Source organism: Stappia sp. MMSF_3263 (assembly GCF_030733745.1).
GTDB lineage: Bacteria > Pseudomonadota > Alphaproteobacteria > Rhizobiales > Stappiaceae > Stappia.
In genome coordinates this window covers 1-109936 of sequence record NZ_JASHIK010000010.1, presented here as the reverse complement: position 1 = coordinate 109936, position 109936 = coordinate 1, and the positions used below count along the sequence as shown (strand labels likewise).

Sequence of the window (109936 nt, the reverse complement as noted above, 5' to 3'; positions counted from 1 at the left end):
TCCGGCTGTCCTCGTGCCGGATGACGCACTACGGCCGAACCGCGAGATCCGCGAGGCGCGGTTCTTCGCGGTCGATGCGCTGCCCGAGGAGACGACACCCGCCACCCGCCGGCGCCTTGCGGAGCTTGCCGGCGAGAGCGCGGTCGCGCCGCTGTGGTAGCGGCCGCGCGCGGGGGCGTGGATCAGGCGGCGCGGCCGAGACGGTCGCGCCCGTGGGGCCGGTCGAGATCAAGCTCGGGCCCGGCCGGCACGATCCGCGTCGGGTTGATGCTCTCGTGCGAGCCGTAATAGTGCTGCTTGATCGTGGCGAAGTCGCAGGTGTCGGCAATGCCGGGCTGCTGGTAGAGTTCGCGCAGGAAGCCGGAGAGGTTCGGATAGTCGGCGATGCGGCGGATGTTGCACTTGAAATGGCCGACATAGACCGGGTCGAAGCGCAGCAGGGTGGTGAACAGCCGCCAGTCGGCTTCGGTGAGCCGGTCGCCGGTCAGGTAGCGGCTCCCGCCAAGGCGCTCCTCGAGCCAGTCGAGGCTTTCGAAGAGCTTGCCGACGGCCTCCTCATAGGCCGATTGCGTCGTCGCGAAGCCGGCCTTGTAGACGCCGTTGTTGACCGTGTCGTAGACGCGGGTGTTGACGCGCTCGATCTCCTCGCGCAGCGCCTGCGGATGGAAGTCGAGCGTTGCATCGACCCCCGGCAGTGCATCGAACGCCGAATTGAACATCCGGATGATGTCGGCCGATTCGTTGGAGACGATGGTCTGCCGCTTGCGGTCCCACAGGATCGGCACGGTGGCGCGGCCGGTATAGGTGGGGTCGGCCTTCACATAGACCTGCCAGGCGGTGCGAGCGCCGGTCTCGGGTTCGGCTTCCGAGAAAGTCCAGCCATCTTCCAGCATCAGCGGCTCGACCGCCGACACGGTGATGACGTCCTCCAGCCGCTTGAGCTTGCGAAAGACCAGCGTCCGGTGGGCCCAGGGACAGGCAAGGGAGACAATCAGGTGATAGCGACCTGCCTCGGCGGCAAAGCCGGCCTCGCCCGTCGGACCTGCGGTCCCGTCGGGGGTGATCCAGTTGCGAAACACGGACTCCTTGCGAACGAATCGGCCCCCGCTGGAGCTGGTGTCGATCCAGCCGGTCTTCCAGACGCCTTCGACGAGTTGACCCATGATGATATCCTCCTGTGTCTGTTGTACCCCGGAGATGGGCCCTGGCGCACAGTCTTCAACGACCTGAATGGTGCGTTCACCAGGAATGAACGGTGAGCGAAGACACAGGAAACGCTTTACGGACCGGGTGTTGCATGATACCGACCGCCCTCGCACCAGATGAAGGGCGCGCGCCTTGCGTCCCGACAGGCCGGATGAAGATGATCAGGATCGAACGCCAGCGACGACGAGAATTGCGACGAGGCCAGCCCTCGCGCGTCGTCACACGCGTGCCTTGAGACACCGGTAGAGCGGTTCGAAAGATCCCTCGGAACGGTTCGACAGGCACCGGTTTCCTGCCTGACCGTCCCGATCCCGAGAACCGACCATGCTCGCTCTTTCCTGGCTTATCCGGAACGAAACCCCCGAAGACCTTGCCGCCATCGAGGCCCTGCAGGCCGATGCGTTCGGCCCTGGCCGTTTCGCCAAGACCGCGTTCCGCCTGCGTGAAGGCGTTGATCACGACCCGCGCCTGAGCTTTGTCGGCATGAGCGGGGATGTCTTTGCCGGCTCGGTCTGGTTGACGCCGATCACCATCGGCGGTGCGCCGTCGCAACTGCTCGGTCCGCTCGCCGTGGCGCCGGCCTTCAAGAACAAGGGACTGGGGCGGCTCCTGGTGAACCAGGCGCTGAAGACGGCGCTGGCCTTCGGCGAACGCAGCGTCCTGCTTGTCGGCGACGCGCCCTATTACGGCCCGCTCGGGTTCGAGCCGGTTCCGCCGGGCTCGATCACGCTGCCGGGCCCGGTCGATCCGGCGCGGGTGCTTGTCGCCAATCTCGTGCCGGGTTCCCCCCTGCCGGTGGGGCAGGCACGCGGGGGACGCGGCTGAAACCGCGTCAACGCCCCTCGCGGTACCACAGCAGCGAGACCGCGCCGAGCAGAAGCGCCAGGCCGAGAAGGCCCGCGAAAAGCGGGTAGCGGTCGATCCCCTTGAGCACGCTTGCATCGCTGGTACGGAAACCGATCCAGCCGTCTCCGGCAAAGCTTGTCGCGCGGCGCAGCGGCACGACACGCGGTATCAGCACGTTGCCGCCGGCATCGACAAGCCGCCGCACGCTGCCGCCGGTTTCCTCGGCAAGCGGTGCCAGCGTTTCGGTGGTGGAAAGCACGTCGGTGAACTCGCGCGGATTGGGCGGGCCGACATGCACCAGGGCCTTGCGAGTTCCGTCATCGACCGAGTAAAGGCCCAGGTCGGGGGCGGGTGCGCTGGCGCGCCAGAGCCCTGGCGACACTTCGGTCGGCGTCAGGTTGCGGGTCTCGCCGCCCGGCAGTGTCAGCGTCATGTCGCTGACGCTCTCGCCGATCGTCTGGCGCTCGGCGATAACCTCGACGCCGCGCGAGGTGAGCCGCAGGGCCTCTTCCTCGAGATCCGGCTCCTTCATCAGCCAATGGGCGAGGCGGCGCAGCAGCGCCACATGCGGTCCGCCGCCCTCGTAGCCGCGCGCCCACAGCCAGACGTGATCGGACAGCAGCACGGCGACGCGGCCCTCGCCCTCGCGGCTCAGCACCAGCAGCGGCTTTTCCTCCGCGCCGGTCATCAGGGTCTCGCCGTTGCGGATGGTCGCGTCGACGAGGCGGAACCAGCGGCTCCAGGCCGGCGGCTCCGCGTTGCCGCCGGGCAGGCCCCGGGTCACCGGATGGCGGCTGCCGGTTTGCGAGATCGCTGCCCGGAAGGGTTCCTCGTAGATCATGCCGCTCGGCTCGGCCGGCAGCACGGGCGACAGCGGCGTGCGATAGATGCTGCCGCCCTCGGCATAGTCGGGACCGCCTGCGACCAGCACCGCGCCGCCCTCGCGCACGAAGCGGGCGATGTTGTCGAAGTAGAGCAGCGGCAGCACGCCGCGCCGTTCGTAGCGGTCGAAGATGATCAGGTCGAACTCGTCGATCTTGACCGAGAACAGCTCGCGGGTCGGGAAGGCGATCAGCGACAGCTGGTTGATCGGCGTGCCGTCCTGCTTGTCGGGCGGACGCAGGATGGTGAAGTGGACAAGGTCGACGGACGCATCGGACTTCAGCAGATTGCGCCAGGTGCGCTCGCCCGCATGCGGGCTGCCGGAAACGAGCAGCACCCGCAGGTTCTCGCGAATGCCCTCGACGGTGACGACGACGCGGTTGTTGAGCTCGGTGAGTTCGCCCTCCAGCGTGTCGGCGGAGAATTCGAAGATGTTGTTGCCGCCATGGGCGACGGTGACGGGAATGTCGATGGTCGAGCCGGGTTGGGCGCGCTGCTGGGTGACGATCTCGCCGTCGCGCCGCACGGTGATGGTGACCCGGTCGGCAGCGGTCTCCACGCCGCGGTCCTGAAGCTGCAGGGTGACGACCTGTTCGGAGCCGACAAGGGCGAATTTCGGGGCGCGGGCGATGGCGAGGCGGCGGTCGATCTCGTCCTCGACGCCCGTCACAAGCGCATGTAGCGGTGCATCGAAGCCAAGGTCGGCGGCCTTTTCCGGAATGTCGTGGACTTGCCCGTCGGTGATCATGACGCCGCCGCCGATCCGTTCGGGCGGCACGTCGGAGAGGCTGTCGGCCAGCGCCGAGAACAGCGCCGTACCGTCCGCCGTGGCGCCGTCGCCGCGGGCGGCGCGGGTGACGCGCAGCTCGTAGCCGGGGAGTGCGGCGAAGCGCTGCTCAAGCGCGGCAAGGGCCTCATTGGTGGATGTGGCGCGATCTCCCAGGCGCTGGCTCTGGCTCTCGTCGACGACGATCGACACGACGCTGCTCAGCGGCTCGCGGTCCTCGCGCTCCACGGCCGGGCCGGCAAGCGCGAAGACCAGCAGCGCCATCGCCAGGGCGCGCAGCGGCCATGCGGGCAGGCGCAGGACGAAGGCGGCAACCGAAAGCGCGAGCGCGGCAATGGCTGCGGCGACCAGCACCCAAAGGGGAAACAGCGGAGCGAAGGAGAGGGACCAGATCACGCGTCGCTCCTATTGTCCGAGACGTTCGAGAAGGGCGGGGATGTGCACCTGGTCGGCCTTGTAGTTGCCGGTCATCGCATACATGACGATGTTGACGCCGGCACGGAAGGCGTATTCGCGCTGGACCGCATCGTTCGGCACCGTCGGGAACAGGTAGTTGCCGGCCTCGTCGACCGCCCATGCGCCTGCGAAATCGTTGCCGGTGATGAGAACGGGTGAGACGCCGTCGCCCCCGCGCACCGGCCTGCCGGGTTCCCCGGCCGCCTGCTCGGTTGCCTCCACCCAGAGCGGTCCGCCGGAATAGCGTCCGGGGAAGGTCTCGAGAAGGTAGAAGGCCTTGGTCAGGACATGATCGGCCGGGACCGGCTCCAGCGGGGGCATGTCGAGCCCGTCGAGCACGGCGCGCAGGCGCAGGACGGCAGGCGAGGTTCCAAGGCCGATGCCGGCGGACAGCTGGTCGGCCGTGTCGAAGAGGATCGTGCCGCCATTGCGCATGTAGGTGTCGATACGGGCGAGGGCTTCGGATGACGGGCGCTCGGTGTCGGCGGAAATGGGCCAGTAGAGGATCGGATAGAATGCCAGTTCGTCGCTGGCGATGTCCACGCCGACCGGCGCCTCGGGTTCCAGGGCCGTGCGGGTCGACAGGTAACGGGTCAACCCGAGCAGGCCCTGGCGGCTGGCCGTGTCGCGGTCCGGCTGACCGGTGAGAACATAGGCGAGGCGGGTGTCGAGCGTCGCCTCCAACGCGGCAAGGTCTCCGGAAGTCTCCTGTGCCCGGAGTTCGCCGGCGGCGAGCGTCATGGCGCAGGCGAGAACCAGCCCCGTGGGCAGGACCCGGCCCAGCCGGCCGCGAAGCGCCGTGCGGTCGCCGCGCAGCCAGATCATTGCGAGGGCGTCGGCGAAGAGCAGCAAAAGGGCGATCAGGAACAGCGCGGGACGCAGGTCGGTTGCCGCCGATGCCGGATAGCCGGTCACGCGGGCGGTGCCGCCGAGCGGCGCGAGGTCCAGCTCCATCACCTGCTCGGGCGCGGTGAGAAGGTTGATTGCCCGGAAGGCGTCGTCGCTGCCGTAGAGGCCCGGCGGATGGCGCCGGCTCGGGGCGACGTCCTGCTGCGAGGCGGGAACCGGAACCGCTGCCGTCGATGGCGGGCCGAGCCGGCCATAGCCATCAAGCAGGCGCACCGGCGGCAAAAGGGTTTCCGAGGGATCGGTCGCGCCCGCAGCCGTGGCCGGGGCGGCCTGCGTGCCGGCCTCGTCGTTGGCGGGAGCGGCCGAGGAGAGGCTGACGATCCGCCGCAGCATGGCGACGAAACTGCCGGAAATCGGCAGGTTCGACCAGCCGGTGTCGGCCGTCACGTGGAAGAGGACCACGGTGCCGCGCCCGCGCGCGGTGGCGGTGACGAGCGGTGTGCCGTCGGCGAGCGTTGCCCAGGTGCGGTCGGCAAGGTCCGGTCCCGGTTCGGCGAGCACCTGCCGGTTGACGGTGACGTCGCCGGGCACCGGCATGCGGGCGAAGGGGGAGCTGTCCGAGAAGCTGGCGAGCGGTTGCGGCTCTTCCCAGGAAAGGCTGCCACCCAGGGTCCGGTTGCCGGCACGAAGGGGGGTGGGAATCAGCTCGTCCGACCCGCCGGCCAGGCGCGGTCCGGCGAAGCGCACCAGTATGCCGCCCTGCTCGACCCAGTCCCGGACCCGCTCGAGGGCCGCGTCCGGCATGCGTCCGACATCGGCGAGCACCAGAACGGAAACGCCTTCGTCAATGAGCTCCGGCAGGGCGGTGTCGAGGTTTTCGCTGCGTGGCCGGCGCAGCTCCGAAAAGGGCGACAGCGCGCGGTCCAGATAGTAGAGCGGCGACAGCAGGGGTTGCGCCTGGTCGGCGGACGCGCCGGAGACGAGGCCGACCGTGCGCCGTTGCCAGCGGTCGTCCAGCAGCTGGACGCCGGCGGCGCTGTTTTCGCCAGCAACCTCGAGCCGGGCGACGTCGTTGCGCAACTCGACCGGCAGGTCGAAAGACACCTCGCCCACATCCGTGTCGCCCTCGAAGACGGGGGTCGCCTCGCCAAGCACCAGTCCGCGCAGATCGAGCGCCCGCACCACCAGGTTGTCGGACGATGGGTCGCCGCGCAGCACGGCGGCGGTCAGCGCATCGATGTCGTTGCGGGCATCGGCGAGCGCCGTTGGACGCGGCAGGCCGGTCAGCACGCTCAGATCCGCATCGCCGACAAGGGCGCGAAGGTCTTCCAGGAAGCGCGGTGTCGTCTCGCGGGCGATGCCATCGCTCAGCCAGACGATCGCGTCGGGCGGCTGGTCTGCCGCTGCCTTGCGCAGCGCCAGCGTCAGTTCGCCGCGCGTGGTCGGCCATGAGCGGGGCTCCAGCACCCGCAGACGCTCCAGAGCGGCATTGGCCGTTTGCGAGACCAGCGGCTGGTCGGGCCCTTCAGCGGTTGCCGCGAACAATACGGGGCGGCCGCTGTCGGCGGCGGCCGTGATCAGTCGCTCCGCCGTCTGGCGTTGACGCTCCCAGGCCTTGGCCGAGGCCCAGCCATTGTCGAGCAGGACCCAGAGCGGCCCGTTGCCGGCCGGCGCATCGGCGCTCGGCCGCCAGACGGGACCGGCGAGCGCGAAGATCAGCGCGGCGGCAAGGCACAGGCGCAGGATTGTCAGCCACAGGGGGCTCTTGTCGGGGGTCTCCTCGCGCCGGTCTATGTCTGCGAGCAGCCGGGCGGGCGGGAAGGCGACGCGGCGCGGGCTCGGCGGGATCAGGCGCAGCAGCCACCAGATGACCGGCAGCAGCAGCAGGGCGGCAAGGGCAAGCGGCGCGGTAAAGCCTAGGGGCAGGAAGGGGGTCATGCATCGACCCCCTTGGTGCCCTGCATGGGAATGCCGCTCAGCCGGCTGTGCAGCACCAGCATCGGCTCGGACGCCGGACGGTCGGTGTGGTGGACGAGGAAGGTCCAGCCGGCCTTGCGGGCGGCATCGCCAATGGCCGCACGGTGCGCCTCGAGCCGCTCGACATAGGCCCGTTTCCACTCTTCGGCCTTGCCACTGGTCAGGCGGAAGCCGGTCTCGGGGTCACGGAACTCGGTGCGGCCGGCGAAGGGGAAGGTTTCCTCGACGGGGTCGAGCACCATGACCATGTGCGCGCGCGCGCCGGACGCCGCGACCTTGCGCATCCATGCAAGGGTGCCCTCAACGGGATCGAGCAGGTCGCCAATCAGCACGACATCGGAGAAACGGCGGATGTCCTGGGGGTCGGGCAGGCTGGCCGGGTCCGTGACATGGGCGAGGGCCGCGGCGATGCGTTCGGCCGCGTGGCGGTCGGCAACCGGCTTGCGCAGTCCGGGCAGGCCGATGCGCTCGCCCGTTTCTGCAAGCAGGTCGGCCAGCGCCAGCAGCAGGACAAGGGCCCGGTCGCGCTTGATCGTCCTGGAAAGATGCGACCGGAAGGCCATGGACGGGGAAAGGTCGGCCCACAGCCAGACGGTATGGGCGGCCTCCCACTCGCGTTCGCGGACGTAGAGATGATCGTCACGGGCGGAGCGGCGCCAGTCGATGCGCTTGACCGGTTCGCCGGCGACAAACGGACGGAACTGCCAGAAATTCTCGCCGGAACCGGACCGGCGGCGGCCATGCCAGCCGGCATTGGTGGTCATGGCGACCTGTCGTGCCTCGACCAAAAGGTCGGGCAAGGCATCCGCCAGCGAGCGCGCGCCGGCAACCACCTGCGGCCAGCTTTCGCCCTGCTCCTCGCCGGATACCGGCCTGCCCGGTGTCGCCTGGAACCCGAAACGCGCGAATCCCTCCATGGACTGTTCCTAGCCGATCCGGCTTTTCAGACGGCCGATGAGACCGCGGATGGTGTGGCCGTCGGCCCGCGCTCCGAAGGTCAGGGCCATGCGGTGCTGCAGGATCGGTTCGGCCAGTGCCAGAACGTCATCCACCGAGGGCGCCAGCCTGCCGTCGACCAGCGCACGGGCACGCACGGTCAGCATCAATGCCTGGCTGGCACGCGGCCCCGGTCCCCATGCGATCAGTTCGGTCAGCTCATCGTCTGTTTCGCCCGGACGAGCGGAGCGGACGAGTTCCAGGATCGCCTCCACCACGCTCTCGCCGACCGGCATGCGGCGCACCAGCTGCTGGCAGGCGATCAGGTCGTCGCCGTTCATCACGGCGGTGGCGGCGGCGTCATGCGCGCCGGTGGTCTCCATCAGGATGCGGCGTTCGGCCTCGCGGTCGGGATAGTGCACGTCGATCTGCATCAGGAAGCGATCAAGCTGCGCCTCGGGCAGGGGGTAGGTGCCTTCCTGCTCGAGCGGGTTCTGCGTCGCCAGCACATGGAAGGGGCGCGGCAGGTCGTAGCGCTGCCCGGCGATCGTCACGTGGTACTCCTGCATCGCCTGGAGGAGGGCCGACTGGGTGCGCGGGCTGGCGCGGTTGATCTCGTCGGCCATCAGCACCTGCGAGAAGATCGGCCCCTTGATGAAGCGGAAGGCGCGGGCGCCGTCCCGGTCCTGGTCCATCACCTCGGCGCCGAGAATGTCGGAGGGCATCAGGTCGGGGGTGAACTGGATGCGGCGGGCATCAAGGCCGAGCACCGTGCCGAGCGTTTCCACCAGCTTCGTCTTGGCAAGGCCGGGTACGCCGACCAGCAGCCCGTGACCGCCGGATAGCAGCGTGACGAGGGCCCGCTCGACGACGCTTTCCTGACCGTAGATGACGCGCGCGACCTCGCTGCGGGCGCCGGCGATCTTTTCCATCGCCGTCTCGGCGTCGCGGGCAACCTGTTCGTGGTCGATATCCGGTGAGGTGATCGCGCTCATGGTCGGTATACGCCTCCTGCTTCGTTTGGACCGCATGGCAGCCGTTGTCGGCCGTTTGCGGCTGATCGGCGCCGGGTGACCCGGATTGCCTTGCCGGCGCGACATTTCGGGCAGTGGCGCGCAGGACTCAACATTGGCAACGCGACGATGGTAACCCATGTCATGATAGGGTATGGGCCAAATCATGGCGGGGACAACGGAATTGGATCAAAAAGCAGCGACACGAAGGAAATCGGGTGCGTCCGATGCAATTCCCGAGGGTCTTGCGGATCTGGTCGCGCGCGCGGGGAGCAATCGCGGCACGCCGCCGGTGGAGCGCTGGAATCCGCCCTTCTGCGGCGATATCGACATGCGCATCGCCGCCGACGGGCGCTGGTTCTACATGGGCTCGCCGATCGGTCGGGAGGCATTGGTGCGCCTGTTCGCCTCGGTGCTGCGCCGGGACGAGGACGGTCGTCACTACCTGGTGACGCCGGTGGAGAAGGTGGGGATCACCGTCGAGGATGCCCCTTTCCTGGCGGTCGAGCTTCATGCCGAGGGTGAGGGCGACGGGCAGGTCCTGACCGTGCGCACAAATGTCGGCGACGTGGTGCGAATCGATGCCGAGCATCCCCTTCGTTTCGAAGATGAAACTGGCACAGGCGGGCTCAAGCCCTATATCAGGGTCCGGGGCGGGCTGGACGCCCTGTTCGCGCGGCCCCTGCTGTACCAGCTGGCAGATCTTTTCGAGGACCATACGGTGTCGGGCGAAACCCTGACCGGCGCATGGAGTGCTGGCCGGTTCTTTCCGGTCGCGCCCGGCGGTACCGCGACAAAAGGTGAGGCATCTTGACGGCTTTCGTGGAACAGCGGATCGCGATGACGGGGGAGGGGCAATTGACGGCCCGCGCCTTCGCCGATCAGGCGCGCAGGCGGCTGGTCTCGCCCGCGACCGACGAGGTCGGCGATCACATCCTCAATCCCGACCTGGGGCCTTTCGCCTTCGCCAAGCGGCCGCCGCGCGACGCGGCGGTGATGATCCCGGTGATCGAGCGGCCGGCGGGCGCGACCGTCATACTCACTCAACGCACCGATCATCTGACCAGCCACGCGGGGCAGATCTCCCTGCCCGGCGGCAAGATCGATCCCGACGACGACGGTGCGGTCGGCGCAGCCCTGCGCGAGGCCGAGGAGGAAATCGGGCTCGATCCGCGTTTCGTCGAGACGCTTGGCGTTCTGCCCACCTACCTGACCGGATCGGGTTACCGTGTCGCGCCGGTGGTCGCCCTTGTCGGGCAGGAGGCGCGACTGGTGCCGAATCCCGATGAGGTGGCCGATGTCTTCGAGGTGCCGCTTGCCTTCCTGATGAACGACGCCAACCATTTGCGGCAGTCTCGCGTCTTTGCCGGCAAGCCGCGCTATTTCTATGCGATGCCCTATGGCGAACGCTATATCTGGGGCGTCACTGCCGGAATCCTCCGGCTAATGTACGAGACGGTTTGCCGCTGATGTTGCGTATCATCCTGACCCAGCTACTGCTTTTCTCCCTGCCTTTCATCGGTTTCGCGATCTGGCTGTTCATCACCAAGAAGGCCCAGACATCGGAGAACTGGCGCAAGGGGCCGATGGTCTGGCTGGTGATCGCCGGCGGTGTGCTGGTGATCGGCGGGCTGGTGATGCTGACGACACGCGAGGGCCTGCCGGAGGGCAAGACCTATCGTCCGGCCGAACTGCGCAATGGCGAATTCGTGCCGGGCCACTTCGAGTAGCTCGCGGGAAACGGCGTCCAGATGACCGCGCGTATCGATTCCCTCTGGCTTTACGAGCCGGGCCTGCAGGCGGCGTTCGATGCCATCGAGCGTGACGGCGACAGCGTGCGCGTGGTCGGTGGCGCGGTGCGCAATACGCTGATGGGGCTGCCTGTCACCGATATCGATATCGCCACCGATGCTATCCCCGACAACGTTATCGCACGTGCCGAAGCGGCCGGACTGAAAGCCGTTGCGACCGGTTACGAACACGGGACGATCACCGTGGTGAGCCATGGCACCGCCTATGAGGTGACGACGCTGCGCGAGGATGTCGAGACGCACGGGCGTTCGGCGACAGTCCGCTTCGGCCGCGACTGGCAACGTGACGCAGAGCGGCGTGATTTCACGATGAACGCGCTTTATGCGGCGCGCGACGGCACCGTGCTCGATCCGGTCGGCGGCTTGCCGGACCTTGCCGCGCGCCATGTCCGCTTCATTGGCGATGCGCATCGCCGGATCCGCGAGGACTACCTGCGCATCCTGCGTTTCTTCCGGTTCCACGCCCAGTACGGGAAGGGGCCGCTTGACGCCGGGGGGCGCGCCGCAGCCACCGAGCTGAAGGGGGGGATCTCCGGTTTGTCCGCAGAGCGGATCGGCATGGAGATACGCAAGCTCGTCGTCGCTCCCCGGGCCGCGGAAACACTTGCCGAGATGACCGAGGCCGGCGTGACGCCGCTGGTGCTGGCGACCCGGGGCGGGCTCGCCCCGTTTCGTGCGCTGCGGGCACTTGATCATCTTGCGCCGAACACGCGGGATCCGGCGCTGGCGCTCGCCGCGCTCAGCGACGGAGATGCGGCTGAGCTCGACATCGTTGCCGATCATCTGCGGCTTTCCAATGCGGAGCGCCGACGGATGAAGGCGGCCTTTGGCGCCTCGTGCTGGCTGGCGGAAAGACGTGCGGCCAGGGAGCCGGGAGACGACCCGCGGCTGGCGCTTGAACTCCTCCACCGCTTTGGCCGCGAGGCAGGCGTCGACGGGGTGCTGCTTGCCTGGTCGAACAGCGGGTTGGGGCCGGATGATCCGGCTTTCAAGGCACTCCTGGCACAGGCTCTCGGTCTTGATGCGCCGGTCTTTCCACTCTCCGGCCGCGACCTGACCCGTGCCGGCGTTGCCGCGGGACCGGAAGTCGGCCGCCGGCTGGCGCTGGCGGAGGAACGCTGGGTCGCCAGCGGCTTCGCGCTCGACCGTACGGCCCTGCTCGACGTGGCGGTCGCCGGCTGAAACCGGGCGGGCGCCGACCGAAAGGCTGCCGCCGCTCACTCTTCGGCGAATTCGCCGGTTACCTTCAGGCCTTCGATTTCCGTGGCGCCATCGGTCTTGACGATCGTGCGGGGCACGGCGCCCGCCTCGCGGGCCAAGGCCTCGGCAAATGTCGCGGAGTGGGTGACGATCCAGATCTGGCTGCGCTCGCAGGCCCGCGCGACGATGCGGGCAAGCGGCTCCAGAAGGTCCGGATGCAGGCTTGCCTCCGGCTCGTTGAGCGCAACGAAAGCGGGCAGGCGATAAGCGAGCAGCGCACCGGCCAGCGCCAGGAAGTTGAGCGTGCCGTCGGAAAGTTCACGCGCCTCGAACGAGCGGGAGAGGTCGGGAAAGCGCATCGAGATCGCCGCCTGTCCGGCATCGACCGCAACGGCAAGGCGGGCACCGGGGAAGGCATCGTCGATGGCCGCGTCAAGATCGATGGTGTCGGCCCTGACCTCGGCGAGCGTGGCGAAGACAGCGGCAAGATCCGATCCGTCCGAGGACAGGGTCGGGGTCGTCAGGGCAAGAGCCGGACGGCGCAGGGGCGAGCCGTCATCGGTGCGGAAACCGTGATAGAAGCGCCAATCGGAGAGTGTCCTCCGGACGATGTCGAGCTCGGGGAAGCGGCCGCCGTCGCGAAAGGCGAAAAGCGCGGTTTCCGAGCCCAGCACCTCGTTGTCATAGGTCAGCCGTTCGCCTCCTGCCGCCCGCAGCCAGACGGAAGGACCGGAACGCTGCATCAGCACGATGGCGCGCCCGCCCGAGGCGATCGCCAGGCTTTCCTCCTTCACCAGCGGCTCCAGAGGCAGGGCGGCTTCGGTGACCTTGTTGGGCAGACCGATCTCGATCGCATAGGAAAGATCGCCAAGCCGCGCCTTGAGGCTCAGCCGCACGGGCGCGCCGCGCTTGCGCTCGCCCGCCCAAAGGACACTTTCCACCCCGCCTTCCTCGGCGATGGCGCGGGTGATGCGGCCAAGGGCAGCTTGCTGGAGGAGCGACAGGGCCCGGTAGAGGTTGGTCTTGCCGGTGCCGTTCCGGCCGATGAACACGTTCAGCGCCCCGACCGGCATGTGCACGGCGCGCAAGGAGCGATAGCTGGTGATGGAAACCGAGCTCAGCGGAGGCAGGGACACGGCGGATCCGTTTTCCTGGAAGGGCGAGGCCCGTTCAGGGCCATTTCACCACCGGGGGCATGGAGGAGAGGATCGAGGCGACATTGCCGCCCGTCTTCAGGCCGAAGATCGTGCCGCGGTCGTAGAGCAGATTGTATTCGACATAGCGACCGCGCCGCACCAGTTGTTCCTCGCGCTCAGCCTCGTTCCACGGCTTGTGATAGTTGGCGCGCACCAGCTTGGGGTAGATGTCGAGGAAGGCGAGCCCGACGGCCTGGGTGAAGGCGAAATCCGCGTCCCAGTCGCCGGAATTGAGATAGTCGTAGAAGATGCCGCCGATGCCGCGCGCCTCGTTGCGATGCTTGAGGAAGAAATAGTCGTCGCACCACGCCTTGTAACGCGGATAATCGGCCACTTCGTGCGCCTCGCAGGCGGCCTGCATGGCGCCATGGAAGGCGAGCGTGTCCGCGTCTTCCTGTGTGCGGCGGGCGTCGAGCACCGGTGTGAGGTCGGCGCCGCCACCGAACCACTGGCGGGTGGTGACGACCATGCGGGTGTTCATGTGCACGGCCGGCACATGCGGATTGTGCAGATGGGCGATCAGCGAGATGCCCGAAGCCCAGAAGCGGGGGTCTTCAGAGGTGCCGGGGATCTGGCCGCGAAATTCGGGTGAAAACTCTCCATGCACGGTCGAGACATGGACGCCGACCTTTTCGAAGACGCGGCCCTTCATCATCGACATGACGCCGCCGCCGCCCTTGGCCCCGGTCGAATCGGTGCGCTCCCATGGGGTGCGCTCGAAGCGCCCGGCGGGAAGGGCGGCAAGCTCCTCGGGAAGGGCTGCATGTTCGGCGGCGTCATCCTCGATCGCCTCGAAACCGGCGCATATCCGGTCGCGGAGCGCACGGAACCAGGTTTCGGCCTGCGGCTTGCGTGTCTCGATATCCGCCGGCACCGGACCGCCGCGCGCCTCGCCGTTGCCACCTGCCGTCTGTCCGCTCATTCCCGTCACCTTCGCCAGCACATTCGTGATACCCGACCGCTTCATGGCAGATGCGGACGCCCGGGAAAAGGTCTGGCGGTCGCGACGGTCCGCCGCGCCGGCCGGCGGCGGCCCTCACGAAGGGAAGCTCCCGGTCTGGCGCAAGGCCTCCCCGAGCACCATCGCACCGGCGACCGCGACGTTGAGCGAGCGCATGCCGGGGGTGAGGGGGATGATGAGGCGCGCATCGGCGGTGTCGTGGACCGCAGGCGGAACGCCGGCGGATTCACGGCCGAGCAGCAGAAGGTCGTCCTTGCGGAAATCGAAGCGATGGTATGGCTCGCTGCCCGCCGTTGTCAGCAGGACGAGCCGCCGCTCTTGCGCCCCGCGCCAGGCTTCGAACGCCTCGAACGTGACGTGGCGGTGCAGGGCAACGCGCTCCAGATAGTCCATGCCGGCGCGTTTCAGCGCATGGTCGGAAAGCGGAAAACCGGCCGGTTCGACGACGTGAACGGTGACGTCCAGACAAGCGGCAAGACGCAGGATCGTGCCGGTGTTCTGCGGGATATCGGGCTGGTAGAGAACGAGGTCTGGCATCGTTGCAAATGTCCGGAGCTTGGAAGCGCGAGGCGGCGCCCCATATGCTGATTGCGGGTACGGGCGTATGTCCGCATCCTTGGCGGGCACGCCTTTATTGCAAGGTAATCGGGCCCGGCGCCAGTGTGTGCCAGGCCCGCAGGCCGATGCGACGAGCGCGTATCAGACCTGTTCTCCCGCTCCGCCTCCCGGTAATGGCAAAGGAACCATCGGCCCGTGTTCGAACGCCTGCTCGCCTGGTTCGAGTCCCGTCTCGACCCGCTGAAGCCGCTTCCCGACCGGCCGGTGCCGAAGACGGGCTTCGGCTATCTCTGGTTCTTCGTCTCCCAGGCGAAGGCGGCGTTCCTCGCCATGCTGGTGCTGGGCGGCGTGACGGCCCTGATCGAGGCTGCGCTCTATGTCTTTGTCGGCGATCTGGTCGACATGATGCAGTCGGGTGCGCGCGCGGACTTCCTCGTCGACAACGCGCCGGTGCTGGTCGCCATGGTGCTGACGGTGCTGGTGCTGCGCCCGGTCGTGGCGGCGCTGACCTCGCTGGTCGAGGAGCAGATCATCGTTCCCGGTTTCTTCAATCTGGTGCGCCTGCAGGGGCATGCGCAGGTTGTCGGCAAGTCGCTGGCCTATTTCCAGGACGAGTTCGCGGGCCGGATTTCCCAGAAGGTGTGGCAGTCGGGGCAGGCGGCCGGCGATTTCATGGTCAGCCTGCTGCAGATCATCTGGTTCATCGTCGTCTTCGCCCTCTCGACGCTGGCGCTGGTGAGCCGGCTCGACCCGCTGTTCGGTGTCGTCGTCGCGCTTTGGCTGGCGGCGTTTGCCGGGGTCTCGGCCGTCTATGTGCCGCGCATCCGGGCGCAGGCGAAGGCCAGCGCCCACGCCTCGTCCGGCGTGACCGGGCGATTTGTCGACACCTACGGCAACATCCAGACGATCAAGCTGTTCAGCGATATCGACCGGGAAGCGCTGGAGACACGCGGCGCCTACGAGACCTTCCTGGCGGCGATCCGCCGCTTCACCCGCACACTGACGGCCGTACGCAGCCTGATGAGCCTGCTTTCCGGCGTCATGATCGCGGCGATCGGCGTGCTTGCCGTGTTGGCGTGGCAGGCGGGCAGCGTCACCACTGGCGACGTGGCGTTGGTGCTGGGGCTGGTGCTGCGCCTCAACGTCCTGCTCGGCCGCCTGATGGGCCAGTTGAACGGATTGTTCCGGGCGCTGGGCACGCTGCAGGACAGCGCCGAAACGATCACCCGGCCGGTGACGGTGCCCGATGCAGCGCAGGCGCCGCAGTTGAAGGTGTCGGAAGGGCGCATCTCGTTCGAGGGCATCCGCTTTCACTACGGCAAGGCGGGCGGGGTGATCGACCGGCTGTCGGCGACGATCCGGCCGGGAGAGCGGGTCGGCCTCGTCGGCCGCTCGGGAGCTGGCAAGTCGACGCTGGTCAACTTGTTGCTGCGCTTCTACGACCTGGAAGGCGGTCGCATCCTGGTCGACGGGCAGGATATTTCCGGCGTCACCCAGGCCTCGCTGCGCGGGCAGGTCGGCGTGGTGACGCAGGACACCTCGCTGCTGCACCGCTCGATCCGCGACAACATCGCGCTCGGACACCGGGATGCGAGCGAGGAACTGGTGCGGGAAGCGGCGCGGCGTGCCCATGCGCTGGAGTTCATCGAGGCGCTTGCCGACAGCCGCGGGCGCAGGGGCTTCGACGCCCATGTGGGCGAGCGCGGGGTCAAGCTGTCGGGCGGGCAGCGGCAGCGCATCGCCATTGCCCGTGTGCTTTTGAAGAACGCCCCGATCCTGGTGCTCGACGAGGCGACCTCGGCGCTCGATTCGGAGATCGAGGCGGCGATCCAGGACAGTCTCAACGAGCTGATGGCGGGCAAGACGGTGATCGCCATCGCGCATCGGCTGTCCACCATCGCCGCGATGGACCGGTTGATCGTCATGGACGAGGGGCGCATCGTCGAGGACGGCAACCACGAGGACCTGCTGCGGAGCGGCGGCCTCTACGCGGATCTCTGGGCGCGCCAGTCGGGCGGATTCCTGCTGGCCGAGGACGTCGCCTGAGGCGGCATGCAAGCGCGGTCGGTGGTGAGAACGTTGCATGAACGCAACAGTGATTCCGGATCGATCCTTCGGGTTCGAATTATCGCTTTGCAACTTCCGGTGATCGTGTAGTGTGCCGGCATCGGTTATCGGCTCCGGTCGGATGACCCTTTGCGGACCCTCCCCGGGTCCTTGTCGAGCGGGCGGAGTTTCCGTCCAGTCCAGTGTCGCCACACCCAGTGAAGAGGAGGGATCGCATGATCGAAATGCGCGTGTTTCAGATCCACGCAGCCATGTGCGCCTCCCGTCAGGCGACCGGACCAATGATGCTCTGCGCCTGAGCGAGCGTCCTTCAGTTCTTCCCATGTCTGCACGCCCGGTCTGACCGCCGGCGGCTTCAACTTTCCTGTCGCGCATGCAATCCGTCCGTTCCGGCGGATGCACGGGGTCCACTCCCCGTGTCGGTGTCGCGGCGTCTCCTATTGCCTGGTTCCGCAGGAGCTTGTCCGATGTTGTCCCGCTATCCGCTCGACCCGTTCGCGCGGCCCGATTCACCCGACCTGCCCGGTCTCTCCGGCAGGATCGCCCACGCAGGCATCGCAAGACGCCTCAGGGAGGCTGCGATCATTGCCGGCGCCGCCGCCGCGCTGACGCTGGCGCTTACCCTCATTCTCTTCCTGCCGCTGGCGACCGACGAGATCGCCCGGCTCGAGAGCGTCGTCGTCAACGGCGCGAGCGAACCGGCCGGTGCGTTCACGGACCGGCTGACGACGCTGTTTCTCGGCCTGCTGGTGCTGTCGGCATCGGTCTCCGCCTTCATCCTCTCGGTGCTGATGACACCGCCGTCCACGCGTCCGATCTTCCCGGCCGGCGGACGCCGCTCCGCCCGGCTCCCGCGCCGCGGCGAAGCCAGCAAGGAACACGATCATGTTCAAGCGCTTTGAGAAACTGGTCGACCCGTTCCGGGACGGGGCGATGGAGGCCCCCCCGGCGACGCTGTTTGCCTTCTGCTGGCACTACACGAAACCGATCTGGCCGGTGCTTGCCGTCGTCTCCGTGCTCGGCACGGCCATTGCGATCTTCGAGGTGATGGTCTTTTCCTTCCTCGGCGACCTGGTGAACTGGCTGTCGAACGCCGACCGGGAGACATTCTTTGCGGAGAATGCCGGACGCCTGGTGTGGATGGGTGTGGTCATCCTGGTGATCATGCCGGTGCTGGCGCTTTTGTGGGAGCTCTTGTTCCACCAGACGCTGCTCGGCAACTATCCGATGGCGATCCGCTGGCAGGTGCACCGTTATCTGCTGCGCCAGAGCGTCGGCTTCTACCAGAACGACTTTGCCGGACGCATCGCGACGAAGGTGATGCAGACCGCGCTCGCCGTGCGCGAGGTGGTCACGCGTGTCCTCGACGTCCTCGTCTATGTTTGCGTCTACTTTCTCGCGGCGGTGGTGCTGATCGGCGATGCCAGCATCGAGCTGGCCATTCCGCTGATCCTCTGGCTGGTCGCCTATCTCGGCGTGCTGGTGTTCTTCGTGCCGCGGCTGAAGTCGCTGTCACAGGTACAGGCGGACGCGCGCTCGACGATGACCGGACGCGTGGTCGATGCCTATACCAATATCGCCACCGTGAAGCTGTTCTCTCATACCGACCGCGAGGAGAGCTATGCCCGCCAGTCGATGTGGGAGTTCCTGAAGACTGTCTACCGGCAGATGCGGCTGGTGACGCTTCTCAACACGGCGCTGCACACGATCAATGTGCTGTTGCTGTTCTCGACCGGCGTCGTCTCGATCGTGCTGTGGCAGCGCGGCGTGGTCACGGCCGGCGACATCGCCGTCGCCGTCGCGCTGATCCTGCGGCTGCACGGCATGTCCCAGTGGATCCTGTGGGAAATCTCGGGCCTGTTCGAGAACATCGGCACGGTGCAGGACGGCATCACAACGATCTCGCGCGAGCGCGACGTGGTCGACCTGCCCGATGCCGCGCCGCTGAAGGTGGGGAACGGGGCGATCTCGTTCCAGGGCGTGCGCTTCCACTACGGCAAGAAGAGCGGCGTCATCGATCACATGGATCTGGAGATCCGGCCGGGCGAGAAGGTCGGCGTGGTCGGCCGCTCGGGAGCTGGCAAGTCGACACTGGTCAACTTGCTGCTGCGGTTCCACGACGTGGAGGGCGGGCGCATCCTGATCGACGGACAGGACATCGCGTCGGTGACCCAGTCGAGCCTTCGCGCCAATATCGGCATGGTGACGCAGGACACGTCCCTGCTGCACCGCTCGGTTCTGGAGAACATCGTCTACGGTCGCCCCGATGCCAGCGAGGAAGATGCGATGGAGGCGGCGCGCCGCGCCCATGCGGCCGGGTTCATCGCCGGGTTGGAGGACCAGGCCGGCCGCAAGGGGCTTCAGGCCCATGTGGGCGAGCGCGGCGTCAAGCTGTCGGGCGGACAGCGGCAGCGCATCGCCATTGCGCGGGTTCTACTGAAGAACGCGCCGATCCTGGTGCTCGACGAGGCGACCTCGGCGCTCGATTCGGAGATCGAGGCGGCGATCCAGGACAGTCTCAACGAGCTGATGGCGGGCAAGACGGTGATCGCCATCGCGCATCGGCTGTCCACCATCGCGGCGATGGACCGGCTCGTGGTGATGGATCACGGACGGGTGGTCGAGGACGGCAGCCACGACGAGTTGCTGGCGCGGGGCGGGCTCTATTCCAGCCTTTGGAATCGCCAGTCGGGCGGCTTCATCGACAGCCAGCGCGACGCTGTCTGAGCTCCCGGGCAAGACCGCCTGTGCGGCGGGGCCTCTTAAAAGAGGTCTCGCCGCACAGCTTCCGGGTGGCATCGGGAGCCGCCGCCGCTCCTGCAATCATTGGGTAAAAACCGCGACAAAGCGTCGTCTTCCAAAGGATGATCTGGACAAGCGCGGGCAAGGGTGCCAATAACAGCCCCGCTTGGAAAGGTGCGGAAAGCCGCATCTGCCGCCCGGACGACCCGCTCCGCCTCCCTTCGCCTCCCGGATTGCCGGGGCAGGGACGGCGGCCTTGCGCTGTTGTCGCCGGGCCAACGGGTTAAAAAGAGGACGCGACCTTGGCACAGCAGGATACGGTCGAACCCACTCGCCGCGATTTCCTCTATATCGCGACCGGCGCGATGGGGGCGGTTGGCGCAGGTGCGCTGGCATGGCCTTTCATCGACCAGATGAACCCCGACGCTTCAGCACTGTCGCTGGCCTCCATCGAGGTGGACGTCTCGGCGGTGGAAGAGGGACAGTCGATCAAGGTGATGTGGCGCGGCAAGCCGGTTTTCATCCGCAACCGTACCGCCAAGGAGATCGAGGAAGCCAACGCCGTCCCGCTGGCGGATCTTCCTGACACGAACGCGCGCAATGCCAATCTTGCCGCGGATGCAGAGGCAACCGACGTCAACCGCGCCGTCGAGGGCAACGAGGCCCTGATCGTGATGGTCGGCGTGTGCACCCATCTGGGTTGCATCCCGCTCGGCCAGGCCGGTGACTTCGGCGGCTGGTTCTGCCCGTGCCACGGCTCGCACTACGACACCGCCGGCCGCATCCGCAAGGGACCCGCGCCCGAGAATCTCCTGGTTCCGCCCTTCGAGTTCATCTCGGAAGGCCTGATCCAGATCGGTTGATACGCGGCAATCCAGAGGAGGCAGCCATGGCTGGACATTCCAATTACGTGCCGCAGAGCGCGGCGGCAAAGTGGCTCGAGAGCCGCCTGCCGGTCATTTCGCTCGTTCGCGGTTCCTTCATCGACTTTCCGACCCCGAAGAACCTCAACTACTGGTGGACCTTCGGCGGTATCCTGATGTTCGTGCTGATCGCGCAGATCATCACCGGCATCGTGCTTGTCATGCACTACACGCCGAACACCGAGATGGCCTTCGCCTCCGTCGAGCACATCATGCGCGACGTGAATTTCGGCTGGCTGTTGCGCTATCTGCATGCCAACGGCGCGTCGATGTTCTTCATCGCCGTCTTCATCCACATGTTCCGCGGCATGTATTACGGCTCCTACAAGGCGCCGCGCGAGATCTCGTGGATCCTCGGCGTTGTGATCTTCCTGATCATGATGGCGACCGCCTTCATGGGCTATGTGCTGCCCTGGGGCCAGATGTCCTTCTGGGGCGCCACCGTGATCACCAACCTGTTCTCGGCGCTGCCGCTCGTCGGCGAGCCGATCGTCAACTGGTTGTGGGGCGGCTTCGCCGTCGACAATCCGACGCTGAACCGGTTCTTCTCGCTGCACTACCTGCTGCCGTTCATGATCTTCGGTGTCGTTCTGCTGCATGTGTGGGCGTTCCACACGACCGGCAACAACAACCCGACCGGCATCAACCCGAAGACGAAGCAGGACTCGCTCCCGTTCCACCCGTACTACACGATCAAGGACCTGTTCGCGGTTGTCGTGTTCATGATCCTGTTCGCGTATTTCGTCTTCTACATCCCGAACTTCATGGGTCACGCCGACAACTACATCGAGGCGGATCCGCTGGTCACGCCGGCGCATATCGTTCCGGAATGGTACTTCCTGCCGTTCTACGCGATCCTGCGCGCCGTGCCGGACAAGCTCGGCGGCGTCATCCTGATGTTCGGTTCGATCGCGGTGATGTTCGTGCTGCCGTGGCTCGACACTTCGAAGGTCCGCTCGGGTACCTACCGGCCGCTGTTCAAGCAGTTCTTCTGGATCTTCGCCGCCGTCTGCGTCGGCCTCGGCTATCTCGGCGCGATGCCGGCCGAGGGTGGCTACGTGATCATGGCACGGATCCTGACGGCCTATTATTTCGCTCACTTCCTGATCATCCTGCCGCTGCTCGGTTTCATCGAGAAGCCCAAGGCGCTGCCGGCATCGATCTCCGAGGCGGTTCTGGCAAGCTCCGGCGGCGGAAAGCCGGCGGGTGCGGTCGCCGCACCGGAAACGAAGTGAACCACGGACGGGATTGGGAGTTCTCACTCATGAAAACGATGATCAAATCCGTGCGTGGAGCCTTGCTGGCGATGGCCGCCGTCGCGGTTGCCGCGCCGGCCATGGCCGCCGGCGAAGGCCCGCATATCGAGCGCCAGCAGTGGTCGTTCTCGGGACCTTTCGGCTACTATGACCGGGCGCAGCTGCAGCGCGGCTTCAAGGTCTACAAGGAGGTTTGCGCCTCCTGTCACGGCGCCCGCTTCCTTGCCTTCCGCAACCTGGCGGAAGAGGGCGGTCCCGGCTTCACCGAAGACCAGGTCAAGGTGATCGCGGCCGAATACACCGTGCTGAAGGGCCCGAACGATGACGGCGAGATGGAGGAGCTCCCGGCGATCCCGTCCGACCGCTTCCCGTCTCCGTTCCCCAACGAGCAGGCGGCCCGCGCGGCCAATGGTGGCGCCTATCCGCCGGACTTCTCCACGCTCGCCAAGGCGCGGGCGGTGGCCAGCGGCTTCCCGCGCTTCATCTTCGACATGTTCACGCAGTACCAGGAACATGGCCCGGACTACATCTACGGCCTGCTCACCGGTTACGAAGAGGCGCCCGAGGGCGTCGAGGTGCCGGTCGGGCAGTATTACAACACGCATTTCATTGCCGGCCAGACACTGGCCATGGCGCCGCCGCTCTATGCGGACGGTGTCGAATACACGGACGGCACCCCGACGACGGTCGAGCAGTATGCGCGCGATGTCGCTGCCTTCATGATGTGGGTGGCCGAGCCGAAGCTGGAAGAGCGCAAGAGCATGGGCTTCCGCGTGATGATCTTCCTGATCATCTTCGCCTCGCTGCTCTATTTCACCAAGAAGTCGGTGTGGCGCGACGTCGATCACTGATCGGCGCGCCATTGACGGAAATCGGGCCGCCGGAGCAATCCGGCGGCCTTTTCATGTCCGCTGCGGCCTAGTCCACGTGTCCTGTTGGAATATTCGCGCCATGGTGGTATCGCAGTGAGCGAATTTGAGGGGGACGGCATGGTCGACGCGGTGCTTGGCATTATCGGGGGATCGGGGCTTTACGATCTTCCGGCACTTGAAGGGGCGGAGTGGGTCCGGGTGGAGAGCCCTTGGGGCGAACCGTCCGACAGCGTGCGCATCGGCCTGATCAACGGCCTGAAGGTGGTCTTCCTGCCCCGGCACGGGCGCGGCCACCGCTTCGCGCCCTCCGACATCGACTATCGCGCCAATATCGACGTGATGAAGCGCTGCGGCGTCACCTCGCTGGTCTCGGTCTCGGCGGTCGGATCGCTGAACGAGGCGATGGCTCCGGGTCACTTCGTGCTGGTAGACCAGTTCATCGACCGGACTTTCGCGCGCGAGAAGAGCTTTTTCGGCAAGGGCTGCGTTGCCCACGTGTCGATGGCCGATCCGGTCTCGCCGCTGCTAGCAGACCATGTCGCGGCGGCGGCCGAGGCGGAGGCGCTGACCTTCCATCGCGGCGGCACCTATCTCGCCATGGAAGGTCCTCAGTTCTCCTCGCTGGCTGAAAGCCGGCTCTACCGGACCTGGGGCTGCGACGTGATCGGCATGACCAACATGCCGGAGGCCAAGCTCGCCCGCGAGGCGGAGATCTGCTACGCGACGGTGGCCATGGTGACCGACTACGACAGCTGGCATCCCGACCACGGATCCGTCGACATCCAGTCGATCATCCGCGTGCTGCACGAGAATGCCGACAATGCCCGCCGGCTTGTTGCCCGGCTGGCGCAGGACCTGCCGCGCACGCACGAGGCCTGCCCGGTGGGATCGGACACGGCACTGGAATACGCGATGATGACCGCGCCCGAGGCGCGCGATCCCGCACTGCTGGCCAAGCTCGATGCGGTTGCCGGCCGCGTGCTGACCCGCGAGAGCTGAGCGGCTGGCGGACGGCTAGAGCGCGCGTCCGCCGTGCATCCAGGGGCCCATGCCGATGCCGAACATCGCCGCCAGCGCGCCCATGACGAGGGACAGGATGACGGACACGATGATTGCCGCGGGGATCGCGGCCAGCGTGACCTTGATGATGATCATCATCAGGCGGAAGAACGGAATGTCGATATCGACCACCTGGACCGGCTGCTTGTCGCTCATCTGGCTGCTCCTCAATTTTCCTGGACTTCAACACGGATCGCCGAGGATGATGACCGACCCTTGCGCGACCGGCAACGACGAGGCTGGATGATGGTTCAAGACACGGTTTCCGACGAGCTCCTGGCAGCGATCCGAACGATCCCGGATTACCCCAGGAAAGGGATTATCTTCCGTGACATCACCACGCTGCTGGGCAATGCCCGCGCGTTCCGCCGCGCCGTCGACGCGCTGGTGCAGCCCTGGGCAGGTTCCAAGGTCGACCAGGTCGCCGGCATCGAGGCGCGCGGCTTCATCCTGGGCGGCGCGGTGGCACACCAGCTGTCGGCCGGGTTCGTCCCGATCCGCAAGAAGGGCAAGCTGCCGCATGAGACGGTGCGCATCGCCTATTCGCTGGAATACGGCCTCGACGAGATGGAGATGCACAAGGACGCGATCACGCCGGGCGACAAGGTGATCCTCGTCGATGACCTGATCGCCACCGGCGGCACGGCGGAGGCTGCGACAAAGCTGCTTCTCCAGATGGGTGCGGTTGTGGTTGCCGCCTGCTTCATCGTCGACCTCCCCGATCTCGGCGGGCGCAAGCGGATCGAGGATCTCGGTGTGCCGGTGCGCACGCTCGTGGACTTCCCGGGTCATTGAGCGGGGCGCCGACCAGCGGGAAACCGGATGCCGGTGCCGCTCGGGCGCCGGCCTTTGACACGGCTTTCGTCGATGCCTTCCAGGATCTGCTCGGCTGGCGGCGCGACGTGCGCCGCTTCGCCGACGCGCCGCTGGCTCCCGCGCTGGTCGAAACGCTGCTGGCGCAGGCGCATATGGCGCCCTCCGTCGGCAACAGCCAGCCCTGGCGCTTCGTGCTGGTGGAGGACGATGTCCGGCGGGAGGCTATCCGGGAGAATTTCCGCCAGGCCAATGCCGAGGCGCTGGCGAGCTATGACGGGGAGAGGGCGGGCCTTTACGCGCGGCTGAAGCTCGAGGGCCTGACGGTCGCCCCGGTTCAACTCGCCGTCTTCTGCGACGAGGCAACCTGCCAGGGCGAGGGACTCGGGCGCAGGACGATGCCGGAGATGCTCGCCTATTCCTGCGTTTGCGCGGTCAACACGCTGTGGCTCGCCGCGCGTGCTCGCGGTGTCGGCATGGGCTGGGTCTCGATTCTCGACCCGCTGCGGGCGGGGGAGGTGCTGGAGGTGCCGCCCGATTGGCGCCTTGTCGCCTATCTGTGCCTGGGCTACCCGCTCGAGGAGCATCTGGACCCCGAACTCGAGCGCGCCGGCTGGGAAGCGCGAAGCGGTCTTAGCGAACGCATCTTCAAACGCTAGAGTGTATGGCGAAGCGGCGATGCGGCAGGACATCGACCGAGCAACAGGGACGATACAATGGCGGTGAGCATTCGAGCCAAGACCGACGACGACCATGCGGCCGTTGTCGATCTTCTGACACGACGATGGACCAGCCCGGACATTCTCATCGAGGGCGAGATGATCGACGCCTCGCGGCTGCCCGGCTTCCTCGCCATGGAGGACGACGAAATCGTCGGGCTGGTGACGCTGATCCAGCGCGACAATGAGTGGGAGATCCTGACACTCGATTCGCTCAGCCGCTGGAGCGGCGTCGGCACGCTGCTGCTCAACGCAGTGACGGGCGAGGCCGTGGAGAGCGGTATTCGCAGGCTCCTGGTGCGCACTTCGAACGACAATCTCGACGCCTTCCGCTTCTACCAGCGGCGCGGCTTCCGGATGGAGAAGCTGGTGCCCGGCGCTATCGAGGAGGAGCGCCGGCTGAAGCCGGAAATCCCGATGATCGGCGAATACGGCATTCCGATCCGCGACGAGGTGGTGTTCGCGCGCAAGGTGTAGCGGCGCAGCGGGGGCGCTGCCCGCCGGGTTCAGTCTGCTGGGCGCCGCGCTACAAGCACCTTGCCGGTGAAGGAAAAGACGAGCACGCCGTCCTGGTTGACGCCTTCGTTGGCGTGGATGGCAAGGCCCCATTGCGGGCGGGTCTTCATCGCCCGCTTTTCCACCAGCGTCGAGGTGTAGCTGATCGTGTCGCCGGCAAAGACCGGGCGGATCCACTTCAGGTCGCTGAAGCCCGGCGAGGGACCGAGCCGCGAGGGCGTGCCGAGGCGCTCACTCTGCGCCTTGATATGGGCGACCATCAACTTCATCCACACCGAGGCGGTGTGCCAGCCGGACGCGCACAGGCGGCCGAAATGGGTCTGGCTGGCGCCCTCGTCGGACAGGTGGAAGGGTTGCGGGTCGAAGGCCTGCGCGAAGCGAATGATCTCCTCGGGTGTGAAATGGTGGCTGCCGAGGTCGCGGCGCTCGCCGATCTCCATGTCCTCGAACCAGGTCATCGGACGGTCTCCCGGCGGGCGAACAGGATCTTGTTGCGCTGGGTCATGACGGTCGCGCCGGTCTGGTCGACAAGCGTGAAGAGAAAGTCGACCATGCCAAGCTCGGGGCGCGAGTTCAGCACCCGGGCGGAGACGACCTCGGCGCTGGCACTCAGCGTGTCGCCCGGGCGCACGGGGCGCATCCAGCGGACCTCCTCGACGCCGGGCGAGCCCTTGCCGCTGGAGTTCAGCAGCAGGTTGTCGCACATCAGCCGCATCAGCATGGCGATCGTGTGCCAGCCGGAGGCAGCGAGTCCGCCCAGCAGGGAGGCTGTTCCCGCCGCCTCGTCCAGATGGAAGGGCTGGGGATCGAATTCCGCCGCGAAGGAGATCACTTCCTCGCGCGAAACGGTTTTCGAGCCGAGCGGGATCGTCTCGCCAGGCCTGAAGTCCTCGAAGTATCGCATGTCGCTCATGCACGCCATTTAGGCCGATGCGCGGGTCCCTGTCGAGATCGCGCTAGGGAAGGTGGGCGCCGGTCTTCAGGTGTTGAACTTGAAGAGCAGCACGTCGCCGTCCTTGACGACATATTCCTTGCCTTCGTCCCGGGCCTTGCCGGCATCCTTGGCGGCCGTTTCACCGCCCAGCGACACGTAGTCGTCGAAGCCGATCGTCTGGGCGCGGATGAAACCGCGCTCGAAGTCGGAGTGGATGACGCCCGCGGCCTGCGGTGCCTTGGTGCCCTTGCTGATCGTCCAGGCACGGGCCTCCTTGGGGCCGGCCGTGAAATAGGTGATCAGGTCGAGCAGGTCGTAGCCGGCACGGATCAGCCGGTCGAGACCGGGCTCCTCGAGCCCCATCGTCTCCATGTATTCCGCCTGCTCGGCTTCGTCGAGCTGGGCGATTTCCGCCTCGATCGCGGCCGAAATGACGACACAGGCGGCCCCTTCGGCCTCGGCCAGGACGCGGACGCGCTCGGACTGGGCGTTGCCGGTGCCGGCGGCGCTTTCCTCGACGTTGCAGACATAGAGGATCGGCTTGGTCGTCAGGAGGTTGAGACCGGCGAGGATCTTCTTTTCCTCGGGCGTGGAGGCATCAACCAGGCGGGCGGGCTTGCCGTCCTGAAGCAGGGCGAGGGCGGCTTCCATAACCGGAATGACGGCCTTCGCCTCCTTGTCGCCGACCGTTGCCTTCTTCCTGAGCGGCGCAAGACGGCGCTCAAGGCTTTCCATGTCGGCGATCATCAGCTCCGTCTCGACGGTCTGGGCGTCGGCGATCGGGTCGATGCGCCCGTCGACATGGGTGATGTCGTCGTCCTCGAAGCAGCGCAGCACATGGGCGATGGCATCGACCTCTCGAATGTTGGCGAGGAACTGGTTGCCCAGGCCCTCGCCCTTCGAGGCGCCGCGCACGAGGCCGGCAATGTCGACGAAGGTCAGGCGGGTCGGCACGATGCTGGCGGACTTGGCGATGCGCGCGATGTCGCGCAGGCGCGGGTCCGGCACGGCAACCTCGCCCGTGTTCGGCTCGATGGTGCAGAACGGATAGTTCGCGGCCTGTGCCGCCGCCGTCTTTGTCAGCGCGTTGAAGAGGGTGGACTTGCCCACATTCGGCAGGCCGACAATGCCGCACTGAAAACCCATCTTGGCTAGTCCTTCTTTCCAAACATGCGGGCCAGTTGCTCGGCGAGCGCGCCGCCGGGGCCCTTGCGGTCGCCACCAAGGCCCGCGAGCGGCGGGGCCGCCACGGGGGCGCGGGAGCCGGACGGGGCCTTCGGCCTGTCCTGCCGGTCCGGTTTTGCCGGGCCTACGGCGCGGTGGAGACGGTTGCAGAATTCCGAATGATGCCCGCCGACCAGCAGGCCGGCCTCGCTCGCCACCGCATCGAGAAGCGGATCGAGCCAGTCGGCGTCGACCTTGGCGAAGTCGCCGAGAACATGGGCGGTGACGCGGTCCTTGTGGCCGGGATGGCCGATGCCGAGCCGAACTCGCGAATATTCCTTGCCCAGATGGGCGTCGATGGAGCGGATGCCGTTATGGCCGCCGCTGCCGCCGCCGACCTTCGTGCGCACCTTGCCGGGAGCAAGGTCGAGCTCGTCGTAAAGAACGATCACGTCGGCCGGGGTGAGTTTGTAGAAGCGGGCCGCATCGCCAACGGAGCGGCCCGATTCGTTCATGTAGGTCTGGGGTTTCATCAGGAGGACCTTGTCGCCCTCCAGAACCCCTTCGCTGACCTCCGCCTGGAAGCGGCTGCGCCAGGGGCCGAAACCGGCGTTCCGGCCGTGGATCGCGTCCACGGCCAGAAAGCCGATATTGTGGCGGTTACGGGCGTATTTCGCACCCGGATTGCCAAGCCCAACGATGAGGCGCATGGGATCTCCCCGTCACTTCCCGTCGCAGGCAGACGACCGCAGAGCCGGACCTTAGTCCTCGCTCTCCTCGGCCTCGGCTTCTTCCTCGTCGTCGCTGTCCGATCCGGCGCCACCGCCCGGCGAGGCGATCGTGGCGACGGTGAAGTCGCGGTCGGTGATCGTCGGGGCGCAGCCGGCCGGGATCTCGATCGCGGAAATGTGGATCGAGTCGCCGACCTGGGCCTTGGCCAGATCGATGACGAGGGCGTCCGGAATGGCGTCGGCCGGAACGGTCATCTCGACCGTGTGGCGCACCACGTTCAGCACGCCGCCGGCGCGGATGCCCGGGCATTTCTCTTCATTGATGAAATGCACGGGGATATCGACGGTCAGCGAGGCGCCCTTGGCGACGCGCAGGAAGTCGACGTGAATGAGATCGTCGCGGACGGGGTCGAGCTGGTAGTCCTTGGCGATCACCCGGTGGGCGACGCCGTCGACCTCGATCGTCCCGAGATTGGTCATGAAGCCGCCGCGATGCAGGGCGATCGTCGATTCCTTGAGCGGAATTGCGATCGGCAGGGCGGGCTTCTTGTCGCCGTAGATGACGGCGGGAACGAGGGCCTCACGGCGAAGCGCACGAGCGGCCCCCTTGCCAACCCGGTCCCTCACCGAAGCCTTCAGCACATAGCCTTCAGCCATGGTAGTTCTCCTTCAGATTGTCGTGAATGCGGACCGCCCTTGCGTCTGGTGCAAGCCGGCAGCCCTCATGCGCCGCCTCCAGGGGTGCAGGTGCGCGCCGGTGCTATAGCCGAAGCCGCACCAAAGGGCAAGCCGCGCGGCGGTTTCCGGCGGTTCATCGCCCGCGGGGCCGTGGCACCACCTGTCGGCGCAATCCCGGGCTTGCAACTCTTTCGCAATAGGGATGTTGTATGCTGCCATGCGGTCCGGGATATTCCCGGCCGGCGATTTTGCGACGATGAACCGATGGGTGCGATGTTGAACTGGCTGGGACGGATCTGCGCTGCGGCGGTGGTTTTCACCGGGACGGGAGTGTCCTGGGCGGGAGGGCTCAATGTCTTCGAGGGGGACCTGACGCGCCTGGCACAGGCGCGCCTCACGGCGATCGCGTCAGCGGATGTGGTGGTCGAGGCCGTGCGGGCACAGAACAAGGTGACGGCCTCCTACGACCAGGCGCGGATCGAGGAACTCGACGCCACCTGGCGGCACGAGGTGGCCAATGGCGCCCGGGCGCTGGTCGACGAGATACTCGACAGGCCGGTGTCCAGATACCTGGCGCAGACGCAGGAGGCCAGCGACGGCCTTTTCACGGAAATCATCGTGATGGACGGCAAGGGGCTCAATGTCGGACTCAGCCAGGCAACCAGCGACTATTGGCAGGGCGATGAGGACAAGTGGCGGATGACGGTGCCGGTTGGTCCGCAGGCGCTGCATATCGGGCCGCTTGAGGAAGATGAATCCACCCAGACCGTGCAGAGCCAGGTCAGCATTCCCGTCGTCGACCCGCAAACGGGCGCGGTCATCGGCGCGTTGACGGTCGGTGTCGACGTAGAGGAAATCTGACGCGCCGTGCCCGATCGCGGAGGCTCCGCTTTCCGGCGCATGCCGGTCCTGCCCGAATAGCCAGCCTGCACAGATTGACAAGGAGGCCGCCCTGCGCTCACCTGCCACCCCCGGCGTGGCCGGTGCGTGGTCCGGGACCGTGAACCCCGGCGTGGCCCGCGTCGAAACCACCGCAAGCGGAAAGACGAGCCGGCGACAGGATCTCCGGCCACAACTGGGAGGTAGCCATGACGGCACTGACGAAACGCGGATTTGTGAAACTTGTTGCGGCGGCGGGTGTCGCGGCCGGCGTGTCCCTTGCTCCTGTCGCCTCGGCCGTGGCCGCTGACAAGATCACCGTCGGCGCCCTGCGCTTCACCTCCCATGCGCCGAGCTTCATCGCCTTCGAGCGCGGCTATTTCGCCGACGAGGGGCTCGAGGTGACATTCGAGTATTTCCAGGCGGCGCAGCCGATGGCGGTTGCGATTGCCTCCGGCGATGTCGACTTTGGCGTCACCGCGATCTCCGGCGGCCTGATCAATCTTGCGGAGAAAGGCGCCATCAAGGTTGTCGGCGGCGCGCTTCAGGAGGAGGCCGGCATCGACGGGCAGATGATCCTCGTCTCCAAGGCGGCCCACGATGCCGGCGTGACGTCGCCGGCCGGGCTGAAGGGCAAGAGCTTCGGCATCACCCAGACGGGGTCTTCGTTCCACTACATCGCCCACAAGATCGCCGACAAGGAGGGCTTCGACCGCTCCGAGATCACCCTGCGTCCGCTGCAGAAGGTCGGCGCGGTGATCGGCGCACTGAAGACCGGCCAGATCGATGCCTGGGCGATCGTGCCGCATATCGCCAAGCCGCTGGCGGCGGGGCCGGAGATCGAGGCGATCGGAATGGTCGCGGACTACATCCCGGACTACCAGGTGACGACCGTCTTCACCTCGACCGCCAACACGGTCGACAAGCCCGACCTCGTGAAGCGCTTCCTGGCCGCCTTCTCCAGGGGAGCGGACGATTTCAATGCGGCGCTGGTCGACAACACGGCCGGCGAGGCGGAAGCCGAGGCGATGCTCAAGCTGCTGCACAAGTATGTCTACAATGACCGTCCGTTCGAGAAGGCCGCGCCGTCGATCCGCAACGGCGCCATGCGGGTCAACAAGAACGCGAAGCTGAACATGACCTCGATCGCCGACCAGCTCGCCTGGTTCCAGTCGGAGAAGCTCGTGCCGGCGTCGGTCAGCATCGAGATGCTGGTCGATTCAAGCTTCGTCGAAACCGACTGACGGACAAGACGGAGCGCGGCCGGCATGGACCTCCTGCTTCGCGGGATCACGCACCGCTACGGCGCGACCGAGGTGCTGAGCGATATCGACCTGGCCGTTGGCGAGGGCGAGATCGTATGCATCATCGGTCCGTCGGGTTGCGGAAAATCCACCCTGCTGCGCTTCATTGGCGGGCTGGAACGGCCGGACGAGGGCGAGGTGCTGCTCTCGGGACCCGTGCCGGCCGGCTCGCTCAATCCACTGACCTATGTCTTCCAGGACTTCGCGTTGCTGCCCTGGCGCAGCGTCGAGGCGAATGTCTCCCTGGTGCTGGAAGACCATGCCATGAGCGGGCGGGAACGCGAGGAAATCATTGCCGATGTGCTCGCCCGCACAGGCCTGTCGGAATTTCGCAAGGCGCTGCCGCGGCAACTGTCGGGAGGCATGAAACAGCGTGTCGCCATTGCCCGCGCGCTCAGCGTTCGCCCTGCGGTGATGCTGATGGATGAGCCGCTGTCGGCGCTCGACAGCCAGACGCGGGAGCTCCTGATGGACGACCTCGTCGACCTGTGGCAGCGCGAGCGCTTCACCGCCTGTTACGTCACGCATAACCTGGCGGAGGCAGTGCGCCTGGGGCACCGCATCGTCGTCCTGTCCCGGCGCCCGGGGCGGATCCGCAGGATCGTCGAGATCGACCGGGATCTTGGTGACCGGGGGCCGGGCGACAGCGAGCTCGATGCCGTCCAGCGCGAGCTCTGGCAGTTGCTGCGCGACGAGGCGCGGGCCGCCGACAGGGAGATTGCCGATGGCGTCGCTTGAAGGATCGCAGGCGGCCGGGCCTGCGCTAAACGATGCCGGGGGCGGAGCCGCGTCCGCCACGGACGGGGTGTTGCGACCTGTCCCCTATCGCGGCGGCGGTTTTCGTCCGGTGCCGGTGCGGTTCGTCGGGCTGTTCGTCTTCGTTGCGCTGATCGCTCTGTGGGAGGCGGGATCGCGCAGCGGCGTGATCAGCAATCTGGTCCTTCCGGCGCCCAGCGAGGCGTTCGAGGCGTTCCGTTATCTGGTCGAATCGGGGCAACTGTGGCGGCACCTTTCCGCCTCGCTGCAGCGGCTCGTGATCGGCTGGACGCTCGGCATGTCGCTTGGCGTTGCGGTCGGGTTGATGATCGGGCTGTTCTCGCTGGCGCGCGCCGGTGTCTTGCCGCTGGTCTCGGCGCTGTTTCCGATCCCGAAGATCGCGCTTTTGCCGCTTTTCGTCATCTGGTTCGGGATCGGCGAGGGCTCGAAGGTGGCGACCATCCTGTTCGGCTCGTTCTTCCCCACCGTGATCGCCACCTATGGCGGCGTCGACAATGTCGATCGGACCCTGGTGCGCATGGGCCAGTCCTTCGGCCTTTCCTGGTGGTCGATCGTGCGCAAGATCATTCTGCCGGGCGCCATGCCGGCGATCCTGTCCGGTTGCCGCATCTCGGCCTCGATCGCGATCATCCTGCTGGTGGCAGCCGAGATGATCGGCGCCGAATACGGCGTCGGCGCCTATATCCTGATGGCCGGCAGCCTGTTTGCGACCGACCAGCTGCTCGCCGGTGTCGCCATCCTGTCCGTCCTCGGCCTTGTCGTCAGCTGGCTGATCGGCAAGGCGGAAGCCTGGCTGCTTGGCTGGCGGGGCTGATCCCGCCGCGCCGGCAAATCCGTACCGACTGGAACGTTCGCACTCTCCTTCCCAAGCGGTCGTCCTGAACGTCTCTGGAGCAAAACCGGAATGCCGAAGCTTCACGAGAGCCGAAAACGCATCCTGGTGACAGGAGGCGCCGGCTTCATCGGATCCCACCTGTGCGACCGGTTGCTGGCGGACGGCCACGAGGTGGTGTGCGCGGACAATCTCTCGACCGGCACCCTGCTCAACATCGGGCACCTCACGGACAATCCAGGATTCGCGTTCCTGCTGCACGACGTCGCGGAACCGCTCCATGTCGAGGTGGACGAGATCTACAATCTCGCCTGCCCGGCATCGCCGATCCACTATCAGAGCGACGCGGTGGGGACCGTGAAGACCGCTGTCTTGGGGGCCATCAACGTGCTCGACCTGGCGAAGCGTCTTCGCGTGCCGGTGCTTCAGGCCTCGACCAGCGAGGTGTACGGCGATCCGCTCGTGCATCCGCAAACCGAGGACTACCGGGGCAATGTAAACCCGATCGGACCACGCGCGTGCTACGACGAGGGCAAGCGTTGCGCGGAGACCCTGTTCTTCGACTACCACCGCCAGCACGGGGTGGCGATCAGGATCGCGCGGATCTTCAACACCTATGGCCCGCGCCTGCGCCATGCCGACGGACGGGTGATCTCGAACCTCATCGTCCAGGCACTGGGCGGCGCGCCGCTGACGATCTACGGAGACGGGAGCCAGACCAGGTCCTTCTGCTTCGTGTCGGACATGGTCGAGGCGCTTGTGCGGCTGATGTCGTTGCGGGACGACGGCGCGGCGCCGGTCAATCTCGGCAATCCGAGGGAATGCACCATGAGCGAACTCGCGCAGGTCATCCTGCGGGAGACGGGCTCTGCGTCAACGATCGCGCATCTGCCGCTGCCAGAAGACGATCCAAGGCAAAGACAGCCCGATATCCGGCGTGCTGGCGCGGTGCTTGGCTGGGCCCCTTCCATCGACCTGGAAGAGGGGATCAGGGAGACGGTCGGGTATTTCAGGCACCACCCGGAGCTTGACAGGGACTGAGCTTGCCCGGCAGTGACAGGTTGCAGAAACCACAAGGCGGCTCGCGGACGTGTTTTCATTGGCAATCGACCTGCTTGACCGCGCCTTGTCGGTCGAAGCGCGACGACGCAGCGGCTTTCGTCCGGCGCCCGACGGGCTGCAGGGCATCATGCCTACTCCCGAAACCTGGGAGGAGGTCGGCCCGGGCGTCGCCCCCCTTGTCTGGCGCCGCGAAGATCCGGCGGTGGCAGGGCGCGGACCGGCCGGCGTTCTCGTGGAGCAGGGATTGCGGATCTCGTCCCTGCCGCATGTCAACCCTGACATGGACGAGCACGCCCGCTGGCTTCGGCTTTCCGACGCGCGGATGCGAACCGTTCGACAGGCTCACTGGAAGCTGGGCCTGCGCGCGGCGTTTCAGCGGAAGCTGGATGCACGCATGAGTGTCGCGAGGCTCGACGGCGATACCGTCCTGCTCGGCGCCTACTATCCGGACTGCAGGAACTACTTTCATTTCTGGGTCGATGCGATGTGCGACTTCTGGTTCCTGAGGCAATGCGGCCTCGATCCGGCCTCGGTCCGCCACGTCCTGATGCCGTGGAACGGCGCCAACTGGCAGGAGGAGATCGTGCGGTTGTGCGGCATCCCGCGCGAGCGGGTCGTACCGCTGTCCTCGGCCGACGCCTTCGTGCTGGAACGGGCGCATGTGCCTGTCCGCGTCAAGGGCGGTACCCGCAATCACGACTGGATCGTCGAGGCGCTGCGCCAGGTGAGCGGGTGGCGGCTGCCGGAGGATCTATCCGGCCCTGCGCGCAGGCTTTATGTGACGCGCGGCGGCACGCCGCGCCGGCCGCTTCTCAACGAGCCGGACGTTCTTGACGCCATGCATCCCTTCGGCTTTGAGGTCATCGATTGCGCGAGCCTGTCGGTTGCCGACCAGCGGGCGCTGTTTTCGCAAGCGGAGATCGTGGTCGCGCCCCATGGCGCCGGCCTCGTCAACATGGCGTGGGCCCGGCCGGGAACGAAGCTGGTCGAGTTCATGCCGCGTGGCCACGCCAATCCTTGCTTCATGGACCTTTGCGCACAGGCCGGGCTCGTCTATCGCAACATCCCCTCGATGACGGAGGAGGACGGCGTCGAGCCGCTCTTCGCCGGGTTTGCCGTCGACCCGGACCGTATCGCCACCGTGTTGCGGGACCTGCTGGGAGATCCGGTTTCTCCCGCCAGCCCGACGTCTCACCGCGGGGCGACGCGCTCGTAGATGCCGATGGCGCCGGAACGGTCGACCGAATGGACATCGTAGCGCGCTGACGGGTCCTCGCCCATGCCGAGCGAGCCGGACGGCATGCCCGGCACTGCCAGGCCGGCGATCGGTGGCCGGTTGGCGAGCAGCCGTTCGACCGAGGAGAGCGGCACGTGGCCCTCGAGGAAATAGCCCTCCACCAGGGCCGTGTGGCATCCTTCCATGGCAGAAGGCACGCCGGCCTTCGCCTTGACCGGGGCAAGGTCTTCCCGGTTCTCGATGACGATTTCATAGCCCGCCGCGCGCATCGCGTCGGACCAGGCTTCGCAGCAACCGCACCAGGGCGACTTCCACACGGTCATGATCTCGCCGGCGGCATGGGCTGGGAGTGTCGCGGGAAGCGACAGGGCAAGTGTTGCGGCGAGGGCGAAAGCAGCATGCATCTTCATGGGAGCCAAGGTCCTTCTCCTGTCATCTTCGTCAGGATGTCTTGCGGCTTCCAGCAGGGGTAAGGTCAAGGGGCAGGCGGACCGTTGCGCCCATCCCTTGCCGGGGAACGGGAAAGGTCCAGTTTTCCGGAGGTGCCGGTCCGCGCAATCCGCGCCCTGCGGCGCCATCGATACGGAAGGAAAGAACATGCCGGGTTTCAGGCCGTTTGCCATCGCGGTCCTCGCGTTGCTGCCCGCCGTCGCGTTCGCCGACAGCCATCGCACGCCGGCGCCGGAGGGCGCCTCGGTCTATTTCATCACGCCGCAGGACGGCGCGACGGTCGCAAGTCCGGTGACCGTCACGTTCGGCCTGAGCGGAATGGGCGTAGCGCCCGCGGGCGTGGAGAAGGAGATGACCGGCCATCACCACCTGCTGATCGATCAGGAACTGGAAGACTACGACAACGCCATTCCGGCCGACGACAACCACCGGCATTTCGGCGGCGGCCAGACGGAAACGACGCTCGAGCTTGCGCCGGGCACGCATCGGCTGCAGCTGATCCTGGGCGATCACAACCACATTCCGCACCTGCCACCGGTGGAATCACAGGTGATCACCATCACCGTGGAGTGAGATGCCGCCCTGGCGGAGGGGCTTTCCCGACGCTTGGACGCAGAAACAAAAACGGCGGGGTTGCCCCCGCCGTTCGTTCAGCTTGCAAGAGATGCGGTGCGATCAGCCAAACAGGCTCGACACGGACTGTTCCAGCGCGGTGCGCGAGATCGCCTCGCCCATCAGCGGGGCGATCGAGATCGCGCGGATGTTCGGCGCGGCAAGGACGGCGGCCGTCGGCTCGATGGAGTTGGTGATCACCAGTTCCTTGAGCTTGGAGGAGGTGACGCGGGCGACCGCTCCGCCCGAGAGGACGCCGTGGGTGATATAGGCGGTCACCGACTTGGCACCCTGGTCGAGCAGGGCCTCGGCGGCATTGCACAGTGTGCCGCCCGAATCGACGATGTCATCGACGAGGATGCAGTCGCGCCCGGTCGGATCGCCGATGATGTTCATGACTTCGGATTCGCCGGGCTTGTCGCGGCGCTTGTCGACGATGGCGAGCGGCGCGTCGATGCGCTTGGCCAGCGCGCGGGCGCGCACCACGCCGCCGACGTCGGGAGAAACGACCATGACGTTGTCGGTCGAATAGCGCTCCTTGATGTCGCGGGTCATCACCGGCGCGGCAAACAGGTTGTCCGTGGGGATGTCGAAGAAGCCCTGGATCTGGCCGGCATGCAGGTCGAGCGTGAGAACGCGGTGGGCGCCGGCATGGGTGATCAGGTTGGCGACCAGCTTGGCCGAGATCGGCGTGCGGCCGGAGGCGCGGCGGTCCTGGCGGGCATAGCCGAAATAGGGCATCACCGCGGTGATGCGCTTGGCCGAGGAGCGGCGCAGCGCGTCGATGACGATCAGCAGCTCCATCAGGTGATCGTTGGCCGGGAAGCTGGTGGACTGCAGGACGAAGACGTCCTCGCCGCGCACGTTTTCCTGGAGTTCGACGAAAATTTCCTGGTCGGCGAAGCGGCGCACCTGGCATTTGGCCAGCGGCGCGCCGAGATAGTGCGATATTTCCTCGGCAAGCGCGCGATTGGAATTGCCCGCGACGATCTTCATGGCCCGCAAGTCCTTTCTTGGATCCGTCGCCGCGGGGGCGGCTCCGGCATGACAGGCTCACACGTGGTCTGTCTGGTCTTTGTTGGTGGCCCTGGTCTAGGCGCGGCCGGCCGGACCGGGGTCCGGCATCGTCACGGCCGTTCCTCCATCAGGCGGCGGCGTTTTAACAACGCCTCCCGGGTTTCACAACCGGCCAGTGCGTGTGTGGGCACGTTTTTCGGAAAGTCGGTAACCGGAACCGCGTGAAGGGAGGGCTGCACGGTCATGTCCAGCGGAGCGAATTCGGCACGCGGGTCCCGCGCGCCACAGGCGCCGCCGCGCATGCGCGCATCAAAAGCGCGGCCAGAATCATGTGTTTGCCGGTGATCGCCTCAAGACCGGCATTTGCTCCCGGACGCGCCAGGCGGGGATGCAAATGCCGGCGAGGGGGCACTAGCGGCGAATCCAGGCGGCGAGTTCGCTGACCGAACGGCGCGCGGCGCGATTGAGCGCATCATCGTCGATGCCGGCCCATGGATCACCGGAGGAGCCGGGGGCCGATTCCTGCCCCAGGATCCTGTGCAGGCGGTTGCCGGCCGAATCGACCACGTCGAAGACATAGAACAGCGTCGTCGCCGACTGGCTTCCCGAGGCGGAGAGATAACCGTTGATCCGGTAGGTGGCGGGTGCGCCCACCCGGCGCACCACGCGCAGGTTCTGGTTGCGGGCCTCGTTGCCGATCTGCCGTGACAGTGCATCGGCGATGTTGCCGGGCGCTCCGGTGAAGGGCTCGAACGCAACGGTCGCCTGGTCGGCGGGAACCGACGGTGCCGGAGCGCTTGCCGCGGGCCGGTCGTTGTCTGCGACATAGGCCGGGGGAAGGGGCTGGCCGGCACAGGCGGCCAAAAGCAGTGCGAGAGCCGGGACGGCGCCGCGCAGAACGGTCTTGCGGAAGGTGGAAAGCACGTTCATCTCGCCTTGTCTGTCCGTTTCCGTCATCGCTTCGATTGCCGGTGGCTGCGCTTCGGCGCCGGCTCGCGCGCGCCGCGCTCCACCATCTTTCGTTTCCTCGTTTATCCCGCCTTGACCGGAAGGTCGAGGGGGAGCTTCGAAAGGCACTCGGCCGGGCCCTCGCGCGTCAGGTAGGTCTGGCCGAGCGACATGGCCGCGCCGCTGTCGGAATCCGCCAGGATCATGTGCACGAAAACAACCATGTCCGGGACGATCCGTGCCGGGTTGGCGCGATAGGCCATCGGCCAGTCCATCCAGCTGGGAGCAAAGCGTGCGCCAAGCGAATAGCCGCAGGCGTTGAGCCGGTGGGCGGCTTCGCCCCGCGCGTCGATCTCCCGCGCGTGGGCATCGAACACCTCGCCGAAGCTGCGACCAGGCACGAGGCACTGCTCGACGGCCGCGAGCGCCGAGCGGGCCGCCTCATAAAGGGCGAGATGACGGCCGGTCGGCTCGCCGACGATCACCGTGCGCATCGCGGCGACGTGGTAACGCCGGTAAACGCCGGCCCATTCCAGGGTGAGCTGGTCGCTGGCATCCAGCGTGCGGCGTCCGGACTGGTAGCGGCACAGCAGCGCCTCGGGGCCGGAGCCGATGATGAACTCGTTGCCGGGATAATCACCGCCGCCGGCAAAGACCGCGCCCTGCATCGCGGCCAGGATGTCGCCCTCGCGCGCGCCGGGGCCGATCAGCGGCAGCGCCGCCTCATAGGCCGCATCCGTGAGCGCCGCGGCACGGCGCACGCAGGCGATTTCCGCCGGCGTCTTCACCGAGCGCAGCACAGAAACCAGCGGGGAGGCGTCCTCCAGCAGCGCGAAATCGGCAAGCAGCGTCGCGATGTCGATGGCTATCCGGCCGGTCATGCCATGGGTGTCGTACTCGACGCCGATGCGGTTGCCGTTAAGGCCAAGCTCGAATAGCAGGTCGCGCAGTTGAAGCACGGGCGAGGCACCGTCGCGGTCCTCCCACACGCGGATGTCGTTGACGATCGACGTCAGTTGTGCCTGTCGCAGGTCGGCCGAGCGGGTCAGCAGGACGATGCGGCCGTCGCGGGTGACGATCATCGACTGGAAAAAACAGAAGCCGAACGTGTCATAACCGGTCAGCCAGTACATGCTCTCCTGGGCGAAGAGGAGCATCGCGTCGTGGCGTTCCTCCGCCATGCGCGCCGTCAGGGTCTGCAGCCGGGCAGTGTATTCCTCCCGGGAGAAAGCAAGGGACATGGTCAGTTTCCGCTGATCGAGATGGCCGAGACGAGGCGTCCGTAGTCCGGTTCGCTCCGGTGGGTGGAGCGGCGATAGGAGAAGAAAAGGTCTTCCTCCAGATAGGTGCACCGGCCAAGGTCGCGGGCTTGTGCAACGCCTGCCGCGCTTAGCCGCGAAAGGATGTAGGCGGGCAGGTCGAACAGCGCATGGCCATCGCGATCCGCTGGGGCGAAGAAGCGGCTATTGCCGGCGTCCGCCTTGAGGAAACGTTCGACGAACTCCTCGCCGACCTCGTAGCTGGCGCGGGAGATGGTTGGGCCAAGCACGGCAATGACGCGGTCGCGGCGGGCGCCGAGCCCTTCCATTGCGGCCAGCGTTGCCTCGAGCACGCCGGTGAGGGCGCCGCGCCAGCCGGAATGGGCCGCGCCGATCACCCTTGCACCGGCATCGGCGAACAGTACGGGCCCGCAATCGGCCGTGGAGATGCCGAGCGCGATGCCCGGACGGTCGGTCACCAGCGCGTCGCCGCGTGGCTGTTCGTCGTGCGTCCAGGGGCGGTCGACGACGATCGCGTCGGGCGAATGATGCTGGTGCGGCGAGACCAGGGCGCCGGGCGGGACGCCGAGCAGGCTCGCGACCCGGGTGCGGTTCTCCAGCACGGCGGCACGCTCGTCGTTCGAGCCGAGGCCGACATTGAGGCTGGAATAGATGCCCGAGGAGACGCCGCCCTTGCGGGTGAAGAAGCCGTGGGAAATGCCGTCAAGCACGGAAAGATAGGGGGATGTCAGCATCGGGGCGAAAGGCCTGTCCTGTCACGGAGCGCGGAGAAAGAGGCACGGGAAGACGGCGCGATGGTGGGTGCATCGACGTCCGCTGTCAAACGGGATCGAAGGGCATCAGCGGCACGGTGTCAGGGGCGATGGCCAGCACCTTGAAGAGATCGCCCATCTGGTCGTGCGCGGCCAGTCGTTCGACCTCGCCGCGGATGCGTTCCTGGTCGTCCTCGCTCTTGTCCGCGCCGAGTTGCCCGGCGCGTTCCAGAAGACCGAGGGCGAGCAGGAATTCTCCCTGGCCAAGCAGACGTCGCGAGCGCAGCGGCGCGAAGCTCGCCGCCCTGGCGAGAGCCTCGAAATTGACATGGGCGGTGAGGTCGCACAGGCCCGGCGCCTCGAGCACTGACACATGCTGATGCCCGCGCAGGGCCTGCAGCGTATCGCCGGCGGCCGTGCGGCCATAGCCGTAGTCGATGGCAAGCAGCGCCCCGCCTTGCGCGGCGAGCCGCGTGGCAAGCTCCTGCATCAACGCATTGGCGAGCGGCTGGGTCTCGAGAATGGCACCTTCTGGCGCATCCAGCAGGCGAGGTGCAAGATCCGCGTCTTCCAGTTCTCCGGCACCGGCGATGAAGCGGAAGCTTTGGCCGTCGTCCGCAAGGCCGACGCAGCGTTCACGCCAGCGTCCTTGAAGGCGGACATATTGCCGGATCGGCAGGGCGTCGAAGAACTCGTTGGCGACGATCAGAAGCGGCGCGTCGCCGGGCAGGGTGGCAACCGTGTCGTGCCACTGCGCGTTTGTCGCTTCGCCGTCGAGCGTCGCCTTCTGGATCTCCCGCAGCCTGGGGCTGGTCTCCACCAGATGCGGGCTGGCTGCGACGCGAAACTCCGCTCGCAGGCGCGCGACGCGCAGGATGTCGGCCATCAGCGTGCCGCGACCGGGACCCAGCTCGACCAGATGGAACTTCTTTGGCGCGCCCGAGGCGGCATGGGCGTGGACCAGCCATGCGCCGATCATTTCGCCGAAGAGCTGGCTGACCTCGGGAGCGGTGATGAAGTCGCCGCCGGCGCCGAAGGGTTCGGCGCGCATGTAGTAGCCGTGCTGCGGGTCGGCCAGGCAAAGCGCCATGTAGTCGAAGACGGAGAGTGGCCCGGCCGTCTCGATCAGCGCGCGGATCCGTGCCGCCAGCGGCGCCTCGTCCTGCCCGCCCTCGCTCACGGGCGGGTCTCTCCCGCCTTCGCGCCGGCTTCCGTGGGGGGGCGGCGCAGGGCACGCACGATCGCGAAGAGGCCGGCGGCGATCATCGGCAGCGACAGGACGATGCCCATTGTCAGCCCGAACTGGAGATAGCCGATATGGGCATCGGGCACGCGGAAGTACTCGACGAACGAGCGAGACAGCCCGTAGCCGAGCGCGAAGGTGCCGGCGACAAGACCCGGACGGCGGAAGCCGCCACGCACAAGCACGATCCGGGTCACGAGGAGCAGCAGCAGGCCTTCCAGCGCGGCTTCGTAGAGCTGGCTCGGGTGGCGCGGTTCCGGCCCGGCACCGGGAAAGACGAAGGCCCAGGGCATGTCGGTGACGCGGCCCCAGAGTTCGCCATTGATGAAATTGGCGAGGCGGCCGAAGAAGAGTCCGATGGGGGCGACCGCGCCGGCAAGGTCGAACATTGTCCAGACGGGGATGCCGCGGCGCCAGGCGAAGACCACCATGGCGATGACGACGCCGAGGAATCCGCCGTGGAAGGACATGCCGCCGGACCAGACCTGCAGGATGTCGAGCGGGTTCTGGAGATAGTAGGCCGGGGCGTAGAACAGCACATAGCCGAGGCGCCCGCCGAGGATCGTGCCGATCGTCGCGTAGACGACGAAATCATCGACATCGACAAGGCCCGGACGCGGCGTGCCGCTCCAAAGGCCGTCGCGGGCGACGAGGCTGCGCATGTAGTACCAACCGATCAGCAGGCCGGCGATATAGGCAAGCGCGTACCATCGGATGGCGAAGGGGCCGAACTCGATCAACACCGGATCGATGGCGGGAAAGGGCAGGACGAGAACAGGCATGGCGCCTCCGGCTGGCCGGCGGCGAAGGTGCCGCGCGCGGGCGGACGTTGCCGCCGTTTGCCCCGTCGCGTCAAGCTTGCGACGATTTCCCCCGCTGCAGGTGTTTCGCTGCGAGGCAAAGCGCATTACCTAAGAGGCAGAACACCTGCGGAGGCCGGCATCGTCGCCGGCACCGTCCGCGCATCGGGGAAAGGACAGGGCATCATGACACAGGGATCGAGCCGGATTCTCGACGATTTCGCCAAGCTGATGACGGACGCGGCGGGCGTTGCCCAGGGCGCCAGGCGCGAGGTCGAGACGGCCTTCCGCGCGCAGGCCGAGCGGTTCCTGGCGGACATGGATCTGGTCAAGCGCGAGGAGCACGACGTCGTCAAGGATATGGCGGCGAAGGCTCTGGATGCGGTCGAGGCGCTGGAAGCGCGCGTCGCCGAGCTGGAAAAGGCATCGGCCAAGCCCCGCGCGGCGAAACCGAAGGCCTCCGGAGACTGATACCGGGCCGGTTCCCTAGGATGGCGTCGGGAAAATCGAAGGCTTTCCCGACGTAATTTCGCCACTGCCGTCCACAGGTTCAAAAGCGTAAAAGAAACGTGAACATATCTTTGAATTAACTTCTCCCTATATACTGGTTCCAAGCGAAGATTCGCGGTGTCTGCCAACGGGCGGCTTCAGGCCGCCATCGCGGCGCCCGGAAACCCGCTGGCGGCAGGCCAAACTCCTGCGGACCGACACGGATGGCCTTGCGTCCGGCCAGGGCGCGATGCCCGCAAGCCGAGAGGAACCTCCCATGAGCCTCATCGACATCGATTTCGAACGGCCCGCCAACCCCGTCGACACGATCGAGCATATCGCCGCGATCAACGACTGGTCCTTCGAAAGGTCTTGCGACGAGGAGATCACGATCTCCGTCACCGGCCACTGGTGCGACTATCACGTCTCCTTCTCCTGGATGGAGGATCTGGAGGCGCTGCATCTGGCCTGTGCCTTCGACCTGAAGGTGCCCGACCCGCGCCGTACCGAAGTTGTGCGGCTGCTGGCGCTGGTCAACGAGCAGCTCTGGATGGGACATTTCGACCTGTGGAATCGCGAGGGGGTGGTGATCTTCCGCCAGTCGCTGCTTCTGGCCGGCGGTGCGGAGGCCACGTCACGGCAGATCGAGGGACTGCTCACCAACGCGCTCGAATCCTGCGAGCGCTACTATCAGGCCTTCCAGTTCGTCGTATGGGCCGGTAAAAGCGCCTCCGAGGCGATCGATACCGCCCTGTTCGAGACTGCGGGGGAAGCATGAGTTTTTCCAAGGAGCGTCCGCTCGTTCTTGTCGGCGCCGGCAAGATGGGCGGCGCGATGCTGGCCGGCTGGCTTGATGCGGGAACCGACCCGGACGCCATCCTGGTGGTGGATCCGAACCCGTCCGACGATCTTCGGGACATGGTGGCGCGCACCGGCATCCGGCACGCCGGCGCCGTCGATGCGGAGCTTCGCGCCGGTGTCCTGCTGCTGGCGCTGAAGCCGCAGATCATGGCGAGCGTGCTGCCGGGGCTCGCATCCTGCGTCGACAGCGAGACGCTGGTGATTTCGGTCGCGGCCGGCACGCCGGTTGCCACCTTCGCCGCAGCCTTCGGGGATGTCGCCATCGTCCGGGTGATGCCGAACACGCCCTCGCAGGTCGGGCGCGGCATGAGCGTTGCCTATGCCAATCCGCGCACCAGCGCCGTGCAGCGTGCCACCGTCGACACGCTGCTTGCCGCGATCGGGGCGTCCGACTGGATCGGCGAGGAGCGGCAGATCGACGCGGTGACCGCGGTCAGCGGCTCCGGTCCCGCCTATGTCTTCTATCTCACCGAGGCGCTGGCCGAGGCCGGCGTTGCCGCCGGTCTTCCCGCAGATCTTGCCATGCGCATCGCCCGCCAGACCGTGTGCGGCGCCGGTGAGCTGATGTATCGCTCGAAACTGCCCGCGGCGGAGCTGCGCCGCAACGTTACGTCGCCCAATGGTACGACGGCCGCGGCGCTCGAGGTGCTGATGGACATCGAAGGCGGCCTGCCGCCGGTGATGACGCGCGCCGTCGCCGCAGCGAAGAAGCGTTCGGAAGAGCTCGCCGGCTGAGCTTTTTCACGTTCGGCGGATGTCTTTGGGACCGCATGAACGGGCAAAGCGTCGCGGGGTGTCGAAATCTGCGCGCTCAATGCCTAAATTGATCTTTCGAGGACGTCGGACGGTATCCCGATCCGGCGGCAACCCGGGAGATGCTGATGGCAACGCAGAAGACGAAACAGAAGATCGTCGCGACGTTTCTTCAACTGGTCGGGGAGCGGGGCTGGAACGGCTTCGAAATGACCGACATCGCCGCCGGTGCCGGGGTCAAGCTGTCTGTGCTGCGATCCGAGTTTTCCGGCAAGACCGCCTGTTTCAGGGCATTTCTGTCCGATCTCGACCAGACGGTTCTCGACGGTATCGACGAGGACATGGCGGACCAGCCGGCCCGCGAGCGGCTCTTCGACATCCTGATGGCGCGGCTCGATGCCCTTGCCCCCCACAAGGAGGCCCTTCGCCGGATCAGGCGTGCGGCCACACGCGATCCACAGCTTGCCCTGAAGATCAACCGCGAGGCGGTGACATCGATGCGCTGGATGCTGATTGCCGCCGGCATACCCGCTTCGGGACCGCGCGCCTCCGTCATGGCGCAAGGCCTTGCGATCGCTTTCGCCCGGGTCGTCGATGTCTGGCTCGAGGACGAGGATCCCGGGCTGGCGCGCACCATGTCGGCGCTCGACCGGCAACTCGACGAGGGTGAAAGCTGGATGGGCCGGCTCGACAGCGTCAGCCGCTTCCTGAAGCCGATTTTGTCGGCCGCCCGCCGGCGGAAGGCTGGAAAGCCGGCGCCGGAAACAGGCTCAGCGGCCGGTGAGGGGCCGGCCGGCGCGGCCTCTCCTGCGGCCTGAGGCAGGCCGTTCCCAAAGGCCGGCTTGGAAAAGATCTTGCTCGACAAATAAGTGTATGCTTATGTGTCGACATGACCGAGAATGATATCTTTCGCGCCCTCGCCGATCCGACCCGCCGTGCCGTCTTCGAGAAGCTGGCGGCGGGTCGCATGAATGCGACGGCCCTGCGCGAGGGCATGGCGATCAGCCAGCCCGCGATCTCCCAGCATCTGTCGGTCCTGCGAACCGCCCGCCTCGTCAAGGAGATGCGGGAGGGACGCTTCGTTTTTTACGAGGTCGACCCGGAGGGGCTGGCGCTGGTGGCGGGATGGATGGCGAAGTATCGCGCCTACTGGCCCGCGCGCGTCGATGCCCTGAAGGACTTACTGAAGGACATGGACCAATGAGCGACAGGGTTCCGGGCGACTGCGATGCCGGTTTCGACCCAGAGATGGGCCTCGACCTCGAGTTCGACCTGGATGCCCCGCCGGAGAAGGTCTGGCGGGCGCTCAGCCTGGCCGAGTTTCGTGCCCGCTGGATGCCAGGTGATCCGCTTGCCGGCGAGGAGGCCGTCTCCGTCGAACCGGGGCGTGAGGCGCGCTACCGGATGCGTGAACCGGACCCGCCCTTTCTTGAGAGCGTCGTGACCTTTCGCATCACCCCGAACGGGGGCGGCGGCACGCGCTTGAGGATCCTGCACGAACTGACGGACGCACGGCTGCGACGGGCGGGGAGACCGCCGACCAGCAACGATCCCTGCCTCATGCTCGCGGCCTGACACCCGCGAGATCCTTCGAAAACCAGGAAACACCGGAGTTCGCCGATGCGCGAAGCGATGCAACTCGTCCCCATGGTCGTCGAGCAGTCGGCAAGGGGAGAGCGGTCTTTCGACATCTACTCGCGGCTGTTGCGCGAGCGGATCATCTTCCTCAACGGCGAGGTCAATGACGACGTTTCCGCCCTTGTCTGCGCCCAGCTTCTGTTCCTTGAGGCGGAGAATCCGACAAAGCCGATCAGCCTCTATATCAACTCTCCCGGCGGCATGGTGACAAGCGGGTTCGCCATGTACGACACCATGCGCTTCATCCGGCCCCCGGTGCACACGCTGTGCATGGGAACGGCTCGGTCCATGGGGTCCTTCCTGCTGATGGCGGGGGAGCCGGGCGAACGGGCGACCCTGCCCAATGCCAGCATCCTCATCCACCAGCCCTCGGGCGGCTTCAAGGGGCAGGCCTCGGACATGCTCATCCATGCCGAGGAGATCAAGCGGACGAAGCACCGCATGACACGGCTCTACGCAGAGCATTGCGGCCGCGACTACGACGCGTTCGAGCAGGCCATGGACCGGGACCGGTTCATGACGGCGGAGGAGGCGCTGGAATGGGGTCTGATCGACCGGATCCTGACGGGCCGTGAAACAGAGGTGCCGGCGACACCCTGACCCGGGACGTTTTCCTGCCGATGCCCGGCCGCGACCATTCGGCCGTGCGTTGCTTTGCACGGATCAGGCGGATGGCCTAATGTCGCCCCGCGACCGGCGGGGGCATCCGGGCAGCCGGCCGGATGCGCGGGTCTCTCACCTTCTTCGTCTTTCAAGGCAGGTTTTCATATGGCACATGACGACAAGGGCGCTGTCGCGCCGACCATTACCTTTGACGACTTCCTGAAAGTCGACATCCGTGTCGGGCGCGTCATCGAGGCCGAGCCGTTTCCCGAGGCGCGCAAGCCGGCGCTGAAGCTGAAGATCGATTTCGGCGAGGAGATCGGCATCAAGAAGACCAGCGCCCAGATCACCCGTCACTACACGCCCGAGACGCTGATCGGCCGCCGGGTGCTTGCCGTGGTGAATTTCCCGCCGCGCCAGATCGGCCCGGTCATGTCCGAGGTCCTGACGCTTGGCGTGCCCGATGCCGATGGCGAGGTGGTGCTGCTTGCCCCCGACCAGGACGTTCCCCTCGGGGGCCGGCTCTACTGAGCAGGTGCCCGCAAGCGGGGGCGGCGGAAGACATAGACGGTTGCCGGCGGCAGGTTCGCCCAGACGCGCCGGGTGCGCGTGAAGCTCAATCCGAGCCCTTTTTCGACACGCTCGCGCAGGGGCGACTTCGGACCATAGGTGAACTGGATGAAGACGCCGTCCGGTCCGAGCCGGGAGAAGGCGGAACCCAGGATCGCGGCCTGTTCGTCGGCGCTCATCGAGAGCAGCGGCAACCCGGACAGCACGGCATCGAAGGGTTCCGTCTCGACGCGTGCCAGATCCTGCGCCGGCAGCCTGTGCAAGGTGGCTTGCGGGAAGCGGATCGCGAGGCCCTCGGCAAACAGCAGGTTGATCTCGAACAGCACAAGGTCGCGTTCGGCGATGCCGCGGTCGATCATGCAGCGGGTGAAAACGCCTGTTCCCGGGCCGAGTTCCGCCACCCGGCGGGCCTGGGCGGGCAGCTGGCGCGCCATCATCTCGCCGAGGCCGGGCGAGGAGGGGGCGAGCGCGGCGACCTGGCGCGGGCGGCGCAGGAACTGCTGGAGAAAGGCTGTCTGTCCGGTCGGCATGCGGGAAACCCTCTGTTGATCGATGCGGGATGGACGCGTTGGTCGTTTGGGGATGGCGCGGGCCGCCTCAACGGCCGCGCATGATCGCGTAGGCAAGCGCGGGCGAGATCCGGTGAAGGACCCGCAAGGCCCGTGTCTTCTCGATCCAGATTTCCTTCTTTCCCGCTTCCAGGCCGTGCAACAGGTCGGCGGCGGCGCGTGCCGGCGGGTATTTTCGGATTGCGGAGGGCCGCGACAGGCCGGTATCGACCAGTGTCATCACAACCTCGCTGACAAGAATCTGACGCCCGGCGGCCTCGCACTGGTCGCGCAGCGCGCGGGTGAAGCTGCGCAGGCCCGCCTTGGTGGCGCAGTAGACGGCGGCGTCGCGCTTCGGCGCGATGGCAAGTCCGGACGTGACGTTGACGATCGCGGCGGTGGGCTGGCGCGACAGCAACGGCAACAAGGCCGTTGCCAGCTGCGCGGGGGCGGCGAGGTTGACGGTGATCTCGCGCGCGATGTCGTCGAGGAAGGCGGGCGGGGCAGCCGCAAGGTCCTGGTGGATCATGATCGCGGCGTTGTTGATGACGAGGCTGCAGTCGGGATGGCGGGTCGCGACCCAGTCGGCGAGCGCGCGAACGCCCTGCGTGGTGCCGAGATCGGCCGCGAAGGCGTCCAGCCGCCCCGGATGGGCCTGGGCCAGTTCGTCCAGTGGCGCGATGTCGCGCGCGGCGACCAGCACGGTGTTCCCTCGGGCGAGCAACTGGCGGGCTGTTTCCAGCCCGATGCCGCGCGAGCCGCCGGTCACCAGGGTCGTGCGGCCGGCAAGGTCGAATGTTTTTCTCATCAAGGCCTTCTTCGCATGAGGCGAAAACTGCTTCGCAGACCCGTCCGATTATGCGAGTAATTGCTCATCTTCACACTCGCATTGGGCAGACCCGATGGACACACGGCTCAAGCCGCGCAAAACCCCGGTGCAGGGCCGCAGCAAGGCGACCTGCGATGCCGTTCTGGAGGCGGCGGCTCGCATTCTGGTGGAGGAGGGGCGGTCCGCCCTGACGACGAATCGCATCGCCGAGCGTGCCGGCGTCTCGGTCGGTTCGCTCTACCAGTATTTCCCCGGCAAGGAGGCGATCGTCGCGGAGCTGATCCGGGAGATGCGGCGGGACATGGTGGTGCTGCTGCGCAGGGCGGTGGACGCCGCGGCAACACAGGCGTTCCGCCCGGCGGTGGGAACGCTGCTGGCGGCCACGCTGGACCACCACACGGCGCGGCCGGAACTGGCGCGGGCGCTGGAACGGGAAGAAGAGGACCTCCCGATCGATATGGAAACGCAGGTGCTGAAGGCGGAGTTGCGCGGCCTGATCGCCGGGTTTCTCCGTGAGCGAGGGGTCGCGGATGCCGAGCGCTGCGCCTTCGACCTGGTTGCCATGTGCCACGGAATGGCATCGGCTGCCGTGCGCGCCGGACAGGACGACACCGAGGGTCTGAAGGCCCGTCTTGAGCGCGCCGTGCTCGGCTATCTTGGCCGCCCGGAGTGAGTTGCTCGGCTCGCATGCCTTGAGCGAAGCGGCGCCCTAGACGGGAATGCGCACCCGGGCGCGCAACCCGCCCAGGCTGTCGCTGGCGCCGAGCACGATATCGCCGCCATGGGCGCGGGTGATGTCGCGGGAGATCGCCAGGCCGAGACCGCTGCCGCCGGTGTCGCGATTGCGCGCCTGATCAAGCTGGTAGAAGGGGCGAAAGACGTTCTCGCGCTCATCCTCGGGAATGCCGGGGCCGTTGTCGTCGATGGTGATCGTCAGCCAGCCGTCGGCGTTGCGGCCCTCGATGCGCACTTCGCTGCCGTGGCGCGCGGCATTGGTGGCCAGGTTGGTCAGCGCCCGTTTGAAGGCGCTCGGCCGCAGGTTGACCATCGGCGGTCCGTCGAGGCGGGACGAGACGGCGCCGCCGAGGATCTCCACCTCCGCCTCCAGGTCCTCGAACAAGAGGCCTATGTCGGTCGGCTGCGCCTGCTCGTCGCCCTCGCCGCGGGCAAAGGCGAGATAATCCTCCAGCATCGTCTTCATCTCGTCGACATCGCGCTGCAGCGCCCGCACCTCCTCGCTGTCCGGGAACAGGGCAAGTTGCAGGCGGAAGCGGGTCAGCACGGTTCTGAGGTCGTGGCTGACGCCGGCGAGCATGGTGGTGCGCTGCTCGATCTGGCGCTCGATGCGCCGGCGCATCTCGATGAAGGCCTGGGCCGCGCGCCGCACTTCGCGTGCGCCGCTCGGCCGGAAATCCTCGATCGGGCGCCCCTTGCCGAAGTTTTCCGCCGCCGTTGCCAGCCGCTCGACCGGCCTCGTCTGGTTGCGCAGGAACAGCAGTGCGATGACGACGAGAATGAGCGAGGTGGAGACCATCCAGACGATGAAGAAATGCGAGTTCGACGCGTAGGTCTGGCTGCGCCGGGCGATCACGCGCAGCACGTTGTCGGGCAGCTTGATGCGGATCTCGACGAAGCTCGAGCGGCCGACGGTGTCGATCCAGAACGGTTTGCCGATCCGTGCCGCGATCTGCTGGGAGAGATAACGGTCGACGATGTCGAAGAAGGGCTTGGGGCGTGGAGGCGGCAGAGGTTCGGGCGGCAGGATGGTGATCGCCAGGCTGAGATCGCGCCGGGCCATCTCCGTCAGTCCGGCGATCTCCTCTTCGCTCCCGGCGCCCTCGACCAGGGTTGCCAGAAGGGCGATATCGCGCACGACCGCGTCGGACAGGCGCTGGGTGACCAGGTTGTAGTGGCGCTCGAGAAAAACAAAGGCCAGCACCGCCTGCATGATCACGAGCGGCGCCACGATGATCAGCAGGGTCCGGGCGAAGAGGCCCTTTGGCGTGCGCCGATAGAGCGCCCCGGCAAAGGTGCGATAGGGGACGGCCGCCATGTCGGCGAACCGCCGCAGGGCGGGTGGCAGCGACCAGTCCGGAAGTTTGTCGCGCAGGCGTCCGATCAATCGCATACGAGCCGGTAGCCGATGCCACGCACGGTCTGCAGATAGAGTGGATTGCCAGGATCTGTTTCGATCTTGCGGCGCAGGCGGTTTATCTGCACGTCGACGGTGCGCTCACCCAGGCCGCTGTCGTCGCCGACGATTTCGGTGCGCGGCACGGTCTCGTTCGGCTTTTCGGTGAACAGGGACAGGATCTCCTTCTCCCGGTCGGTCAGCCGGACGATCTCCTCGCCGCGCTTCAGCTCGCGCCGGGCGGCGTCGAACACGTAGGGGCCGAAGCGGACATCGGCGAGGGGCATGGCCTCCGGCGCGGCGCGGCGGCGCAGGATGGCGCGGATGCGCAGCAGAAGCTCGCGCGGTTCGAACGGCTTCACCAGATAGTCGTCGGCGCCTGCCTCGAGGCCCGCGATTCGGTCGGCCGTATCCGAGCGGGCGGTGAGCATCAGGATCGGCACGTCCGAGCGCCCGTGCAGGTCGGCGGCGAGCGACAGCCCGCTTTCCCCCGGCATCATCACGTCGACGACGAGCAGGTCGAAAGCGAGTCCTTCCAGCCGGCGGCGGGCTTCGGCCGCGGAGGCGGCGACCGTGATGCGGAAGCCGTGCTCGGCGAGGAAACGGCGCAGCAGCGTGCGGATGCGGGTGTCGTCGTCGACGAGCAGCAGATGCGGTGCATCGTCATCCAGCACGGGGCGGCCCTGGGTCCCGGTCAGGGGAGGATCGGAGATCGGGAGTTCGGCGGAATCGATCGTCACGGCCGGCTTCTCGCTCTTTCATGGTGATGCGCCGGGGCGCGGATCGGAACTTCATTCGCCCTCGATCAGGCGCGCGACGTCGCCGCGCTGATCAGGATCGATCATATGATAGAGGAACTGTCGGGCGATATCTTGACCGCCTGCAGGGATGGCGGTGAGGGCCCGGCGGATGCGCTGGGTCTGCAGGTCGGTCAGGCGGGCGGCGAGCGCCTTGCCCTTGGCGGTGGCGAACAGCAGCCGTTCGCGCCGGTCCTGGGGGCCGGGCTCCTGGGAAATGTAGTCTTCCTCGACGAGCTGCTTCAGCACCCGGGCAAGGCTCTGTTTGGTGATGCGCAAAATCGCCAGAAGGTCGGTGACCCTGAGGCCCGGATTGCGGCTGACGAAATGCAGGACCCGGTGATGCGCCCGGCCGAAGCCGAACTCGGCAAGGACGGCATCGGGGTCCGAGGTGAAGTCGCGATAGGCGAAGAACAGCAGCTCGATCAGGTCGATCGGGATCGCCGTCGTGGAGGCGGCAGGCTCCGGGGGGAGCGTGTCCGAGAAATTTACGTCAGTCATATTGACTTATTTCCGACCGATTGTTACACGTATGCTGTCTGTTGCGAAACGATCGTACGTCATCGCCCTTCAAGCATGGTAGATGTTGTCCTTCACCGTTGCAGATCGCGGCTTTTTGCCGATGCTTGCGGTTCACGCATTGCCTGCATCGGCCAGCCGGTGGCCCGCCACCATACAAACAGATGACGGGCCGCGCAAAGCCGCGCGATCGAGTTGCAAGTCAGTCGGTTCGATCCGTTCCTTCCGGGTTTCGGGTCGCATTCAAACGCAAGCGGGATCAAGCCCGTTGCATGTTTCGGGAGTATTTCGACATGGCGCAGGTGCCTTTTGACCAACGCGAAGGCGAGATCTGGTATGACGGCGCCTTCGTGCCGTGGGCCGATGCCAAGCTGCATGTGCTGAGCCACGGCCTGCACTATGCCAGCAGCGTGTTCGAGGGAGAGCGCGCCTATGGCGGCGAGGTGTTCAAGCTCGAGGAGCACACCGACCGCCTGCATGAATCGGCACGCATCCTCGGCTTCGAGATCCCCTACAGCTCCGAGACGATCAACCAGGCGACGCGCGAGCTGCTTGCCCGCGAGAATCTGGTCGACGCCTATGTGCGTCCGGTCGCATGGCGCGGCAGCGAGATGATGGGCGTGTCGGCGCAGATGAACACGATCCACTTGGCGATCGCCGCGTGGGAGTGGCCGAGTTACTTCAATCCGGAAGAGCGGTTGAAGGGCATCCGGCTCGACATGGCGCCCTATCGCCGGCCGGATCCGGCGACGGCGCCGTGCCGCTCCAAGGCCGCAGGCCTCTACATGATCTGCACGATCTCCAAGCACGAGGCGGAGCGCAAGGGCTATGCCGATGCGCTGATGCTCGACTGGCGCGGCCAGGTGGCGGAAGCGACGGGCGCCAATGTCTTCTTCATCAAGGACGGCCAGATCCACACGCCCAAGCCCGATTGCTTCCTGGACGGCATCACCAGGCGCACGGTGATCGACCTGGCGAAGCGGCGCGGCATCGAGGTGATCGAGCGGGCGATCCTGCCGGAGGAACTCGCCGGCTTCGAATCCTGCTTCCTGACCGGCACGGCCGCCGAGGTGACGCCGGTTTCGGAAATCGCCAACTGGTCGTTCCAGGTCGATGCCATCACCAAGGCGCTGATGGAGGACTACCAGCGGGAAGTCCAGCCGAAGGCCGAAGCGCGGGTTGCCGCCGCCGGCTGATCCGGCCTGGCCTTGCAAGGCTAGGGACCACACATCGGACATGGAAAAGGCGGCCCCGGGGCCGCCTTTTTCGTGCCGGCAGTGCGGCAGACGGGCCTACAGGCGGAAGACGCGGCCGCGTTCCGTCCAGGCGACGACCCCGATCGCGAGCAGGCTGAAGCCGGCAAAACCGAGCGCCAGCGGCAGCACCGTGCCGTCGAAATGGCTGGAGACGAGGAAGCCGAGCGCGGCTCCGCCGCTGGTGGTCACGAAACCCAGCATTGCCGAGGCGGTGCCGGCGATGTGGCCGAGCGGCTCCATCGCGATCGCGTTGAAGTTCGGCCCGATGAGGCCGAAGGAGAACACAGCCAGAAGCAGCAGGCCGGTGAAGGGAACGAGGCTGGAGCCGGCGGTGAGCGCGACCACGACCTGGATGATGCTGATGGCGCAATAGGCGACGAGCGCCCAGTGCGAGAGAGGGCGCAGGCCGATCCGCTCCACCAGCGAGGCGCTGAGGAAGGACGAGGCGGCCAGCGCGCTGCCGATCAGGGCGAAGATCAGCGGGAAGGACGCGCCAAGGTCGAAGACGTCGACATAGACCTGCTGGGCGGACGCGATGAAGGCGAACAGCGCGCCGAAGATCAGCGTGGTGGCCAGCATGTAGCCGAGCGTGGTGCGCGTCCTCAGGGTCGCCATATAGGCGCTTGCGACGGCGGAGAGCGAGAACCGCCGCCTTTCCGCTTTCGGCAGGGTCTCGCCCAGGCGCAGCGCACACCAGATCAGCATGGCGAAGCCGCCCAGCGTCAGCATCAGGAAGATCGCCCGCCATGGCGCGACGAAGAGGATCAACTGGCCGATCGAGGGCGCAATCACCGGGACGGTCATGAACACCATCATCACCAGCGACATCACCTTGCCCATGCGGGCGCCGGAATAACAGTCGCGCACCACTGACAGGGCGACGACACGCGGTGCGGCGCAGCCGATGCCCTGCAGCAGGCGGGCCAGCAGCAGGTGATCCATCGTGTCGGCGACGAGGCTGAGGAGGCCGGCGAGCGCATAGAGCGCCAGCCCGCCGAGCAGGACCGGCCGGCGGCCGAAGCGGTCGGACATCGGCCCGTAGACGAGTTGCGCGGCGCCGAAGCCGAGCAGATAGACGATGACGACCTTCTGGCGGTCGTTCGGATCGGCGACGGCGAAGGCCCTGCCGATATCGCCGAGGGCGGGAAGCATGACGTCGATGGCAAGCGCGTTGAGCGCCATGAGCGCGGCGACGATGGCGACGAACTCGGTGAAAGCGAGGCCGTGGCGCGGTGCGCTGACCGCTTCTGCAGCGGGGGAGGAAACAGTCATGGTCGGTCCGATCGGGAGGATACCATCGGCGGTCGGCGGGAAGACCGTTGGGGGAACGGTTGCCGGCACAGGCCGAGACAGGGCGTCGGGAGCTTTTGCTAGACATTCACCGGAATTTGCCGCCGGTCAACCGGCAGGCTTCCGGGCGGGCGTTTGGCCGGCGAGCGGTGGCGCGGATTGTCCTCGCGGAAAGACGGTCAAGACCTTGAAATGACAGCGGCGGGGACGCGCCGCAGTTTTTCGGAAAATTATCGCGTCCAGCGGTCCGCGTCGGCGTTGTCGCTCTCGCGCGCGTCGACCCATTCGCCTGCGCCGCCGCTCTTCAGGTGTTCCTTCTTCCAGAACGGGGCCCGGGTCTTGAGATAGTCCATCAGGAACTCGGCCGCCTCGAAGGCGGCGCGGCGGTGGCGGGAGGCGGCAACGACGAGGACGATGTTGCCCCCCGGGGCAATGCGGCCATGGCGATGGATGGCGAGGATCCCGTCGAGAGGCCATCGTCGGCAGGCCTCCTGCGCGATCCGCCCGATTTCCTCCTCGGCCATGCCCGGATAGTGCTCGAGTTCCAGCGCGGCGAGCCGGCCGGCCTCGTCGCGGCACAGGCCGGTGAAGGTGACGACGGCGCCGATATTGGCCTTTCCGGCGACAAGTTTCTCGATCTCGGCCGCCGGGTCGAAATCTTCCGCCTGGATGCGCACCACGACCGGCGGCAGGGCAGGGTCCCGTTCCTGGTCGGGTTTCGGGGTGGTCTGGGGAGACAGGGGAGCCTGGCCGGTCACCGATGCACCTCAGCCGCCGGTCATCGGGGGAAAGAACGCGGCCTCGCGCGCGCCTGCCAGGGGGGCGTCGTGTTCGACATGCTCGTGGTCCAGCGCGACCCGGATCGTGTCGCGTTCGGCAAAGGCGCTCGCATAGCTTTCGTCGCGCTCGGCCAGCCAGTCGATCAGGCCGGAAACGGTGGTCACCGCCGCGGGCACCTCAAGGGTTTCCGCCTCGCGCCCGACGCGCTCGCGCACCCAGGCAAAGTAGCGTATCTGCATGGTCAGGCTCCGTTCGTTGCGGCGGCGGCCCCGGGGTGTCCGGTCAGTCCTGCATCAGGTGGCCGATGCCGGCACGGAAATAGTCGTAACCGGTATATAGCGTCAGCAGCGCGGCGATCCACAGGGCCATGAGGCCGACGATCTGGGTGCCCGGCAGGACGGCCTCGCCGGCGGGGCCGGCCAGCAGGAAGGCCATGGCGATGAGCTGCAGGGTCGTCTTCCACTTGGCGAGCTGGGTCACCGGCACGCTGACGCGAAGGTCGGCCAGGAACTCACGCAAGCCCGAGACGAGGATCTCGCGGCACAGGATGATGGCCGCCGCGATCATCGACCAGCCGCCGATATCGCCCTTTTCGGACAGCAGCAGCAGGCAGACGGCGACAAGCAGCTTGTCGGCGATCGGGTCGAGCATCTGGCCGAGACGCGACTGTTGTTGCCAGGCGCGCGCCAGATAGCCGTCGAAGAAGTCCGTGATCGCCGCGACGATGAAGATGCCAAGCGCCGTCCATCTTGCGCCATGTCCGGCGAAATCGGGAATCAGGCACAGCATGACCGCGGGAACGGCGAGGATCCGGCCGTAGGTCAGGATGTTGGGAAGGCTCCAGACGTGGGATCGCGACATGTCTCGGTCGTGTCTTGAGCTGGGCGGGACCTGCCGTTCCGGCCGGATCGGCGAGCCACCGCGCCAGGCGGGGGCAAGGGACGTACCCCGCCCTTGAAGCATGTGCACATGTGCGCGTCAATCGGCGGGCCCGGGCGGGAAGCGTCATCGCGTGGTCGGGAACCGGCCCTGCGAATTGATCGGCAAGCGGCTCTGCATCGCCCCGCCACAACGGGTATACCTTTGGGACGCGACATGAAAACGGGATGCGAGATGACAGAGCGGGTGAACGGGTTCGGGCAGGCGATCGGGCCGGACGTGGCGAACTGGAGCGCGCGGCCACGCCCGCCGCGCACGGCGATGAGCGGGCGGACCTGCCGGCTCGAGCCGTATGAGCCGCGTCATGCGGCGGATCTTTTTGCCGCCTATTCAAAAGATCGCGAGGGCCGCAACTGGACCTATCTGGGATACGGACCCTTTGCCGAGGAGACGGCGTTCGCGAAATTTGCCGCCGCGACCTATCCCGGCGCCGACCCGATGTTCCATGTGGTGATCGACGGGCAGAGCGGCCGGGCGCTGGGCGTTGCCAGCTATCTCAGGATCGATCCGGGCAACGGGGCCATCGAGGTCGGTCACATCAATTTCTCGCCCGCGCTGCAGGGAACGGTGATGGCGAGCGAGGCCATGTTCCTGATGATGGGGCGCGTCTTCGACGAGCTCGGCTATCGCCGCTACGAGTGGAAATGCGACGCGCTGAACGCACCCTCGCGGCGCGCGGCCGAAAGGCTCGGCTTCGTTTACGAGGGCACTTTCCGCCAGGCCGTGATCTACAAGGGCCGCAATCGCGACACGGCCTGGTTCTCGATCACAGACGGCGAATGGCCGGCGCTCAAGGCCGCCTTCGAGGCCTGGCTTGATCCGTCGAATTTCGATGAGGCCGGTCGGCAGAAGCGTTCGCTCGCCTCGTTCCGGGGCTGAACCCACGGACGGAGCGACGGGCGTCAGGAGAAGATGCGTTCGCCCTGTTCGTCGATGATCTGGCGGGCCTTGCGGATGGCGAACTCCGCGGCCTGCTCCTCGCTCGGCATCAGGTCGGCGCGGATGAAGTCGTGCGAGCGCGTCTCGCCGTCCTCGCCCGTCTGGGCGATTGACCCGGCGACCTGCCACTGGCCGTCGCGGGCGGTCGGGGCCGGCGTGACGAGGAAGCCCTTGTATTCCACGATCGGATGCCGGGCGCGGGGTGCCGCCTTGCCGCCGCCGCCGAACAATCCGCCGAACAGCCTGCCGAATACCATGTCACGCGCTCCGTATGCTTTTCGCCGCGCCGCGCATCTGAGCGCCGGCCGGGCAAGTCCTCCCGCAAGGCCTTTCTGTCGGCCCCGCGGATCCGGGCCCGAGTGTCGCGCGTGCGGCGGGGCACTTCAAGTGCGGCCGTTCGGGTCGTCGCCCAACTGACGGTGCGACCAGTGTCGGCGGCAGAGCGAGACGTAGCTCTCCTCCCCGCCGATGACGACCTGCTCGCCTTCCTCCACGATCCGCCCGGCGCCGTCGAGCCGGGCGACCATCGTCGCCTTGCGCCCGCACCAGCAGATCGTCTTCACCTCGCGCAAGGTGTCGGCGAGGGCCAGCAGCGCGGCGCTGCCGGGAAAGAGCTTGCCCTGGAAGTCCGTCCGCAGGCCGTAGCACATCACCGGAATGCCGAGCTCGTCGGCGACCGCGGCAAGCTGCCAGACCTGAGCCTCGGTCAGGAATTGTGCCTCGTCGACGAAGACGCAGTCGATCGGACGCTCCGCAAGATGCGCCTCGACATGGGCGCGCAGGTCCGTTCCCGTCTCGAACAGGTCGGCTTCCGACGCCAGTCCGATGCGCGAGGCGATGCGCCCCCGTCCGGCGCGCTCGTCGATCGCCGCCGTCAGCAGCAGCGTCGCCATGCCGCGTTCGCGGTAATTGTAGGACGCCTGCAGCAGGATCGTCGACTTTCCCGCATTCATCGAGGAATAGCTGAAATAGAGTTTCGCCATTGTCCGGGCGCCGGCTCCTGTGGGGGCTGATGTCGCCATCATGACCGCATTCGCCCTCCCGACCGACCCGGCAGCGCGGTTTTGCACAGGTAAAGGGATGCGCGGCGACGCGCGGGGCTATTCGTGGAAGTGGTCGTAGATCGCGCGCGCCACGGATTCGGACACACCCTCGACCGCCATCAGATCATCCATGCCGGCCTTGGAGACTGCCTTGGCCGTGCCGAAATGGCGAAGCAGCGCCCGCTTGCGGTTGGGGCCGATGCCGGCGATCTCGTCGAGCGGGCTCCTGGCGATGTCCTTCTTGCGCCGCGCCCGGTGCGTGCCGATGGCGAAGCGGTGCGCCTCGTCGCGCAGGCGCTGGACGAAATAGAGGACGGGATCGCGCTCCGGCAGCATGAAGGAGGGCTTGCCTGGAATGAAAAACTTCTCCCGCCCCGCGTCGCGGTCGGGTCCCTTGGCGATGCCGATCAGGGGAACGTCGGTAATGCCCAGTTCCTCCAGCGTCTCGCGTGCCGCGTTCAACTGGCCAAGGCCGCCGTCGATGAAGACAAGGTCCGGCCAGGCGGGGATGGAGGCCGCATCCGGTGTTTCGCCATCGGCGTCCTCCGTCCCTGCTTCCGTTTCCACCGGAGGAGCGGCGACGTCGCGGGCGTGTTCCTTCAGAAGGCGGGAGAAGCGCCGGGCCAGCACCTCGCGCATCATGCCGTAGTCGTCGCCGGGAACGAGGTCCTGCGACTTGATGTTGAACTTGCGGTACTGGCCCTTGGCGAACCCTTCCGGTCCGGCAACGATCATGCCGCCGACCGCGTTGGTGCCCATGATGTGGGAATTGTCATAGACCTCGATGCGGCGCGGGGTTGCGGCAAGCCCGAAGACCTCGCCGACCCCTTTCAGCAGCCGGGCCTGGCTGCTCGTCTCCGCAAGCCGCCGGCCAAGCGCCTCGCGGGCGTTCTTGATGGCGTGCTCGACGAGTTCGCGTTTTTCGCCGCGTTGCGGCACCGCGACCTCGACCTTGTGGCCGGCGCGCTCGGACAGGGCGGCGGCAAGCAGTGCACGTTCCTCGATCTCGTGCGACAGCAGCACGAGGCGCGGCGTCGGCTTGTCGTCGTAGAACTGGGCAAGGAAGCTTTCCAGCACCTCCGCCTCACTGAGCGACTTGTCGGCGCGGGGAAACTGGGCGTGGTTGCCCCAGTTCTGGCCGGTGCGGAAGAAGAACACCTGGATACAGGTCTGTCCGCCGTCGTGGTGGATGGCGAAGACGTCGGCCTCCTCCACTGTCTGCGGATTGATGCCCTGGTGCGACTGGACATGCGAGAGCGCGGCCAGCCGGTCGCGGTAAACAGCGGCGCGCTCGAAATCGAGCGTTTCCGACGCCTGCTCCATCTGCCGGGCCAGTTCCTTCTTCACGATCTGGCTGCGGCCCGAGAGGAAGGCCTTCGCCTCGGCGACGAGCCCGTCATAGTCGTCGGGGGCGATCTCGCCGGTGCAGGGGCCGGCGCAGCGCTTGATCTGGTAGAGCAGGCAGGGGCGCGAACGGTTGGCGTAGTAGCTGTCGGAGCAGTTGCGCACCAGGAACGCCTTCTGCAGGGCGTTGATCGTGCGGTTGACCGCGCCGGCGGAGGCGAAGGGGCCGAAATAGCTGCCCTTGCGCCGGCGCGAGCCGCGGTGCTTGACGAGGGCGGGAGCCTCGTGGTCGCCAGTGACGAGAATATAGGGAAACGACTTGTCGTCGCGCAGCAGCACGTTGAAGCGGGGTCGCAGCCGCTTGATCAGGTTCGCCTCGAGAAGCAGCGCCTCCGTCTCGGTGCCCGTCGTGACGAACTCCATGGTGGCGGTCGCCATGATCATCCGAAGGATGCGGTTCGACTGACCCTGCAGGCGGGTATAGCTCGTGACCCGTTTCTTCAGCGAACGCGCCTTGCCCACATAGAGCACGTTGCCTTCGCCATCGAGCATGCGGTAGACGCCGGGCCCCAGCGGCAGGCGGCGAACGAAATGCGCGATCACGTCCGCGCCGCGGGCGTCCGGCCCCAGCGGCGTCGGCGCACTCTGAAAGGCGGGCACCGGCGGCAGTTCCTCCGCGCCGTCCTCGCCTGGAAGGTCGTTTTCAGCCTCGTCCCCGTTCTCGTCCGGCAGGTCCTGCGGGTCGGGAGGGGCGTTCTTGTGTCCGTTCATTCCGCGATGCCTACGACGTCGGGCGTCTCCCATGCAAGATGCTGCCCCCCGTCGAGGGCGATCATCTGGCCGGTGATCGATGGGGTCTCCCACAGGAAACGGATGGTGCGTCCGAATTCGGGCAGGGCCGGCCCGCGCCCAAGCAGCACCGCGCCAGCCTGGCGCGCGAAATCCTCCGCCTGCTGGCGCGTGTTGGCAAGTGTCGGACCCGGGCCGATGCCGTTGACGCGGATGCGCGGTGCAAGCGCCTGCGCCATCGTCTGCGTCGCCGTCCACAGAGCTGCCTTCGACAAGGTGTAGGAAAAGAACTGGGGGGTCAGCTTCCACACCCGCTGGTCGATGATGTTGACGACAAGGGCGGTTGCTTCCGCCGGCAGCGCGGCGGCCATTTCCTGCGTCAGCAGGATCGGCGCGCGGGTATGAATGGCCTGGTGGCGCTCGTAGCGCTCGACCTCGATGTCGCCAATCTCGTCGCGCTCGAAGATCGAGGCGCTGTTGACGAGCAGGCGGACGGGTCCGAGCGCCTCGCATGCCTTCCTCATGACCTGCGCCGGCGCCTGCGGCTGCGTCAGGTCTCCGTTGACGACCGTGGCCCTGCCGCCGGCAGCGATGATCTCGCCGGCAAGGCCTTCGGCCTCCGGCATTGAGCTGTGGGCGTGGATGGCAACCTGGAAGCCGTTGGCGGCAAGGTCCGCGGCGATTGCGCGGCCAATGCGGCGACCGGCGCCGGTGACGAGGGCGACAGGGGCATTTGCCGCGGTTGCGGCACGTTCCGATACGGGCATTGCGACTCGCTGGGTTCTGGAAATCAGACGCTAGCAAAAAAACATACGCAATGCGGGGGACGTCCGATCAGGCGACCTTGCCGAGATGGAACGCCATGAAAATGTAGATCCCGTACAACGCGCAGAGGATGATACCCGAAGGCCAGCGGATGGTCACCCGCATTGCCGAGAACGCAAGCACCAGCAGCGCGCAGGCAAGCATCGCCCAGAGGTCGAATCGCAGCACTTCGGCGGGAACCTCCACGGGAATGACGACGGCCGTGATCCCCATGATGGCGACGAGGTTGAAGACGTTCGAGCCGATGACGTTGCCGAGCGCGACGGCCGCGTGGCCACGGATGGCGGCCATCAGCGACGTCATCAGTTCAGGCAGCGATGTGCCGAGCGCAACAACGGTCAGCCCGATCACCGCGTCGGAAACCCCCCAGTTGCGGGCCAGCGCAGAAGCGCCCTCGATGGTGAAATGGGCGCCGAGCGGCAGGCCGATCATGCCCAGAACGACGAACAGGATGGCAAGCGCCGGGCTTTCGGGAACGCCCTCGACTTCCTCGAACGGCGTGTCGTCGTCACAGCAGCCGGTCTCGACCGCAGCGGCCCCAACATTCTGCGCGCGGTGCTTGCGGGTGGCGCGAACCGAATCCCACAGGAACACGGCCAGGAGCAGCAGCAGGATGCCGCCGTCCAGCCGCGAGATCGGGCTGTGGAACGCCATTCCGATGAAGATGCCGGTGACGGCGACCATGAAGATGGCGTTGCGGGTCGCGCCGTTCTCGCAGCATGCGGTCGCGGCAAACAGCGCCGGCAGGCCGAGCACGGCCAGCACATTGGCGATGTTGGAGCCGACGACATTGCCCACGGCAATGCCCGGGAGGCCGTCCAGTGCCGCGCCGAGGGAGATGACAAGTTCGGGCGCGCTGGTGCCGAAGGCGACGATCGTCAGTCCGATCACCAGGGTGGGTATGCCGAGCTTCTCCGCGATGCCCACGGAACCGCGCACCAGGACATCTCCGGCGACGATGAGAACGACGAGCCCCCCGATCAGGCTGACATATTCGATGAGCATGAAGCTAGGGCACCCGGCGCTGCGGAGACAATGTGAAAAGCGAGGCAAGCTGGACACGGGCGCGGCGGAAAGGTCCGGGCGAGCCCGTCTGGTTCACTCCAGCCTGCGTGTGACCAGCCGTATATATGCATTCGAATGCGGATGAAAAGCCCGGATGTGGGGGTACAGGCATGCGAAAACGGCCCGGTCGGCGGCATTTCCCGCCCGTTCCGCATGGTAACCGATTGCTTACCACGTCACCAAAAAATCATCACTTGCCCCCAGATCACCGCATTTCGTGACGGGCGTCGCCACATTCGATCGCCATATGTTCCGTGTTGGGGGCCGGGCAGCGGCTGGGCAATTGCCCGCCTGTCTGAATAATCCATCGTGTAACTCGGAGTAATCAAATGAAGCGTCTCGCTGCAGCCGGTTTGACGATCGCCGCCGCCGTCGCGGCGAGTGCTCCGGCACTCGCGGCCGACCTTCCGCAGCCTGCCGAACCCTATACCTACAACGAGCCCGTTCCCGCGGAGCGGTTCGACTGGTCCGGGTTCTATTTCGGTGGGCATCTCGGGTGGAACTGGTCCGACTTTCAAACCAACAACGCCGTCACCGGTCGCTTCAACACCCGCGACAACGGCGTCACGGGCGGCGTCCACGCCGGCTACAACTACATGCTGACGCCGGAGTTCCTGCTCGGCGCCGAGGCTGACTTCAGCCTCAGCGACATCGAGAAGTCGCGCACGGTCGCCGGCGTCAACTACAAGACGTCGAGCGACTGGAACGGCACGCTGCGTGCCCGTGCCGGCTGGGCCTTCGACCGTTTCCTGGTCTTCGGTACCGGCGGTATGGCGATCGCCGACATCGATGCGGCCGCGAACGGTGTCTCCAAGGATTCCGTACGGGTCGGCTGGACGGCCGGTGCGGGTATCGAGGGCGCCGTGACGCAGAACATCACGGCTCGCGTCGAATACCAGTACCAGAACTACGGCAGCGACAAGTTCGCTATCGGTGGTCAGACCTACAAGACGGATCTCGACAACAACCAGGTCCGTTTCGGCATGAGCTACAAGTTCTGATCCTGACGGATTGCAACCTGCAAGGAGGGAGCCCGGCAACGGGCTCCCTCCTTGCGTTTCCAGGCCACGCACTGTGCCCTCGGCCGCCGACCTTGCCAGCGTCCGCTCTGCTGCCTTAGCCTTTCGAGGCGTTATCTCCATCGAAAGGCCTGCCGTGTCCCTCGCCGAAACTTCTTCCCCCCGTTCGCCGATTGCCGGCCTGCCCATGTATGACTGGCCTGAAGTGCGCGAGGCGACCGACGCGCTGTGGGCGCGGCTTCGCGCCGCGCTCGAGGCACGCGGGTTCGCGGCACCGGCAGAGCTGGCGCGCGAGCGTGACCTTTTCGACCTGTGGCGCGATCCGGGTCTGCTGGTCGGCCAGACCTGCGGGTTGCCGCTTGTCCGCCACCTTGCCGATACGGTCTGCGTGCTGGGCGCGCCCGATCACGGGGTCGCGGGATGCCCGCCGGGCCACTATTGCAGCGTCGTCGTCGTCGCACGGGAGAGCCGCGCGGAAAGCCTCGACGACCTGCGCGGCACGCGGCTTGCCTTCAACCACCCGGGGTCGCAGTCGGGTGAAGGCGCCTTGCGCCATCTGCTGGCGCCGCGCGCGGGCGGGCGGGCCTGGTTTTCGCAAGTCATCGAGACGGGCTCGCACCGTGCGGCACTGGCGGCGGTCGCGAGCGGGGAGGCGGAGGTGGCGACGCTCGACGCCGTCAGCTTCGGCCTGGCGCAAGCTCACGATCCGGCGACCGGCGGCGTGCGCGTCCTGCTGCGGACACCACCGACGCCGGGCCTGCCGCTGATCACGGCGCGCGGCAATGCCGCCCGGGTGAAGCTTCTGCGCGAAGCCGTCTCCGAGGCGATAGCGGCCGCCCCGCGCGATGTGCGCGAGGCGCTCTTCCTGAAAGGCTTCGTGCCGATGGAGGCTGCCGACTACGCGGTCATCGCCGAGCGCGATACGGCCGCCTCGCGGCTCGGATATCCGGCCCTTGCCTGACCGGTCAGCGCAAGCGTCCCGACTCAGCCCGTGAAACGGGTCTCGGCGAAGGCGGGAACCGCCGCCTCGAAGGCCTCGAGCCAGGCGACCAGCTTCGGATGCCCGGCCCGCCAGGTGCCGTCGAAGCGCAGGTCGAGATAGCCGAGCGCACAGGCAAGGCCGATCTGTCCGGCATCGGGCAGGCTTCCGGCTGCTGCCGGCGGTTCGGCCTCCAGGCTCGCGAGCGCGCGGGCCACCTTCTCGCCCTGATAGGCCAGCCAGTCCGCATGGCGCCTGTCCTCGGGGCGGAACCGGACCTCGTAGACCTGCAAGATGGCGGCGTCCATGATGCCGTCGGCAAGGGCGGCGAGCCGCAGCACGTCGAAGCGGGCCTCGCCTGCGGGGATGATCTTGCCGCCTCCGGCGAGGTGATCGAGATATTCGACCACGACCCGGCTGTCGAACAGCACCCTGCCGTCGTCCAGTACCAGTGCGGGGATCTTGCCGAGCGGGTTCTGTGCGCGAATCGTGTCGGCCGGATTCATCGTGTCTGTCGTTTCGACGACGATGCGATCCTTCAGGCCGAGAACGGCGGCGGCGATCTTGACCTTGCGGCCGAAAGGGGACGGGGGGGAAGAACGAAGGACGGGCACGTAAAGCCTCCCAAAGGTCTCAGGACGGAATGCACGGGGCGTGCGGTCTGGCGGGTGCCGGTCTCGCTCGCATGTCCGCATGACATGACTTGGCTGGCATGTCCTGCCTGGCATGGGGCGGCCGGTTTGGCGGGTCGATTTTTTTCGAACTGCAGAACACTGGTTAACGCGGTTTTGCGTTGTTTGTCCACGGCTTGAAAAACAGTCGAGGTTTCAGTGCGTTCTTGAAACGAATTGCGAACATGCCGGTAACATCTCGTTAAAGCGCGGTTCCTAGCGTGGCGATGCGGGTCGGCAGGCGGCTTTCGCGAGGATACCGGCAAAGGACATGGCATGCGGTTTTCGCTTCACTCTCCCTTCGGGGCGCTGTGCAAGGCGATCTGCCTGTCGGCTCTGGTCTATGTGATCTCGGGGCCGGCTTTCGCGCCCTGGCGTCCGGATGTCGTCGACGAGCCGATGTCGCGCTACCATGATGCGGTGAACGAGGTTTTCGCGGACCAGCGGCCGACGCTGGCGCTTGTCACCGAGCCGCTGCGCCTGTCGCCGCATTTCGCCCGCCAGCATATCGCGGGAATGCTGCGCAAGTGAACCTGGCGGCCGGTGCCGGCATGCGGCCTATCTGAGCGGGTAGACCTGCGTCCATCGACCCGGATTTCCGGCATTTCGGCAATCGGTCGGCCCCTCGAAACGCTCCAGAACAAAGGCATAGTCCTGCCAGCGCCACGTGGCGCGGTAGCCACAGACGCGGTCCGAGCGACCGACATGCTCCGCCGTCAGCAGGCTGCGGTCATGGTCGTAGGCAACGCCGGTCAGGAGGTCCGTGCCGACCCAGCCGAACCGCGGGTCGTGCAGGGCGAAGGCGAGGGTCTCGATGCCGCCGATTTCTCCCGAATCGCGCATGTACAGGCGGTAGGTGACCGCATTGCCCGAGACCGTGCAGGGAATGGCGTAGAGCGTCGCGGCGTTGCCGAGCACGCCGACAGGCACATTCGCGCCGGCGATCGAGGTGCTGTCGGTGCTCTCGCAGTCGCTCGTGCGAGCGTGCCGCTCCAGCACCGCGTAGGGGATGCCGAGCGCGGTGACGATCTCCCGGCGGCTCGGCCTTGCAAGGGCGGCGAGGGTGTCGGGCGCCGCCAGCCGGGCGGTGTCGATGCCCTCTGCCCTCTCGCCGAGCGCCTTGAGCCCGGCGCTCAGCCCGGAAAGCGAGAAGACCGCGTCATGGGCGTCGGCGACCGCATCGAGATAGGAGACACGCAGCCGTGCCCCGCCCTTGAGCGCGGTGAACAGGCGCTCGGCCGCCGCCGCGTCAGTGAGATAGAGATGCGCGATATCTCCGAAGGGGGCGAATTCCTCGGGGCGCAGCACATGCACCAGTGTCCCGTCCACCTCCCATTGCATTGCGCGGGCGTCGTCGGGACGGGCGCGGCCGGCGCTGAACGACAGCGACAGTGCCGTCTTGCCCGCGCGCAGCGCCAGCGTGTAGAGCGGCTGGCCGCTCTGCTCCTCGACCCCCGTCGTCGTCAGTTGGCACGGGTCGGGGGAGGTGCAGTCCAGCTGCCAGTCGCCAAAGGTTTCGGCATGCGCGCTGGATGTGGCAGGGCCGAATGCCTGAAGGCAAAAGGCCAGAAGGCCGGCGGCAAGCAGGGCCGGGATCCGGCGCGCCGCACCCTGGAGGAGGAGCCTGTCAGCGTCCGGGAGCGGGAACATGGATCTGCCCTTGTCTGCAGCCCCTTCGGTCGACGGACCGGCAGGAGCGGAATTCCAGATCGCGCGTCAGGCAGATGCGCACTTCGCTCAGCCGTCCCTGTTCGCACATGACGGCCATGGCATTGTCGCGCAGGCCCGGATTGGCGAGGCGGAAAGCCGTCTCGACGGCGTCGGGCGCCACCCGTCCGCCGCTTTCGGTGGTGGCGAAGGCAGCCGGGATGCGGATCTTCGAAAAAGCGCGGCGGGCAAGGGCGAAATAGGCGTCCGGGGCAAGCCCGCTGCAACTGCCATGCTTGCGCCATTGATGCCGGACGAGGCCCCGGCTCGGCATGATGTCGAGTGTCTTCTCGATCGTCCTATAGTCGGGATCGCGCGGTCCCGAGGCCTCGCAGAAGTCCGGGTAGCCGTTCTCGTATTGAGGCCACAGGCCATGGACGATGAAGCGGAAGGGCTTGGCGGCGCGGCACTGGGTCGGGTCGGCATTGCGTCCGGCGCGGGCGCAATAGGAGGGCGACCAGGAGAGCGATAGCACGTAATAGTCGAAGGTGCCGGGGCGTTCGGCGCGCGCGTCAACGGCAAGGGCAACCAGCAGCACGGCGGCGACAAGGCCGGCGGCAAGCCGTCCCGCGAATGCCCATAGCCTTGGCATCAATGCTCTCGTCAATAGGAGCGCGCGGTGCGGCAGCGCGCGTCATAGACCCGCCATGGGTCGATGCCGGCGACGCAAGCCTCAAGACCCCAGGACAGGCCGACAAAACTGCTGTGCTCGGTGATGGCATAATAGACGCGGCGCTGGCGGCCGTCGCTCATCATCGCCCGCGCCTCGCAGAAGCGGCGGGCATAGGGGCTCGGCCGGTCGACGCTGTAGCCCGTCTCGACGATGCGGTGCATCTCGCGGATGGTGATGCCGCCCGAATAGACGGCGTCGGCCCGCGCCACATGGCCGATGACCGCGCGCTGAACCGCCGCTTCCTCGCAGGCGGGGATGCGCGGTTCGCCGTTCCAGGAGAAATAGGGGCGATCCTGCGCCTGTGCGGAAATGCAGAAGCCGGCGAAGGCCGCAGCGCAGGTGATGGCGCGCAGGGCGCGGCGGTGAAGGGCAGGCATGCGGGCGACTCCTCAGCCGGTGCGGACAGGGGGACGATGCGGCAGCGCGCCGTCACGGTCAAGCCTTGGCGCGGGGATCGCCGTCACGCGGTTTCGCCGGTCAGGTCGAACACCCGCCACTCGGCGCCGCGCCCCTGCTGCAGGACCGTTGTCAGCCAGGGAAGGATGGTTTCCAACTCGCCCTTCAGCGTCCACGGCGCGTTGATCATGATCAGTCCGCTGCCCATCATCGGCTTGTCGGCAGTGGCCCGGCCCGCAAAATGCTCGGCGACCATGATGCGGGTGATACCGGACACCGACATGGCGTCGTAGAAGCGCTTGACCAGCTTGCGGTCCTTGATCGGGTACCAGGCCATGTAGACGCCGGTGCCAAAGCGGCGCCACGCCTTGTAGAGGCCGGAGGCGAGTTGCTCGAACTCGTCGGTCTCCTCGAAGGCCGGGTCGACGACGATCAGGCCGCGCTTTTCCTTCGGCGGGACGAAGCCGCGCAACGCGTTCCAGCCGTCAAGCTCGATTGCCTTGGTCTGATAGTCGCCGTCGAAGAGCTCGGCGAGCTTCACCGCGTCGAGCGGATGCATCTCGGTTACCGTGAGCCGGTCCTGCTCGCGCATCAGCTTGCGCGCGAGCAGTGGCGAGCCGGGGTAGCGCTCGAGCTTGCGGGCGCCCTCGTTGACGCTTGCCACAACGTCGAGCCACGGCGCCAGCAGCGCCTCGACCTGGGGCGGACGCTGCGCGTCGAGCACCCGGGCAATGCCCTGCCGCCATTCGCCGGTGCGCTGGGCCTCGCCCTTGGTGAGGTCGTAGAGGCCAAGACCCCCATGGGTGTCGATCACCCGGAAGGCGGAGGGTTTTTCCTTGAGATAGGTGAGGATGCGCGCGAGCGTCGCATGCTTGAGGACATCGCCGATGTTGCCGGCGTGAAAGGCGTGGCGGTAGTTCACCGGTTTGCGCTCCCCGTTGCGGTGGCCGCGAGCGACCGGGACAGATAGACGACGGCCTTGTCGCCGAGATCCTGCGTGCCGATTTCGGCAAAGCCGAGCCTTTGGTGGAAGCGCAGCGAGCCGGGGTTAGGCGGCCTGGTGTTGACCTCGCAGGCCAGCGGCGCGGCGGCGCGTGCCGGCTCGGCGGCAAGCCGCGCGATCAGATCGCGATAGAACAACTGCCCGATCCCGGATCCGCGTGCCTCCGGCGCCAGCGCGATGCGGTCGACATAGGCGAAACGGCCGAGATTGTTCTTCAGCCATGCAAAATTGCGGCTGTCATAGTCGGCGCCCTGATCGAGGCAGACGAGCAGGCCGACAAGGTCCTCGTCGCGAACCGCGACCAGCGTGTGCACGCTCATCGCCGCGAGCGCGAGCAGTTCGGCCTCGCTCAGGCTGTTGACGGCGGGAAGACTGGCTTCATTGACGCGGCGGGCTGCCCCGACATCAGCGGGCAGGAAGGGACGGATATCGATCATCGTGGTTCGTGACGCGTTCCATGCCGCGCCGCTCTCGCTGGCCCCGGGGAAGGGCCTTGCCGGCGGCGGGAAAAAGGGAGGCGGCGGCTCCTTGCCGGAACCGCCGCCGCGATATGCTGGCCGTGATGCGCCCTGTCCGGCCGGCACATGGCCCGGCCGGAATGTTCGAACGGTGACCGCGGGGGCGTGCGCCGGGAGTTACTCCGGCTGCTCGCCGCCTTCCTCGATCTTCAGCTCGACGGCCTTGGGGCCCTTGCCATGCCGGTCCGGCTCGGTCTCGAAGGAGACGCGCTGGTCGCTTTCCAGACTGGTCAGGCCGGATCGCTCGACTGCCGAGATATGGACGAAAACGTCGGCATCGCCATTGTCCGGCATGATGAAGCCGAAGCCCTTGTCGGCCTTGAAGAACTTCACCGTGCCAAGCTGCCGCGGGCCACGCTCGGCCGGCGGGCCGCTGCGCCGGGGGCCGCGATCGGCGTCACCGCCACCACGGGGTGCTCCATAGCCGCCACCGCCTTCACGGGGACCGCCACCGCCATAGCCACCACCGCGCGGAGCGCCGTAGCCGCCGCCTTCACGCGGGGGGCCGCCATAACTGCCGCCGCCTTCACGCGAACCGCCGCCGCCATAGCCGCCGCCACGCGGAGCGCCGTAGCCGCCGCCTTCGCGCGGGGGACCGCCGTAACCGCCGCCGCGCGGGCCACCGCCCTCACGCCGGTTGTCCGGGCCGCGGTCGCCAAAGGAGCGCGAGGGACCGCGATCGCCGCCGCCGAAGCGGTCGCCGCCACCAAACTGGCTGTCCGGAGGAAACCCCGGCTCGCCGCCGTCCGGGCCGCCCCAGGCGGGTTCACCGAAATTGTCGCGACGGCCACCGCGTTCCGGTTTGTTGCGCTTTCCGTGATCGGAACCAGCGCCGAATTCGTCCGCGTCCCCGCCATAGTCCTTCGAACCGCCGCGCCGTCTGCCTTGCCGACGGTTGTCCGAACGCCAGTCATCCATGTCCAAATCACCTTGTATGAGCCTGCTGGTCCGCCGGGCTCGCCGATCACACTCTTCTGACGCACAGGGACCTTTGTGCTCTTGCCCTGCGCCGTCAGGCTTCAACCGCGGTTGTCACCCGCACGCGATTGCACGCCACCCTTGGCGGAGAGGCGCGCAATTCGTGTCGCATGACAGTTTCCGATGACCTGCCTGTCGCCTGACCTGCCTGTCGCCGAACCACCCGAACTCACGCTCTTCGGCAACCATGCACCGCTCCAGCCCTGCCAACCGCGGTGATATCATACGGTCTGAGGGGGCTTTCGGGCAAGGAAAACCCGGAGAAAGCGACACCCTGTCGTGTTTTTCGAAGCATTTTGGTGAAAGCGCCGATCCGTCCCTGTGCGAATTGACAGGAGCCTTGGCCGGGCGGGCGGCGGACGGTTGCCAGCGGCGCGTCCGCCGGGCTACGAGGGAAACGGAATTTTTGCCAGCCTTGCAACTTCCCCCGGGTGATCAGGCGCGTCTGCCGCCAGGGGGCGGGATGCGGCCGGCCGGCCACAGCAACAGGAGACGTCATGAGCGAGCCAGAAGGCATGGAGCCGCCGATCCAGATTGTCATCGTGCCGGTGACGGCGTTCCAGCAGAATTGCTCGATCGTCTTCGACAGGGTGACGAAGGCCGGGGCGGTGATCGATCCCGGCGGCGATGTGGAGCGTATCCTTGCCGCGCTGCGCGAGCATGAGGTCAAGGTCGAGAAAATCGTCCTGACGCACGGGCATATCGACCATGTGGGCGGTGCTGCCGATCTGGCGGAGGCGCTGGAGGTCCCGGTGATCGGACCGCACGAGGCGGATCGCGAGCTGATCGCCCGGGTGGAGGACCAGGCGCGCCAGTTCGGCGTCGACGGGGTGCGGGCGGTCGAGCCAGACCAGTGGCTCGCCGAAGGTGATGAACTGACCATGGCCGGTCGCAGCTTCCAGGTGCTGCATTGCCCCGGCCATGCACCGGGCCATCTGGTCTTCTTCGACAAGGAGCTGCGTTTCGCGATTTCCGGTGACGTGCTGTTTGCCGGATCCGTCGGGCGGACCGATCTTCCCGGCGGCAATCACGAGACGCTGATCGCCTCGATTCGCGACAAGATGCTGCCGCTGGGCGACGATGTCACCTTCCTGCCCGGCCATGGTCCGGCCTCGACCATCGGCCATGAACGGCAGACCAATCCGTTCCTCAAATAGGCGCGGGGGGCAAACGGACGCTGCGTGACGCGCGTCACGGCTTCACGGCCAGTTGCGGCGTTAAGGTCCTTGCAGATGGCCGGAACGGTTCCAGCCTGAGGATAAGGACAAGACCCATGCGCAAGATGATGCGAATTGCCCTGGCTGCGGCGATGGCCGCCACGATGACCACCGGCGCCCTCGCGGTCGAGGACAACATGAGCCGTCAGATGCGGCTGGACCGGCTGAAGGAGCAGGACATGCGCGGCGGTCCCTATATCCGCGGCGGCCACGGCCCGACGCTGACCCGCTACAAGGTCTGCAACGTGATGCCGACGCCGGTGCGCGACCCCTATACCGGCGCCAAGGTCTATGTGATGAAGGAAGTCTGCTGGATGGAATGACGTCCGGTGCGTCGCGACACGCGGCACCTTCCCGAGCGGATGGTGGCGGGCGAACCGCCACCACCGGTCACAGCAGGCTCTTGATGACCTCGAGCTTGTCGTTCACCAGCCAGCCGTAATAGTTCTCCGCCGGCCATGTCTGGGCGCCCGCCGCCCTCCGCCGGCGAAAGTCCGAGGCCCGCGCCCAGGGATCTCCCAGGTTGTAGAGCGTGGCCGTCAGGCCCGGGTTCTTCGAGATGTCGACCCGCCCCACCGACTTGTAGGCATCGATGGCGTCGCGCAGGATCGCGGCCATGTAGTGCAGCGACTTTCCCGGATCCATCGCCGCGCGGTAGATTTCCTGCTCGTTCCTGGCGGACAGTTTCGAAAAGCCGCTCGTGCGGGCCACCTTGTCGCTCATCATCAGCACCGTCAGCGGCGACAACTGGCCAAGCCCGAAGCTCTGGCCGGCGAAAAGCGGCTGGAAGAAGGCTTCGTTGAAGGTCTTGTCGGGAAACCGGTCTCCGTCGATCCGCTTGCCGCGGAACGAGGCGTTCCAGACCCGCTGGTAGCAGTTCCACAGCGTGTTGGTGTCCTGGCGGCCGTTGTTGCAGCGGCTGAATTGCGGTCGCTTGACGAAATCCTCGACATGCTCGCCGCCAAGCGAGAACTCCATGCGCACGCCTGCATAGCTCAGCGCCTTCACATAGTAGGACTGGGCGCTGTCGAGACTGTCGTAGTTGTAGGTGTGCTCGCCGATGATCGCGCCGAGCATGTGGACCGGATCGATGCCATAGAGGCCGGCGACGCGCTTGATGTCGCGGATCAGGCGTGAATCCCGGCGCAGCACGCCGATGATCCGGTCGAATTTCGCGTCATAGGCGGAGTTGCTTGCCGCCGTGCGACGGGCGGATGCGAAGGGGATGCGCGGCTGTCGGGCGTTACGGTTGCCGGAGGGGACGGTGCTTGCCGCCGCCGCGCCGCTCACGAACGAGGGGATCCCGGCAAGCGGGGCGATGTCCAGGGGGAGGGCCAGCAGGAGCGTTGCCGCGAGTGCGCGCAAAGCCGCGCGCGCGCGCCGCGCAAAAATCGTTGGTCGTGTCATTACCGCATCTAGCCGCCGCTCGTCCGCCTCGTCCCTTGCATATACCGGGGGGCGGTGCGTTGGGAAGGACGGCCGGCCCACAGGCTGAACAAATCTTTGCGCGTTGCGTCCGTCTCCGCGCCAATGGGCGGGGTCGGCGGCGCATGTGGAGGGGCGGGTGCGGGAAAGCCTGGAACGAATGGATTTCATGCGGGAAAGGTCGCTTGTCTTGTCGGGTGCGGGGGCTGAGCGAAACGGTGTCGGCCGGCGGTTCATCGGGTCTGTACCGAGGTGCCGGCTTCGGAAGGGGCGGGAGGGTCCGGCGGGTCGGCGGCGGTGGCGGCCGGCCCCATCAACAGGTGCACCGAGCGCGGGACGGCGAGTTCCCTGAGGAAACCGTCATGCCGGCGAAGGCCGCAGAGCTCGCGCTGGATAATGCTGTGCCAGAGAGCCTCGCCGGCCTCCGCGTGGCGCCGTCGCCAGCGCGCGCGCAGCGCCTCGACCTCGTCCGGGGAGGCGGCATGGAAGCGTTCGCCGCAGCGACGCAGCAACGCCAGCGCGCTTTCCAGCACCTTGTTCAGCCGGACGAGGGTGGCGATCTTCTCGGCCGCCTCCTCCTGCCGCAGCGCTTCGCCGAGCGGATCGTCGCTGCGGGGGCGGAAAATCTCTGGCGAGCGGAGCGACATGGCGGGCCTCGCGCTCACGCGCGCACCGGCGGGTGCTGGACACCGCCGGTAATCGGCCGGGCGACGCCGGTGCTGGTGGGAAAGCTGATCGGCAGGCCGCGCAGGGTGCGCATGGCCAGCAGCGCGAAGCATTCGGCCTCGATCGCATCGCCGCGCCAGCCGAGGTCCTCTGCAAGCAGGACCTCGATCCCGGCGCGTGCCGCTATTTCCTGCCGCATCACCGGATTGTGGCGCCCGCCGCCGCACAGGACGAGGCGGGCGGGGCGCTGCGGCAGGACATTGAGCGCGCGGCCGACGGCGCCGGCTGTGAAGGCGGTCAGGGTTGCGGCACCGTCCTCGGCTGTAAGCCCATCGGCCATGGCGGAGGTGAAATCGTTGCGGTCGAGCGACCTGGGATAGGGCGCGGACAGATACGGGTGGTCGAGCAAACGCGCCAGGCGGTCCTCGTCGACCTTGCCCGTTGCGGCGATGCGGCCGTCGCGGTCAATCTCGCCGAGCCCGTGCCGGCCGATCCAGTCATTGAGCGGCGCATTGGCTGGTCCCGTGTCGAAGGCATGGGGAAGGCCCCTGTCGTCCACCCATGTGACGTTGGCGACCCCACCGAGATTGAGAACGGCGGTCTCCGGTCCCGCTTCCGCCCGGCGGAGCAGCGCGGCGTGGTAGATCGCCGAAAGCGGCGCGCCCTGTCCGCCGGCCTCCATGTCGGCGCTGCGGAAGTCGTTGACGACCGCGATGCCCAGCCGGCTTGCCATGGCACCGCCGTCGCCAAGCTGGCGGGTACGGCCCTTGCGCCCTTGCGACGGCGCCCGGTGCAGCACCGTCTGGCCGTGGAACCCGATGGCTGCAACTTCGTGGCGGGGCAGGCCGATCTCCTCCAGGAAATTCGCGACGGCCTCGGACTGCGCCTGGGTGACGCGGGCCTCGGCCCTGGCGAAGATCGCGGGCTCGTCGCCCTCGAACGCCCAGTCGGCCGCCGTCGCCAGCGTCTCGACGAGAAGTGGGCGCAGGTCTTGCGGATAGGGGGCGAGCGTCCAGGCTCCGAACTCGGCGATTTCCTCGCCGTCGGTTCGCAGCAGGGCGATGTCGATATTGCCGTCGAGGACGGTGCCGGTCATCAGGCCAATGGCCCAGGCGGGTGTCATCTGGGCGTGGTCTCCCCGGGGTTCATGGATAGCGCCGCGATGCGGCTACGCACTAGGGTCAGGACCCGTTAAATTGGCGGACATGGTCGGAGCGAATTTGTGCGGATGCGAGAAGCAAGACCGCAGGAAGGCTGAAGCCTTTCAAGGTCTTGCGACGCTGACGCCCGTGCAAATTCGCCCGATCCGAAGGACGTCCGATCTGACGGCGATCAGCGGCGCCAAAGCTCTCGACCGGGGTGTCAACCCCGCTCTTCGAGCTTCTCCTGGCATCTCTCGTCATATCGAACGCCATTCTAATGAGTCCTGACCCTAGCATTGGTGGCTGTAGGTGAAGATCAGCGTGTCGGTCGTGACCGCATCGGTGGGGTGGCACTGCCGGTTGATGTTGCGGGTGCCGGACACCGTCACCTGAAGCTGGTCGGGGCGCACCGGGCCGGCCACTGAATAGACTTGCGGTTGGCCGGGGCAGTGTCGGGAGAAGACCCGCGCCGTTCCCTCGTACCAGTTGCCGCGCTTGACGCCTTCGAACAGCACGGTGCCGGGTGTGACGCCGGCCCTGCGCAATTGCGGGCGGGGATTGTCGTAGGAGAACCAGCGGCGATCGCCCGTTGCCTGCAGGCGCATCACCGACCCGTTGTGCATCCAGCAGCTTTCGGCGGCGGCCGGCGCCGGTATCGCGGCGAGCGTGCCGAGCATCAACGCGCCGGCGGCAAGCGGGCGAAGGGCCGTGCCCGTCAACCTGCTGATGGCAATGGTCTTGTGGTTTCCCATGTGATCGTCTCCCCCGGACCTCGACACTGTAGCACGACATTGCCGTGCCCGGGCGGTGCGGGCAGTGACGCGCGTCACGTTCCGCGCGCTCGTCAGTCCGCACCGAGGTCGAAGCGGCTGCGGCACTGGCCGTAGCGGTCGTTCAGCGCGGCGCTGAGTTCGGCATCGTCCGGACGCTCCAGCAGGTCCTGCCAGATGCCGTCCGAGCGTAGCGAGCGCAAGGTGCAGGCGCAGGCCGCCTCGCATCCGGAGGCTTCGCCCGACAAGCTGCAGGTGGCGGTGCACTGCTCCACAAAGGCGGTGCTGGTGCGGTCCGGGGTCAGGCCGGCGGTTACCGCCAGCCAGACCGCGCCGAACAGGAGCGGCTGGTGCGCGAGATAGACCAGCAGCGAATGGCGACCGGCAAGGGCCAGCGTCCGGCTTGTCCTCCCCTTCGTCCGCCATTGGCGCAACCTTGCGGGAACGCCGCGCGCGATCGCGATCCTGCCCGCGATGATGCCGGCAAGGATCGCGGCCAGCCAGGGAAACAGCGGCACGTAGTCGACCGACAAGGGTGGCCGCGCGACAAGCCCGGTCCAGGCGAGCCAGCCGTCGCCGGCAAAGTCGAGCGAAACGAGGAGCGGCAGCGCGGCGGCAAGCGCTGCGGCGAGCGCGGTGGCAACCACCGGCAGGCGCACGAAGGGTAGCGCTGCCAGCGAGCCGGCGGCGATGGCGTGCAGGATGCCGAAGCGGACATATTGCTCGCCAAGCGCGAAATAGGTGGCAAGGCTGATGGCGGCCGCGGCGAGCGCGATGCGTGCCGCGCGGCGCAGGGCGGGACTGATGCGCAGGCCGTCGTGATGGGCCAGCGCCAGGCCGATGCCGACGAGAAACAGGAAGCTGCCGGCGATGGCGATTGCGAAACCCCGCCAGGCGGGGTGGGAATCGACCGGCCAGTCGACCACGCCGAACCATTTCATGTCCCAGGACAGGTGGTAGACGGCCATGGTCGCCAGCGCGATGCCGCGCGCGACGTCGAGGGCGTCGATCCGCCCCCGCGGCTGCTGCGCATCCGCTTCGCTTGTCATCGCCATGCCGCAGACACTCCGTTGTCGGCTGGTTTCCGGTCAGACCCGGTTGGGGCGCAGGCGCCACCGGTTCCACGAGATCATCGGCACGAGTTGCACCGCGATGATTGCGAGGAAGATCAGCAGGCAGCCGGCCAGGCCGGCGGCGTCAAGCCTTTCGCCCAGGAGCAGCGCCCCGAACAGGGCCGCGAACAAGGCCTCGGACGACAGCAGGATGGCGGCATCGGCGGCCCGCGTCCAGCGCTGCCCGATGGCCTGCAGCGTGAAGGCGAGGCCGCCGGAGATCAGGCTTGTGTAGAAGAGCTCGGGAGCAGCCGCCCACAAAGCCGAGAGCGTGACCGGTTCAAGCAGCAGGCCGGGCACCAACGCGGCGGTGCCGACCACGACGAACTGCCAGCAGGACAACGCCAGAGGGCGGCCGCTTGTGGCCGCAAGCCCGCCGATAAGGCCGACATGAAGCGCCCAGAAGAGCGCGCACACGATCATCAGCAGATCGCCGGTCCCAAGCGCTTTCAGATCGCCGCCGCTGAGCAGCCAGATGCCTGCGAGCGTCACCAGCGAGGCGGGCCAGGCGACGGCATGCGGCCTTTCGCGAAACACCACGAGCGCGAGTAGCGGCGTCAGCACCACATAGATGCCGGTCAGGAAACCGGCATTGGTCACCGTGGTGGTCAGCAGGCCAACCTGCTGCAGGGTGATTGCCGCAAAGAAGACGAGGCCGAGGCCGGTGAAGCGCAGGACCATGCCGGCGGTCAGCGGATTTTCAGGGTTCCTGCGGCCCTCCGCGAGGGCGAAAGGCAGGACGGCGGCGGCGGCGATCAGGAAGCGGATGCCTGTGAAGGTCAGCGGTCCCAGGTGCGCCATCGCCGTCGCTTGCGCAACGAAGGCGGACCCCCAGAAGAGGGCGGCGAGAAGCAGCAGCGTGTTGGCGAGAAGGCGGCTCATGGGCACCCGCTATCCGAAACCGGGGGTGCCTGCAAGCAGCGGCGTCAGCCGTTCGGGAAAGCGAAGCAGAAAACGAGGGTGAGGACCAAGGCCGCGATGGTCACGCGCAGGGCGATGGGCCAGGGGGAGGTCTTCTGGACGGCAATCGTGTCGGACAGGCCAGCGGCCAGATCGTTCGTCGGTGCCTGGTTCGTGAAGCTCATGCGTCGTCTCCGCCAATCCCCTCGCGACCAGAGAATTCAAGCGGTATGGTTAACAAACTGTAAAGCGTCGCGTCGTCACCCTTCGCACTTATCCCAAGGAAAGTGACGCAGCGTCCTCAGCCTGTGGAAAAGAAGACGCGACTAGAGGTCGAGCGCTTCCAGCCCCGCCTCGAGGTGGTCGGCGAAAAGCGGCATGCCGATCAGGTAGTTGGCGGTGGAGCGCAAGGCCCGGTCGCGGGCCTCCTCTATGGCCTGGTCCAGTTCCTCGCCATCGTAGTCGCCACGTCCGATCCAGACCAGCGCGACCAGTTCCGCGGCCTCGTCGACATTGAGGTCCTCGATCAGCTCCAGCAGTTCCTCGGCGGAGAGGTCGTCCGATTCTTCCTCTGCCAGCCCGTCATGGGCATGGGTGTCCTCCAGGCTGTCATTGTCGAACTCGATCTCGTGATCGTTGCCGGTTTCGTAACCCCCGTCATTGGCAGCTGCTGCCGCCCGGGCCTTCTGGACAAACATCCGGATCGTCGCCGGAGAAAGTGTGAGGTCGACCGCCATCGTTCGAAACTCCGCCTCGCGGGGCCGGCTCCCTGATCCGCTTCTTGTTTCCGCCGGCATGCCTGACATCACGACAGTGGCGCCTCCCCGAGCCGGCCGCGTTGATGCAACGCAAGGAAGACATCCGGGCGCGGGATCACGGAAACCACCGTCTCGCGAGCCTACGCTCGGACCGATGCGAATGCCAGTGGGGGAGGAAAGCGGAAGGGGACGGCGAGGCGCACTCGAAAAGTGGACCGGCCCGGCGCTTGCGAGCCGACAAGACCGGTCAGCGCTGATCGGCGGACATTGCCTGCGGGCCGAGATCGCGGATCGTTTCGGTGAGCGGGCCGCCGAACATGGTCAGCGAGCCTGCGAAAAGCAGGCCGACGGCGACGGCGACGGCCAGGAACATGGCCGCGCGCTCGTCTTCCGCGCGCCGCGAGGCGCCGAGCGTGTCGAACGTGCCGCGACGCATCACATCTGCCTCCCGGTGGTGTCGCGCTGGCGCAGGCTGGCGCGCAGGCTCTGCGTCATGCGGCTGCCCAGCAGGGTCAGGACGATCAGCATCGAGCCGAAGGCAACGGCCAGCAGGCCGATGGTCCATTCGTCGGCGGCGGTCGTGTTGGCGGCGCGGGCGCTCGAGGCGATCAGCACGGCGGGGACCGAGCCGATGGCGGCGATCGCCACCGCGCGGACGGACTTGCCGAAACGCGAACGGCGTGTGGAGCTTGTGGAACGCATGACTGGTACTCCGGGGGCTTCGTGCAATTTCGATGCTGTGAAGATGACCGTCGATATGGGCTGCCTGAGGCCGCCAATCGGGCACTTCCTGTGTCATTTCGCGGCGGAAGCAAGGCAGGAGCCTGCGCAATTATGAATGCGGAGCATGCGAATTTCTGTGACCGCTTTTACTGAATCGCAGGAGCTTTGCGCGAAGGTTGGGACAACGCAGCATTTGGGCTGACCGCCAGGGGCGATCCCGGGCGTCTGGCGAGAACCGGAAAACGAAAAATGGACGCAATGGAGAAGGCTGAGCGGCACCCGGTGCCGGCGGATACGGAAACGGTCAGCCAGCCCGTTGCCAGTGACGGCGGCACGCCGGCGATGTCGGTGGCGGGCCTGTCCTTCTTCATGGTCGACATCCAGGCGAAGCGGGTCGTGTGGCTGGAGCCGCGGTCGCTTGATTTCGAGCACCGCTCGGGCCTCAACGACGCGTCGCTGTCGACGGCGATGCGCCACATGGCGCAGAACGACCAGAAGCAGATCCTCAGCCTGATCCAGCTCGCCGTGAAGAACGGCGCGGCCGGTCCGGTCGAACTCGGCGGCGACGACCTTGGCGCCGGGCTGTCGCTGGTGGCAATGCGCTACCAGGCCGAGGGCGGGCGCACCTTCGTCGTCGCCGTCTCGGGCTCGGAGGTCGAGGACGAGGCCAACGGCACGGCGGTGCGCGGGGTCGCGCCGCTGATCCGTCATCTCGTCGAGGACAGCGAGAAGGCGGTGCTTGTTTGTGATAGTTTCGGCTATCTGCGCTACGCCAATGACGCGCTCTACAAGCTGTTCAACATTTCCGATCCCTCGCTGTGCATCGGGCGCAACATCGCCCACATTCCCAACCGCGTCGGCAAGACCCTGACTTCGGTCGTCCTGACGACGCTGGCGCGGCGCGCGCCGATGGACGGCAGCAAGCGCTTCTTCCTGGCGAGCGGCGATTCGATGACACTGGATTTCGACCTGATCCCGTTCCGGGTCTCGGCCGGGCTTGGCGGCGTCGTCTTCTCCGCTTCCAAGGTCAAGGAGAGCGGCATCGACTTCCAGCAGATCTTCAACTGCGTGCATGCGCCGATGCTGGTGGTCGACATCAAGACGCGAATGCTGATCTCCGCCAATCATGCGGCGCGCAAGACCTTCGCGGTGACCGAGCAGCTGATGGAATCGGCGCCGATCACCGAGACCATGCTGCATCCCAAGACGTTCCTCAGTCTGATCGAGCATGCCCGCAAAGGCGGCAACACGCCGCTGCAGGCGACGGTCAGCGGCTTCGACGGCGTGTCGCGCAGCAAGCGCATGCGCGCGACGGTTATTGACGCGGGCACCACCCATTACCTGCTGATCGAGAGCAAGCACTAGGGTCAGGACAGCTCCGGGGGGCGAGGGCGCGCGGGACCTCCCACGCGGCGCGTTGCCGAACCCGGCACATTTTCGCAAACCCCGCATTTCCCATCGTGATCGTCGAGACAGGTCGGCGAGTGGCCCGAGAACCGGAGCCGCTCGCCGGCCTGTTGTCGTTTGCCGCTGACATGCGTGACTGCCGAAGGGGCCCATTTGCGGGCCGCGGGGAGAGGCGCGACATGGAGGATCAGGCGCCGGGCCTGCGCACCAGGGGCAAGGGATGCAATTTTTTCCGCAATCCGCGTCAAAAACAAAGTTTCAGATGATTTTTTTCATTAGAAGCGAATGTTCGAAAATTCGTATTTTTTACAGTGCAACCAAAGGTATATTCTTGTTTTTGAAATGAAAATATTTCCAGGCAGATTTCCTGTTTCTGATAAAATAAATCGTTTAACACTTGTTAATCAAAAGCAAAGTTTACACAATTTTAGCGCGATAATCGGACTATTATCGTCTGTATGGCGTGAAGACAAGTTGTGCCAGAAGATTTCCGGAAGATAAATCCGGAGTAATACGATGTCGTGTCAGTGTCCTTGTTCAATTTTTCATTTTCGGGCTTGACTTGATATCCATGCGGCACGACCCGCAAGCTTCGCGCCCTTCCTTGAGGAAGGAGCCATTGCATGCGCAAGTTGATCGACCGCTTCCTGCGGGAAAAATCCGGCGCCTCGGCTGTTGAATTCGCCCTCGTGTTGCCGGTCTTCGTGCTGGTGATGCTCGGGATCATCGCCTACGGCATTTATTTCGGTGCGACGCACAGTGTTCAGCAGCTCGCTGCGGATGCGGCCCGGGCCTCCATCGCTGGTCTTTCGGATCCCGAGAGGGTCCAGATCGCCAATCGCCACGTCACCGAGAATGCCCGGCAATATGCCCTTCTCGACGTGAGCCATGTGAGCGTCGAGGCGGGGCCTGTCGCCACCGACGCCACCCAGTTCCGCGTTGCCGTCTTCTATGACGCCAGCAGCCTGCCGATCTGGGCGATCGGCCCCATCCTTCCCTTGCCGAGCCAGACGATCGCGCGCGCCGCCGTCGTCAAGCGCGGCGGCTATTGAGGCGAGGAGGACACGTCATGTACAGCAAAGAACCGCGCAGACTCCTCGTTTCCCTTGCCCGCGACCGGAATGGATCGGTCGCGATGGTCACGGCCTTCTTCTTTGCCGTGATCGTCGGGGCGCTGGCCCTTGCCGTCGATGTCGGCTCGCTGTTCCTGGAGCGGCGGACCCTGCAGGGAACGGCCGATCTGGCCGCCGTTGCCGGCGCCTCCGATATCTCCCGCGCGGAAGCCGCCGTCGCCGCGACGCTCCAAGCGAACGGCGTCGAGGCCGACTTCACCGTCATCCGCGGCAACTACGTCCAGGACACGGCGCTCGATCACACGCGCCGCTTCCGGCCCAACCTGCAGCCGTTCAACGCGGTCAGGGTCGACCTGAGCAAGCCGGGCCGAGTCTATTTCGCCAAGGTGTTCTCCTCCCAGACGGCCACTATCGGGGTCTCGGCGCTGGCCGCCAATGCAGAGATGGCCTCGTTCTCCATCGGTACACGGCTGCTCGCGCTGCGCGACGGCGTTGCCAACGAACTCCTCGGCAAAATGCTGGGGACCACGGTCAATCTCAATGTCATGGACTATCAGGGGCTGGCCTCGGCCGATGTGCAGATCGCGCAGACGATCCAGGCGGTGGCGAGCGAGATCGACCTGAAGGCGGGCACCTTCCAGGACGTGCTCGACGCGTCGGTGACAACCGGCGATCTCGTCGCCGCGATGGCGAAGATCGCCGCCGGCAACGGCGACACGGCGGCGGAACTGGCGTTGAAGCGCCTGCTGGCCTCGGGCGGGCTCGACGGCGAGGTGCCGCTTGCCTCGCTGTTCGATCTCGGCCCCTTCGCGATGCTTGCCATCGACGATCCGGCGCCGGGGCTCGACGCGCAGGTCTCGGCCATGCAGATCCTCGGTTCCTCGCTCGTGCTTGCCAACGGCGCGCGCCAGGTGAAGCTCGATCTGGGCGCAGAGGTGCCGGGCCTGCTGTCGCTCACCGTCGATCTTGCCATTGGCGAGATGCCGCGCCACAGCGCCATGATCGCCGTCGGACCGAAAGCTGCGAAGGTGCGCACCGCGCAGACGCGACTGCGTCTCGTGGCGGAGGTAGGCGGCGCCGGTGCGCTCGCCAATGTCCGCCTGCGGCTGCCGCTTGTTGTCGACCTTGCCTATGGCGAGGCGAGCCTTGCCTCCGTTTCCTGCCCCTATGGCGGGTCGTCGCGCGCGGCGGTCGTTGCCCGGCCGGGGATCACGGAGGCCTGGATCGGCGAACTCGGCGGCGGCGACCTGTCCGATTTCGGCACCACGCCGCGCCTTTCTCCCGCGCGCATCGTCGACGCGCCGCTGGTCAAGGTCACCGGCAAGGCGCATATCGATGTCGGCAATTCGCTTGGCACGCGGCTTGTCTTCACCGCGCGCGACGTCGAGCGCGGCACGGTGAAGCGTACCAGCACCAACTCGATCGCCGGCTCGCTGGTCTCCAGCCTGCTGTCGGATCTCGATGTCGAGGTGAAGCTGCTGTCGCTCGGCCTGTCCCTGCCCGGTCCGATCGCCGACACGGTCGGCAGCGTGCTGGGCAATGTCGCCGATCCGCTCGATGCCGCCGTGCACGGGCTGCTGACGACGCTCGGCCTGCATCTGGGCGAGGCGGATGTGCGGGTCCACGGCATCCGTTGCGGCGGCGGCGTCCTCGCTGGTTAGACGGCTTGCGCGGACGGCTCGCCATCTCCCTTGCGTGGCGGGAGCGCGGGAAGTAGTCTCCGCGCGCCTGCAACCACCTGCCTCACCGGGAGAGCATCATGGGCTTCATCGCCGACGCACTGGCGCGCGTCAAACCCTCCGCCACCATTGCCGTGACCAACAAGGCACGCGAACTCAAGGCCGCCGGACGCGATGTCATCGGCCTTGGCGCGGGCGAGCCCGATTTCGACACTCCCGAGAACGTCAAGGCGGCCGCCATCGCGGCGATCAACGAGGGCAAGACGAAATACACGGCCGTCGACGGCATTCCCGAACTGAAGGCGGCGATCTGTGCCAAGTTCAAGCGCGAGAACGGTCTTTCCTACGAGCCCTCGCAGATCAGCGTGGGCACCGGCGGCAAGCAGGTGCTCTACAACGCCCTGGTGGCGACCATCAATCCGGGCGACGAGGTCATCGTGCCGACGCCCTACTGGGTCAGCTATCCGGACATGGTGCTGCTCGCCGGCGGCGAGCCGGTGATCGTGGAGGCCGACAAGTCGACCTTCAAGATCACCCCGGAGGCGCTCGAGGCGGCGATCACGCCGAAGACCAAGTGGCTGATCTTCAACTCGCCCTCCAACCCGTCCGGCGCGGCCTATACGCGCGCGGAGCTGAAGGGCCTGACCGATGTCCTGATGCGCCATCCGCATGTGTGGATCATGTCCGACGACATGTACGAGCATCTCGTCTATGACGGTTTCGAGTTCACCACCCCGGCGCAGGTCGAGCCGAAGCTCCACGATCGCACGCTGACGGTGAATGGCGTCTCCAAGGCCTATGCCATGACCGGCTGGCGCATCGGCTATGCCGGCGGCCCGGCCGAACTGATCAAGGCGATGGCCAAGGTCCAGTCGCAGTCTACCTCCAACCCCAGTTCCATCGCCCAGTGGGCGGCGGTCGAGGCGCTGAACGGCCCGCAGGACTTCATCCCGGCCAACAACGAGGTGTTCAAGTCGCGTCGCGATCTGGTCGTTTCGATGCTGAACCAGGCGAAGGGCCTCTCCTGCCCGGTGCCGGAAGGCGCCTTCTACGTCTTCCCGTCCTGCGCCGGCACGCTCGGCAGGACCGCGCCGTCGGGCAAGGTGATCGAGACCGACGAGGATTTCGTCACCGAGCTGCTGGAAACCGAGGGCGTTGCCGTCGTTCAGGGATCGGCCTTCGGTCTTGGCCCCAACTTCCGCATTTCCTACGCGACCTCGACCGAGGCGCTCGAGGAAGCCTGCACGCGCATCCAGCGCTTCTGCGGCAACCTGAAATAACCCGCCCGCGCCGGTTCGGCGTGGATGGAGCGACAAGGCCCGGCGGAGCGATCCGCCGGGCCTTTGTATTTGCCTCGTTCCCGGATCCCATCCCGCCGCCCTGCCGATGTCACGCCGGCCTTGCCTCTCTCTCGGCGGTCATCCCAGCCGGAGCGAAGCGGAGAGCAGGATCCATTGGCAACCCCGGCAGGTGCGACGGCTCGCGGCCGGTTGCGGCAGGCGCGGAGGCCCCGCAGTCGCCAGAAGCTGGTCGGCGCGCATCGCAGCGCCCCAGTCCGTAACGCAGCGCAGCACAGGTTTCCCTTGCGTTCGCCGCCTCATCGGCGCGACGATGAGCGTCCGCCCGTGTCTGGCGGGCGGCGGTGCTGGTGCGCGGCGCCGTCCGGTCAGAGCCGCGCCCGGTTCCTTCTACGACAACCGGTCCTTTCCAGGACCTGATGGGGAAGGAGACTTGAGCATGGGCGACAACAGGACAAACGGGAGCGTCGGCACCCCAGCCGGCAGAGATACGGGGCCCCGGTGCATCGGGATCTTCGGGCCCTTCGGCAGCGGAAAGACATCGCTGCTGGAAGCGTTGCTCGCCCGCACGGGGGCCATTTCGCGGCAGGGCGCGGTGACCGCCGGCAACACGGTCGGCGATGCCGCCCCGGAGGCGCGCGCCCACTCCATGAGCGTCGAACTCAACATGGCCGAGACCGAGTATCTCGGCGACCGTTTCGTTTTCCTCGATTGTCCCGGCTCCATCGACTTCCTGGGCGAGACCGCGGGCGTGCTTGCCGGCATCGACCTTGCCGTCGTGGTTGCCGAGGCGGACGAAAAGAAGGTGGCCGCGCTTCAGGTCATTCTCAAGCAGCTTGAGGATCGCGGCATTCCCCGCATCCTGTTCCTGAACAAGATCGACAAGGCTTCCATGCGGCTGCGCGACGTGCTGGCCATGCTGCAGCCGGCCTCGGCCGTGCCGCTGGTCATGCGCCAGATCCCGATCTGGAAGGACGGCATCGCCACCGGCTTCATCGACCTGGCGCTGGAGCGCGGTTATGTCTACCGCGAGCACGCGGCAAGCCAGGTGATCGAGATCCCCGACGAGGCAATGGCGCGCGAGGTCGAGGCGCGCTTTTCCATGCTGGAGACGCTGGCCGACCATGACGACGTCCTGATGGAATCGCTGCTGGAGGACATTGCCCCGGAGCGCGACAGGGTTTTCGATGACATCGGCAGCGAGTTGCGCGACGGTCTGATCTGCCCGGTGCTGTTCGGCTCGGCCGAACATGGCAACGGCATCGGACGGCTGATGAAGGCTCTGCGTCATGACGCGCCTGGGATTGCCGAGACCCGCGCCAGGCTGGGGCTCTCCGAGGATGGCGGCACGCTTGTCCAGGTGCTCAAGACCGTCCACACGCTGCATGCGGGCAAGCTGTCGCTGGCGCGGCTCATCTGCGGCACCCTGTCGGACGCGGACACGCTGACCCGGCCGGACGGCGAGCCGGTACGGATATCCGGTTTCTACAAGCTGATGGGCCAGCAGGCGAACAAGCGCGGGCCGGCGCAAGCCGGCGATACGGTCGGTCTGGGCAAGCTCGACGGGGTGCGTACGGGCGATACGCTCGGTGCCACTGCGTCCGCGCCCCAGCTCGCGCCGCTCGTGATGCCACCGCCGGTGCTCGGCCTTGCCGTCTCGCCGAGCGAGCGGCGCGACGAGGTGAAGCTGTCGGCGGCACTTGCCAAGCTGGCCGAGGAGGACCCGGCGCTTGTCGTCACCCAGAGCCAGGATAGCGGCGAGACGCGGATCGAGGGGCAGGGCGAGATGCATCTGCGCGTTGCGCTGGAGCGGCTGACCGGCAAATACGGACTGACGGTGGAAACGGCGGATTCCACCATTCCCTATCGCGAGACGATCCGCGGGTCGACATCGGTGAGGGCACGCCACAAGAAGCAGTCGGGCGGCCATGGCCAGTTCGGCGATGTGGCCATCGACATAAGGCCGATGCCGCGCGGCGAGGGCTTCGTCTTCAACGACACGATCACGGGCGGGGTGATCCCCAAGCAGTATATCGCCTCCGTGCGTGCCGGCGTGGAAGAGGCCTTGCGAACCGGCACGCTCGGCTTTCCCACCGTCGACATCGCGGTGACCCTGACCGACGGCTCCTATCACAGCGTCGATTCCTCCGACCAGGCGTTCCGCATGGCGGCGATCCAGGCGATGCGCGAGGGGCTGCCGCAGTGCAAGCCGGTGCTGCTCGAGCCGATCCACCACGTCACCATTGCCTGCCCGAGCGATGCGACGGCACGCATCAACGCCATCGTCTCCAGCCGGCGGGGGCAGCTACTGGGCTTCGATGCCCGTCCGGGCTGGGCCGGCTGGGACGAGGTGCAGGCCTTGATGCCGGAGACCGAGATCGGCGGGCTGATCGTCGAGCTGCGTTCGGCCACCGCCGGCGTCGCCACCTATGTCAGCCGTTTCGACCACTTGTCGGAACTGACCGGCAAGCCGGCCGAGGCGGTGCTCGCCCGCCACGGCCGTCAGGCGGCGTGAGACGCACGGACAGGGGATGGTGCGGAACCTGCCGCACCATCCCCGATCGCTTCCCGTCTGGACCTCGCCGGCCTGCTCCCTAGCTATAGGCGGGGGCTGGTCATGAGACCGGATCAGGCGGGAGGGTTCCCTTGCGAGCAGTTCTTTCAGTTGTTTTTTCGAATGTCGCCGGCGCCATGGCGTTGACGGCCGCGATCCTTGGTCCGGTATCGGCGCAAACGGTTCATACGGCCGGCGATGTCCGGTTCACGGTCACCCGCGCCGTCGCGGACCTCTCCTATCCCTGGGGCTTCGATTTCCTCCCCGACGGCTCGCTGCTGGTCAACGAGGTCGAGGGGCGCATGTGGCTTGTCTCCGCCGCCGGCGAGCGCCGCATCGAGGTTTCAGGCGTTCCAAGGGTCTATGCCTCGGGGCAGGGGGGCTTGCTCGATCTTGTCGTCGCTCCGGACTTCGCGGCGAGCGGTCGGATCTATCTCACCTTCTCCGAGCGTGGACCGGGCGGCGCCGGCACCGCCGCGGCGACGGCCAGGCTGCTGCGCGAGGGCGATGCCGCAAGGCTGGTCGATGTCACGGTCATCGCACGGATGGAGAAGAAGACCGGGAACGGCCGCCATTTCGGCTCGCGCATCGTGCCGGCGCCCGATGGCACGGTTTTCGTGACACTCGGCGACCGGGGGGATGCCGACCGCGCCCAGGACCCGAAGGATCATGCCGGATCCGTCCTGCGGGTCGCCGCCGACGGCTCGATCCCGGCCGACAATCCCTATGCGGACGGTTTCGGGGCGTTGCCCGAGATCTGGTCGACCGGCCACCGCAACATCCAGGGCGCGGCGATCGAGCCCTCGACCGGGCGGCTTTGGACCGTCGAGCACGGCGCGCGCGGCGGCGACGAGATCAACATTCCGCAAGCCGGCAGGAATTACGGCTGGCCGGTCATCTCCTATGGCCGCCACTATTCGGGCCTGAGGATCGGTGTCGGCACAACGGCGGAGGGCTACGAGCAGCCGGTCCACTACTGGGATCCGTCGATCGCCCCGTCCGGGATGGCCTTCTACACGGGCAATGCCGTGCCGCAATGGCGCGGCAACCTCTTCGTCGGCGCGCTGAAGGACCAACTGATCTCCCGGCTCGAGGTGGAGAACGGCGAGGTCGTCACCGAAGAACAGCTCGTTGCCGGCGAGTACGGGCGCATCCGCACCTTGCGCAACGGGCCCGACGGGACGCTCTGGTTCTCCACCGACGAGGGCGACGGCGCGCTTTATCGCATTTCCGGGGCGCCCTGACCGGCGCGACCTGGAAGCCGGTTCGGTTTCCCGGGCGGCGTGCATGTCGCTGCCCGGGACGTGTCTTTGTCCCGCACGCCATTTGCAGCACCGGGCTTTCGCGCTATTGAGAGGGAGCGGCCCCTTTCCCCTCCTCCTGCCGCGCCCCACCCTGGACATCATGAACACCGTTCCGCTCATCATCGCTTTCGCGTTCTTCATGGAGATGATGGATTCCACCGTCATCGCCACCTCGCTGCCGGTGATCGCGGCGGATCTGGGCACCAGCCCGATCGCGTTGAAGCTGGCGCTGACCTCCTATCTGGTGGCGCTCGGCGTCTTCATCCCGGTCAGCGGCTGGATGGCCGACACGTTCGGCGCCAAGCGGGTGTTTCGCCTCGCCATCGTCGTCTTCGTCATCGGCTCGCTCGCCTGCGCCTTCTCCAATTCGCTGCTCACCTTCGTGCTTTCGCGCTTTCTGCAAGGCATGGGCGGGTCGATGATGGTGCCGGTCGGCCGCCTCATCCTGGTCAGGACCTTCCGGCAGAAGGACCTTGTCCACGCGATGACCTTGATGACCATTCCCGGCCTCATCGGCCCGATGGCCGGTCCGCCGCTCGGCGGTTTCCTGACCACCTATTTCTCCTGGCACTGGATCTTCCTGATCAACGTGCCGATCGGCATTGCCGGGATCTGGCTTTGCGGCATCTTCCTGCCCGACATTGCCAGGCGGCCGACCTCCTCGCTCGACTGGAGGGGCTTCCTGTTGAGCGGAACCGCGGCGGCGGGCATCGTCTTCGGCCTGTCCGTCGTCAGCCTGCCGGCGCTGCCGCCCGTTGTCGGTGTGGTGACGACCGTCGCCGGGCTTGCAGCGCTTGCCGCCTATCTCGTGCACGCGCGGGCGAAGGACCATCCGATCCTCGATCTGGGGCTTTTGCGCAACCGGGCCTTCGGGCTGACCTTGCTGGGCACCAACATCTTCCGCGTCTCGTCGGGCGCGATGCCCTTCCTGATCCCTTTGATGCTGCAGACGGGGTTCGGCTACAACGCCTTCCAGTCGGGCCTGATCACCTTCACCGGCGCCTTTGGCGCGATCTCGATGAAGTTCATCGTCAAGCGCTCGCTGGCCGCGCTGGGCTTTCGCACCGCCCTGGTGATTGCCTCGCTCGGTGGGGCGCTGCTGACCTTCGCCATGGCCGCTTTCGCTCCCGGAACGCCGGTCTGGATCTTCGTGCTGGTGCTTTACGGCGCCGGTCTTACCCGCTCCTTCCTGTTCACCTCCTCCAACGGTCTGATGTTCACGAGCATTGCCGATGACGAGGCGAGCCAGGCAACGGCCCTCAGTTCCGTCTTCCAGCAGGTGTCGCTGGCGCTCGGCGTGGCGCTTGCCGGTTTCGTTCTGGAGGCGAGCGGCTGGTTCAGCGGCGATCCGCTGGCGCTCGTCAATTTCCACGTGGCCTTCGCCGTCACGGCGGCATTGGCGCTGGTCTCGGTGCCGGTCTTTGCCTTCCTGCCGGCGGCGGCCGGGCAGGAGGCTTCCGGGCACGGTCAGCGCCGGGAGGCGTGAGCGGAGCGTTTTGCCCGGTAGCTCTTCACGCTGCCCGCACCTTTCGTTCAACCGCACTTGATTTGCCGGCAGGCGTCTCGCGCGCTAGGTGAGGAGCAACGCTCGGCGCCACGACGTCCGCGGCCGGCACGCATGTGTCGGCGCGGAAACCTTCAGGACGGCAGGCATGAAGCGGGAGAGGACGCAATGAACATCATTCGCAAGCGCGGCTGGGAGCTGCCTGAATCCGAGGCGACGCCCGAGGCCGTCTTCTTCAACCGGCGCTCGGTGATCGCCGGACTTGCAGGCGCTGGCGCGCTTCTCGCCGGTGGCGGTTTTTCGCGCCCGGCCTTTGCGGAGGAAGACCCGAGCGCCTCACTCTATCCTGCGAGCCGCAACGAGGCGTTCACCCTCGACCGGGAGATCACCCCCGAGAAGGTGACCTCGATGTACAACAATTTCTACGAGTTCGGCTCGCACAAGCAGATCGCCTCGGCGGCGCAGGCGCTGAAGATCCGACCCTGGGAGGTGCAGATCGACGGGCTCTGCGACAATCCGCAGACCATCGGTATCGACGACCTGTTGAAGAAGGTGAGCCTTGAGGAACGGCTCTATCGGTTGCGCTGCGTCGAGGCATGGGCGATGGCGGTGCCGTGGACGGGCTTTCCGCTGGCGGAACTGGTGCGGCTTGCGGCCCCCAAGGCGGGGGCGAAATACCTGCGCATGGAAACCTTCCTCGACCCGGACACGGCCAGCGGCCAGCGTGCCTCCTGGTACCCCTGGCCCTATGTCGAGGGGCTGACCATCGCCGAGGCGACCAACGAGCTGGCCTTCCTGGTGACCGGTGTTTACGGCAAGCCGCTGGCCAAGCAGTTCGGCGCGCCGCTGCGCCTCGCCGTGCCGTGGAAATACGGGTTCAAGTCGATCAAGTCGATCACCCGCTTCTCCTTCACCGAGGAACGTCCGGTGAGCTTCTGGGAGGAGGTACAGGCGGCCGAATACGGCTTCTGGGCGAATGTGAACCCGGAGGTTCCCCACCCGCGCTGGAGCCAGGCGAGCGAGCAGTTGCTGCCGAGCGGCAACCGCGTGCCGACGCAGCTCTTCAACGGCTACGGCGATTATGTCGCCGACCTCTACAAGGGGATGGAGGGCGAGAAGCTCTACATGTGAGGGGGCGGGGAGGCGTCCTGGCGTTCAGCGCTCCCGGTGTCCTGCTCAAGGCGCCAAAGCGCCATGACCAGGGTCCTGGCACTGGCCGTTGCCTGTTCCCTGTAGAGCGGCCAGCTTTGCGTCAGGCCCTCGATGACAAGCATCAGCTCTGTTTTCCGACGGGCAAGCCCTGTTGCCTCGGCCGCGCGTTCCGCCATGTCCGACTTGTGCCGCTCAAGCAGGGCAACAAGTTGCTTGTCGTCCGGGTTCGCCGCCACGGCGGCATGGAACAGGCATCCGTGGGAGGTTTCGCGCTCCATCCACAGACCGATACGCTCGATCAAGGCTGTGAGCGCCGCCTCATGGCTTGCCGGCAGGTCCGTAAAGACATGGTCGAGATAGCGACGATGGCGATGCTCAAGGGCGATACGAACCATCCGGTCGCGTGAGGGGGCATATTTGTAGAGCGTGCGCAGGCTCACCCCTGCAGCGTCGCGCAGGTCCTCCACGCTTGGCACCGCAAAGCCCTGGCGCGCAAAGGCGCCCTCCAGTCCCGCCGCAATCCTCGTCATCGTGTCCGTCATGCTTGACGATGTAGAGAGATCGTTCTACCTGTGCAAGTAGAGTGTTTATTCTACCTGAAGGAAGGCGGCAAGGATGACGATCCCCGAGACGATGAATGGCGTGGTTCTGACCGGCCATGGCGGGCTGGACAAGCTGGAATGGCGCGAGGATCTGCCGGTGCCTGTTCCGCAGGCCGGTGAGGTGCTGATCCGGGTCGGCGCCGCCGCGCTCAACAATACCGACGTCAACACGCGTACGGGTTGGTATTCAAAGGCCGTGCGGGGCGATACCGCCTCGGGCGCGGCGGACGGTTACGGCGATCTGGTGGGGAAGGACGGAGGCTGGTCCGGCGCGGCGCTGTCGTTTCCCCGCATCCAGGGAGCTGACTGCTGCGGCGAGATCCTTGCGGTCGGCGCTGGCGTGCCTGCCGCAAGGGTGGGCGAGAGGGTGCTCGTTCGAGCCGTCCAGGTGGTCGCCGATGCGGATACGGGGGTCGGTGCGTCGACTTTCGGGTCCGAACGCGACGGCGCTTTCGCCGAGTATACCTGCGTTGCGGCCGAGGATGCGGTTGCCGTGCAGTCGGATCTTTCGGATGTGGAGCTGGCCTCGTTTCCCTGCGCGTTCTCCACGGCCGAGGGGATGATCCAGAGGGTCGGGCTTGGGGCGGAGCGGGTGCTGGTGACGGGAGCATCGGGCGGAGTCGGTTCCGCCGCGATTCAGCTAAGCCGGCGTCGCGGCGCCCATGTCACCGCCGTGAGCAGCCTGCAGAAGGCGGATGCGCTTCGCGAACTTGGTGCCGACGAGGTGCTGGCACGCGAGGCGGAGCCTCCCGCGCAGGCGTTCGACGTGGTTCTCGACCTTGTCGGCGGCGCGAGCTGGCCGGGGCTGATCGAGGCCTTGCGTCCGGGCGGGCGCTACGTGACGGCCGGCGCGATCGCGGGCCCCATCGTGGAACTGGACCTGCGCACGCTTTATCTGCGGGACCTTGCCTTCTTCGGCTGCACCCACCAGCCGGCCAGCGTCTTCACTGATCTTGTCCGCTATATCGAGGCGGGTGAAATCCGCCCGGTGGTCGCGAGGACCTATCCGCTGCGAGACCTGCGCATCGCCCAGGAAGCGTTCCTGTCGAAGGCCCATGTCGGCAAGATCTGTCTTTCGGTCCGGGAGTGAGACGCAGCGGGGGCAGGAGAACCGTTTCGGCAGCCGCGAAGGTTCCGGAAGACCAAAAAAAATGCCGGGCACAAGGCCCGGCAGTTATTTGATTTTGCCACCATCGGTGGCGCAATCACCTTCCAGAGGGGAACAGCTGGTCGCATCAGACGTCGCTGGGAGGAGGTAGCGACGAAGCAGACCAACAGCCTGTTGCTTATATGCAGTGCACAACGTGCCTATGCAAGATGCAGTCGCGCAAGTCTGCTATGCAAAAAACGGGGACCACGCCGCGCGCTGCGTCATCTTTGCCTCGCCGGACACCGCGATGTGGCTGAAGCGAAGGCGCTCTGCCCGCTTCCAAAGCATGTCTCACGCGAATTACAGGGGTCGCATGACGACCTTCTTCCGTGCCCGGGGACGCGTTTTCGCGCATGGCCGCGCATTGCCTGTGCAATGTGCGACGCAATATCGCGGGGAGCGAATGCTTTCTCGGGAAGCGCCGGGCGCCTTGGGGAACCTGCGTTCAGAAGGTCCAGCGCTCGGCCTTGGACAGCAGGAAGTCGCGGAAGACGGCAATGCGCGCGGTGTTCTTCAATTCCGAGGGATAGACGAAATAGGTGTCGAAGCTTGGCACTTCCGCCTCGGGCATCAGCTGCACGAGACCGGAACCGTCCTCGTTGATGTAGTCCGGCAGGATGGCGATGCCGATGCCGCGCTGAACGGCCCGCTTGATCGCCACCACGTTGTTGATCCGCAGCACGCAGCGGCGGCTCTCGCCAAGCGGCAGGCCGGCCGTTTCCAGCCAGTTCATGTCGCGCAGATAGGGCGGGGCCTGCTCGCCGAAGGTGATGATTCGGTGGCCGTCGAGATCGTTCATCGACTTCGGCGCGCCGAAGCGCTGGATGTAGCCGGGCGCCGCGTAGAGATGAAAATGCACGGTGAACAGCTTGCGCTGGATCAGGTCCGGCTGGGTCGGCTGGCGCAGGCGGATGGCAACATCGGCCTCGCGCATGCCAAGGTCCAGCTCGTCGTCGTCGAAGATCAGCCGCAGTTCCATCTCCGGATAGAGATCGACGAACTCGTTGAGGCGCTGGGTCAGCCAGGTCGAGCCGAGGCCGACCGTGGTGGTGATCCTGAGTACGCCGGAGGGTTTTTCGCGGCTGTCGGTGAGGCGCGCCTGCGCCGCCTCCAGCTTCATGAACACCTCGCGCGCGGTACGGTAGAGCACCTCACCCTGCTCGGTCAGGAGCAGGCCGCGCGCGTGCCGGTGGAAGAGCGGCACCTTGAGATCGTGCTCAAGCGCGCTCACCTGCCGGCTGACCGCGGACTGGCTCATGTTCAGCGTGTCGCCGGCATGCGTGAAGCTGCCGGCCTGCGCCGCCGCATGGAAGATCCGCAATTTGTCCCAGTCCAGCGGCACGGCGCCCTCTATGTGTTCGTGTCGGCTCCCGCCGAGGCGTGTTGCAGCCTAGCCTATTCGGCGGCTTCCGCTTCCGCAATCTCATGTTCGGCAAGAAAGCGTTCGCTTTCAAGGGCCGCCATGCAGCCCATGCCCGCCGCCGTCACCGCCTGGCGGTAGATCTCGTCGGTCACGTCGCCGGCCGCGAAGACGCCGGGGATCGACGTCATCGAGCTGTCGGGCGCCGTCCAGATGTAGCCCGAGGGCTTCATCTTCAGCTGGTCCTTGAACAGTTCCACCGCCGGGGCGTGGCCGATGGCGACGAAGAAGCCGTCGGCGGCAACATCGCGGGTCTCGCCCGTGTGAACGTTTCTCAGCCGCGCGCCGGTGACCGCCTTGGGCATGCCGCCACCCAGCACGGCTTCGACGGTGCTGTCCCAGATCACCTCGATCTTGTCGTTGCGCGCCAGGCGCTCCTGCAGGATCTTTTCGGCGCGGAAGCTGTCGCGGCGATGGACCACGGTCACCTTGGAGGCGAGGTTGGCAAGATACAGCGCCTCCTCGACGGCGGTGTTGCCGCCGCCGACCACGATGACTTCCTTGCCGCGATAGAAGAAGCCGTCGCAGGTGGCGCAGGCCGAGACGCCCGCGCCCATGAATTCCTGTTCGGTCGGGATGCCCAGCCACTTGGCCTGGGCGCCGGTGGCGATGATGAGCGCGTCGCAGGTGTGAACGGTGCCGCTGTCACCGGTCAGGCGAAAGGGGCGCACCGAAAGGTCGGCCTCGAGAATCGTGTCATAGACGATCCGCGTGCCGACATTTTCCGCCTGCTTGCGCATCTCCTCCATCAGCCAGGGGCCCTGGATCGGATCGGCGAAGCCGGGATAATTCTCCACTTCCGTGGTGATGGTGAGCTGGCCGCCGGGCTGGATGCCCGTGATCAGCACCGGCTCCAGCATGGCGCGCGCGGCATAGACGGCGGCGGTGTAGCCGGCCGGGCCGGAGCCGACAATCAGGAGTTTGTGGTGCTCTTCTGCCATCGCTTCTTTCCTTGCATGCTCAGCCCTGCGGTGTCCGCGCGCGCGCCGTCCGGTGCGCCTCCAGACGCCGCCGGATCGCCTCGGCGATCTCCGGCGTGGAATCGACCGGATCGTAGGTAGTCACTTTAAGCGGTCCGGGAAAGGGGTGCACGGCGTTCGTTCCCACCAATCCCGCCATAAACGCATCAAATTTTCGGTGACCGCCCTGCGGGTGGAAAACATGGACCGCGCGGCCGGTTGCCAGCGCCTCGCCGACCATGTTGGCGCTGTCGGCGGTCGCCACCACCGCATCCGCATTGGCAAGATATTGCAGGAGCGGGTTTTCTCCCTCTCCGCTCCACAAAAGATGCGGGCCTTGCGCCGCGATCTCGCGAAGGACATCCTTCAGCGCCGGCGGGGTGCGCCGCGAGGTGGTGATCATCAATTGCGCGCCCTCGGCAGCAAAATGCCGCAGCCCGTCGGCGAAGCGGGCAATGTCCTGCGCGCGGAAACTGTGGTTGCGGCTGTCGCCGCCGACGAGCACGGCAACGCGCGGATGCCCGAGCGCCGCGATCTGGGGCCAGGGGGCCTTGCGCGCCTCCGCCAGTTTCGCCGCCGAATGCCGGTGCGGGCCGGCGGGCGTGACGATGACGTTGTCGCCGCGCAGGCGGTCGTGTTCGGGCACCCAGATGAAATCGGCGGCCTTCGCGCCCGTGCGCGGGTCCTTCAGGAACACGGTGAAGGTGCGCCCACAGCTGTCGCGCCTGATCCGCTTCAGATAGGCGACGGCGCGCCGGCCGGAAGCAATCGCGATGTCGGGAAAGGGCGGGGCGATCGGGCTTTGCGGCCGGTCCGGGGCCTCGCGCGGGTCGATCGGCCCGCGCGGCATCGCCCAGGACCAGGGCGCGCGCGGTGCCACCCGTCGCAGCTCGAAGGCAAGCCCCAGCGCCTCGGCCACGGCGATGCATTGCATCTCGTCGCCGGCCTTGCCGTCGGTGACGATCCAGGCGCTGAGCGTCTTCATGTCGGGCTTGGCGATCAGTGGGCTTTCCTGATGTTTCTTCATGGCGGCGATTGTTGTTATACTATTGCAGGTTTCGGTAAAAAATCATAAGGGCCTAGGGTACGAACGGCACGACGCGTGTGGCCGAGTCGCGCTTGTCCGCCCGGACCCTCCCGTCCGGCGCGCCTGTCCGCGAGCCCTTGCGCGTCTGTGCCAGCGATTGGCGAAGGAGACCAGCGTGAAAATCCGCCTCGATGCGATTGATTGGCACATTCTGAAAGAGCTGCAGGCGGATGGCCGCATCACCAATGTGGAGCTGGCGCGCCGCGTCGGCATTTCCGCGCCGCCCTGCCTGCGCCGCGTCCGCGCATTGGAAGAAGCCGGGCTGATCACCGGCTACCGCACCCTGCTTGATGAAAAGCAGCTTGGCTACGAAGTCACCGCCTTCGCCATGGTCGGCCTGCATTCGCAGACGGAAGGCGATCTCAATGCCTTCGAGGAGAAGGTGAAGAGCTGGCCGGAAGTGCGCGAAAGCTACATGCTGTCGGGCGAGGTCGATTTTCTGCTCAAATGCGTGGTGCCGGACCTGCAGGCCTTCCAGAACTTCATCATCCGCGAACTCACCGCGACGCCCAATGTCGACAGTGTCCGCACGGCCCTTACCATCCGCCAGACCAAGAACGACCCGGTCGTGCCGATGAAGGAGTGAGGGGGGACGAACCCGGCCCCATCCTCCGCGCGTCACCCCGGGCAAGGCGAAGCCGCGACCCGGGGCCCATTCGTTCCCAGAGCGCGATCGATCCGGGCAGGGAGCCCGCGTTTCGCTCCGGCCCAGGGGCGGCGAAGGGCTTAACGTCTGCCGCATCCAGTGAGAGCCCTCATGCCTGCTCAGGCTGCCAATGGATCCCGGCTCTGCGCTGACGCTTGGCCGGGATGACGGCATGAGCGCGGTGCGCCGTCCGGTCGCCTGCCGCCACGACTGCTTCACGCCAACGGTGCATCGACAGCCTGTCGGGGAGGCACGGACCATGCCTCCCCCCTGTGCGCGTAAATCCGCTCAGGCGGCGGCCGCGTCCGGCCGGCTGAAGTTCACCTCGCGGGTCACCTGCCAGCGTCCGTCCTCGAAAATGAAGTCGATGCTGAGGTCGATCATCATGTTCGGGCCGCCGACCGGGATCTTTCGCGAAATCAGCACATGCCCCCGGTCGCCGGACACGGTGACGCTGTGGATTTTGGCCCACATGTGGTCGGCCGGGTTCTTGCCCCTGAAGGTCTGCTCCAGCATGGACATGAAGTCCGTCTTGGTCAGGGTTACCAGGCGTCCGTCGATGCTGAGGTCCATCACGACGATGTCGTCGTGGTAGATGCCGTCGAGCGTCTTCATGTCGGCGCTGACGCCGGCTTTCATCAACTCGTCGATCCGCGCGCGCAGTGCGGCTTCCGTTCTTTCGGTCATGCTGTCTCCTTGGGGTTCAGGCGAAAGTGCCGTTGATCGGGGCGTTTTTCATCGGTCCCCGCCGGAAGCCGATGCCCTTGGCAATCCACTCCAGGTCGGGTCGTGAAAAGGGGACGTTCGAGATGTCGGTGATCTGCAGTGCGCCGGTCTCGTCGATGACGAAAAGGCCCGGTTCGGCGAACGGGGTCTCGACATCCATCCCGTTGCGCGGACCTGAAACGTACAGGCCGAGTTCCTGCATCTGAGGAACCGTCAGGCCGTAGGCCACGTCGAAGCGCGGCGACACCTCCTCCATCTGGGCGGCGGCGCGGGGCTGGTTGTCGGCCGAGACCGCAATCACGTCCACGCCGAGCGCGTTCAGGTCGGAAAGGGTCGCATCGAGCTCCCGCAGGTATGTCGTGCAGAGCGGACAGTGCTTGCCGCGATAGACAATCACGAGCATCCAGTCGAGGCCGTCGCGCGGCTTCGATATGTCGCGCCTGCCGCCACCGAGCACAGGAAGGCTAATCGCCGGAAACACCGAACCGGCGGCGAGTTTTCTGCTGGTCATTTCGTGCAGTCCTTTATATATTGATCGATACATAAAGGCGTGGGCCGGACAGCGTCAAGGAATATATATTGAACGTTACAAAAAAAATTGGCCGACCCCGGAACTTCGACTATGACGAGGCGCTGCTCAAGGCGATGTTCGTCTTCTGGGAGAAGGGCTACGACGGCGCCTCCATGCGCGACCTGACCAGTGCCATGGGGATCACGGGGCCAAGTCTCTATGCGGCCTTTGGCGACAAGCGCGGCCTGTATCTCAGCACGATCGACCACTATTGCGAGGCGGATGCTTGCGCGCCGCTTGTGGCCCTGGAAAGCGAAGAGGACATCGAGAAGGCGCTTCATGCCTTCTTCTCGGAAGTCATCCGCTCCGCCGCGGAGCATGAAAGCGGTGCGACGGGGTGCTTTCTCGCGTCAAGCGTCGTGGCGTCCGTCGGTCAGGTCGAGGGCGTCGCGGAGCGTGTGAAAACTGCCATCGCCGACACGGAGAAGCGGCTGGTCAAGCGCTTCGACCGGGAAGTGGAGAAGGGCACATTGCCGCCGACCTTCCCCTCGAAGGAGCGGGCAGCGCTGCTCTTCGACCTTCGCCAGGGCTACATGTTCCGGGGCCGTGCGGGCTGGTCCAGCGACCGCATGCGGGAGCAGATCGCCGACCGGGTCAGGATGCTGCTCTCGCACTGAGCGGTTCGAAGCCGGACGTTGAAGCCGCCGTGTCGCATGACAGCTTCCGCGTATCATCGCATGGCGAGCGAGGGGCGGGGAAAAGTCTTCCGGCGCGGCGGCGCGGGCGGGGCCTGCGCCGCGGGGATAGTTGCCATCGGGAAGCGGGGACAAGTGCAAGGCGGCGACAAGCGCCGGGCACCGGCGGAGCGGCCCCGTGTCATCTCCGGGCAGAGACGGCAACGCCCGGACGTTGCCGTCCGGGCGAAAAAAGAAACGTACAATTTCGAAAAAAAATGAATCAATTTTGCGCAGAAAACTGTTCGAATTTGTTCGAGATTGTCGCGCGCGTCGTCAGCCGAAGCTGACGTTGATGATCTCGTAGGCGCGCGCGCCGCCCGGCGCGGTGACCTCGACGCTGTCGCCGGTGGCCTTGCCGATCAGCGCCCTTGCGATCGGCGAGGAGATCGAGATGCGGCCGAGCTTCACGTCCGCCTCGACGTCGCCGACGATCATGTATTTCTTCTCTTCCTCGGTGTCCTCGTCGATGAGGGTGACCGTGGCGCCGAACTTGATCGTATCGCCGGAGAGCTTGGTGACGTCGATGACCTCGGCCCGGCCGAGCTTGTCCTCAAGCTCGCCGATGCGGCCCTCGTTGAGGCTCTGCTGCTCCTTGGCGGCATGATACTCGGCGTTTTCCGACAGGTCGCCATGGGCGCGTGCCTCGGCAATCGCCTGGATGATGCGCGGCCGCTCTTCCGACGTCCGCTGCTTCAGTTCCTTCTCGAGCATGGCGTAGCCAGCGCTTGTCATCGGAACTTTTTCCATAGGTCCTCGACCCTTTCGCTTCGCGCGCCACTCGTTGGCGGCGCGCGTCAAAAACACAGACGTCCGGCCGGGAAGTCCCCTGCCGGAACGTTCAGGATAATCAGGCCTTCGTGAAATAGGCCTGCAACGGAACCACTTCAAGGTTGCCCGAAGCGTAGGCCTCGATCCCCTTTGCCGCCGCAATCGCCCCTGCCAAGGTCGTGTAGTAGGGGACCTTGTGCAGCAATGCGGCGCGGCGCAGCGACCTGCTGTCGGACAGTGCCTGCGCGCCTTCGGTCGTGTTGAAGACGAGCTGAACCTCTCCGTTCTTGATAGCATCGACGATGTGAGGCCGGCCTTCAAGCACCTTGTTGACCTTGTCGCAGGAAATTCCGCGCTCCTGCAGGAAGGTCTGGGTCCCGTGCGTGGCGATGATCCGGAAGCCAGTCTTTACAAGGCGCTGGATCGGGTCGAGGACGCGTTCCTTGTCGGCGTCGCGGACCGATACGAAGACCGTGCCGCTTGTCGGCACGCGGGTGCCCGAGCCCAGCTGCGACTTGGCGAAGGCGACCTCGAACGTGCCGTTGAGGCCCATCACCTCGCCGGTGGAGCGCATTTCGGGGCCGAGCACCGTGTCGACGCCCTGGAAGCGGGCGAAGGGGAAGACCGCCTCCTTTACCGCCACATGGTCGAGCGTCTTCGTGGTCAGGCCGAAGGAGGCGAGCGGCTCGCCGGCCATGACGCGGGCGGCGATCTTGGCGATCGGCTCGCCAATCGTCTTGGCGACGAAGGGCACGGTGCGCGAGGCGCGCGGGTTGACCTCGAGCACGAAGATCTCGCCGTTGCGGATGGCGAACTGGACGTTCATCAGCCCGCCGACGCCGAGCGCCCTGGCCAGAACCTCGGTCTGGCGGGTCAGTTCGGCGATCATCTCGCCCGAGAGCGAATAGGGCGGCAACGAGCAGGCGCTGTCGCCGGAATGGATGCCAGCCTCTTCGATGTGCTCCATGATGCCGCAGACGAAGACGTCCTTGCCATCGGCGAGCGCGTCGACATCAACCTCGATGGCGCCGTCCAGGTAACGGTCGAAAAGCAGCGGGTTCTTGCCCAGAACCGTGTTGATCTGGCCGGTCTTGTCATTGGGGTAGCGGGCGCGCACGTCGCCGGGAACCAGCTCCGGCAGGGTGCCGAGCAGGTAGGCGTTGAGCGCATCCTCGTCGCGAATGATCTGCATCGCCCGGCCGCCGAGCACGTAGGAGGGACGCACCACCAGCGGCAGGCCGAGATCGGCGACGACGAGCCGGCTCTGCTCGACCGAATAGGCGATGCCGTTCTGCGGCTGCTTCAGGCCCTGGCGCTGCAGCAGCTTCTGGAAGCGGTCGCGGTCCTCGGCCAGGTCGATCATGTCGGGCGAGGTGCCCAGGATCGGCACGTCCGCCTCGACCAGCGCCTGGGCGAGCTTCAGCGGCGTCTGGCCGCCGAACTGGACGATGACACCGTGCAGCGTGCCGTTCTGCTGCTCGGTGCGGATGACCTCCAGCACGTCCTCGTCCGTCAACGGCTCGAAATAGAGCCGGTCCGACGTGTCGTAGTCGGTCGAGACGGTCTCCGGGTTGCAGTTGATCATGATGGTTTCGAAGCCGGCATCCTGCAGCGCGAAGGCGGCATGACAGCAGCAATAGTCGAACTCGATGCCCTGGCCGATCCGGTTCGGACCGCCGCCGAGGATGACCACCTTGTTGCGCGAGCTGGGGCGCGCCTCGTCGGCCAACTGCCCGGCGAAGGGGGTCTCGTAGGTCGAGTACATGTAGGCGGTCGGCGAGGCGAACTCGGCCGCGCATGTGTCGATGCGCTTGTAGACCGGATGCACGTCGAGGCGCTGGCGCAGCTTCCTGACGTCGCTTTCCTCGAGGCCTGCGAGCGAGGCGAGGCGCGCGTCGGCGAAGCCCATCGCCTTGAGCGAGCGCAGTGCCTCGGTGGTCTGCGGCAGCCCGTGGGCGCGCACCTTCTCTTCCAACTCGACGATCGCCTGGATCTGGCGCAGGTACCACGGGTCGATATGGCAGGAGCGATAAACCTGCTCCAGCTCGGTGCCGAGACGGAAGGCCTGGGCGACCTTCAGCAGCCGGTCGGGCGTGGGCGAGGCGAGGGCGGCGCGAATGGCGTTCTTGTCGTCGTTCTGGCCAAGGCCGGGGATCTCGACCTCGTCAAGGCCGCTGAGACCGGTCTCCAGGCCGCGCAGCGCCTTCTGCAGGCTCTCGGCGAAGGTACGGCCGATGGCCATGACCTCGCCGACCGACTTCATCGCGGTGGTCAGGATCGGTTCGGCGCCGGGGAACTTCTCGAAGGCAAAGCGCGGGATCTTGGTGACGACATAGTCGATCGACGGCTCGAAGGAGGCCGGCGTCGCGCCGCCGGTGATGTCGTTCTCAAGCTCGTCGAGCGTGTAGCCGACGGCAAGCTTCGCCGCGACCTTGGCGATCGGGAAGCCGGTTGCCTTGGAGGCGAGCGCAGAGGAGCGCGACACGCGCGGGTTCATCTCGATGACGATCAGCCGGCCGTTTTCCGGATTGACCGCGAACTGGACGTTGGAACCACCCGTCTCGACACCGATCTCGCGCAGCACCGCGAGGCTCGCGTCGCGCATGATCTGGTATTCCTTGTCGGTCAGGGTCAGAGCCGGCGCGACGGTGATCGAATCGCCGGTATGGACACCCATCGGGTCGATGTTCTCGATCGAGCAGATGATGATGCAGTTGTCCGCCTTGTCGCGGACGACCTCCATCTCGTACTCCTTCCAGCCGATCACCGATTCCTCGACAAGCACTTCGTTCGTCGGCGAGGCATCGATGCCTCGCTCGATGATGTCGAGATATTCCTCGCGGTTGTAGGCGATGCCGCCGCCGGTGCCGCCGAGCGTGAAGGAGGGGCGGATGATCGCCGGAAGGCCGATGTCGTCGAGCGCGTCGAGTGCCTCGCCAAGCGAATGGGCAAGGCGCGAGCGCGGCGTCTCCAGCCCGATCCGGGCCATCGCCTCGCGGAACTGCTCGCGGTCCTCGGCCTTGTCGATCGCCTCGGCGGTGGCGCCGATCATCTGCACGCCGTATTTTTCCAGCACGCCCATCTTGCGCAGGGACAGCGCGCAGTTCAGCGCGGTCTGTCCGCCCATCGTCGGCAGCAGCGCGTCGGGGCGCTCCTTCTCGATGATCTTGGCGACGATCTCCGGTGTGATCGGCTCGATATAGGTCGCGTCGGCGAGATCCGGATCGGTCATGATCGTCGCCGGATTCGAATTCACGAGGATGGTGCGATAGCCCTCTTCGCGCAGGGCCTTGCAGGCCTGGGTTCCCGAATAGTCGAATTCACAGGCCTGACCGATGATGATCGGTCCTGCCCCGATGATCAGGATGGAAGAGATGTCTGTGCGTTTGGGCATTCTGGGCTCGCGGCTCGGCGTCGCCCTTTCGCGCGGCGCGCGAAACAGGGGCGAGGAGGTCGGTATCGGTAACGTGTTCGGCTGAGCGCGCCTTATAGGGAAAAAGCGCGGGCGGCGAAACCCCATCCGCGCTTTGTTCCGTACCTAATCGACGACGGCGACAGCGGGCCGGGCCGGCGCGGCGGGTGCAAGGTCCGGCATGTCGAGTGCAATCGGCCGCGCGCCGTCGAAATCGCCGATGCCGATGGCGAGCGCATAGCAGGCGAGGCGGACCGATTTCGGGATCTCGACGGGTCGCCCGTTGCGGTCGCCTTTCTCGTAGTACTGGATCATCCGCTTCTTCAGGCCGAGGATGTCGGCGGCATCCTTCTGCTTCAGGCCCAGCGACTTTCGCCACTGGCGGAACCGTTCCGGTGTCATGCCTTCCTCGGTGGCCGGTTCCGGTGTCTGAGGCTTTTTCATGTGATGACCTTCTTCGTGAGCCTGCCGCCGATTCCCCCGGCACCGGGGAAGGGCATCAGGCAAGACGCAATCTGTGCGCATGCCTAGATCCAACGGGCGAGCGAGAAAGTCAAACGGCGATGCGCCGCGGCGGCGCCGGCGTTAATCGTGATGAGGGAAACCGCGAAGGGCCCCCTGTTGCGCGGCTCCGCCGAACTTACATATTGCCGACATTTTCTTGTAACATCTCCTCCTGCTCCGGATGGTGGAGTAATCTCGTTCCGGCACCGGCCGGATCCTTGAACGGACCGTATGTCCATGCTCGCCAGATTCGATGTCCCTGCGTCAGTGGATACGCTGCTCATTCATTCGCGCGCCCAGGTCGGGCTCGCGGACTATTGTCGGCTGTGCGGCGTGCCGTTCGACACGGTGCTGCGAGAGAGCGGGCTCGACGGCGAGAGCGCCCAGGCCTCGCTCGGCGGGCATATCAGCCTGCGGGCGCATGCCAGCGCCCTGGAGGCGGCCAGCAGGCTTGCCGACGACGACACGTTCGGTCTGGGCTGGACCCGCGCGCTGGGGCCGGGGCCGGAGGACACGGTGTCGCTGGCGCTTCGTCATGCTCCCGACTTCCGCGCGGCCCTGCAGATGAGCGCGCGTTTCATGCGCATCGTCGTTGATGTGACGGAGATCCGGGCGGAGTTCGATGGCCCGGATGCTACGCTTTGCTTCGCGTTTTCGCCGGAATTGGTCTGCAGGGACCAACTGAACGACCGGGTGACGAGCAAGATCTTCAGCCGGATGATGCGTATCGGAGGGGCAAGCGTGCGGCCGCTCGAGATCCACCTGGCCCGCCCGCGTCCGATGAACGTCTCGCGTCACGACCTGTTCTATGGCGCACCGGTGCGCTTTGCCGCCGAGCGCAATGCCTTGCGGTTCCGGGTTGAGGAGGGCGGGGGCAGCAATCCGCTGCGCGACGACGACCTGTTCGCGGCGCTGTGCGAACTGAACCGGCGCCGTCTCGACGACCGCCGCCGGGCGGAGGACTTTGCGTCCCTGGTAAGCGATGTGATCGCCGAGCGGATCGCCGATCCCGGCCTGACCATCGCCGAGGTGGCGCGCGATTTGGGCATGAGCGTGCGCGTGCTGCAGCGGCGTCTGGCCGAGCGCGAGCGGACCTTCCACAATCTTCATGACGGGGTTCGCCGGCGCATGGCTGCCGACTATCTCGCCCATACCGACCTTGCCGTATCGGAGATTGCCTTCCGCCTCGGGTTTTCGGCGGTCGGGAACTTCTCCCGCGCCGCGCGGCGCTGGTTCGGTCGGCCGCCAAGCGAATGCCGGCAGAGCCGGGTGGCTGTGGTTTAGACAAGAACCTGCCGGAAAACGTCCGGGCAGGCCGTCGGGCGGTCGCCTGGATGGCATTTGTCCTGTCTCCCCTTCCTCATGGGCACTATACTTTAGGCCTAAAACTTCCCTTGGGGTCGCCGATTCCGGGGAGATATTCATAAATGTCTGTCTGTTTTCAGTTTATACAGAGCAATTGACAGATGTTATCTCCATGTTGATTTGATGTAAAAAGTTTAGAATTGACTATATCGGATAGTGATACGAGATGATCTTCAATTGCGGAAATTTTTTTGACCGGGTGGTTGCTTCGCGTTTTTCATTTCCGAACGTGTTTTTCGATAAAATGAACGTAGGGATAAAAAAATGGCGCGCGAAGAGAAGGCCCCGTTCGCGTCGCGGTGGCATAGTTCGCAGCGTTGTGCGCGTTCCGGGCCGCGCCGTTCTATCGGGAAATACGGATACGGATATGACGGAACTTTCCAGGACTGCTGCTTTTGGACCGGATCTGGCGGGGCCTATTCTGGTCGAGGGTGGAACCGAGGCGCGTCTCTCCATCGCGGAGATGGCCGAGACGTTCGGGGTGACCCTCCGTGCGCTTCGCTTCTATGAGGAAAAAGGTCTCTTGCGGCCGGAGCGCAAGGGGGCCCGGCGATTCTACGGCGCCCGCGAGATCGGGCGCATGCGGGTGATCCTGCAGGCAAAGCGCATCGGGCTGACGCTGGTCGAGATTCGCGAGGTCATTTCGCTGCTCGAGGGACGTTCCAGCCGCATGTCGCAACTGCGTTCGCTGCGGGAGATGTGCGCCAGGCAGGAAGACCTGCTGAGCGAGCAACTCGAGCAGCTTCAGGCCCAGGCCAAGGAGACGGCATCCGTCGTCGCCGCGCTCGAGGGGCTGATCGAGGCCAATCCGGACGCCTGACGGGCGTTGATGCGGATCTGAACGAAAAACGCCGCGCTCGATGAGCGCGGCGTTTTTCGTTCTCCGATCATCCCGATCGGTTGCGATTGCGCAGCAAGGGCGCGTTTCGCGGTCAGGCGGTCTCGGCCTTCTCGGGAATGGTCTCGCCACCGGCGCGCTGGCGCATCAGGTTGGTGAAGCGGCGGAACAGGTAGTGGCTGTCGCGCGGGCCGGGCGAGGCTTCCGGGTGATACTGTACGGAAAAGACCGGCTGATCCTTCAGGCGCAGCCCGCAATTGGAGCCGTCGAAGAGCGAGACGTGGGTCTCTTCCACCGTTGCCGGCAGGCTCCCGGCGTCGACCGCGAAGCCGTGGTTCATCGAGGTGATCTCGACCTTTCCCGTGGTGCGGTCGAAAACCGGGTGGTTGGCGCCATGATGGCCCTGGTGCATTTTCACGGTCTCCCCGCCGAGCGCCAGCGCCAGCATCTGGTGACCAAGGCAGATGCCGAAGACCGGCAGGCCGGTTGCCACGAGTTCGCGGATCACCGGGACTGCGTATTCGCCGGTTGCGGCCGGGTCGCCGGGTCCGTTGGACAGGAAGATGCCGTCGGGTTTGCGCGCCATCACCTCGTCGGTGGTGGCGGTCGCCGGCAGCACGGAGACCTTGCAGCCAGCGTCGGTAAGAAGGCGCAGGATGTTGCGCTTGATGCCGTAGTCGATGGCGACGACGTTGAATTCTCCGTCCTCGCGCGTACCGTAGCCCTCGTCCCAGACCCACGGGGTCTGGGTCCAGCCGTAGCTCTGCGAGGAGGTGACGTCCTTCGCCAGGTCCATGCCGACGAGGCCTGGCCAGGCCGCCGCCGCGTGCTTGAGCGCCTCGATGTCGAAAACGCCGTCGGGATTGTGGGCGATCACCGCATTGGCCGCGCCGGTCTCGCGGATCAGGGCGGTCAGGGCGCGGGTGTCGATGCCGGACAGGCCAATGATGCCGCGCGCCTTCAGCCAGGCGTCGAAATGCTTGGCCGAGCGGTAGTTGGCAGGTTCCGTGACATCGGCACGCACGATCGCGCCGCGCACGCCGGAAGCCGCCGCCATGTTGACGGTCTCGACATCCTCGTCATTCGTTCCCACATTTCCGATATGAGGAAACGTGAAAGTCACGATCTGCCCGGCATAGGAGGGATCGGTGAGGATTTCCTCGTAACCGGTGAGCGCGGTGTTGAAGCAGACTTCGGCACAGGCCTGGCCGGTCGCTCCGAAACCACGACCCTCGATCACTGTCCCGTCGGCGAGAACGAGTACGGCCGTGGTCGGCGGCGCGGACCAGACGTCAACGGTCATTGTCTTGCTTTCTCGATCGGTTCGATGACATGATTTGGCGTTCGACGCGTCTTGACGGAGAGGGGCTCAACTGTCAACGGTGCGTCACGCGCCGCACTCTATGGTAAGCGCGGAAAAGGGTCAACCACCGGCGTTGTAAAAATACATCATATAAATCAAGTGGTTGCGAAAGGTGTTCGGGGATCTTCCGAAGCGGGACGACAGTCTACGGCAAGTTTATCCGGGCAAATGGCAGGGCAAGTCATGCGTGAACGTATCGATGCGGCGTTGCAAGACGCCGTGGAGAACGACGACAAACGGCGGGCGGCGACGCTTCGTCTGGTTCTCGCGGCAATCAAGGATCGCGATGCGCGTTCCAGGGAACTCGGCCATGATGGCGTTCCCGATGCCGAGATCCTGGAAATCCTCAACAAGATGGTTCGCCAGCGCGAGGCTTCCGTGCGCGACTTCGAGGAGAGCGGCCAGCTTGGCCTGGCCGAGCAGGAGCGCGAGGAGATGTCGGTCATCCACGAATTCCTGCCGCGCCAGTTCGACGAACGGGCAATGCAGAACGCATGCGAGGATATCGTCCGCGACATCAACGCCAAGGGGTTACGCGACATGGGCCGCTGCATGAGCGCGCTCAAGGAGCGCTATCCGGGGCAGATGGACTTCGTGCGGGCAAGCTGCGTCGTGAAGGATCTGTTGCGCACGGAGTGATGCGACAGGGGCCGGGACACTGGCGCGCAGCACTGCGGTTCCCTCGGGCCCGTTCCTCAGGCCCGTCTCCTCAGATCTGCTCTCTCTGCCCATTGCCAAACGGGACCACTCGTCCCACCTTCTCCGGCAGGCCTTCTCTTGTCGCCCTTTCAGTCAGCCCTGTTGTGCGGGCGGAGCGGACGCTATGGTGTTCCCTTCGCCCCGTGCCGAATGGGCTACCCCGGAACCAGTGTCCATGCGATTTACCCCCGGCCTCCTCGACGAGATCCGTGCCCGGCTTCCCTTGTCGGAGATCGTGGCGCGCCGCGTCTCGTGGGATCGGCGCAAGTCGCAGCCGGCGCGCGGCGATTTCTGGGCCTGCTGCCCGTTCCACCAGGAGAAGTCGCCGAGCTTCCATGTCGACGATCGCCGCAACCGCTACAAGTGCTTCGGCTGTGGGGCGTCGGGAGACCATTTCCGCTTTCTGACGGAAACCGAGGGCCTGTCCTTTCCCGAGGCCGTTGAACGGCTCGCCGAACAGGCCGGCGTCTCCCTTCCGGCTCCGGACCCGCAGGCTGCCGCCCGCGCGGCGGAACGCGCCAGCCTTGCCGATATTTGCGAGATGGCGGCCCGCTTCTTCCAGGATGCGCTGGCCATGTCCGGGGGCGAGGAGGCGCGCTCCTATGTCGCCCGTCGGCGGCTGAAACCGGAGACCCTGCGCGAGTTCCGAATCGGCTTCGCACCAAACGGGCGCGATGCGCTGAAGCGCCATCTGCTGGGCAAGGGGGTGGACGAGGGTGCGATGGTCGAGGCTGGCCTCATTATTCGCCCCGATGACGGGCGCCCGACCTATGACAGGTTCCGCAACCGGCTGATGATCCCGATCCAGGACGAGCGCGGCCGGGTGATCGCCTTTGGCGGGCGCACGCTCGATCCCGACGGACAGCCGAAATACCTGAATTCGCCCGAGACGCCGCTCTTCCATAAGGGAACGATGGTGTTCAACTTCCACCGCGCCCGCGAGCCTGCCCACAAGAGCGGCCAAGCGATCGTGGTCGAGGGCTACATGGACGCCATCGCCATCTGGCAGGCGGGCATGGGCAATGTGGTTGCGGCGCTCGGCACCGCCTTTACCGAGGAACAGGTGGGGCGGCTGTGGCGGTTGGCGCCCGAGCCGGTGATCTGTTTCGACGGCGATGCTGCCGGCGTGTCGGCGGCCCATCGTGCCGTCGACCGTATCCTGCCGGGGCTAAGGAGCGGATATTCCTTTGGCTTCGTCTTCCTGCCCGACGGCAAGGACCCGGACGACCTGATCGCCGAGGGGGGCGTTGCCGCCTTTGCGCGCGAGCTTGCCGGCGCCATGCCGCTGATCGAGGTGGTTTGGTCGCGCGAGGTCGACGCGGCGCGCATCGACACGCCCGAGCGGCGCGCGGCGCTGGAAAAGGGGCTCGACGATCTCGTCCGCACGATAGCCGACGAACGCGTGCGGCGCGGCTACCAGCTCGACATCCGCCTCAGGCTTTCCAATCTGTTCTACCGGCAGGCGCGCGACCGGCGCATGGCCGGCGGCGGTGGCCGACCGGGCCAGGGGGGGGAGCGGGGAGGAACCCAGACCCCGTCCGGGCAGGCACGCGGCGGCGACCTTCCCGACAGCTCGCTCTTCGGCAACGAGCGGACCCTTTGCGGGCTCTGCCTGCGTTACCCCGATCTGCTCGAGCGGCACGTGGAGCGGGTCAGCCAGGCGCGCTTTGGCGACACGCTGCACGCGCGCTTCCGTGACGAGCTGTGCCGGATAGCGACGGAGTTGCAGGACGTGCCGGTGAGCGGCTTTTTCGAGACGCTGGACAACCGGTTCTACCAGATCCTGTCCGAGGCGCTCGACGGGGGAGAGGTGCCGGGTACAGCCGGTGCGCGTCCCGCGCCGCGCTTCAGCGACCTGCTGCAGCGCCTGCCGATCCTGCGGCACGAACCGCCGGCGGATTTCGTCGAGGATCTCTTCTGCCACTATCTGGATACGCTCGAGATCCGGACCCTGGAGCAGGAACTGGAAGAGGAGATGGGCGCCCTTGGCGACGGCCTCGACGAGGCGGAATGGGAGCGGGTGCGGGCCCAGTCGCAGGATCTCGCCCGCCGGCGCGAGGAATGCGCGCGCGACGAGCAGGACCTGGCTGAGCGGGCGCGGGGGCTGCGCAACGGCCGTGTCGCGGTGACGGGAACCACGGGGCAGGGGATCCTCTCGGGCACGGCGG

Annotated in this window: 116 protein-coding genes (1 of these 116 cut by a window edge); 54 read left to right on the top strand and 62 right to left on the bottom strand. The window is 66.5% G+C overall.

Going from position 1 to position 109936, the window contains the following annotated elements; genetic code table 11:
• Positions 1-160 carry the 3' end of an NUDIX domain-containing protein gene (locus RBB46_RS12820; RefSeq protein WP_306029382.1) on the top strand. 320 nt of this gene lie to the left of the window's left edge, so 160 of the gene's 480 nt are visible here — the last part of the coding sequence; its start codon lies off the left edge, out of view; it ends in the stop codon at positions 158-160.
• 22 nt (positions 161-182) lie between these two features.
• On the opposite strand, the gene RBB46_RS12815 is transcribed toward RBB46_RS12820, so the two are convergent.
• Complete coding sequence (locus RBB46_RS12815; protein ID WP_306029381.1) at positions 183-1163, bottom strand: glutathione S-transferase family protein; 981 nt, start codon at positions 1161-1163, stop codon at positions 183-185.
• Positions 1164-1530: 367 nt separating this feature from the next.
• On the opposite strand from RBB46_RS12815, the gene RBB46_RS12810 reads away from it, so the two are divergent.
• Positions 1531-2031 (top strand): GNAT family N-acetyltransferase, encoded by a 501-nt coding sequence (locus tag RBB46_RS12810; RefSeq protein WP_306029380.1) that lies wholly within the window; start codon positions 1531-1533, stop codon positions 2029-2031.
• Positions 2032-2038: 7 nt separating this feature from the next.
• Here the strand turns inward: RBB46_RS12810 and RBB46_RS12805 are convergent, their stop codons facing one another.
• From RBB46_RS12805 to RBB46_RS12790, 4 genes are read right to left on the bottom strand one after another with little or no spacing between them, the layout of a single operon-like run.
• The gene (locus RBB46_RS12805) at positions 2039-4117 is read right to left on the bottom strand and encodes a hypothetical protein (protein ID WP_306029379.1); all 2079 of its coding nucleotides are present in this window, start codon (positions 4115-4117) and stop codon (positions 2039-2041) included.
• A 9-nt stretch (positions 4118-4126) separates the two neighbouring features.
• Complete coding sequence (locus RBB46_RS12800) at positions 4127-6964, bottom strand: DUF4159 domain-containing protein (protein WP_306029378.1); 2838 nt, start codon at positions 6962-6964, stop codon at positions 4127-4129.
• Complete coding sequence (locus tag RBB46_RS12795; RefSeq protein WP_306029377.1) at positions 6961-7920, bottom strand: DUF58 domain-containing protein; 960 nt, start codon at positions 7918-7920, stop codon at positions 6961-6963. The genes RBB46_RS12800 and RBB46_RS12795 overlap by 4 nt, the downstream gene beginning before the upstream one ends.
• Before the next feature lie 9 nt (positions 7921-7929).
• The gene (locus RBB46_RS12790; protein WP_306029376.1) at positions 7930-8934 is read right to left on the bottom strand and encodes a MoxR family ATPase; all 1005 of its coding nucleotides are present in this window, start codon (positions 8932-8934) and stop codon (positions 7930-7932) included.
• A 184-nt stretch (positions 8935-9118) separates the two neighbouring features.
• Between RBB46_RS12790 and RBB46_RS12785 the strand changes: the two genes are divergently transcribed.
• The 4 genes from RBB46_RS12785 to RBB46_RS12770 are packed head-to-tail and all read left to right on the top strand — an operon-like array spanning position 9119 to position 11945.
• Entirely contained in the window at positions 9119-9766 is a 648-nt protein-coding gene (locus RBB46_RS12785; RefSeq protein ID WP_336623162.1) for a DUF1285 domain-containing protein, read from the top strand.
• Positions 9767-9792: 26 nt separating this feature from the next.
• Positions 9793-10422 (top strand): CoA pyrophosphatase, encoded by a 630-nt coding sequence (locus tag RBB46_RS12780; protein ID WP_306029451.1) that lies wholly within the window; start codon positions 9793-9795, stop codon positions 10420-10422.
• Positions 10422-10682, top strand: coding sequence for a DUF6111 family protein (locus RBB46_RS12775; RefSeq protein WP_306029375.1), 261 nt, complete (start codon positions 10422-10424; stop codon positions 10680-10682). Before RBB46_RS12780 ends, RBB46_RS12775 begins: the two co-directional genes overlap by 1 nt.
• Positions 10683-10703: 21 nt before the next feature.
• Entirely contained in the window at positions 10704-11945 is a 1242-nt protein-coding gene (locus tag RBB46_RS12770) for a CCA tRNA nucleotidyltransferase (protein WP_306029374.1), read from the top strand.
• A 35-nt stretch (positions 11946-11980) separates the two neighbouring features.
• On the opposite strand, the gene RBB46_RS12765 is transcribed toward RBB46_RS12770, so the two are convergent.
• From RBB46_RS12765 to RBB46_RS12755, 3 genes are all read right to left on the bottom strand, one after another.
• Positions 11981-13099 (bottom strand): AAA family ATPase, encoded by a 1119-nt coding sequence (locus RBB46_RS12765; protein ID WP_306029373.1) that lies wholly within the window; start codon positions 13097-13099, stop codon positions 11981-11983.
• A gap of 34 nt (positions 13100-13133) precedes the next feature.
• Positions 13134-14081 (bottom strand): oxygen-dependent coproporphyrinogen oxidase, encoded by a 948-nt coding sequence (hemF, locus tag RBB46_RS12760; RefSeq protein ID WP_306029372.1) that lies wholly within the window; start codon positions 14079-14081, stop codon positions 13134-13136.
• Positions 14082-14195: 114 nt separating this feature from the next.
• A complete protein-coding gene (locus RBB46_RS12755; RefSeq protein ID WP_306029371.1) occupies positions 14196-14657 on the bottom strand; it encodes a tRNA (cytidine(34)-2'-O)-methyltransferase in 462 nt (153 codons plus the stop codon).
• Between the two features lie 216 nt (positions 14658-14873).
• On the opposite strand from RBB46_RS12755, the gene RBB46_RS12750 reads away from it, so the two are divergent.
• The 7 genes from RBB46_RS12750 to RBB46_RS12720 all read left to right on the top strand — a co-directional run bounded on the left by RBB46_RS12750 (position 14874) and on the right by RBB46_RS12720 (position 23537).
• On the top strand, positions 14874-16724 hold the full coding sequence (locus RBB46_RS12750; RefSeq protein WP_306029370.1) for an ABC transporter ATP-binding protein: 1851 nt from the start codon (positions 14874-14876) through the stop codon (positions 16722-16724).
• Positions 16725-17212: 488 nt separating this feature from the next.
• Positions 17213-17647 carry a hypothetical protein gene (locus RBB46_RS12745; protein WP_306029369.1) on the top strand — a complete coding sequence of 145 codons (435 nt, stop codon included), beginning with the start codon at positions 17213-17215 and terminating at the stop codon, positions 17645-17647.
• Positions 17631-19472, top strand: a complete 1842-nt coding sequence (locus tag RBB46_RS12740) for an ABC transporter ATP-binding protein (protein WP_306029368.1) — start codon at positions 17631-17633, stop codon at positions 19470-19472. Before RBB46_RS12745 ends, RBB46_RS12740 begins: the two co-directional genes overlap by 17 nt.
• A 317-nt stretch (positions 19473-19789) precedes the next feature.
• Entirely contained in the window at positions 19790-20350 is a 561-nt protein-coding gene (petA, locus tag RBB46_RS12735; RefSeq protein WP_306029367.1) for a ubiquinol-cytochrome c reductase iron-sulfur subunit, read from the top strand.
• A 26-nt stretch (positions 20351-20376) separates the two neighbouring features.
• A complete protein-coding gene (locus RBB46_RS12730; protein WP_306029366.1) occupies positions 20377-21645 on the top strand; it encodes a cytochrome b/b6 in 1269 nt (422 codons plus the stop codon).
• Positions 21646-21674: 29 nt separating this feature from the next.
• Positions 21675-22517 carry a cytochrome c1 gene (locus RBB46_RS12725; RefSeq protein WP_306029365.1) on the top strand — a complete coding sequence of 281 codons (843 nt, stop codon included), beginning with the start codon at positions 21675-21677 and terminating at the stop codon, positions 22515-22517.
• 138 nt (positions 22518-22655) lie between these two features.
• Positions 22656-23537, top strand: coding sequence for an S-methyl-5'-thioadenosine phosphorylase (locus tag RBB46_RS12720; RefSeq protein WP_306029450.1), 882 nt, complete (start codon positions 22656-22658; stop codon positions 23535-23537).
• A 15-nt stretch (positions 23538-23552) separates the two neighbouring features.
• On the opposite strand, the gene RBB46_RS12715 is transcribed toward RBB46_RS12720, so the two are convergent.
• A complete protein-coding gene (locus tag RBB46_RS12715) occupies positions 23553-23753 on the bottom strand; it encodes a hypothetical protein (protein WP_306029364.1) in 201 nt (66 codons plus the stop codon).
• A gap of 90 nt (positions 23754-23843) precedes the next feature.
• Here RBB46_RS12715 and RBB46_RS12710 point away from each other — a divergent pair, with 90 nt between their 5' ends.
• Genes RBB46_RS12710 through RBB46_RS12700 form a run of 3 tightly spaced genes read left to right on the top strand, consistent with a single transcriptional unit; the run spans position 23844 to position 25606 of the window.
• Positions 23844-24392, top strand: coding sequence for an adenine phosphoribosyltransferase (locus tag RBB46_RS12710; RefSeq protein WP_306029449.1), 549 nt, complete (start codon positions 23844-23846; stop codon positions 24390-24392).
• Positions 24389-25069 carry a 5,6-dimethylbenzimidazole synthase gene (bluB, locus tag RBB46_RS12705; RefSeq protein WP_306029363.1) on the top strand — a complete coding sequence of 227 codons (681 nt, stop codon included), beginning with the start codon at positions 24389-24391 and terminating at the stop codon, positions 25067-25069. The genes RBB46_RS12710 and bluB overlap by 4 nt, the downstream gene beginning before the upstream one ends.
• Before the next feature lie 57 nt (positions 25070-25126).
• The gene (locus tag RBB46_RS12700) at positions 25127-25606 is read left to right on the top strand and encodes a GNAT family N-acetyltransferase (protein WP_306029361.1); all 480 of its coding nucleotides are present in this window, start codon (positions 25127-25129) and stop codon (positions 25604-25606) included.
• 29 nt (positions 25607-25635) lie between these two features.
• Here RBB46_RS12700 and RBB46_RS12695 read toward each other — a convergent pair whose 3' ends face one another.
• From RBB46_RS12695 to RBB46_RS12675, 5 genes are all read right to left on the bottom strand, one after another.
• Positions 25636-26103 (bottom strand): MaoC family dehydratase, encoded by a 468-nt coding sequence (locus RBB46_RS12695; RefSeq protein WP_306029360.1) that lies wholly within the window; start codon positions 26101-26103, stop codon positions 25636-25638.
• On the bottom strand, positions 26100-26558 hold the full coding sequence (locus RBB46_RS12690) for a MaoC family dehydratase (protein ID WP_306029359.1): 459 nt from the start codon (positions 26556-26558) through the stop codon (positions 26100-26102). Before RBB46_RS12690 ends, RBB46_RS12695 begins: the two co-directional genes overlap by 4 nt.
• A gap of 66 nt (positions 26559-26624) precedes the next feature.
• Entirely contained in the window at positions 26625-27725 is a 1101-nt protein-coding gene (gene ychF / locus RBB46_RS12685; RefSeq protein WP_306029358.1) for a redox-regulated ATPase YchF, read from the bottom strand.
• 5 nt (positions 27726-27730) lie between these two features.
• Entirely contained in the window at positions 27731-28453 is a 723-nt protein-coding gene (gene pth / locus RBB46_RS12680; protein WP_306029357.1) for an aminoacyl-tRNA hydrolase, read from the bottom strand.
• A gap of 51 nt (positions 28454-28504) precedes the next feature.
• Positions 28505-29131: a 50S ribosomal protein L25/general stress protein Ctc gene (locus RBB46_RS12675; RefSeq protein WP_306029356.1), complete on the bottom strand. Its 627-nt coding sequence runs from the start codon at positions 29129-29131 to the stop codon at positions 28505-28507.
• 285 nt (positions 29132-29416) lie between these two features.
• Here RBB46_RS12675 and RBB46_RS12670 point away from each other — a divergent pair, with 285 nt between their 5' ends.
• The 6 genes from RBB46_RS12670 to RBB46_RS12645 all read left to right on the top strand — a co-directional run bounded on the left by RBB46_RS12670 (position 29417) and on the right by RBB46_RS12645 (position 35222).
• The gene (locus RBB46_RS12670; RefSeq protein WP_306029355.1) at positions 29417-30013 is read left to right on the top strand and encodes a hypothetical protein; all 597 of its coding nucleotides are present in this window, start codon (positions 29417-29419) and stop codon (positions 30011-30013) included.
• Between the two features lie 227 nt (positions 30014-30240).
• Positions 30241-31275, top strand: coding sequence for an ABC transporter substrate-binding protein (locus RBB46_RS12665; protein WP_306029354.1), 1035 nt, complete (start codon positions 30241-30243; stop codon positions 31273-31275).
• A 24-nt stretch (positions 31276-31299) separates the two neighbouring features.
• Positions 31300-32073, top strand: coding sequence for an ABC transporter ATP-binding protein (locus tag RBB46_RS12660; protein WP_306029353.1), 774 nt, complete (start codon positions 31300-31302; stop codon positions 32071-32073).
• Positions 32060-32926 (top strand): ABC transporter permease, encoded by an 867-nt coding sequence (locus RBB46_RS12655; protein ID WP_306029352.1) that lies wholly within the window; start codon positions 32060-32062, stop codon positions 32924-32926. The genes RBB46_RS12660 and RBB46_RS12655 overlap by 14 nt, the downstream gene beginning before the upstream one ends.
• Positions 32927-33016: 90 nt before the next feature.
• Positions 33017-33985 (top strand): UDP-glucuronic acid decarboxylase family protein, encoded by a 969-nt coding sequence (locus RBB46_RS12650; RefSeq protein WP_306029351.1) that lies wholly within the window; start codon positions 33017-33019, stop codon positions 33983-33985.
• Between the two features lie 49 nt (positions 33986-34034).
• The gene (locus RBB46_RS12645) at positions 34035-35222 is read left to right on the top strand and encodes a DUF563 domain-containing protein (RefSeq protein ID WP_306029350.1); all 1188 of its coding nucleotides are present in this window, start codon (positions 34035-34037) and stop codon (positions 35220-35222) included.
• Here the strand turns inward: RBB46_RS12645 and RBB46_RS12640 are convergent.
• Complete coding sequence (locus RBB46_RS12640) at positions 35198-35647, bottom strand: DUF411 domain-containing protein (protein WP_306029448.1); 450 nt, start codon at positions 35645-35647, stop codon at positions 35198-35200. The genes RBB46_RS12645 and RBB46_RS12640 overlap by 25 nt on opposite strands.
• Before the next feature lie 193 nt (positions 35648-35840).
• Here RBB46_RS12640 and RBB46_RS12635 point away from each other — a divergent pair, with 193 nt between their 5' ends.
• Entirely contained in the window at positions 35841-36266 is a 426-nt protein-coding gene (locus tag RBB46_RS12635; RefSeq protein WP_306029349.1) for a DUF4399 domain-containing protein, read from the top strand.
• A gap of 102 nt (positions 36267-36368) precedes the next feature.
• Here RBB46_RS12635 and RBB46_RS12630 read toward each other — a convergent pair whose 3' ends face one another.
• The 6 genes from RBB46_RS12630 to lgt form a co-directional block, all read right to left on the bottom strand.
• Positions 36369-37301 (bottom strand): ribose-phosphate pyrophosphokinase, encoded by a 933-nt coding sequence (locus tag RBB46_RS12630; protein ID WP_306029348.1) that lies wholly within the window; start codon positions 37299-37301, stop codon positions 36369-36371.
• Positions 37302-37733: 432 nt separating this feature from the next.
• Positions 37734-38252, bottom strand: coding sequence for a hypothetical protein (locus tag RBB46_RS12625; protein ID WP_306029347.1), 519 nt, complete (start codon positions 38250-38252; stop codon positions 37734-37736).
• Positions 38253-38353: 101 nt separating this feature from the next.
• Positions 38354-39511 carry a Xaa-Pro peptidase family protein gene (locus RBB46_RS12620; protein WP_306029346.1) on the bottom strand — a complete coding sequence of 386 codons (1158 nt, stop codon included), beginning with the start codon at positions 39509-39511 and terminating at the stop codon, positions 38354-38356.
• A gap of 2 nt (positions 39512-39513) precedes the next feature.
• Entirely contained in the window at positions 39514-40284 is a 771-nt protein-coding gene (pgeF, locus tag RBB46_RS12615) for a peptidoglycan editing factor PgeF (protein ID WP_306029345.1), read from the bottom strand.
• 85 nt (positions 40285-40369) lie between these two features.
• The gene (locus RBB46_RS12610) at positions 40370-41482 is read right to left on the bottom strand and encodes a class I SAM-dependent methyltransferase (protein WP_306029344.1); all 1113 of its coding nucleotides are present in this window, start codon (positions 41480-41482) and stop codon (positions 40370-40372) included.
• Positions 41479-42327 carry a prolipoprotein diacylglyceryl transferase gene (gene lgt, locus RBB46_RS12605; protein ID WP_306029343.1) on the bottom strand — a complete coding sequence of 283 codons (849 nt, stop codon included), beginning with the start codon at positions 42325-42327 and terminating at the stop codon, positions 41479-41481. Before lgt ends, RBB46_RS12610 begins: the two co-directional genes overlap by 4 nt.
• Positions 42328-42531: 204 nt before the next feature.
• Here lgt and RBB46_RS12600 point away from each other — a divergent pair, with 204 nt between their 5' ends.
• The 8 genes from RBB46_RS12600 to RBB46_RS12565 all read left to right on the top strand — a co-directional run bounded on the left by RBB46_RS12600 (position 42532) and on the right by RBB46_RS12565 (position 47220).
• Positions 42532-42816, top strand: coding sequence for an accessory factor UbiK family protein (locus RBB46_RS12600; protein WP_306029342.1), 285 nt, complete (start codon positions 42532-42534; stop codon positions 42814-42816).
• 295 nt (positions 42817-43111) lie between these two features.
• The gene (locus RBB46_RS12595; RefSeq protein WP_306029341.1) at positions 43112-43612 is read left to right on the top strand and encodes a YbjN domain-containing protein; all 501 of its coding nucleotides are present in this window, start codon (positions 43112-43114) and stop codon (positions 43610-43612) included.
• Positions 43609-44430 carry a pyrroline-5-carboxylate reductase gene (gene proC / locus RBB46_RS12590; protein WP_306029340.1) on the top strand — a complete coding sequence of 274 codons (822 nt, stop codon included), beginning with the start codon at positions 43609-43611 and terminating at the stop codon, positions 44428-44430. The genes RBB46_RS12595 and proC overlap by 4 nt, the downstream gene beginning before the upstream one ends.
• A 146-nt stretch (positions 44431-44576) precedes the next feature.
• A complete protein-coding gene (locus RBB46_RS12585) occupies positions 44577-45266 on the top strand; it encodes a TetR/AcrR family transcriptional regulator (RefSeq protein ID WP_306029339.1) in 690 nt (229 codons plus the stop codon).
• 71 nt (positions 45267-45337) lie between these two features.
• Positions 45338-45652, top strand: a complete 315-nt coding sequence (locus RBB46_RS12580; protein ID WP_306029338.1) for a metalloregulator ArsR/SmtB family transcription factor — start codon at positions 45338-45340, stop codon at positions 45650-45652.
• A complete protein-coding gene (locus RBB46_RS12575) occupies positions 45649-46023 on the top strand; it encodes an SRPBCC domain-containing protein (RefSeq protein ID WP_306029337.1) in 375 nt (124 codons plus the stop codon). Before RBB46_RS12580 ends, RBB46_RS12575 begins: the two co-directional genes overlap by 4 nt.
• Before the next feature lie 45 nt (positions 46024-46068).
• Entirely contained in the window at positions 46069-46686 is a 618-nt protein-coding gene (locus RBB46_RS12570; RefSeq protein ID WP_306029336.1) for an ATP-dependent Clp protease proteolytic subunit, read from the top strand.
• A 168-nt stretch (positions 46687-46854) separates the two neighbouring features.
• A complete protein-coding gene (locus RBB46_RS12565) occupies positions 46855-47220 on the top strand; it encodes a tRNA-binding protein (protein ID WP_306029335.1) in 366 nt (121 codons plus the stop codon).
• Here RBB46_RS12565 and RBB46_RS12560 read toward each other — a convergent pair.
• Complete coding sequence (locus RBB46_RS12560) at positions 47214-47789, bottom strand: class I SAM-dependent methyltransferase (protein WP_306029334.1); 576 nt, start codon at positions 47787-47789, stop codon at positions 47214-47216. The genes RBB46_RS12565 and RBB46_RS12560 overlap by 7 nt on opposite strands.
• A 67-nt stretch (positions 47790-47856) precedes the next feature.
• Positions 47857-48615 (bottom strand): SDR family oxidoreductase, encoded by a 759-nt coding sequence (locus RBB46_RS12555; protein WP_306029333.1) that lies wholly within the window; start codon positions 48613-48615, stop codon positions 47857-47859.
• 94 nt (positions 48616-48709) lie between these two features.
• Between RBB46_RS12555 and RBB46_RS12550 the strand changes: the two genes are divergently transcribed.
• On the top strand, positions 48710-49309 hold the full coding sequence (locus tag RBB46_RS12550) for a TetR/AcrR family transcriptional regulator (protein ID WP_306029332.1): 600 nt from the start codon (positions 48710-48712) through the stop codon (positions 49307-49309).
• A 36-nt stretch (positions 49310-49345) separates the two neighbouring features.
• Here the strand turns inward: RBB46_RS12550 and RBB46_RS12545 are convergent, their stop codons facing one another.
• Genes RBB46_RS12545 through RBB46_RS12535 form a run of 3 tightly spaced genes read right to left on the bottom strand, consistent with a single transcriptional unit; the run spans position 49346 to position 52065 of the window.
• Entirely contained in the window at positions 49346-50764 is a 1419-nt protein-coding gene (locus RBB46_RS12545) for an ATP-binding protein (protein ID WP_336623161.1), read from the bottom strand.
• On the bottom strand, positions 50755-51501 hold the full coding sequence (locus RBB46_RS12540) for a response regulator (RefSeq protein ID WP_306029446.1): 747 nt from the start codon (positions 51499-51501) through the stop codon (positions 50755-50757). Before RBB46_RS12540 ends, RBB46_RS12545 begins: the two co-directional genes overlap by 10 nt.
• A 57-nt stretch (positions 51502-51558) precedes the next feature.
• Entirely contained in the window at positions 51559-52065 is a 507-nt protein-coding gene (locus RBB46_RS12535) for a MarR family winged helix-turn-helix transcriptional regulator (protein ID WP_306029331.1), read from the bottom strand.
• A gap of 311 nt (positions 52066-52376) precedes the next feature.
• Here RBB46_RS12535 and RBB46_RS12530 point away from each other — a divergent pair, with 311 nt between their 5' ends.
• Positions 52377-53279 carry a branched-chain amino acid aminotransferase gene (locus RBB46_RS12530; RefSeq protein ID WP_306029330.1) on the top strand — a complete coding sequence of 301 codons (903 nt, stop codon included), beginning with the start codon at positions 52377-52379 and terminating at the stop codon, positions 53277-53279.
• 96 nt (positions 53280-53375) lie between these two features.
• On the opposite strand, the gene RBB46_RS12525 is transcribed toward RBB46_RS12530, so the two are convergent.
• From RBB46_RS12525 to pgsA, 4 genes are all read right to left on the bottom strand, one after another.
• Positions 53376-54611, bottom strand: a complete 1236-nt coding sequence (locus RBB46_RS12525) for a multidrug effflux MFS transporter (protein WP_306029329.1) — start codon at positions 54609-54611, stop codon at positions 53376-53378.
• Positions 54612-54859: 248 nt separating this feature from the next.
• The gene (locus tag RBB46_RS12520; RefSeq protein ID WP_306029445.1) at positions 54860-55321 is read right to left on the bottom strand and encodes a molybdenum cofactor biosynthesis protein MoaE; all 462 of its coding nucleotides are present in this window, start codon (positions 55319-55321) and stop codon (positions 54860-54862) included.
• Positions 55322-55396: 75 nt separating this feature from the next.
• A complete protein-coding gene (gene moaD / locus RBB46_RS12515; RefSeq protein WP_306029328.1) occupies positions 55397-55648 on the bottom strand; it encodes a molybdopterin converting factor subunit 1 in 252 nt (83 codons plus the stop codon).
• Positions 55649-55691: 43 nt separating this feature from the next.
• Positions 55692-56270 carry a CDP-diacylglycerol--glycerol-3-phosphate 3-phosphatidyltransferase gene (pgsA, locus tag RBB46_RS12510; protein WP_306029327.1) on the bottom strand — a complete coding sequence of 193 codons (579 nt, stop codon included), beginning with the start codon at positions 56268-56270 and terminating at the stop codon, positions 55692-55694.
• Positions 56271-56504: 234 nt separating this feature from the next.
• On the opposite strand from pgsA, the gene RBB46_RS12505 reads away from it, so the two are divergent.
• Entirely contained in the window at positions 56505-57227 is a 723-nt protein-coding gene (locus RBB46_RS12505; RefSeq protein WP_336623160.1) for a GNAT family protein, read from the top strand.
• Positions 57228-57250: 23 nt separating this feature from the next.
• On the opposite strand, the gene RBB46_RS12500 is transcribed toward RBB46_RS12505, so the two are convergent.
• The 5 genes from RBB46_RS12500 to RBB46_RS12480 form a co-directional block, all read right to left on the bottom strand.
• The gene (locus tag RBB46_RS12500) at positions 57251-57544 is read right to left on the bottom strand and encodes an HlyU family transcriptional regulator (protein ID WP_306029326.1); all 294 of its coding nucleotides are present in this window, start codon (positions 57542-57544) and stop codon (positions 57251-57253) included.
• Positions 57545-57670: 126 nt separating this feature from the next.
• Complete coding sequence (locus tag RBB46_RS12495; protein ID WP_306029325.1) at positions 57671-58270, bottom strand: thymidine kinase; 600 nt, start codon at positions 58268-58270, stop codon at positions 57671-57673.
• Between the two features lie 117 nt (positions 58271-58387).
• Positions 58388-60445, bottom strand: a complete 2058-nt coding sequence (uvrC, locus tag RBB46_RS12490; RefSeq protein ID WP_306029324.1) for an excinuclease ABC subunit UvrC — start codon at positions 60443-60445, stop codon at positions 58388-58390.
• The gene (locus RBB46_RS12485) at positions 60442-61230 is read right to left on the bottom strand and encodes an SDR family oxidoreductase (protein WP_306029323.1); all 789 of its coding nucleotides are present in this window, start codon (positions 61228-61230) and stop codon (positions 60442-60444) included. The genes uvrC and RBB46_RS12485 overlap by 4 nt, the downstream gene beginning before the upstream one ends.
• 67 nt (positions 61231-61297) lie before the next feature.
• The gene (locus RBB46_RS12480; protein WP_306029322.1) at positions 61298-62293 is read right to left on the bottom strand and encodes a calcium/sodium antiporter; all 996 of its coding nucleotides are present in this window, start codon (positions 62291-62293) and stop codon (positions 61298-61300) included.
• Positions 62294-62682: 389 nt separating this feature from the next.
• Between RBB46_RS12480 and RBB46_RS12475 the strand changes: the two genes are divergently transcribed.
• Entirely contained in the window at positions 62683-63354 is a 672-nt protein-coding gene (locus RBB46_RS12475; RefSeq protein ID WP_306029321.1) for an outer membrane protein, read from the top strand.
• A gap of 154 nt (positions 63355-63508) precedes the next feature.
• Positions 63509-64333: a phosphate/phosphite/phosphonate ABC transporter substrate-binding protein gene (locus RBB46_RS12470; protein WP_306029320.1), complete on the top strand. Its 825-nt coding sequence runs from the start codon at positions 63509-63511 to the stop codon at positions 64331-64333.
• Between the two features lie 23 nt (positions 64334-64356).
• Here the strand turns inward: RBB46_RS12470 and RBB46_RS12465 are convergent, their stop codons facing one another.
• Entirely contained in the window at positions 64357-64965 is a 609-nt protein-coding gene (locus tag RBB46_RS12465) for a glutathione S-transferase family protein (protein WP_306029319.1), read from the bottom strand.
• A 333-nt stretch (positions 64966-65298) separates the two neighbouring features.
• Here RBB46_RS12465 and RBB46_RS12460 point away from each other — a divergent pair, with 333 nt between their 5' ends.
• A complete protein-coding gene (locus RBB46_RS12460) occupies positions 65299-65553 on the top strand; it encodes a hypothetical protein (RefSeq protein ID WP_306029318.1) in 255 nt (84 codons plus the stop codon).
• A gap of 27 nt (positions 65554-65580) precedes the next feature.
• Here RBB46_RS12460 and RBB46_RS12455 read toward each other — a convergent pair whose 3' ends face one another.
• The 6 genes from RBB46_RS12455 to RBB46_RS12430 form a co-directional block, all read right to left on the bottom strand.
• Positions 65581-66672 (bottom strand): DUF1176 domain-containing protein, encoded by a 1092-nt coding sequence (locus tag RBB46_RS12455; protein ID WP_306029317.1) that lies wholly within the window; start codon positions 66670-66672, stop codon positions 65581-65583.
• Complete coding sequence (locus RBB46_RS12450) at positions 66650-67321, bottom strand: ribonuclease T2 (protein WP_306029316.1); 672 nt, start codon at positions 67319-67321, stop codon at positions 66650-66652. Before RBB46_RS12450 ends, RBB46_RS12455 begins: the two co-directional genes overlap by 23 nt.
• Before the next feature lie 11 nt (positions 67322-67332).
• Positions 67333-67779, bottom strand: a complete 447-nt coding sequence (locus RBB46_RS12445) for a cytoplasmic protein (protein ID WP_306029315.1) — start codon at positions 67777-67779, stop codon at positions 67333-67335.
• A gap of 83 nt (positions 67780-67862) precedes the next feature.
• Positions 67863-68720: a 23S rRNA (adenine(2030)-N(6))-methyltransferase RlmJ gene (locus RBB46_RS12440; protein ID WP_306029314.1), complete on the bottom strand. Its 858-nt coding sequence runs from the start codon at positions 68718-68720 to the stop codon at positions 67863-67865.
• Positions 68717-69238: a GNAT family N-acetyltransferase gene (locus RBB46_RS12435; RefSeq protein WP_306029313.1), complete on the bottom strand. Its 522-nt coding sequence runs from the start codon at positions 69236-69238 to the stop codon at positions 68717-68719. Before RBB46_RS12435 ends, RBB46_RS12440 begins: the two co-directional genes overlap by 4 nt.
• A gap of 198 nt (positions 69239-69436) precedes the next feature.
• Positions 69437-70237, bottom strand: coding sequence for a cold-shock protein (locus tag RBB46_RS12430; protein WP_306029312.1), 801 nt, complete (start codon positions 70235-70237; stop codon positions 69437-69439).
• Between the two features lie 557 nt (positions 70238-70794).
• On the opposite strand from RBB46_RS12430, the gene RBB46_RS12425 reads away from it, so the two are divergent.
• Positions 70795-71454, top strand: coding sequence for an MBL fold metallo-hydrolase (locus RBB46_RS12425; protein ID WP_306029311.1), 660 nt, complete (start codon positions 70795-70797; stop codon positions 71452-71454).
• A 116-nt stretch (positions 71455-71570) separates the two neighbouring features.
• The gene (locus RBB46_RS12420) at positions 71571-71837 is read left to right on the top strand and encodes a hypothetical protein (protein ID WP_306029310.1); all 267 of its coding nucleotides are present in this window, start codon (positions 71571-71573) and stop codon (positions 71835-71837) included.
• Between the two features lie 67 nt (positions 71838-71904).
• Here RBB46_RS12420 and RBB46_RS12415 read toward each other — a convergent pair whose 3' ends face one another.
• From RBB46_RS12415 to RBB46_RS12370, 10 genes are all read right to left on the bottom strand, one after another.
• Positions 71905-72921: a DUF1402 family protein gene (locus RBB46_RS12415; protein WP_306029309.1), complete on the bottom strand. Its 1017-nt coding sequence runs from the start codon at positions 72919-72921 to the stop codon at positions 71905-71907.
• Between the two features lie 251 nt (positions 72922-73172).
• The gene (locus RBB46_RS12410) at positions 73173-73604 is read right to left on the bottom strand and encodes a DUF6665 family protein (protein ID WP_306029308.1); all 432 of its coding nucleotides are present in this window, start codon (positions 73602-73604) and stop codon (positions 73173-73175) included.
• The gene (locus tag RBB46_RS12405) at positions 73601-74728 is read right to left on the bottom strand and encodes an anhydro-N-acetylmuramic acid kinase (protein ID WP_306029307.1); all 1128 of its coding nucleotides are present in this window, start codon (positions 74726-74728) and stop codon (positions 73601-73603) included. Before RBB46_RS12405 ends, RBB46_RS12410 begins: the two co-directional genes overlap by 4 nt.
• 309 nt (positions 74729-75037) lie before the next feature.
• The gene (locus RBB46_RS12400; RefSeq protein WP_306029306.1) at positions 75038-75499 is read right to left on the bottom strand and encodes a hypothetical protein; all 462 of its coding nucleotides are present in this window, start codon (positions 75497-75499) and stop codon (positions 75038-75040) included.
• A gap of 92 nt (positions 75500-75591) precedes the next feature.
• A complete protein-coding gene (locus RBB46_RS12395; RefSeq protein ID WP_306029305.1) occupies positions 75592-76572 on the bottom strand; it encodes a heparan-alpha-glucosaminide N-acetyltransferase in 981 nt (326 codons plus the stop codon).
• A gap of 33 nt (positions 76573-76605) precedes the next feature.
• On the bottom strand, positions 76606-77511 hold the full coding sequence (locus tag RBB46_RS12390; RefSeq protein WP_306029304.1) for a DMT family transporter: 906 nt from the start codon (positions 77509-77511) through the stop codon (positions 76606-76608).
• A gap of 44 nt (positions 77512-77555) precedes the next feature.
• Positions 77556-77714: a hypothetical protein gene (locus RBB46_RS12385; RefSeq protein WP_306029303.1), complete on the bottom strand. Its 159-nt coding sequence runs from the start codon at positions 77712-77714 to the stop codon at positions 77556-77558.
• Between the two features lie 141 nt (positions 77715-77855).
• The gene (locus RBB46_RS12380) at positions 77856-78266 is read right to left on the bottom strand and encodes a DUF3775 domain-containing protein (protein ID WP_306029302.1); all 411 of its coding nucleotides are present in this window, start codon (positions 78264-78266) and stop codon (positions 77856-77858) included.
• 268 nt (positions 78267-78534) lie between these two features.
• The gene (locus tag RBB46_RS12375; RefSeq protein WP_306029301.1) at positions 78535-78723 is read right to left on the bottom strand and encodes a hypothetical protein; all 189 of its coding nucleotides are present in this window, start codon (positions 78721-78723) and stop codon (positions 78535-78537) included.
• Positions 78723-78989, bottom strand: a complete 267-nt coding sequence (locus tag RBB46_RS12370) for a hypothetical protein (protein ID WP_306029300.1) — start codon at positions 78987-78989, stop codon at positions 78723-78725. The genes RBB46_RS12375 and RBB46_RS12370 overlap by 1 nt, the downstream gene beginning before the upstream one ends.
• Positions 78990-79259: 270 nt before the next feature.
• On the opposite strand from RBB46_RS12370, the gene RBB46_RS12365 reads away from it, so the two are divergent.
• The 8 genes from RBB46_RS12365 to msrP all read left to right on the top strand — a co-directional run bounded on the left by RBB46_RS12365 (position 79260) and on the right by msrP (position 90960).
• Positions 79260-80375 carry a PAS domain-containing protein gene (locus tag RBB46_RS12365; protein ID WP_306029299.1) on the top strand — a complete coding sequence of 372 codons (1116 nt, stop codon included), beginning with the start codon at positions 79260-79262 and terminating at the stop codon, positions 80373-80375.
• A 665-nt stretch (positions 80376-81040) separates the two neighbouring features.
• Positions 81041-81469 (top strand): TadE/TadG family type IV pilus assembly protein, encoded by a 429-nt coding sequence (locus RBB46_RS12360; protein ID WP_306029298.1) that lies wholly within the window; start codon positions 81041-81043, stop codon positions 81467-81469.
• Positions 81470-81486: 17 nt separating this feature from the next.
• Positions 81487-83151 (top strand): pilus assembly protein TadG-related protein, encoded by a 1665-nt coding sequence (locus RBB46_RS12355; RefSeq protein ID WP_306029297.1) that lies wholly within the window; start codon positions 81487-81489, stop codon positions 83149-83151.
• 98 nt (positions 83152-83249) lie between these two features.
• Positions 83250-84449, top strand: coding sequence for a pyridoxal phosphate-dependent aminotransferase (locus tag RBB46_RS12350; protein WP_306029296.1), 1200 nt, complete (start codon positions 83250-83252; stop codon positions 84447-84449).
• A gap of 457 nt (positions 84450-84906) precedes the next feature.
• The gene (locus RBB46_RS12345; RefSeq protein WP_306029295.1) at positions 84907-86982 is read left to right on the top strand and encodes an elongation factor G; all 2076 of its coding nucleotides are present in this window, start codon (positions 84907-84909) and stop codon (positions 86980-86982) included.
• A gap of 176 nt (positions 86983-87158) precedes the next feature.
• Positions 87159-88265: a PQQ-dependent sugar dehydrogenase gene (locus RBB46_RS12340; RefSeq protein WP_306029294.1), complete on the top strand. Its 1107-nt coding sequence runs from the start codon at positions 87159-87161 to the stop codon at positions 88263-88265.
• A 160-nt stretch (positions 88266-88425) separates the two neighbouring features.
• The gene (locus RBB46_RS12335; protein WP_306029293.1) at positions 88426-89811 is read left to right on the top strand and encodes a DHA2 family efflux MFS transporter permease subunit; all 1386 of its coding nucleotides are present in this window, start codon (positions 88426-88428) and stop codon (positions 89809-89811) included.
• 186 nt (positions 89812-89997) lie between these two features.
• A complete protein-coding gene (gene msrP, locus RBB46_RS12330; protein ID WP_306029292.1) occupies positions 89998-90960 on the top strand; it encodes a protein-methionine-sulfoxide reductase catalytic subunit MsrP in 963 nt (320 codons plus the stop codon).
• Here the strand turns inward: msrP and RBB46_RS12325 are convergent.
• Complete coding sequence (locus tag RBB46_RS12325) at positions 90951-91511, bottom strand: TetR/AcrR family transcriptional regulator (RefSeq protein WP_306029291.1); 561 nt, start codon at positions 91509-91511, stop codon at positions 90951-90953. The genes msrP and RBB46_RS12325 overlap by 10 nt on opposite strands.
• An 85-nt stretch (positions 91512-91596) precedes the next feature.
• Here RBB46_RS12325 and RBB46_RS12320 point away from each other — a divergent pair, with 85 nt between their 5' ends.
• Positions 91597-92673, top strand: a complete 1077-nt coding sequence (locus RBB46_RS12320) for an alcohol dehydrogenase family protein (protein WP_306029290.1) — start codon at positions 91597-91599, stop codon at positions 92671-92673.
• Positions 92674-93178: 505 nt separating this feature from the next.
• On the opposite strand, the gene RBB46_RS12315 is transcribed toward RBB46_RS12320, so the two are convergent.
• The 3 genes from RBB46_RS12315 to RBB46_RS12305 are packed head-to-tail and all read right to left on the bottom strand — an operon-like array spanning position 93179 to position 96139.
• Positions 93179-94069 carry a LysR family transcriptional regulator gene (locus RBB46_RS12315; protein WP_306029443.1) on the bottom strand — a complete coding sequence of 297 codons (891 nt, stop codon included), beginning with the start codon at positions 94067-94069 and terminating at the stop codon, positions 93179-93181.
• 59 nt (positions 94070-94128) lie between these two features.
• Positions 94129-95094, bottom strand: a complete 966-nt coding sequence (gene trxB, locus RBB46_RS12310) for a thioredoxin-disulfide reductase (protein WP_306029289.1) — start codon at positions 95092-95094, stop codon at positions 94129-94131.
• Positions 95095-95113: 19 nt separating this feature from the next.
• Positions 95114-96139 carry a mitochondrial fission ELM1 family protein gene (locus RBB46_RS12305; RefSeq protein WP_306029287.1) on the bottom strand — a complete coding sequence of 342 codons (1026 nt, stop codon included), beginning with the start codon at positions 96137-96139 and terminating at the stop codon, positions 95114-95116.
• 175 nt (positions 96140-96314) lie between these two features.
• Between RBB46_RS12305 and RBB46_RS12300 the strand changes: the two genes are divergently transcribed.
• Positions 96315-96785 carry an Lrp/AsnC family transcriptional regulator gene (locus tag RBB46_RS12300; protein ID WP_306029286.1) on the top strand — a complete coding sequence of 157 codons (471 nt, stop codon included), beginning with the start codon at positions 96315-96317 and terminating at the stop codon, positions 96783-96785.
• A 348-nt stretch (positions 96786-97133) separates the two neighbouring features.
• Here the strand turns inward: RBB46_RS12300 and RBB46_RS12295 are convergent, their stop codons facing one another.
• The gene (locus RBB46_RS12295) at positions 97134-97532 is read right to left on the bottom strand and encodes a nuclear transport factor 2 family protein (RefSeq protein ID WP_306029285.1); all 399 of its coding nucleotides are present in this window, start codon (positions 97530-97532) and stop codon (positions 97134-97136) included.
• A 16-nt stretch (positions 97533-97548) separates the two neighbouring features.
• Positions 97549-98082 (bottom strand): redoxin domain-containing protein, encoded by a 534-nt coding sequence (locus RBB46_RS12290; RefSeq protein WP_306029284.1) that lies wholly within the window; start codon positions 98080-98082, stop codon positions 97549-97551.
• Between the two features lie 68 nt (positions 98083-98150).
• Here RBB46_RS12290 and RBB46_RS12285 point away from each other — a divergent pair, with 68 nt between their 5' ends.
• Positions 98151-98759, top strand: coding sequence for a TetR/AcrR family transcriptional regulator (locus RBB46_RS12285; RefSeq protein ID WP_306029283.1), 609 nt, complete (start codon positions 98151-98153; stop codon positions 98757-98759).
• A gap of 333 nt (positions 98760-99092) precedes the next feature.
• Here RBB46_RS12285 and greA read toward each other — a convergent pair whose 3' ends face one another.
• From greA to RBB46_RS12270, 3 genes are all read right to left on the bottom strand, one after another.
• Positions 99093-99566 carry a transcription elongation factor GreA gene (gene greA / locus RBB46_RS12280; protein ID WP_306029282.1) on the bottom strand — a complete coding sequence of 158 codons (474 nt, stop codon included), beginning with the start codon at positions 99564-99566 and terminating at the stop codon, positions 99093-99095.
• Between the two features lie 100 nt (positions 99567-99666).
• Positions 99667-102981, bottom strand: coding sequence for a carbamoyl-phosphate synthase large subunit (gene carB, locus RBB46_RS12275; RefSeq protein ID WP_306029281.1), 3315 nt, complete (start codon positions 102979-102981; stop codon positions 99667-99669).
• Positions 102982-103125: 144 nt separating this feature from the next.
• A complete protein-coding gene (locus tag RBB46_RS12270) occupies positions 103126-103443 on the bottom strand; it encodes a helix-turn-helix transcriptional regulator (protein WP_306029280.1) in 318 nt (105 codons plus the stop codon).
• A 297-nt stretch (positions 103444-103740) separates the two neighbouring features.
• Between RBB46_RS12270 and RBB46_RS12265 the strand changes: the two genes are divergently transcribed.
• Both RBB46_RS12265 and RBB46_RS12260 read left to right on the top strand, forming a co-directional pair.
• Positions 103741-104787: an AraC family transcriptional regulator gene (locus RBB46_RS12265; RefSeq protein ID WP_306029279.1), complete on the top strand. Its 1047-nt coding sequence runs from the start codon at positions 103741-103743 to the stop codon at positions 104785-104787.
• A gap of 448 nt (positions 104788-105235) precedes the next feature.
• On the top strand, positions 105236-105688 hold the full coding sequence (locus tag RBB46_RS12260; RefSeq protein WP_306029278.1) for a MerR family transcriptional regulator: 453 nt from the start codon (positions 105236-105238) through the stop codon (positions 105686-105688).
• A 112-nt stretch (positions 105689-105800) separates the two neighbouring features.
• Here the strand turns inward: RBB46_RS12260 and carA are convergent, their stop codons facing one another.
• Positions 105801-107009 carry a glutamine-hydrolyzing carbamoyl-phosphate synthase small subunit gene (carA, locus tag RBB46_RS12255; protein ID WP_306029277.1) on the bottom strand — a complete coding sequence of 403 codons (1209 nt, stop codon included), beginning with the start codon at positions 107007-107009 and terminating at the stop codon, positions 105801-105803.
• A 243-nt stretch (positions 107010-107252) separates the two neighbouring features.
• Here carA and RBB46_RS12250 point away from each other — a divergent pair, with 243 nt between their 5' ends.
• Entirely contained in the window at positions 107253-107708 is a 456-nt protein-coding gene (locus RBB46_RS12250) for a GatB/YqeY domain-containing protein (RefSeq protein ID WP_306029276.1), read from the top strand.
• A 235-nt stretch (positions 107709-107943) separates the two neighbouring features.
• A partial coding sequence (gene dnaG, locus RBB46_RS12245; RefSeq protein ID WP_306029274.1) for a DNA primase occupies positions 107944-109936 on the top strand: 1993 nt, incomplete at its 3' end.

Coding starts and splice junctions, on each gene's coding strand:
- RBB46_RS12665 (WP_306029354.1), top strand. CDS start 30,241: ATGACGGCACTGACGAAACGCGGATTTGTGAAACTTGTTGCGGCGGCG.
- RBB46_RS12250 (WP_306029276.1), top strand. CDS start 107,253: ATGCGTGAACGTATCGATGCGGCGTTGCAAGACGCCGTGGAGAACGAC.
- RBB46_RS12340 (WP_306029294.1), top strand. CDS start 87,159: ATGGCGTTGACGGCCGCGATCCTTGGTCCGGTATCGGCGCAAACGGTT.
- RBB46_RS12355 (WP_306029297.1), top strand. CDS start 81,487: ATGTACAGCAAAGAACCGCGCAGACTCCTCGTTTCCCTTGCCCGCGAC.
- RBB46_RS12565 (WP_306029335.1), top strand. CDS start 46,855: ATGGCACATGACGACAAGGGCGCTGTCGCGCCGACCATTACCTTTGAC.
- RBB46_RS12725 (WP_306029365.1), top strand. CDS start 21,675: ATGAAAACGATGATCAAATCCGTGCGTGGAGCCTTGCTGGCGATGGCC.
- RBB46_RS12500 (WP_306029326.1), bottom strand. CDS start 57,544: ATGGTATTCGGCAGGCTGTTCGGCGGATTGTTCGGCGGCGGCGGCAAG.
- RBB46_RS12485 (WP_306029323.1), bottom strand. CDS start 61,230: ATGCCCGTATCGGAACGTGCCGCAACCGCGGCAAATGCCCCTGTCGCC.
- RBB46_RS12385 (WP_306029303.1), bottom strand. CDS start 77,714: ATGAGCTTCACGAACCAGGCACCGACGAACGATCTGGCCGCTGGCCTG.
- RBB46_RS12480 (WP_306029322.1), bottom strand. CDS start 62,293: ATGCTCATCGAATATGTCAGCCTGATCGGGGGGCTCGTCGTTCTCATC.
- hemF (WP_306029372.1), bottom strand. CDS start 14,081: ATGAGCGGACAGACGGCAGGTGGCAACGGCGAGGCGCGCGGCGGTCCG.
- RBB46_RS12625 (WP_306029347.1), bottom strand. CDS start 38,252: ATGAACGTGCTTTCCACCTTCCGCAAGACCGTTCTGCGCGGCGCCGTC.
- pgsA (WP_306029327.1), bottom strand. CDS start 56,270: ATGTCGCGATCCCACGTCTGGAGCCTTCCCAACATCCTGACCTACGGC.
- RBB46_RS12390 (WP_306029304.1), bottom strand. CDS start 77,511: ATGAGCCGCCTTCTCGCCAACACGCTGCTGCTTCTCGCCGCCCTCTTC.
- RBB46_RS12450 (WP_306029316.1), bottom strand. CDS start 67,321: ATGCCAAGGCTATGGGCATTCGCGGGACGGCTTGCCGCCGGCCTTGTC.
- RBB46_RS12600 (WP_306029342.1), top strand. CDS start 42,532: ATGACACAGGGATCGAGCCGGATTCTCGACGATTTCGCCAAGCTGATG.
- RBB46_RS12720 (WP_306029450.1), top strand. CDS start 22,656: ATGGTCGACGCGGTGCTTGGCATTATCGGGGGATCGGGGCTTTACGAT.
- RBB46_RS12475 (WP_306029321.1), top strand. CDS start 62,683: ATGAAGCGTCTCGCTGCAGCCGGTTTGACGATCGCCGCCGCCGTCGCG.
- RBB46_RS12350 (WP_306029296.1), top strand. CDS start 83,250: ATGGGCTTCATCGCCGACGCACTGGCGCGCGTCAAACCCTCCGCCACC.
- pth (WP_306029357.1), bottom strand. CDS start 28,453: ATGCGCCTCATCGTTGGGCTTGGCAATCCGGGTGCGAAATACGCCCGT.
- RBB46_RS12730 (WP_306029366.1), top strand. CDS start 20,377: ATGGCTGGACATTCCAATTACGTGCCGCAGAGCGCGGCGGCAAAGTGG.
- RBB46_RS12650 (WP_306029351.1), top strand. CDS start 33,017: ATGCCGAAGCTTCACGAGAGCCGAAAACGCATCCTGGTGACAGGAGGC.
- RBB46_RS12740 (WP_306029368.1), top strand. CDS start 17,631: ATGTTCAAGCGCTTTGAGAAACTGGTCGACCCGTTCCGGGACGGGGCG.
- RBB46_RS12640 (WP_306029448.1), bottom strand. CDS start 35,647: ATGCATGCTGCTTTCGCCCTCGCCGCAACACTTGCCCTGTCGCTTCCC.
- RBB46_RS12660 (WP_306029353.1), top strand. CDS start 31,300: ATGGACCTCCTGCTTCGCGGGATCACGCACCGCTACGGCGCGACCGAG.
- RBB46_RS12265 (WP_306029279.1), top strand. CDS start 103,741: ATGCTCGCCAGATTCGATGTCCCTGCGTCAGTGGATACGCTGCTCATT.
- RBB46_RS12455 (WP_306029317.1), bottom strand. CDS start 66,672: ATGTTCCCGCTCCCGGACGCTGACAGGCTCCTCCTCCAGGGTGCGGCG.
- RBB46_RS12635 (WP_306029349.1), top strand. CDS start 35,841: ATGCCGGGTTTCAGGCCGTTTGCCATCGCGGTCCTCGCGTTGCTGCCC.
- RBB46_RS12535 (WP_306029331.1), bottom strand. CDS start 52,065: ATGACTGACGTAAATTTCTCGGACACGCTCCCCCCGGAGCCTGCCGCC.
- carB (WP_306029281.1), bottom strand. CDS start 102,981: ATGCCCAAACGCACAGACATCTCTTCCATCCTGATCATCGGGGCAGGA.
- RBB46_RS12670 (WP_306029355.1), top strand. CDS start 29,417: ATGGGTGCGATGTTGAACTGGCTGGGACGGATCTGCGCTGCGGCGGTG.
- RBB46_RS12365 (WP_306029299.1), top strand. CDS start 79,260: ATGGACGCAATGGAGAAGGCTGAGCGGCACCCGGTGCCGGCGGATACG.
- RBB46_RS12495 (WP_306029325.1), bottom strand. CDS start 58,270: ATGGCGAAACTCTATTTCAGCTATTCCTCGATGAATGCGGGAAAGTCG.
- RBB46_RS12380 (WP_306029302.1), bottom strand. CDS start 78,266: ATGGCGGTCGACCTCACACTTTCTCCGGCGACGATCCGGATGTTTGTC.
- RBB46_RS12415 (WP_306029309.1), bottom strand. CDS start 72,921: ATGACACGACCAACGATTTTTGCGCGGCGCGCGCGCGCGGCTTTGCGC.
- moaD (WP_306029328.1), bottom strand. CDS start 55,648: ATGCAGATACGCTACTTTGCCTGGGTGCGCGAGCGCGTCGGGCGCGAG.
- carA (WP_306029277.1), bottom strand. CDS start 107,009: ATGACCGTTGACGTCTGGTCCGCGCCGCCGACCACGGCCGTACTCGTT.
- RBB46_RS12630 (WP_306029348.1), bottom strand. CDS start 37,301: ATGAAGATCGTCGCGGGCAATTCCAATCGCGCGCTTGCCGAGGAAATA.
- uvrC (WP_306029324.1), bottom strand. CDS start 60,445: ATGAACGGACACAAGAACGCCCCTCCCGACCCGCAGGACCTGCCGGAC.
- RBB46_RS12400 (WP_306029306.1), bottom strand. CDS start 75,499: ATGGGAAACCACAAGACCATTGCCATCAGCAGGTTGACGGGCACGGCC.
- RBB46_RS12420 (WP_306029310.1), top strand. CDS start 71,571: ATGCGCAAGATGATGCGAATTGCCCTGGCTGCGGCGATGGCCGCCACG.
- RBB46_RS12550 (WP_306029332.1), top strand. CDS start 48,710: ATGGACACACGGCTCAAGCCGCGCAAAACCCCGGTGCAGGGCCGCAGC.
- RBB46_RS12695 (WP_306029360.1), bottom strand. CDS start 26,103: ATGACCTGGTTCGAGGACATGGAGATCGGCGAGCGCCGCGACCTCGGC.
- RBB46_RS12810 (WP_306029380.1), top strand. CDS start 1,531: ATGCTCGCTCTTTCCTGGCTTATCCGGAACGAAACCCCCGAAGACCTT.
- RBB46_RS12445 (WP_306029315.1), bottom strand. CDS start 67,779: ATGCCTGCCCTTCACCGCCGCGCCCTGCGCGCCATCACCTGCGCTGCG.
- RBB46_RS12585 (WP_306029339.1), top strand. CDS start 44,577: ATGGCAACGCAGAAGACGAAACAGAAGATCGTCGCGACGTTTCTTCAA.
- RBB46_RS12655 (WP_306029352.1), top strand. CDS start 32,060: ATGGCGTCGCTTGAAGGATCGCAGGCGGCCGGGCCTGCGCTAAACGAT.
- RBB46_RS12530 (WP_306029330.1), top strand. CDS start 52,377: ATGGCGCAGGTGCCTTTTGACCAACGCGAAGGCGAGATCTGGTATGAC.
- RBB46_RS12360 (WP_306029298.1), top strand. CDS start 81,041: ATGCGCAAGTTGATCGACCGCTTCCTGCGGGAAAAATCCGGCGCCTCG.
- RBB46_RS12755 (WP_306029371.1), bottom strand. CDS start 14,657: ATGCCAGACCTCGTTCTCTACCAGCCCGATATCCCGCAGAACACCGGC.
- RBB46_RS12560 (WP_306029334.1), bottom strand. CDS start 47,789: ATGCCGACCGGACAGACAGCCTTTCTCCAGCAGTTCCTGCGCCGCCCG.
- RBB46_RS12405 (WP_306029307.1), bottom strand. CDS start 74,728: ATGACACCCGCCTGGGCCATTGGCCTGATGACCGGCACCGTCCTCGAC.
- RBB46_RS12260 (WP_306029278.1), top strand. CDS start 105,236: ATGACGGAACTTTCCAGGACTGCTGCTTTTGGACCGGATCTGGCGGGG.
- RBB46_RS12575 (WP_306029337.1), top strand. CDS start 45,649: ATGAGCGACAGGGTTCCGGGCGACTGCGATGCCGGTTTCGACCCAGAG.
- RBB46_RS12710 (WP_306029449.1), top strand. CDS start 23,844: ATGGTTCAAGACACGGTTTCCGACGAGCTCCTGGCAGCGATCCGAACG.
- RBB46_RS12270 (WP_306029280.1), bottom strand. CDS start 103,443: ATGAAAAAGCCTCAGACACCGGAACCGGCCACCGAGGAAGGCATGACA.
- RBB46_RS12800 (WP_306029378.1), bottom strand. CDS start 6,964: ATGACCCCCTTCCTGCCCCTAGGCTTTACCGCGCCGCTTGCCCTTGCC.
- RBB46_RS12335 (WP_306029293.1), top strand. CDS start 88,426: ATGAACACCGTTCCGCTCATCATCGCTTTCGCGTTCTTCATGGAGATG.
- RBB46_RS12290 (WP_306029284.1), bottom strand. CDS start 98,082: ATGACCAGCAGAAAACTCGCCGCCGGTTCGGTGTTTCCGGCGATTAGC.
- RBB46_RS12570 (WP_306029336.1), top strand. CDS start 46,069: ATGCGCGAAGCGATGCAACTCGTCCCCATGGTCGTCGAGCAGTCGGCA.
- RBB46_RS12690 (WP_306029359.1), bottom strand. CDS start 26,558: ATGAGCGACATGCGATACTTCGAGGACTTCAGGCCTGGCGAGACGATC.
- RBB46_RS12815 (WP_306029381.1), bottom strand. CDS start 1,163: ATGGGTCAACTCGTCGAAGGCGTCTGGAAGACCGGCTGGATCGACACC.
- RBB46_RS12460 (WP_306029318.1), top strand. CDS start 65,299: ATGCGGTTTTCGCTTCACTCTCCCTTCGGGGCGCTGTGCAAGGCGATC.
- RBB46_RS12545 (WP_336623161.1), bottom strand. CDS start 50,764: ATGCGATTGATCGGACGCCTGCGCGACAAACTTCCGGACTGGTCGCTG.
- RBB46_RS12675 (WP_306029356.1), bottom strand. CDS start 29,131: ATGGCTGAAGGCTATGTGCTGAAGGCTTCGGTGAGGGACCGGGTTGGC.
- RBB46_RS12745 (WP_306029369.1), top strand. CDS start 17,213: ATGTTGTCCCGCTATCCGCTCGACCCGTTCGCGCGGCCCGATTCACCC.
- RBB46_RS12700 (WP_306029361.1), top strand. CDS start 25,127: ATGGCGGTGAGCATTCGAGCCAAGACCGACGACGACCATGCGGCCGTT.
- lgt (WP_306029343.1), bottom strand. CDS start 42,327: ATGCCTGTTCTCGTCCTGCCCTTTCCCGCCATCGATCCGGTGTTGATC.
- RBB46_RS12320 (WP_306029290.1), top strand. CDS start 91,597: ATGACGATCCCCGAGACGATGAATGGCGTGGTTCTGACCGGCCATGGC.
- RBB46_RS12795 (WP_306029377.1), bottom strand. CDS start 7,920: ATGGAGGGATTCGCGCGTTTCGGGTTCCAGGCGACACCGGGCAGGCCG.
- RBB46_RS12295 (WP_306029285.1), bottom strand. CDS start 97,532: ATGACCGAAAGAACGGAAGCCGCACTGCGCGCGCGGATCGACGAGTTG.
- RBB46_RS12430 (WP_306029312.1), bottom strand. CDS start 70,237: ATGGATGACTGGCGTTCGGACAACCGTCGGCAAGGCAGACGGCGCGGC.
- RBB46_RS12770 (WP_306029374.1), top strand. CDS start 10,704: ATGACCGCGCGTATCGATTCCCTCTGGCTTTACGAGCCGGGCCTGCAG.
- RBB46_RS12525 (WP_306029329.1), bottom strand. CDS start 54,611: ATGACTGTTTCCTCCCCCGCTGCAGAAGCGGTCAGCGCACCGCGCCAC.
- RBB46_RS12435 (WP_306029313.1), bottom strand. CDS start 69,238: ATGATCGATATCCGTCCCTTCCTGCCCGCTGATGTCGGGGCAGCCCGC.
- RBB46_RS12595 (WP_306029341.1), top strand. CDS start 43,112: ATGAGCCTCATCGACATCGATTTCGAACGGCCCGCCAACCCCGTCGAC.
- RBB46_RS12715 (WP_306029364.1), bottom strand. CDS start 23,753: ATGAGCGACAAGCAGCCGGTCCAGGTGGTCGATATCGACATTCCGTTC.
- RBB46_RS12395 (WP_306029305.1), bottom strand. CDS start 76,572: ATGGCGATGACAAGCGAAGCGGATGCGCAGCAGCCGCGGGGGCGGATC.
- RBB46_RS12505 (WP_336623160.1), top strand. CDS start 56,505: ATGAAAACGGGATGCGAGATGACAGAGCGGGTGAACGGGTTCGGGCAG.
- trxB (WP_306029289.1), bottom strand. CDS start 95,094: ATGGCAGAAGAGCACCACAAACTCCTGATTGTCGGCTCCGGCCCGGCC.
- RBB46_RS12775 (WP_306029375.1), top strand. CDS start 10,422: ATGTTGCGTATCATCCTGACCCAGCTACTGCTTTTCTCCCTGCCTTTC.
- ychF (WP_306029358.1), bottom strand. CDS start 27,725: ATGGGTTTTCAGTGCGGCATTGTCGGCCTGCCGAATGTGGGCAAGTCC.
- RBB46_RS12325 (WP_306029291.1), bottom strand. CDS start 91,511: ATGACGAGGATTGCGGCGGGACTGGAGGGCGCCTTTGCGCGCCAGGGC.
- RBB46_RS12620 (WP_306029346.1), bottom strand. CDS start 39,511: ATGTCCCTTGCTTTCTCCCGGGAGGAATACACTGCCCGGCTGCAGACC.
- RBB46_RS12370 (WP_306029300.1), bottom strand. CDS start 78,989: ATGCGTTCCACAAGCTCCACACGCCGTTCGCGTTTCGGCAAGTCCGTC.
- RBB46_RS12790 (WP_306029376.1), bottom strand. CDS start 8,934: ATGAGCGCGATCACCTCACCGGATATCGACCACGAACAGGTTGCCCGC.
- RBB46_RS12785 (WP_336623162.1), top strand. CDS start 9,119: ATGGCGGGGACAACGGAATTGGATCAAAAAGCAGCGACACGAAGGAAA.
- RBB46_RS12305 (WP_306029287.1), bottom strand. CDS start 96,139: ATGAAGAAACATCAGGAAAGCCCACTGATCGCCAAGCCCGACATGAAG.
- RBB46_RS12580 (WP_306029338.1), top strand. CDS start 45,338: ATGACCGAGAATGATATCTTTCGCGCCCTCGCCGATCCGACCCGCCGT.
- greA (WP_306029282.1), bottom strand. CDS start 99,566: ATGGAAAAAGTTCCGATGACAAGCGCTGGCTACGCCATGCTCGAGAAG.
- pgeF (WP_306029345.1), bottom strand. CDS start 40,284: ATGCTGACATCCCCCTATCTTTCCGTGCTTGACGGCATTTCCCACGGC.
- proC (WP_306029340.1), top strand. CDS start 43,609: ATGAGTTTTTCCAAGGAGCGTCCGCTCGTTCTTGTCGGCGCCGGCAAG.
- RBB46_RS12345 (WP_306029295.1), top strand. CDS start 84,907: ATGGGCGACAACAGGACAAACGGGAGCGTCGGCACCCCAGCCGGCAGA.
- msrP (WP_306029292.1), top strand. CDS start 89,998: ATGAACATCATTCGCAAGCGCGGCTGGGAGCTGCCTGAATCCGAGGCG.
- RBB46_RS12375 (WP_306029301.1), bottom strand. CDS start 78,723: ATGCGTCGCGGCACGTTCGACACGCTCGGCGCCTCGCGGCGCGCGGAA.
- RBB46_RS12780 (WP_306029451.1), top strand. CDS start 9,793: ATGACGGGGGAGGGGCAATTGACGGCCCGCGCCTTCGCCGATCAGGCG.
- RBB46_RS12555 (WP_306029333.1), bottom strand. CDS start 48,615: ATGAGAAAAACATTCGACCTTGCCGGCCGCACGACCCTGGTGACCGGC.
- RBB46_RS12425 (WP_306029311.1), top strand. CDS start 70,795: ATGAGCGAGCCAGAAGGCATGGAGCCGCCGATCCAGATTGTCATCGTG.